We start from the raw sequence: 115038 nt of genomic DNA, 5'->3' as shown, positions 1-115038 counted from the left end.
TGGGTATCACGGCCGAGAACGTCGCCAAGGAATACGGCATCACCCGCCAGGCCCAGGACGAGTTCGCCGTGGGCTCCCAGAACAAGGCCGAAGCTGCCCAGAAGGCCGGCAAGTTCGACGAGGAAATCGTTCCGGTCCTGATTCCGCAACGCAAGGGCGATCCGGTTGCGTTCAAGACCGACGAGTACGTGCGTCAGGGCGCCACGCTGGAAAGCATGGCTAGCCTGAAGCCGGCCTTCGACAAGAGCGGCACGGTGACGGCCGCCAACGCATCGGGCCTGAATGATGGCGCCGCCGCGGTGGTCGTGATGTCGGCGGCCAAGGCGCGCGAACTGGGCCTGACCCCGCTGGCGACGATCAAGGCGTACGCCAACGCCGGTGTGGACCCGGCCGTGATGGGCATGGGCCCTGTGCCTGCCAGCAAGCGCTGCCTGTCGCGTGCCGGCTGGGAGGTCAAGGACCTGGACCTGATGGAAATCAACGAGGCCTTCGCCGCTCAGGCGCTGGCCGTGCATCAGCAAATGGGCTGGGATCAGTCGAAGATCAACGTGAACGGCGGCGCGATCGCCATCGGCCACCCGATCGGTGCGTCGGGCTGCCGCATCCTGGTCACGCTGCTGCACGAAATGAAGCGCCGCGATGCCAAGAAGGGCCTGGCCTCGCTGTGCATCGGCGGTGGCATGGGCGTGGCGCTCGCAGTCGAGCGGAATTAAGCATCGCATTGCATTGAGGGGTGTGCCGGCCGTGTGCGTCGACGACGGATGCGGCCGGCGTGAATAAGAAAGACCAAAGCTTCGACACGATCGGGCGAGCCAACTAGGAGTGGATATGACTCAGCGCATTGCATATGTGACCGGCGGCATGGGCGGCATCGGGACCGCGATTTGCCAGCGACTGGCGCGGGATGGTTACAAGGTGGTGGCGGGCTGCGGCCCGAATTCGCCGCGTCGTGAGAAGTGGCTCGAACAGCAACGCGCGCTCGGGTTTGAATTTGTGGCGTCCGAAGGCAACGTCGCCGACTGGGACTCGACCAAGGCAGCCTTCGACAAGGTCAAGTCCGAAGTGGGCGAGGTCGATGTGCTGATCAACAACGCCGGCATCACGCGCGACGTAGTGTTCCGGAAGATGACCCGCGCGGACTGGGATGCGGTGATCGACACGAATCTGACGTCGCTGTTCAACGTGACCAAGCAGGTCATCGACGGCATGGCTGACCGCGGCTGGGGTCGCATCGTCAACATCTCGTCGGTGAACGGCCAGAAGGGTCAGTTCGGTCAGACCAATTACTCGACCGCCAAGGCAGGCCTGCACGGCTTCACGATGGCCCTGGCGCAGGAAGTGGCCACCAAGGGCGTGACTGTGAACACGGTGTCGCCGGGCTACATCGCCACGGACATGGTCAAGTCGATTCGCCAGGATGTGCTCGACAAGATCGTCGGCACGATTCCGGTCAAGCGTCTGGGCACGCCCGAAGAAATCGCCTCGATCTGCGCGTGGCTGTCGTCGGACGAGTCGGGTTTCTCGACCGGTGCCGACTTCTCGCTGAATGGCGGCCTGCACATGGGCTGACCGGCGCGCGCGCCGGATGTCGCCGTTGATGCGGCGCATCCAGCGCGGTGCACAAGCGTGACCCGGCCGGGCTTCGGCTGGCGTTTCTGGCGGGCAATGCCGCGCATTCGTGCGCGTTCATTGCCCGTTTGTCATCTTTCCACGCTGTTTTGCTGCGGGTTTTCCTTAAACCTTGCCGTCTTTTCTTAGTGCCTTGTTGAGCATAGAATCAGGGCAATAGCGCAACCGGCACCACTGTGGAGCCTTTCGGCTGTGTCTGGTCCGGTTGTTCTTGCGCACTGCATCGCACGCGGTGCAGCAGTACCGAGCGATGGCGCAGCAGCGATGCCGGACAACGGCATCAGCGACGACACAAGGATAGAGCACCGATGGCCACGAGCAAAAAAGGCGCAGAGCGACTGATCAAGAAGTATCCCAATCGCCGGCTCTACGACACGCAGACCAGTACCTACATCACGCTCGCGGATGTGAAACAGCTGGTCATGGACAGCGAGGAGTTCAAGGTCGTCGACGCCAAGTCGGGCGAAGAACTCACGCGCAGCATCCTGCTGCAAATCATCCTGGAAGAGGAAACCGGCGGCGTGCCAATGTTCTCGAGCTCGATGCTCTCGCAGATCATCCGTTTCTACGGTCATGCGATGCAGGGCATGATGGGCACCTACCTGGAAAAGAACATCCAGGCCTTCATCGACATCCAGAGCAAGCTGGCCGAGAACTCCAAGGGCCTGTACTCGGGTGAGGCATTCAGCCCGGACATGTGGTCGCAGTTCATGAACCTGCAGGGGCCGATGATGCAGGGCATGATGAGCAACTACATCGAACAGAGCAAAAACCTGTTCGTGCAGATGCAGGAGCAGATGCAGAACCAGGCCAAGTCGATGTTCGGCACGTTCCCGTTCAACCAGCCGGACAAGAAGTAAGCAGGTTCGGTTTTCGCCGCGCAACAGCCGTGCAGTGGTGTCACCACCACGGACTGTTGTGAAAGCGTGGCAAATTCCCATATCCGTGCGTCATTCTCTTTGACGCGTCGAATCGGGCGAGAGGGCATGGTCCAATTGGCCATGCCCTGTTTGTTCAGGGGTCCTGTTCAGACATCATCTCCTGGCCGCCCGATGGAAATCGACAAATTTCAACCGTTCGTACTCGACCTTTACACCCAGCTTGGCCAGGTACAGCGCGACATTGGTTCGCTCACGGCAGGCCAGCAGGCCATGGCGGAGCAGCTTCGGCAGCAAGAAACGCAGATGCGGGAGTCCGAGTCGCGGATCATTCATGCGATGGACCAGTTCGAGGTGCGACTCACTGCAAGGGTCGATAAAGTGGAGTCAGATCTGTCTGGGCGCATCCAGTCGACCGAGGACAAGCTCTCCGTGCTGAAAGACCGCGTCAACCGGGTGGTCTGGACAACCGGTGGCGGCGGGGTCGTGTTGGGCCTGGCGCTCGGCTGGAAGCCGATGCTTGCCCGGGCCGCCAGTCTTCTGGGAACGTGATGCGCCCCTGGCACGGAACGAAGCCCGCCTAGGGCAGGCGCGCCAATATCGCTTGCTCAGGGTAAAATCACCGCCTTTCATGGCAATGACGGCGCCCGGCAGGCTCGCCGGATGCCCTTGGCCCAGAGCGGCGCGCCACCGGGGACGGTCGGACGCGCCCCGAATCCCCCTATTTGCGGTGCCCCATGTCGTCTGATACCAACTTGTCCAATCCGCCCAAAGTCGGCTTTGTTTCACTCGGTTGCCCCAAGGCCCTAGTGGACTCCGAGCAGATCATCACCCAGCTTCGTGCCGAGGGATACTCGATCAGCGGCACCTACGATGGCGCCGACCTTGTGGTCGTCAATACGTGCGGCTTCATCGACGAAGCTGTGCAGGAGAGCCTGGATGCGATCGGCGAGGCGCTGACTGAGAACGGCAAGGTGATCGTGACCGGCTGCCTGGGCGCCAAGAAGGATGCCGCCGGACACGACATCGTGAGCGCCGTGCACCCGAAGGTGCTGGCTGTGACCGGCCCGCACGCGCTGGGCGAGGTGATGCAGGCGGTGCATACGCACCTGCCGAAGCCGCATGACCCGTTCACGGACCTGGTCCCGGCTGCCGGTATCAAGCTGACGCCGAAGCACTATGCCTACCTGAAGATTTCGGAAGGCTGCAACCATCGCTGCTCGTTCTGCATCATTCCGTCGATGCGTGGCGACCTCGTCTCGCGGCCCGTGGCTGAAGTCATGCTCGAGGCCGAAAACCTGTTCAAGGCGGGCGTAAAGGAACTGCTGGTCATCTCGCAGGACACCAGCGCTTATGGCGTGGACGTCAAATATCGCACCGGTTTCTGGAATGGGCGCCCGCTCAAGACGCGCATGACCGAGCTGGTGGCCGCGCTCGGCGAGCTGGCCAGCCAGTATGGCGCATGGGTTCGCTTGCACTACGTCTACCCGTATCCACACGTCGACGAGATCATCCCGCTGATGAACCAGGGCAACGTGCTGCCTTACCTCGATGTGCCGCTGCAGCACGCGCATCCGGATGTGCTCAAGCGCATGAAGCGCCCAGCGAATGCCGAGAAGACACTTGATCGCATTCGTGCGTGGCGCGAAGTCTGTCCCGACCTGACGATCCGCAGCACGTTCATCGCCGGTTTCCCCGGTGAGACCGAGGAAGAATTCCAGACGCTGCTCGATTTCATCGCCGAAGCCGAGCTTGACCGGGTGGGCTGCTTTGCCTATTCCCCGGTGGAAGGCGCCACGGCCAACGATCTGCCCGGTGCGTTGCCGGACGAAGTGCGCGAAGAGCGACGTGCCCGTTTTATGGAGGTGGCCGAGGAGGTCTCCGCCCGCCGTCTGCAGCGCAAGGTCGGCCAGACGCTGCGCGTGCTGGTGGACGAGGTCAATCAGGAGGGTGGCATCGGCCGGTCGTCGGCGGATGCGCCGGAAATCGACGGTCTGGTCTATATCGATCCGGCGGCCAAGGCTTCGCAGCGCTACAAGACGGGCGACTTCGTGAATGTGAAGATTACCGGCGCCGACGGTCACGATCTTTGGGGTGAAGTGGCGTAAGCCGTACTTGTGCATACAATTAGGTAAAAGTACGGTCGTTCGTTTTCCCGGGGTCGGGTCTATACTGTGCGGCGCAACATGAACGCATGGAGACAAGACATGGCACGTGAAGTGGTGGTTGTCAGCGGTGTGCGCACCGCAATCGGTACCTTCGGCGGCAGCCTGAAGGATCAGGCCCCGACGGATATGGGCGCTTTGGTCGTACGCGAAGCACTGGCCCGCGCCGGCGTTTCGGGCGATGACGTGGGTCATGTGGTGTTCGGCAATGTGATCCAGACCGAGCCGAAGGACATGTATCTGGGCCGCGTGGCGGCTGTGAATGGCGGTGTTTCGATCAACGCGCCGGCACTGACTGTCAATCGCCTGTGCGGCTCCGGCCTGCAGGCAATCGTCAGCGCAGCCCAGACGATTCTGCTGGGCGATGCCGACGTGGCAATTGGCGGCGGCGCGGAAAGCATGAGCCGCGCGCCGTACCTGGCGCCGATGGCGCGCTGGGGCGCGCGCATGGGCGATGCCAAGCTGATTGACATGATGCTTGGTGCACTGCACGATCCGTTCCACACGATCCACATGGGCGTGACGGCGGAAAACGTCGCCAAGGAATATGACATTTCGCGCCAGCAGCAGGACGAAGCTGCGCTCGAATCGCATCGTCGTGCTTCCGCCGCCATCAAGGCAGGCTACTTCAAGGATCAGATCGTTCCGGTTACGCTGAAATCGCGCAAGGGCGACGTCGTGTTCGATACCGACGAGCACGTGCGTCACGACGCGACGATGGACGACATGACCAAGCTCAAGCCGGTGTTCGTCAAGGAGAATGGCACGGTCACGGCTGGTAACGCCTCGGGCCTGAACGACGCTGCCGCTGCCGTGGTGCTGATGGAGCGTGCCGAGGCCGAGCGCCGCGGCCTGAAGCCGCTGGCTCGCCTGGTGTCCTACGGCCACGCCGGTGTCGATCCCAAGACGATGGGTATCGGTCCGGTGCCGGCTACGAAGATCGCGCTGGAACGTGCCGGCCTGACGGTCAAGGATCTCGATGTGATCGAGGCCAACGAGGCATTCGCGGCGCAGGCCTGCGCGGTGACCAAGGCTTTGGGTCTCGACCCGGCGAAGGTCAATCCCAATGGCTCCGGTATCTCGCTCGGCCACCCGATCGGTGCCACTGGCGCGCTCATCACGGTCAAGGCGCTGTACGAGCTGCAACGTGTACAGGGTCGCTACGCGCTGGTGACGATGTGCATCGGCGGTGGCCAGGGCATTGCCGCGATCTTCGAGCGCGTTTAAAGTCGCGGGCAGTCAATCTGCCCGAGGAAGACCGTCTTGTCCCGCCCCGTTTTGCTTTGCCTGTTGGCCGTCGCGATGCTGTCTCTCCCAATTGCGGCGCGCGCGGCCGACGGAACCGCTGTATCGACGGGGCAGGCGACGGACGAGCGGGGCGGTGGGCTCGGTATCAATGACGCCATTCGTGCCGGTGAGGCCAAGCGGGGCAACTCGCTGTCCACCGGCTCGGCGGGCCCATTGTCACCGCGCCCCGAGTACGCGAAGTATCCGGTCTATACCGGCACGCTCGGCGACAAGCCGGTGCGGTTGCGGGTAGCCCCGAAGACCGACACACGGGACAGCCTCCAAGGTGAATATTCGATCGGGGATGGCAAGAGCGTGCGGCTGCTCTCCGGCGAATGGGAGGATGGCAGCTTCCTGATGGAAGAGTCCGACGACGGCACGCGCGTATCCGGCAATTGGGAAGGGCAGATCGACCAGCAGGGCGTGGTGCGCGGTACCTGGACCGATGCGTTCAACCCCGCGATCATCCTGCCGTTTGTTATCCGGCCGCTTGGCGGCTCCCAGGTGATCCCGCCATTCGATAGCCGCCAGGGCAGCGGCGCGACGTACGCCCCACCTCCGCCAAAGTCGTCGATTTCGACCGAGAAGCCTCGCTGAATCCCGATGGGGCTCGGCTAGTCCACCCCTCCTGACCTGACGTGTTTTCGCCGGCCTCGCACGTGGCCTGACTGGCATTTGCTGGTAAGCTCGAACGCCTGATTCGACTCCTCCAGGGAAATCGCCGTGTCCGCTTCCGACTCGTCCCGTTACATCAAGACCATTGCCGTCCAGCCAGAACTGGACATCGCGCCGGGCTTCGATTCGTTCTCCACGCCGACCTACCGCGGCTCCACTGTCGTCTTCCGCAACCTTGCCGAACTGCGCGCTTATGGCGACCGCAGCAAGACCTACTGGCGCTATGGCCTGCACGCCACGCCGACCAGCGAGGCGCTTTGCCAGCAACTGGCGCAAATCGAAGGCGGCCGCCACACGCTGTTGTTCCCGTCTGGCCTGGGCGCCATTTCGCTGGTCTATTTCGGCCTGCTGCGTACCGGTGATGATGTCCTCGTCCCGGAAAACGTCTACGGGCCCAATCGCGATCATGGCGACTGGATGGCGCGGGAGTTCGGCATTACCGTGCGCCCGTATCATCCGTCGGTCGGGGGCGGAATCGCCTCGATGATCCAGCCGAACACGCGTCTGATCTGGATGGAATCGCCGGGCTCGGTCACGATGGAAGTGCCCGACACCGAGGCGATCGTGGCCGCCGCGAAGGCACGCGGCGTGCTGACCGCGATCGACAACACCTGGTCTGCCGGCGTCTACTATCGGCCGTTCGAGAAGGGCATCGATATCTCCGTGCAGGCGCTGACCAAGTACCAATCCGGTGGCAGCGATGTACTGATGGGCGCCGTGATCACGCGGGATGACCATCTCCACGACCGCCTCAAGCGCACCCGCATGCTGATGGGCTGGGGTGTCTCCGCCGACGATTGCTACCTGGTCCTGCGCGGGCTGGCGAGCATGCCGGTGCGCCTGGCCGCTCACGACCGTGCAGCGCGCGAGGTGGCCGAATGGCTGACGAAACGTCCGGAGGTCGCGCGCGTGCTGCATCCGGCATTGCCCGATTGCCCCGGCCATGCCGAATGGCTGCGGGATTTCAGCGGCGCGAGTGGTCTGTTCTCGATCATTCTGCACAGCCGCTATACGCGCGAGCAGGTCGATGCGTTCGTCGAGGCGCTGAAACTGTTCGCGATTGGCTGGTCGTGGGGCGGTGCGCACAGCCTGGCAGTGCCCTATCACGTCGACACAATGCGGCCGGCTGGCACGTGGCCGCCCGCTGGATGGGAGAACGCCGGCGAACTGGTGCGGCTGTATATCGGTCTGGAAGACACCCGCGACCTGATCGCCGATCTGAAGCAGGCGCTGGAGTCTCAGCTGCGCTGACGAGCCAGGACGCGCCCGGACGCGCCAGAACGCGCTAGACGCGTTCGAGCGCCGCGGGTTCTTCCGTCTGTTGGGTATTGGGCGATGCGCTACGCAGCGCCCATACCGATTCCGCCGGCCCGCCACGCGCGCGGCGTAGCGTGGCGCGGGCCAGCGCGGCGTATCCGGCGGCCAGCGCGATCGCGCCAATGTCGAAGCCCGCCACGGCCCAGCGGCCGTTGAGTGCCGCAACGATAAAGTGATCGCCGGTCAGGATGGCATTCGACAGCGGCACGCCCAGCGTGGCGATCGCCGCGATCCACAGCAGTTCCACGGCCGCGCGAGCAGGGTGGCGAATCAGAGCCCAGCCCACGGATGCGATGAATGCGGGCCAGAACACATGGCTGACGGCCTGCTCCGGCCAAAGCAGCGCAGCCGGGAAGCACAGCGCAACGCCGATACAGGTGCCGATGCACACCCCAACCGTCGCCTGGGCGAGCAGGCGATGCACACGAGGCTGTTCGGCCTGCCGCGTTTTGCGGCGCGTTTCGATCCACAGCAGATTGCCCGAGTAGAACAGGAACGCACCCGCCAGCCCCGCCAGCAGATAGACGATCCGCATTGCCAGGTCGCCATACGTGCCGTAGTGCAGCGCGAACATCGCGCTGTAGACCATGTGGTTTGTGTCGCGCGCGCCGGCGGTCTGGTTGGCGATCAGCTTGCCCGCATCGGGCTCGGTTGCCGCGGCGTGAATGCCTACCGATCCGCCGTTGCCGAGCGCCCGGGTGCTGTCCCCGCGGACTTCGGCCAGCGCGTTCGCGTCACCGTAGTGCTGGAAGCGGATGGCTTCCGGCGTGAACCGATCGCCACCGTGTTCGCGCGCAATTGCCAGCAGTTGCGCCGCCGGCATCGTGGGGGAGGGGCGGCCTGCAGCGCTGACCTCGGGCGTGGCGCCCGTGACGCTTGGTACCACTTCCATCAGCTTGCCGTCGAACGTCAGCACGTTGAAGACCATCACCATGATCAGCGACAGGCAGAAGAAGGCGCCGGTGATTGCGAATATCAGGTGGAACGGCAGGCTGAACAGCCCGAGCACATTGTGCGTGTCCATCCAGAAGCGCTTGAGGTTGCGTCCCGGGCGCACCGCGAAGAGATCCTTCTTCAGGCGCGGCAGATGCAACAGCACGCCGGACACCAGCGCCAGGCCGTACAGGATCGAGATCACACCCATGAAGTACATGCCGTTCATGCCCAGGCCGAGCGAGTAATGCAGGGCGTTCAGGAATGCCGAGAGTTCGCCGGTTGCATGGTCGAGCGAGGTATCGTTCCGCGCGGTGGCATCGCCGTTCAGGCGCGTGCTGTTCATCGTCTGCCAGGCGCCGGTCTTGTCCTGCCAGTACGCGTTGAAGTCTGGCTCCTCCTTGCTCGGCAGGCCAACGTAGACACTGTTGGCGGCATCGGGGTGCGCGGCGATGAGTTGCCGTACGAAGGCATCAACGGCAGGGCCGTCGACCTGGACCTCCGTGGCGTGCTGGCCTTCCAGACGGGCAGGGTTCTGCCACACGTGCAGTTCGTGGTGGAAGACCGTGATCGCCCCGGCGAAGAACGCTATGAACAGCGCCCAGCCTGCCATCAGGCCGACCCAGGTATGGAGCGTGTTGAACACGCGCAGGGTGTTGGGTTTCATGCGGATGTCCCGGAGAGTCTCAGGCGCCCGAAAGCGGGGAGGCAGGCGGCATGAGGTGCATCACCCGCACGCCCCAGAGCACGCCGTAGCAGAGCAGGTTGCCGCCAAGCAGCCAGAGCCACGCCGAGCGGCTCGATGCGAACAGCAGGCTCAGGCAGATGATCGTCACCCAGAGCACGAAGCCGAGCATGATGGCCACTACCACGCCGCTTTCCCAGCCACCGGGTAGCCAGAAAATGCCAAGCGTGCACAGGGCGATTGCCAGCGGCAGGCCCAGCAGCGAGCCTGCAAGCCATCGGGTTCCCATCATGGCGTGTGCCTTTCCGCGACGGTGAGGCGCGTGTTGGAGCGCCGCTTCTGCGTCCACGTGCCGATGAACGGCCAGACGGACAGGCAGCAAGTCATGGTGACCAGTGTGCTGGCGATGGCCACTGGCCAGCCTTCCGGCACGCTCATCGCCCACGCGCTGGCGAGCGTCAGCCCCAGGCCGAGCCAGCAGGACAGATGCGGGCGGATCGGCGCGGCGCGGGTGAGAACCTGGTTGGGCGCGGCCAGATAGAGGCAGGCGGCGCCTGCCAAAGCGAGAAGTACGGCCAACGCCTGCATGACTCGAGCTTTTGTGGATCGACAGAGATCGAAATAATAATGATTCGTATTTAATTTATCAAGCGTGGTAACGCGTGGAAGGATTGGTGAAGTGGCTGAAGAGGCGCTCGACGCCGGCGATGCGGCGAGGCTTGGGGATGACAGGGAGTGGTGCTGCAGATGGTGTCCGGCACCACCAGCCGGACACCGGAAGGCGGGGACTTAGAAGCCGTTTCAAAAAGATTCTGGCGTCGTTGCGGGGCCTTGCCGTACTACTTGTACTGTCTGCGGCCCCGCGTCTAGCCAGAACCGCTTCGCTTCATTTTGAAACGGCCTCTTAATGCGGGAACAGATTCAGCAGGCCATCCAAGCCGACATGGTTGAATGCCACGCTTGCCTGCGCGCGCACCACGGGCTTGGCGCGGAATGCCACGGAAAGGCCGGCTACGGCCATCATCTTCAGGTCGTTCGAGCCATCACCCATCACGATTGCCTGCGACGGATCGGCACCGATCTGTTCGCACACCTCGCGCACCGTGCGCGCCTTGACGTCGGCGTTCACGATCTCGCCCACTACGTTGCCCGTCAGCTTGCCGTCGACGATCTCGAGCGTGTTGGCGCGGGTGAAGTCCAGCTTCAGGCGTGGCTTGAGCTTGTCGGTGAAGTGGACGAAGCCGCCGGAAACCAGCAGCGTGTGCAAGCCCAGCGCCTGGATGGTCTGCAGCATGTTCTCGGCGCCGGGCGACAGGCGTAGCCGTTCGTCGTACACGCGATCCAGCACACTGGCGTCCAGGCCCTTGAGCAGCGCCACGCGGCGGCGCAGGCTTTCGTTGAAGTCGGTGATCTCGCCGCGCATCGCGGCTTCAGTGATGGCCGATACCTCGGCCTTGAGGCCGCAGAAATCGGCGATCTCGTCGATGCACTCGATCGTGATCAGCGTCGAGTCCATGTCCATCGCCACCAGGCGGAAGTCCGACAGCTTGCGTCCACCCGGTACAACGGCCCAGTCGATGCCACGTGGCGCGCACGCCGCGTCGAGCGCTTCGCGCAGCGCGGGCGTCAGCGGCGCGCAATCGTCCGCGGCTGCCACGTTGTCGGCGCGGCGCTCGAAGGCGGAGGCGCCGGCAACGGTGCGAAGGGTATCGAGGTCGGCATTGGCGAGCGGGGACAGGCTCTGGAGAATCAGCGGCATGGCGGGGGTAGGCAGGCGATGCGGGCGTCGCAGGGGTCGCGGGAGTTGATGGGGCGAGCGGAAGCGCGCGGGAAAGGCGGTATTGTAACCAAGCCTTCCTTCCTGCTTCCGCCTTGCGCGGATATGTCGATATTGCCGTCCGATCTTATGCGGATTTCGTGCATGGATCGGCGAAACCATTCGTTCCGTTCAGATAGGCCCGCCGGTAGCCTTTCTCCCTGACACAAGCCCCGTGCTGCCGCGTGGGGCCCAAAACAGCAGGGCGCCAGATTGCCAACGCGCCACTTCACGACACCTGACGGGAGCAATACAGATGATTCGCAAACTGGCCATCGGCCTCGCCGTTCTTTCGGTACTCGGCGCCGCACAGACCGCCTCGGCCAACACCAACCTGCTCAATGTCTCGTACGACCCCACGCGGGAACTCTACGTGGATGTGAACGCCGCGTTCGCCAAGGCCTACAAGGCGCAGTCCGGTGACGCCGTGACGATCCGCCAGTCGCATGGCGGCTCGGGCAAGCAGGCCCGCTCCGTGATTGATGGGCTGGATGCCGACGTGGTCACGCTGGCGCTCGGCTACGACATCGACGCCATCGCCGACAAGGGCCTGATCAAGCCCGACTGGCAGAAACGACTGCCGCACAACGCATCGCCGTACACGTCGACGATCGTGTTCCTGGTGCGCAAGGGCAATCCGAAGCAGATCAAGGACTGGAACGACCTGATCAAGCCCGGCGTGCAGGTGATCACGCCGAACCCGAAGACGTCTGGCGGCGCGCGCTGGAATTACCTGGCCGCGTGGGGCTATGCGCTGCGCCAGCCGGGTGGCAATGAGGCCAAGGCCAAGGAATTCGTCGGCGCGCTGCTCAAGAACGTGCCGGTGCTCGATTCGGGCGCACGTGGCGCCACCACGACCTTCGTCGAACGCGGTCTCGGCGATGTGCTGATTGCCTGGGAAAACGAGGCGATCCTGGCCATCAAGGAACTGGGTCCGGACAAGTTCGACATCGTCGCACCATCGGTCTCGATCCTGGCCGAACCGCCGGTGGCCGTGGTCGACAAGGTCGTCGACAAGAAGGGCACCCGCAAGGCCGCCGAAGCCTACCTGCAGTTCCTCTACACCGAGGAAGGTCAGGAAATCGCCGCCAAGAACTACTACCGTCCGATCTCGGAGAAGGTGGCCGCCAAGTACGCGGCGAATTTTCCGAAGGTGAAGCTGTTCACGATCGACGAAGTGTTTGGCGGCTGGGGCAAGGCTCAGAAGGCCCACTTTGCCGATGGCGGTTCATTCGACCAGGTCTATCAGCCTGGCAAGCGGTAACACGCGCGGCCGGGGCGGCCACGCTGCCCCGGCGCGCCAGTTGAAGGAGCCCGAAGATGTCCGCTGTTCTCAAGATTTCATCCCGCATCGCCACGCGGCGATGTCCCGCCTGACCTGATTCCCGATCCATCCCGTCTGCCTTGCCGCTCGTGAAGCCGGCAGGGAGGGGTGTTGCCCGCCGATACGGGCAACAACGCCAGGACCCAAGAACTTCAGAATTCAGAACGCAGAACTCAGAACGCAAGGACACCCGTATGTCATCGCCCATCCGCAATTCTCTTTTCCACAACTCGCTGCGCCGCCGTCTGCTGACCGGTGCGCTGGTGGTTGCCACCGGCCTTTCCTATGTGCTGTTTGCCGGGCCGGTCAAGGCCCAGTCCCAGACCGTCAATCCCAAACTGCTGCGCATCGGCTATCAGAAGTACGGCACGCTGACGCTGCTCAAGGCGCGAGGTACGTTGGAAAAGCGCCTGGCGCCGCAAGGTATCACGGTCAAATGGACCGAGTTCCCGGCTGGCCCACAGTTGCTGGAGGGGCTCAACGTGGGCGCGATCGATTTCGGCACAGTCGGCGAAGCGCCGCCGATCTTTGCCCAGGCCGCCGGCGCGCAACTGGCCTACATCGGCAATGAGCCGCCCGCGCCCACGGCGGAGGCCATCGTCGTGCCGAAGAACTCCACGATCAAGAGCGTGGCCGATCTGCGTGGCAAGCGCGTGGCGCTGAACAAGGGCTCGAACGTGCACTACCTGCTGGTGCGCCAGTTGGAGAAAGCCGGGGTGGCCTATGGCGAGATTCAGCCCGTTTACCTGCCGCCCGCCGATGCGCGTGCCGCCTTCGAGCGAGGCGCCGTCGATGCCTGGGTGATCTGGGACCCGTTCCTCGCCGCTGCCCAGAAGCAGCTCGATGCCCGCGTGCTGGTCGATGGCCGTGGCGCGGATGGCAAGAACGTGGTCAGCAACCATCAGTTCTATCTGGCGTCTCGCCCTTACGCGCAAGCGCGTCCCGAGGTGGTGACCGCGATCCTCGATGAACTCGCGCAACTGGGCGAATGGGCCGAGAAGCATCCGAAGGACGCTGCCGCCGTGCTGGTCAAGGAGACTGCGCTCGACCCCGGCGTGCTCGATCTGGCCGTGTCGCGATTCTCGTACGGGGCGAAGCCGGTCTCGGCCGAGGTCCTGGCAGAGCAGCAGCGCATTGCCGATGTGTTCCAGACACTCAAGCTGATTCCCAAACCGATCAGAGTTGCAGACGCTGCGTGGCAAGCCCCCACCACGCAACAGGCGCAGCGCTGATTTTCATTGACCTGCAGGAGGCACGACATGCAAGTTCTCTGGTTCATTCCCACCCACGGTGACAGCCGCTACCTCGGCACGTCCGAAGGCGCACGCGAGGTCAGCTTCGACTATCTGAAGCAGGTCGCCGTGGCTGCCGACACGCTTGGCTATGACGGTGTGCTGATTCCCACCGGCCGCTCCTGCGAAGACCCGTGGGTGGTGGCATCGGCCTTGGCTGCCGTCACACGCAAGCTGCGGTTCCTGGTGGCGTTGCGTCCGGGTTTGATGACACCGACGCTGGCCGCGCGCATGGCAGCCACGTTCGATCGCGTGTCCAACGGCCGCTTGCTCGTCAATCTGGTGACTGGCGGCGATGTGGCCGAACTGGAAGGCGATGGCCTGTTCCTGAACCACGCCGAACGCTATGAGGCTTCGGCGGAGTTCATCCGCGTGTGGCGCGACCTGCTGGCCGCCAGCCACGAGAACGGCGAGATCAGCTTCGAAGGCAAGCACGTCACGGTCAAGGGCGCGCGCGTGCTGTATCCGCCGATTCAGCGTCCGCATCCGCCGGTGTACTTCGGCGGGTCCTCCGAGGCTGCGCACGACCTCGCCGCCGAGCAGGTGGAGACGTACCTGACCTGGGGCGAGCCGCCCGCCGACGTCGCGAAGAAGATCGCCGACGTGCGCGCCCGCGCCGCGAAGCACGGCCGCACGGTGCGCTTCGGCATCCGCCTGCACGTGATCGTGCGCGAGACCGACGCCGCAGCATGGGCGGCCGCCGACGAACTGATCAGCAAGCTCGACGACCAGACCGTGGCCCGCGCCCAGGCCGTGTTCGCGAAGATGGATTCGGAAGGGCAGCGGCGCATGGCGGCGCTGCACGCGGGTGGCACCCGTCGCACGCGTGAGGCGCTCGAGATCAGCCCGAATCTGTGGGCGGGTGTCGGCCTGGTGCGCGGCGGGGCTGGCACCGCGCTGGTCGGTGATCCGAAGACCGTGGCGGCACGCATCGAGGAGTACGCGGCGCTGGGTATCGATACCTTCGTGTTCTCCGGCTATCCGCACCTGGAGGAGGCCTATCGCTTTGCCGAACTCGTATTCCCGCTGCTGTCGCGCAAGGCGCGCGACAAGTTGCCGGGGCAGGTGCTGTCCGGTCCGTTTGGTGAAGTCATGGCCACCGGCATCGTGCCGATCGCCTCGCAAAGCTGAGAGAGGCTGACCATGAGCGCGCCCCATTCCATTGCGCCACGCCGGATCGACTGGCGCCAGGCCGCCCGCGCGATCGCGCCGTGGATCGTTCCGATCCTGCTGATCGTCGTCTGGCAGGTTGCCTCGCAGGCGGGCTGGCTATCCAACCGCGTGCTGCCAGCCCCGTTGGCCGTGGTTGAAGCGGCCTGGACGCTGGCCGCTTCCGGCGAGCTCTGGAAGCACGTGTGGATCAGCACATGGCGCGCGCTGGTCGGTCTGGCCATCGGCGGCGGCCTGGGTCTCGTGCTCGGGCTGCTGACCGGCACGTTTCGCACTGCTGCCACGCTGCTCGACAGCACGCTGCAAATGGTGCGCAACATCCCGCCGCTGGCGCTGATTCCGCTGGTGATTCTCTGGTTCGGCATTGACGAGACGGCCAAGTTATTCCTGGTGGCGCTCGGCGTGTTCTTTCCGGTGTACCTGAATACGTACCACGGCATTCGCGCGGTCGACCCGGCGCTGGTCGAAATGGCGCGCAGCTATGGCCTGTCGGGCTGGCGTCTGTATCGCGAGGTGATCCTGCCCGGCGCGCTGCCCGGCATCCTCGTCGGCGTGCGGTTCTCGCTCGGGCTGATGTGGGTGATCCTGATCGTTGCGGAAACCATCTCCGCCCAATCGGGCATCGGCTACATGACGATGAACGCGCGCGAGTTCCTGCAGACCGATGTGGTGCTGGTGGGCATCCTGCTCTACGCGCTGCTCGGCAAGCTGGCCGACGTGCTGTCACGGGCGCTGGAGCGCCACTGGCTGCGTTGGCACCCCGGTTACCTGTCTGCTTGACCTCTGCCTGAACACTGCCTGAGATCTGCTTGAAGGATGAAGGAGCTTGCGATGATGCATACGCATCCGGTGGAACAGGCCGCGCTGGCCTGGTTTGACGCGAATCTTGCCCGACGTGATGCGGCGCGCCCGGCCGCGCGTGCTTCGCACGGTGTCGGCGGCATCGCGCTGCATGTGGAGCAGGTTGTGAAGCGCTACAACGGGCGCGAGGTGTTGCACGGCGTGAACCTGCGTGCGGCGCCAGGCGAGTTCGTGGCGATTGTTGGTCGTAGCGGGTGCGGCAAGAGCACGCTGCTGCGCCTGGTGGCCGGGCTGGAGTCCGCTGACGCGGGCGCCGTGGCGCTCGACGGTCAGCCGGGCGGCACGCCATCGAGTGTCCGCGTGATGTTCCAGGATGCGCGTCTGTTGCCGTGGAAGCGTGTACTCGACAACGTCGCGATCGGCCTGCCGCGCGAACGCCATGCCGATGCGGCGGCGTTGCTCGATCAGGTGGGTCTGGCGGATCGCGCCAACGAATGGCCGGCGCGGTTGTCTGGCGGCCAGCGTCAGCGCGTGGCACTGGCCCGCGCGCTGGTTCACCATCCGCGCCTGCTGCTGCTCGACGAGCCGCTCGGCGCGCTCGACGCGCTCACACGGATCGAAATGCAGGCGCTGATCGAATCGCTGTGGCGCCGGCTCGGCTTCACTGCGCTGCTGGTGACTCACGACGTATCCGAGGCCATCGCGCTGGCGGACCGCGTGGTGCTGATCGAGGACGGACGCATCACGCTGGATCAGCAGGTGACGCTGGCACGACCGCGCCAGCGTGGCACTGCGGACTTTGCGCAAATCGAGGACGCGGTGCTGCGCCGTGTGATGCGGCAGGAATCTCCGGCCGCCCCCGATGCCGAACTTCACTTTCGCTCCGCCGAGGAGTTTCTATCATGAGCTTTCAGGCGATCCGCTCGCATCGAAAGCTGTCTTGAAGTCGAATCCATCATGACCATCGATTCCGCACTTGAACGCTATCTTCAAACGTTGCCCCGTGAACCCGTGCCTGGCCGCGAGCTGTGGCGTGACGTGAACGGGCAGGTGCAGGGCCAGTATTTCCACTGCTCGCTGACCAGCGCCTTCGAACCGCTGGTCACACTGGCTGATCGCGGCGTAGTGGCGCACGAAGGGTCGATCCGTACCTATGCCGAGGATGGCGTGGGGCTGGCGGCGTGGAAGCTGTTTGCGATGGCCGCCGACGACACATCGCTGGTGTCGCTGGATCGCCTGACGCGGCTGGTCCATGCGATCAACTACTTCGCGGCCGATGGCGAGCACAAGCTCGTGCTCAATGTGCACAACCGTTTGCTGGCCGCGGTTGCGGACGATCATGGAGCGGCCTTCCGTCGCGCGCTGGAGTCGCTGGGTTTGCCGATCGGGCGCTTTGTGATCCAGGTGCCTGCCAGCGCGAACGACGACCTGCCTCTGCTGCTGCACGTGGTAGGCAACTACCGGCGCAATGGTTTCGCGGTGAGCCTGCAGGCATCCGACCCCGCCGAGGCCGGCGCCCTGATGGCGCACGCCATGCCGGACTGGCTCAAGCTGGACATGCGCCGCACGTGGACCGACCGGCAACTGAGCGGGCTACGCGCCAGCGCCGAGGGTGCCGGCGTGACGTTGATCGGCCGGCGCCTGCAGGACGACGAGGCCGTCGAGCGCTTGCAGAACGCGGGCATCGTGCTCGGGCAGGGCAGAGTGATCGCCGATGAACCGGTGCCGGCACGCGGATTGCATGTCCGGGCGGTACCGGAACAACACAAACTGGAGAGGGCATGACGATATCGAAGCTGCCGGGCGGGGTGTCCCGGCTGGAAGTGCCACGCGGCTTGCAGATCCTTACCGTGCCGGGCTTGCATGGCAGTGGGCCCGCGCATTGGCAAAGCCGTTGGGAATCGCGCTATCCAGACTGGCAACGCATCGAACAGCACGACTGGAGCCGGCCGAGCCTGCCGCTCTGGGCGGAGCGGGTGTCCGAGGGCGTCTCGCGCGCGTCGCGCGTGGCTCGGCACGGCGCGGTGCTGGTGGCGCATAGCTTCGGTTGCCTGGCGACGCTGCGCCAGGCGGTGCTCGATCCGGTCGGCATCGCCGGGGCGCTGCTTGTGGCGCCTGCCGATCCGGACAAGTTCGGCGTGGCAGCGCTGCTGCCCACATGGCGGCTGCCATTCCCGACCATCGTCGTCGCCAGCACCAACGACCCATGGATGTCGCAACGCACCGCCTTCAGTTGGGGCACGCTGTGGGGCAGTGAACTTGTTGATGCCGGTGCAGCCGGTCATATCAATGCGGACTCTGGCCTGAACGATTGGCCGCAGGGACAGGCCTTGCTCGCCACTTTGCTGCAGCGGATCGAGTCGGACGGCCGGGTTCTGTCCCTGGGTGATGGCTCGACCACCTGGGATATGTCGACCGAAGTGACGCAGGCAGCGCCATATATCTAAAACGTCTAAAGAAATTCGTAAAGATTCGTTCTGTTTATAAGGGCGCATCTGCAAAATTTGTCTCGTAGGCCGGCGCGATATGCGCCGGTTTCATAAGGAAGCGTCGGATGCGGCACAAATGCCCGCCGGCACAAGACCAGACGAGACACGCATGCCTTCCACGATTTCCCTGGCGGACGCGCCCCCGCCGGCCGCCAAAGCACCAAGGCGGCCCGTATCCGCGAGCCAGCGCTTCACGGTGTTGCCGGGCTTTGGCTTGTCGCTCGGCTTCACGATCTTCTATCTGACGCTTATCGTCCTGATCCCGCTGTCGGCCACGTTCCTGAAGACGTTCACGATGACGTGGGACGCGTTCTGGACCACGGTTTCGAACCCGCGCGTGGTGGCGTCGCTGGAACTCAGCTTCGGTGCGTCGCTGGTGGCCGCGATCATCAACACGGTGTTTGGCCTGGTCGTGGCATGGGTGCTGGTGCGCTATCGGTTCTTCGGCAAACGGGTGATCGACGCGCTGGTGGACCTGCCGTTCGCGTTGCCCACTGCCGTGGCCGGTATCGCGCTGACCGCGCTGTTCGCGGGCAACGGCTGGATTGGCCGCTGGCTGGAACCGCTTGGCATCAAGGTGGCCTTCACGCCGTTGGGCGTGGTGGTGGCCCTGACCTTCATCGGCCTGCCGTTTGTGGTGCGCACGGTGCAACCGGTACTCGAGGATGTCGAACGCGAACTGGAGGAGGCCGCCGCGAGCCTGGGCGCTTCCCGCCTGCAGACGTTCTCGAGGGTGATCCTGCCCGCCATCCTGCCGGCACTGCTGACGGGCTTCGCGCTGTCGTTCGCCCGTGCCACGGGCGAGTACGGATCGGTGGTGTTCATCTCCGGCAACATGCCGATGGTCTCCGAGATCGCGCCGCTGATGATCTACTCGAAGCTCGAGCAGTACGACTACGCCGGTGCCACGGCCGTGGCCGTGGTGATGCTGGTGATCTCCTTCGTGCTGCTGTTGCTGATCAACCTGTTGCAAGCCTGGACGCGCCGTCACCAGAGCGGTGTCCGCGCCGCCGCGCTGCCCGACGGCAATCCGGAGGTGAACTGAGATGGCTGGTGCAATTTCCCGCCTGGGTGGCCCAGGTGCCTCAGGTGTCCAAGTACAGGCCGCGCAGTTCCCGCACGACGCCACTGGCGAATCGCGCTGGGTGCGGTACGGGCTGATCACGGTCGCGGTGCTGTTCCTGGGGCTGTTCCTGTTCATCCCGTTGGCGTCGGTGTTCTATGAGGCGCTGCGCAAGGGCGTCGATACCTATCTGGCCGCATTGACCGAGCCGGATGCCGTGTCGGCCATCAAGCTGACGCTGACGGTCGCCGCGATCGCGGTGCCGCTCAACGTGGTGTTCGGCGTGGCCGCCGCGTGGGCCATCGCCAAGTTCGATTTCCGCGGCAAGAACCTGCTGATCACGCTGATCGACCTGCCGTTCTCGGTGTCGCCTGTGATCTCCGGCCTGATCTACGTGCTGATGTTCGGCGCGCAGGGTTGGTTCGGACCGTGGCTGGAGGCGCACGACATCAAGATCATGTTCGCCGTGCCCGGGATCGTGCTGGCGACGATCTTCGTGACGTTCCCGTTCGTGGCGCGTGAGCTGATTCCGCTGATGCAGGCACAGGGCAGCGAGGAGGAAGAGGCTGCCATCGTGCTGGGCGCTTCCGGCTGGCAGACGTTCTGGCACGTGACGCTGCCGAACATCCGCTGGGGCCTGCTATACGGCGTGATTCTCTGCAATGCGCGGGCGATGGGTGAGTTCGGCGCCGTGTCAGTGGTATCGGGTCATATCCGCGGCCTGACCAACACCATGCCGCTGCATGTCGAGATTCTCTACAACGAATACAACTTCGCGGCCGCGTTCGCGGTGGCGTCCCTGCTGACGCTGCTGGCGCTGGTCACGCTCGGTATCAAGACGCTGGTCGAAATCCGCGCCAGCCGGGAACAACTGGAAGGGCAGCCATCATGAGCATTCAGGTCAGGAACGTACACAAGCGCTTTGGCGATTTTGTCGCGCTCGACGACGTCTCGCTGGACTTCGCCGAAGGCGAACTCACGGCGCTGCTGGGGCCGTCGGGCTGCGGCAAGACCACGCTGCTGCGAATCATCGCGGGCCTGGAACGCGCCGACGCGGGACAGGTGGTGTTGGCGGGGCAGGATGCCTCGACCCAGCACGTGCGCCAGCGCAACGTGGGTTTCGTGTTCCAGCACTACGCGCTGTTCAAGCACATGACCGTATTCGAGAACGTGGCTTTCGGCCTGCGCGTGAAGCCGCGCGGCGAGCGTCCGTCCGAGGCGAAGATCCGCGAGAAAGTGAAGTCGCTGCTCGAACTCGTGCAGCTCGACTGGCTTGCAGACCGCTTCCCCGCACAGTTGTCGGGCGGGCAGCGCCAGCGTATCGCTCTGGCTCGCGCATTGGCCGTGGAGCCGCGCGTGCTGCTGCTCGACGAGCCGTTCGGCGCACTGGACGCCAAGGTGCGCAAGGAGCTGCGCCGCTGGCTGCGCCGCCTGCACGACGATCTGCACGTTACCAGCGTGTTCGTCACGCACGACCAGGAGGAGGCGCTTGAAGTGGCCGACCAGGTGGTGCTGATGAACCGTGGCAGCGTGGAGCAGTTCGGCACGCCCGAGGCCGTGTACAACCACCCGGCCACGCCGTTCGTGTTCGGCTTTCTCGGCAACGTGAACCTGTTTCACGGCCGGCTGGAGGTGGGCGACAGCGGCGGCCTGCTGCACACTGGCGAGGCCGTGCTGCCCGTGGTCGGTAGCGGCCATGAGACCGAGGGCGATGCGGTGGCCTATGTCCGTCCGCATGATCTCGACCTTGAACGCTATGCGCCGGGCACCGACGGCATCGCGGTGACGCTGCGTCGCGCGCTGACGCTGGGCCCGGTGGCCCAACTCGAACTCGAACGCGAAGACAACCAGGATGTGATCGAGGTGGCGCTGCCGCTCGAGCGCTTCCGTCATCATGGTTTCAAGGAAGGCGAACTGCTGGCGGTACGCCCGCGGCAGTTGCGTGTCTTCAATCAGGGCCGGACAACACAAGAACAGGGAGCGGCACGATGAATTTCCAGCAACTGCGATCGATTCGCGAGGCGGTGCGCCGCCAGTTCAACCTCACCGAAGTGGCCAACGCGCTGTACACGTCGCAGCCCGGTGTGTCCCGCCAGATTCGCGAGCTCGAGGAAGAGCTGGGTGTGGAGATCTTCGAACGCTATGGCAAGCGGCTGACCGGCCTGACCGAGCCCGGCCGGGAGATCGTCCGCATTGTCGAGCGCCTGCTGCTCGAAGCGGAGAACCTGCGCCAGGCGGGCGACGAGTTCGCCGGCCGCCATACGGGCCGACTGACTGTCGCCACCACCCACACGCAGGCGCGCTACGCGCTGCCCAAGGTGGTGCAGAGCTTCCGGCGCGAGTATCCGCATGTGACGCTGGCGCTGCAGGAAGCGTCGCCAGCGCATATCGTCGAACTGCTGCTGACCGGGCAGGCCGATATCGGCATCGCCACCGAGGCCGTGGCCAGCGAAGCCGGTCTGACTTCGTTCGAGGCCTATAGCTGGCAGCACGTGATCGTGGTGTCGCCCGACCATCCGCTGACGCGGCTGCCCGAGCCGACGCTGGAGGACATCGCCAACTTTCCGCTCATTACCTACGACGCGGGCTTCACGGGCCGTCGCAAGATCGACGGTGCGTTCGCCGAGGCCGGACTGCAGCCGGAGATCGTGCTGACGGCGATGGACGCCGACGTCATCAAGACCTATGCCGAACTGGAACTGGGCGTGGGCATCGTCGCGTCGATGGCCTATGACGCGCGCAAGGACGAGGGGCTGGTGCGGATCTCGGCCGACCATCTGTTCGAACCGAACGTCACCAGCGTGGCTGTCCGGCGGGGCGCCTATCTGCGCGGCTACGCCCATGCGTTCATCAACATGTTCGCGCCGCACCTGTCGCGCGACACGGTCTCCACGGCCCTGGCCGAATCCGCGCACCGCCCGGCCCTCGCTGCTGCCTGAGTTGGCGGCCCCGGCAGGCACCGGGGCCAGCGCCATGTTTGGCGCTTTCCACTCGCCTGTCGGGCTCCACTACCTTTCGCGCCATCTGTTGCCGGTTCGTCGCACAGCGCTTCCGTCCCGGGCCGGTCCGGCGTAAAGTGCCTCCATCGCGGCCCGGCGGCGTCTTCTTGCCCGGTCTTGCGCGATGCCGCAGTGCATCAAAGATTTGCACGCGGTACCTGTAGCGAGAGGAGGGAGAGAACATGCGCCTATCGTGCGCGAGCCCGTCGCGGCTCAATATTCTTTGGCGCGACCTGCTGTTCGTGCTCTGCATGAACACGGTGATCGCCGTCAGCCTCAACTACGGCTTCCGTACCGCCGGAACGCTGCTCCAGAATTTTGCCTACAGCCAGCTGATCGGTCTCTCGATCTGGGTGCTGATTGATATCCCCCGCGTCCTGATCTGGTGGAACGATCGTCCGCGTCGATGGCCGTTCATGTGCCTGGCCGTGGTGGCGGTGCCGCTGGGCGTGGTGGTGGGTAGCTGGGCGACGCGCGAGTTGCTGGGCCTGCCGGAAAAGTCCGCGGCGGAGACCGGCGACATGCTGCGCATGTGCCTGATCGTCGGGATGCTGGCGTCGGCGAGCATGATCTACTTCTACTGGTCACGCGAGAAGCTGGCGTACCTGGAGCGGCAGGCAGCGCTCGACGCCTTGCAGCGCGAGGAAGCCGAAAAGCAGCTTGTGCGTGCCCAGTTGATGGCGCTGCAGGCACAGATCGAGCCGCATTTCCTGTTCAACTCGTTGGCCAATCTCGACGGCCTGATCGCCACCGACCCCCGCGCGGCGCGCCAGTTGCTGCAGCGGCTGATCGGTTTCCTGCGCATGTCGTTGTCCCACACCCGCGCCGAGCATTGCACGCTGGCGCAGGAGTTCGAGTTGCTGCGCAGCTACCTCGATATCCAGGGTATGCGATTCGGCGCGCGGCTCGACTACGAGATCGATCTGCCGCCAGCGCTGGCCGAGGCCGAGATTCCGCCGATGCTGGTGCAGCCGCTGGTCGAGAACGCGGTCACGCACGGTATCGAGCCGTGCATGCGCGGCGGGAAGATCGTGCTGTCCGCGCGCGAGACTGGGGACGGCAGCCTGCAGGTGGTCATCGCCGACACCGGCGTGGGATTCAGCCAGGGCAATAAGGGCAGCAAGGGCGGTTCCGGGCTTGGCCTGACCCATGTGCGCGAGCGCCTGGCACGGATCTTCGGCGCGGCGGCCACGATGCAAATGGAAGAGAACACGCCGCGTGGTGTGGTGGTGCGCCTGACGTTGCCGCTCCAGCGCGGTTTCGAACCAATGTCCGTACCGGTTCGCACCGCTGCGGGCGCCGCCGATCTGCAACATGCGCCTGCTGGTGTGACCCCGGCAGTTTCCCGATCCTGATTGCACAGTCTGACCATCCATCCCCATGTCTCCGACGCTGCTGATCGCCGACGACGAACCGTTGCTCGCGCGCGTGCTGGAATCCGAACTGAAGGCGCTGTGGCCAGAGGCCCAGATCGTCGCCGTGGTGCATGACGGCGTGGCGGCGCTGGAGGCCACGCGCGGTCAGCAGCCCGATGTGGCTTTCCTCGATATCCGGATGCCGGGGATGAGTGGCATGGACGTGGCTCGCGAGCTGATCGAATTCGACCGGCCACCGCTGGTGGTGTTCGTCACCGCTTATGACCAGTTCGCGCTAGAGGCCTTCGAGCGCGCCGCGGTCGATTACGTGCTCAAGCCCGTGCAGCATGAGCGGCTGGAAGCCACCGTGGGCCGCCTGAAAGCGCGCATGGCCGCCCGCACCGAAGCAGACGAAGAGGGCGATGCCGATACCGACATCGGCACGATGGTCGACACGGACCGGCTGGGGCAATTGCTGCAGCGGCTGGAAATGCTGGAGAGACCCGCACAGGCACGGGGCCAGTATCTGCGATTCATCAAGGCGTTGGTGGGGCAGGAGGTGCGCATCATCCCGGTGGACGAAGTGGTCTATCTGGAAGCCACCGACAAGTATGTGAACGTGGTGTCCAGCAATGGCGAGGCGCTGATCCGCACGAGCCTGAGGGAGCTGATGCAGCAGCTCGACCCCGACCGCTTCTGGCAGATCCACCGTGGCACGGTGGTCAATATCGACTGCGTGGCCAGCGCGGCGACGCAATCGCTTGGGCGCCTGTCACTCAAGCTGCGCAATCGCCCGGAATCGCTGGCGGTCGCCAGGCAGTACGCCCATCTGTTCAAGCAGATGTAGCGCGGCCGAGTGTCTCCAATTTCCTCTAAGATGACTGCCTCGTCAGTTCCCATCCAGAGGAGTCAGAGATGAAGCCTGTTATGAAGCCCGTAACCACCGATATTTGCGACGCCAATGAAGACCGCCTGGCCGATGGCTCCCTGCGCGTTCTGACGCCAGGGTTCCTCCATTTCGGCAAGCGCATGGCCTTTTCGGGGCCAGCCGCGACGCTCAAAGTGTTCGAGGACAACTCGATGGTGCGCGCCACGCTGGAAACGCCGGGGGCGGGGCGGGTGCTGGTAGTGGATGGGGGCGGTTCGATGCGTTGCGCGCTGGTTGGCGGGATGCTCGGCGTGCTGGCCGAGAAGAATGGCTGGGCCGGGATCATCGTGAACGGCTGCGTGCGGGATTCGGAAGAGCTCAAGGTGTGCGACGTCGGCATCCGCGCGCTGGGCGTGCATCCGCAGAAAAGCCAGAAGCGCAATGTCGGTCAGGAAGACGTGACCGTGCAGATGCCGGGTGCGGTCGTGCGGCCGGGCAACTGGATCTATGCCGACGCCGACGGCGTGCTGGTTTCCGACGAGAAGCTGGACGGGGCCTGAGCCATGCCGCGAGTGTTTGTCTATGGCACGCTGCGTGCCGGCGAGGTCAATGACCTGAATCGCGCCGCCACGCGCCACGGCATCGAGGCGCCCACGCTGGTGGGTATCGGAACGATTGCCGGTCGGCTCTACGATTTTGGTACCTACCCCGGGCTGGTGCTCGATGCGGCCGCCGGCCCGGTGGTCGGGGATATCTACGACATCCCCGATGCGCTGCTGCCTGTGCTGGACGAGATCGAAGAGGTCTACCCCGGGCAGGCCACCTTGTTCGTGCGCGAAACCCAACCCGTGGCGCTGGCCGGCGCGGCGGCCGACTGCCTGCTGTATCCGGTTGCCGATAGCGCGGTGGCCGGACTGGCGCGCATCGATAGCGGTGACTGGGTTGCCTATCGGCGCGCGCGGGACGCGGCGGCTGCCTGACGGCGCACGAATCGCGTTTCAAACGCCGTCGCCCGGTGCGCGACGGCGTTAGCATGGCCGACGATGACATCCTTCACTGTCAACGGACGCCATGACCCCTCCAGATTCCGCGCATCCTGAGTTCTCTCCGCCCGCTCCGACACACTTTGCCGTGCAGTCCGGCCCCGTGAGGCTGGCTGCCACGGCGTGGGGCGATCCGGCCCAGCCGGTGGTCGTGCTCGTGCATGGCTATCCGGACAACAGCCATGTCTGGCATGGCGTGGCACAAGCCCTGGCCGGCCGCTTCCGTGTGGTGGCCTACGATGTGCGCGGCGCCGGGGCATCCGATGTGCCGGCCGACATGGTGGATTACCGGCTCGAACGCTTGGCCGACGACTTCATCGCTGTCGTCGACGCGGTGTCGCCGGATCGACCGGTGCATCTGGTGGGCCACGACTGGGGTTCGATCCAGGGATGGGAGTTCGTGACCGATCCTCGTCTCTACGGCCGCATCGCCTCGTTCACCTCTTGTTCTGGGCCTTGCCTCGATCACGCCGCCCGCGCGCTGCGCGAGCCGCCTCGGCACTGGGGCGCCACGCTGCGCCAGGCGCTGGCATCGTGGTACATCGTGTTCTTCCATATTCCCGGCTTGCCAGAGTGGAACTGGAAGCTCTGGCTGGGACGCAACTGGACGTTCTGGCTGCGCCGGACGGAAGGGCTCCATACCGCCGCCAACCCCACGCAGACTGCCGATGGCGTCCATGGCCTGCGCCTGTACCGCGCCAACTTCAGAAACCGAATGCGTCATCCACATAACCGCCACGCGCACGCGCCGGTACAGGTGATCGTGCCGACACGCGACCGCTACGTGCGCCCCGCCGTGACGGAAGGCGTGGGACGCTGGGCCGCTCAGGCGTGGCGGCGTCCCGTGGATGCCCACCACTGGTTTCCACTTGCCGCCCCCCAACTCATGGCGGCAATGGTTTGCGAATTTGTCGACCATCTTCAGGGCGCGCCAGCGTCCCCCGCACTGCAATCCGCCCGTGTTACGTCGGAGGCTGTCAAAATTTCATAATGCGGAAAGATGTTTTGTTTCGCAAAAATACGAGCGTGCGGGGCACAAGACGGTTTCTCATGATGAAAGATTGCTTGCCGCATCGTGGGAAGATTGATCTAAGTCATTGTTTGTAAATAGATAAAAAACGAGGTGATCGCCACATAAGTCGCTTGTTGCAACGCGGGAGTCTTTTCTACACTCTTATATAAGACACATGACTTGAGACGCGAAATGCACGGCGTCCGGGTCGCTCGGCAGATGAGTACGGTGGGTGTCACGGAATCCAACGCCAATCGCCTAGTTGTTATCAGGAGAGTGAACATGACGTCGCGCCAACAACAGATTGAAGCCCTGCAGAAGGATTGGGACACCAATCCGCGCTGGAAGGGCGTGAAGCGTAACTTCACCGCCGAAGACGTGGTTCGTCTGCGCGGCTCGGTTCAGATCGAGCACACGCTGGCTCGTCGCGGCGCGGAAAAACTCTGGCACCTGCTGAACACCGAGCCGTTCGTCAACACGCTTGGCGCGCTGACGGGCAATCAGGCCATGCAGCAGGTCAAGGCCGGTCTGAAGGCCATCTACCTGTCGGGCTGGCAAGTCGCTGGCGACGCCAATCTGGCTGGCGAAATGTACCCCGACCAGTCGCTGTACCCGGCCAACTCTGTGCCGATGGTCGTGAAGCGCATCAACAACACGTTCCAGCGTGCCGACCAGATCCAGTGGAGCGAAGGCAAGGGCGACATCGATTACTTCGCACCGATCGTGGCTGACGCGGAAGCCGGTTTTGGCGGCGTGCTGAATGCTTTCGAACTGATGAAGTCGATGATCGACGCGGGCGCCGCTGGCGTTCACTTCGAAGACCAGCTCGCTTCGGTGAAGAAGTGCGGCCACATGGGTGGCAAGGTGCTGGTGCCGACCCGCGAGGCCGTCGCCAAGCTGACCGCAGCACGCCTGGCCGCCGACGTCTCGGGCGTGCCGACCCTGGTGATCGCCCGGACCGACGCGGAAGCCGCTGACCTTGTGACTTCCGACGTGGACGAGCGCGACCAGCCGTTCCTGACCGGCGAGCGTACGGTGGAAGGTTTCTTCCGCTCGAAGCCCGGGATCGAGCAGTCGATCGCCCGTGCCCTGGCCTACGCCGAGGTGGCTGACCTGGTCTGGTGCGAAACCGGCAAGCCGGACCTCGAGTTCGCCAAGCGCTTCGCGCGAGCCGTGCACGCGAAGTTCCCGGGCAAGCTGCTGGCCTACAACTGCTCGCCGTCGTTCAACTGGAAGAAGAACCTCGACGACGCAACGATCGCCAAGTTCCAGAAGGAACTCGGCGCGATGGGTTACAAGTTCCAGTTCATCACGCTGGCGGGCTTCCATTCGCTGAACTACTCGATGTTCAACCTGGCCCACGGCTACGCCCGCAACCAGATGTCGGCATTCGTGGAGTTGCAGGAAGCGGAGTTCGCCGCCGCGGAGAAGGGCTTTACCGCCGTGAAGCACCAGCGCGAAGTGGGTACGGGTTACTTCGACGCCGTGACGCAGACCATCGAAGGCGGCCAGTCGTCGACGACGGCGCTCAAGGGATCCACCGAAGACGAACAGTTCTTCGAAACGAAGGTGGCCTGATCTGGGTTTGAGGCAGTAGAAACCTGAGGTTGCAGTACGCAACGCCGCGTCGTCCGGTAGGGGACGGCGTGGCGTTGTTTTTGGTGCGGGCTGGCCGGCTTACGTGTTCGCCGGGAAGTAGAACTCTTCGAGTTCAAGCAGCGGCTGGAGCGCGTGGCCCCACTCCTTATCCACATAGCCGCGCAGCTTGCCATCGGTCAGGAAGTTGGTCACGGCGCCGAGCGCCCATGCGGTATTGGCATGCAGGATACATTTGGCGACCGTGCCGTCTTGCACGGCGACGCTGTCCATCATGCCGTAGACCGGATGATTCAGCGTCGGGAAGTTCTTGAGCAGCCGTTCCATGTTGGCCATGGTGGCCTCCGGTTGCTCTTCGATCAGCAGCAGCACGGAATAGATCGACACAACAGGCCCGGCGCGTGTGGATTCACGGTTCCCGTCTGGGCGGTAGCCGCCCACCGACAACGGCGGCGCGCCGAACTCCGTGTACCCGTTGGTGGATGGGATGGTGGCGGGCGAGAAGCCCCAGTAGCCATCGAAATTGTCCTTGCCGTACTGGATGTGTGCCTTGGCCAAGTTGGGGTGCGAACGGCCCCAGTTGTTGACGCCCCATTTGGCCTCGGATATCAGGACCGGCACCGTAAAGGTCTCGAATACGGAACCGCCGTTGGTTGGCATGAAGCGTAGTCCGCCGTACTGCCACGTGTCTTCATAGACGCGCACGCCTTCGTAGGTGCGGTATTTCGATTCGTCGATCTTTCCGGCGGCCCCGGGCGGCACCCGGCCGATGTGGAAGTACTGGCTGCGCGGCACCTGCCCGAGCGCGATGCCGGCGTAGGCCAGCAGCCGCGTTTCGCCCAGCAGCCCGTACGTGCCGCCCTGGTGCGCCTGGGTCTTGGGGTTGTACGAAATGAAGTATCGCTGGTTGGCGGGGTTCACCATCGTGTCAAACCGCATCTGGCCGAGTATGGCCTGTGCTTGCCCGGCGAGCGCGGGGTACGCCTGTTTGGCCAGGGCAAGGCTGACGGCTAGCCACGCGTTCTCGATCGACCCGACATCGCCGTTCGGCTCGGCGGTGTTGCTGTCCGTCGTGCCGAGCAGCAAGCCGCCGATGGCGCCTTTTCGCCCGGCTTTCTGCTGGAGTGTGGCGATGGTGGTCAGCAGGCGGGCAACGCGATGCTCGGCCTCGTCGGGCGGAATGAAGCCGAGATCCCGTGCCGCCGTGAGGTTCTGGATGTGCTGGCCGATGTTGCCGGTGAAGATCCACGGATAGGCCGATGCCACGCCACGGGTGTTCAGGCATGCACGGTTGGAAGGCAGAGCACGGCCCTTCGGGTCCAGCGTCTCGGACGCCTTCCATAGCGCCCGCGCGTACTCGCGCGCCTGGACCTTGAGCGCCGCGTAGGGGGGCGCATACTCGCCCGGGGACTCCGGGTCAGGTTCGCGAGCGGGCGGCACCGGCTTTGGCTCTGGCTCTGGCACTGGCTCGGGCTCGGGCTCGGGCTCGGGCTCGGGCACTGGCTCGGGCTCGGGCTCGGGAGCGGGTGCGAGATTGGGAGCATCCCCCGTGCCGGATGGGGCAGCGGGGGTGGCCGTCGTGACGGGGTCCGTATCGCCGCCGCCGCAGGCTATCAGCAGCGTGCTGATGCAGATACAGAACGTCCGGCGCGCAAAGGAGAGTCCCCAGCTAAAGGAGAGTTCCGGGACATGGTGTGCCATGATCTAGCCAAGAATGAGTCGAATGACGCATTCTTGGCGGGATCGCGCACAATTAGAATCGTACTATGCTGATTTTTTGGCGTGTTATTGCGGCGAGCTGCAACATCGGGGGTCGTGTCATCGATAGACAATCACCGGGATGTCAGTGTGGGTCAGCACCTTCTGCGTTTCGCTGCCGAGCAGCAGGCCCGACAGGCCGCGCCGGCCGTGGGATGCCATGAAGATGACATCGCAGCCATGACGTTCCGCCGCGTCGATGATGCCGAGATAGGGCACCGCGAAGGTGGTCATGTCGGCATCGAACGGCAAGCCGTCCGCCACGGCGGCGTTCTCGATTTCCTTCAGGTAGAGCCTGGCCTGGTTCTCGATGCGTTCCTTGAACGCTTGCGGAGCCTCGACCACGATCTCGCTGAAGGGTGTGTACGGATATTCCTCGAGACAGACGTAGGCGGTCACGCGGGCGCCGATAGCCTTGGCCAGTTCAAGACCGCCGTCGATGGCTTTCTTGGACAGCTCCGAGCCGTCGGTGGGCAGCAGAATGTGCTTGAACATACCGGACCTCCTTTTGTGAGTCGATGGGGGACCAGGCCGTGCAGCGCCTGTCTGACTTGATTGTAGTCAGAGTGCGCTGTGCGCCATTGCGAAATATCAATGCGTGAGGGAAAGCACTAGACGCATCGTGACAGCGGCGCAGGCGGTAGCCATCGATCTAGGCAGCTAGGCAGGTGCGGTGATATCGACGCCGGCGTTTGTGCTGGGTTGCGCCATTTCGGCGCGGCGCCAATAGGCGGGGTTGCCGTAGGTGTTCTTGAGGTGGTCGATAAACAGGCGGACGCGCAGCGGCAGGTGCTTGCGTTGCGGAAAGACGGCGTGGATGCCGATCGGCGGCGCCTGGAATTCGTCGAGCACGGTCACGAGTCGGCCGCTGGCGATTTCCTGGCCGACTTCCCACCAGGAGCGCCAGGCGAGTCCGTAGCCGCCGAGGCACCACTCGTGGAGCACGGCGCCGTCGGTACATTCCATGTTGCCGCCTACCTTGACGGTGGTGGCCCGGCCGTCCTGCTGGAAGACCCAGCCGCGCTGAACGTTGGCGCTGGCGCCGAAGGCCAGGCAATTGTGACGTGCGAGTTCCTCGGGCTGTGCCGGCGTGCCGGCGCGCGCCAGGTATTCGGGGGAGGCGACAACGACGCGGCGGTTTTCCGCCAGCCGGATGGAGACCAGGCTCGAATCGGGCAGGTCGCCAAGCCGGATCGCGCAGTCGAAGCCTTCGTTGACCAGATCGACAACGCGGTCGGAGAGATCAAGTGTGAGTGTGACGTCAGGATGGGATTCGATGAACAAGGGGACCAGCGGTGCCACGTGCTTGCGGCCGAAGCCGGCCGGAGCAGTGATGCGCAGGTGGCCGCTGGCCTTGACGCCGCCGGCGGAGACGCTGGCCTCGGCATTGTGAAGGTCATTGAGGATGCGCTGGCAATCCTCCAGGAACGCCGAGCCTTCAAACGTCAGGGTGATCTTGCGCGTGGTGCGTACCAGCAACTTCACGCCGAGCCGTTCTTCGAGCGCATCGATGCGGCGCCCGATGATCGCGGGCGCAACGCCCTCCGCAGCCGCGGCGGCAGACAGGCTGCCACGTGATGCGACCGATACAAATGTCTCCAACTGCTTGAATTGAGCCACGGATGTTCGCCGGTTGATACATAAGTCGAGGTCAAGTTGGGCAAGATTAGTGGTGCAAAAGTAAAAGATCAAGTGACCAGCCTTGGCTTTGCCGCACTGCAACGTCTCACTACAATTCGATGCATTCAATCGTGTACAGGTCCATTCAGTCGATCCGGTCGTTAGATGAGCAAGATTCGCGCGGTGGTTTTCGATGCTTACGGCACGCTGTTCGACGTGTATTCGGTCACGGCGCGCGCGGAGCAACTGTTCCCGGGCAAGGGCGAGACGCTGGCCCTGCTGTGGCGCGAGCGGCAGATCGACTACTCGCGGCTGCGTTCGCTCGCCGCGCCGGACGGTTCGCGCTACAAGCCGTTTTGGGACATCACGATCGATGCGCTGCGCTACGCGGCCGAACGGCTCGGACTGCCGCTCGACGAAGCGGCGGAAGCGCAACTGCTGAAGGAATACGCGTGCCTGTCGGCGTTTCCGGAGAACCTTGGCGCGCTCAAGCGGCTACGCCGGGCGAATTTGCCGCTCGGCATCCTGTCCAACGGCAATCCGGAGATGCTCGACATCGCAGTGAAGAGCGCGGGGATGCACGGGCTGTTCGACCACGTGCTGTCTGTCGATCCGGTGCGCCAGTACAAGACTTCGCCGGCCGCGTACGCGCTGGGGCCGCAAGCGTTCAACCTGCCTGCTGGCGAGATTCTTTTTGTCTCGTCCAACTGCTGGGATGCCTGTGGCGCCACCTGGTTTGGCTACACCACTTTCTGGATCAATCGTGCCGGTCATCCGGCGGAGCGCCTCGACGTGGCGCCCACCGGTACCGGGCACGACATGAACGACCTGCTTGCTTTCGTTTCGCCACTGGTTGCCGCCACTGGCGTTGCGCTTTGACGAGCCAGGCCAACCCTTAACACACCATCGCACCTACAGGAGATGACTGATGGCTATCACGCTGCCCGCGGGCATGAAGATTACCGGCGAGATTCTGCCGGCTTATGAAGACATCCTGACGCCGGAAGCCCTGGCCCTGGTCGACAAGCTGCACCGCGCCTTCGAGGCGCGCCGTCAGGAACTGCTGGCCGCCCGCGTGGCGCGCACCAAGCGCCTCGACGCCGGCGAGCTGCCCGACTTCCTGCCGGAAACCAAGAGCATCCGCGAAGGTGACTGGAAGGTTGCGCCGGTGCCGAAGGCGCTGGAATGCCGCCGCGTGGAAATCACCGGCCCGGTCGAAGCCAAGATGGTGATCAACGCCTTCAATTCGGGCGCTGACAGCTACATGACCGACTTCGAGGACTCCAACACCCCGAACTGGCACAACCAGATGCAGGGTCAGGTGAACCTGAAGGCCGCCGTGCGCCGCACGCTGACGCTGGACAGCAACGGCAAGCACTACAAGCTCAACGACAAGATCGCCACGCTGCAGGTGCGTCCGCGCGGCTGGCACCTGGACGAGAAGCACGTCACGATCGACGGCAAGCGCGTCTCGGGCGGCATCTTCGACTTCGCGCTGTTCCTGTTCCACAACGCCAAGGAGCAGATTGCCCGCGGCGCCGGCCCGTTCTTCTACCTGCCGAAGATGGAAAGCCATCTGGAAGCGCGTCTGTGGAACGACATCTTCGTGATGGCGCAGAAGGAAGTCGGTCTGCCGCAAGGCACGGTCAAGGCCACGGTGCTGATCGAGACGATCCTGGCCGCGTTCGAGATGGAAGAAATCCTGTACGAACTGCGCGAGCACAGCGCCGGCCTGAACGCTGGCCGTTGGGACTACATCTTCTCGTGCATCAAGAAGTTCAAGGTCGACAAGAACTTCTGCCTGGCCGACCGCGCCAAGGTGACGATGACCTCGCCGTTCATGCGCGCCTACGCGCTGCTGCTGCTGAAGACCTGCCACAAGCGCGGCGCGCCTGCGATCGGCGGCATGAGCGCGCTGATCCCGATCAAGAACGATCCGGAGAAGAACGCCATCGCCATGCAGGGCATCATCGGCGACAAGCGCCGTGACGCCACCGATGGCTACGACGGCGGCTGGGTGGCCCACCCGGGTCTGGTCGAGCCGGCAATGAAGGAATTCGTGGACGTGCTGGGCGACCGCCCGAACCAGTTCGACAAGCAACGTCCGGACGTCGACGTGAAGGGTGCTGACCTGCTGAACTTCCAGCCGGAAGCGCCGATCACCGAAGCCGGCCTGCGCATGAACATCAACGTCGGCATCCACTACCTGGGCGCCTGGCTGGCTGGCAATGGCTGCGTGCCGATCCACAACCTGATGGAAGACGCCGCCACCGCGGAGATCTCGCGCTCGCAGGTGTGGCAGTGGATCCGCTCGCCGAAGGGCAAGCTGGAAGACGGCCGCAAGGTGACCGCCGAGATGGTGCGCGCGCTGATTCCGGAAGAGCTGGCCAAGGTCCGCGAAGTGGTGGGCGCAGGCGCCACGTACGACCGTGCCGCGCAGATCTTCGAGCAGATGTCGACTTCGGAAGACTTTGCCGAATTCCTGACGCTGCCGCTGTACGAAGAAGTCTGAGTCCGGGCGTCAGCCTGAAAAAAATCCCACGGTGATGAGCCGTGGGATTTTTTTTGCCGCCATGACTGGATGAGAGCGTCGCGGTGGGGGCGTGGCCATGGCCCGCGCCCGCTCAGCGCTCCGCGTTGGCGCCATAGCCATCGCCTTTCCACTCGATGAAGCACAGTCCGTGTCCGAATGGGTCGGACAGCATGGCCTGCCGGCCCCAGTCGAAATCGCGCGGCCAGTCTTCCAGTTCCGCTCCCGCGCCGAGCGCGCGCTCGATCGCCGGTTCCAGCGATTCGACCACGAAATCCAGATGCACCGGCGTCCAGTGGCGGGCGTAGTCGCGCCGGCTGTCGCTCCGCGTGGTGGCGAATGTGCCGGGCGGTTTGGCCAGCAGAAAGACCGGCGCGCAGGCGCCGTGCATTTCCGCCACCGTGCCGTCGAAGAGGGTGCGGGCGAGCCGCATCCCCAGTCCTGTCTCATAGAAGCCGATGCCGCGTTCGAGGTCATCGACGTCGATGTTGATCAACAACTCCATGCCTGCCTCCTGAGCGCCTTCTGGGCGATGTTTCCGGTGCCGGGGTCATGTCGGCTGCCGCTCCTGACGGCTCCTGACTCCATGCCGGTACCGGGCGAGCATTGTGCGCCCAGGCTCCTGACAAAAGCTGTCAGGAGTGATGCGCGAATGCCCACCCGCGATCGACCCGATCCGGGTCAAAAGCCACCGACGTTGGCACGCGAGAGGCCTCATAATACGGACATTCACGATTAGGAGAGTCAAGTTGCGTTTCGAGCACCTGGTGGAGATCAATGACCCGGCCAACCCCACGCTGGAGCCGCTGACCGCGGACCAACTCTGGCAGGGACTGGTGTTGCGCGCGGAGTCGCCAGAGTTGTTCGTGCTCGGGCTGGACCGGGCCGAGGTCGTGGAACGGGGGGATGGCTGGATCGAGCGCGTGCTGCATTTCGGTCAGGCCAACATACGCGACCGGGTCGTATTCGAGCCGCGCCGCGCCGTGCGGTACGAATCGGCAGCCACAGCCGAGCATGCGGGCGGCACGCTGACCATGATCATCGAGACCCCGGGGCCGGGCGCGTTGCTGGCACGTTTCATTTACGAGACCACGATGCCGAGCGTCGACGCAAGCGGCGATGACCGCTACGCCGAGATCGTCAAATCCGCCTACCACGAGGCCGACCTCGACACCGTGCGCAAGATCCGCGAGATTGCCGCCACGGGGCAGCTCGGGTGAAGCGCGAATCCACCGCGCCGGCAGGTACTGGCAGCGGGGAATCCGGAGGCGGCAACCACGGCGGTGGCGGCGGAGGGCCGCGCCGCAGTGGGCCCACGCGCGCGCAACTGCGGGCGCGCTATGGCGATCGCCTGCGCTGGCTGATCCTGTTGACGCTGATGCTTGGCACGGTGTCCTCCATCGTGTCGTCGACCATCGTCAACGTCGCCATTCCGGACCTGAGCCGGCATTTCCTGCTCGGCCAGGAGCGCGCCCAATGGGTGGCAGCCAGCTTCATGATCGCCATGACGCTGTCGATGCTGCTCACGCCTTGGCTGCTGAACCGATATGGCCTGCGCAGGACCTTCATCGGCGCGCTCGCGCTGCTTGGTGTGGGTGGCCTGATAGGTGGCGTCGCGCCAACCTTCGGCGTGATGCTGGCGATGCGTGTGGCCGAAGGCGTCGCGGCGGGCATCATGCAGCCGCTGCCCAATATCTTCATCCTGCGCGTGTTCGACGAACGCGAGCAGGGCAAGGCCCTGTCGCTGTTCGGCTTCGGTGTGGTGCTGGCGCCAGCCGTCGGGCCCAGCGTGGGTGGTTTTCTGGTTGAGACATTCGGCTGGCGCTCGATTTTCTTCGTGGTGGTGCCGCTGACGCTGATCGCCCTGGCGATGGCGCGTCGCTTCATGGCGGTGGACTCCGCGATGATGGGTGAGCGCAAGCCGCTGGACTGGCGCGGCCTGATGCTGGTCGGCGTGGCTACTGTCAGCCTGCTCAACGGGCTGGTGGAGATGCGCGGCGACGTGCATTCGGGGATTGGACTGGTCGCCCTGGGCGTGGTGATGCTTGCCGGATTCGTGTTCTGGCAACTGCGCGCGCCGTATCCGCTGATGAACATGCGGCTATACAGCTACCGGCAGTTCTCGGCCGGCGCCATCGTGGCGTTCATTTACGGGGCGGGGCTGTTCGGCTCCACGTACCTGCTGCCGGTCTACATGCAGATGGCGCTGTCCTATACGCCGTCGGCCGCGGGCATCGTGCTGATGCCAGCTGGCGTTGCGCTGGCGGTGACGATTGCCGTGGCCGGGCGCCTGACCAGCCGGGTCCCGCCGCACCGGCAGGTGTCGTTCGGGCTGGCGTTGCTGGCGGGGTCGTTTCTGCTCATGGCCACCGGGTCGACGGCTACGCCATACCTGCTGCTGGTGTTATATGCAGTGATCGGCCGGATCGGACTGGGCTGCGTCCTGCCCTCGCTGACGATGGGCTCGATGCGCGGGGTGGATTTCTCGATGATTGCGCAGGGCTCGAGCTGCATCAATTTCGTGCGGCAACTGGGCGGGGCGATCGGTGTGAGTCTGGCTGGTGTGGGGCTGCAATGGCGCCTTGCCGAACACGGCGCCGTGCTCGGCAAGGGCGGTGACGTGGCGGCGCAAGCCGCGCGCATCCAGGCTTTCGACGAGACTTTCCTGGCCGTGGGCGTGGTGATTGCCACAGCGATCCTGGCCGCCTGGCGCATCCGCCCGCGGCCAGTGCCGGCTGATTGATCAGCTGGCCTTGCCTTCGAGCAGGTCGGTCACGAGTTCGATGTACTTCTGCATCGCTTCCTCGCGGCCGGTGCCCTTGAGGGCTTCCCAGGCCTCGAACTTGTAGCGGCCCACGAAGTCGGTCATGCCTGGTTTGTCGCCGTGGGCGTCGCCTTCGGCGCCTTGCTTGTACAACGCGTACAGACGCAGCAGCGTCATGTTGTTGGGACGCTCGCTCAGCGTCTTGACGTCGATCTGGGCCTGGTCGAAACGGGTCTGCAGGTCGCTCATGAATATCTCCGGTAAGGCGGTGGATCAGTACAGTCTGCGATGATAAGCGGCGACGTCGGCTGTTTCAGCGCAAAAAAACCGAGGAACCGCTCGGTTGCGCCGGTTGGCGCATGGCCGAAGCGATGCTGTTCGCAAGGCCGCCGCCGGGCGTCGGCGCCTTACAGCTTTGGCCCGGCAACGGATACAATCGCGCCATGTCCTGGATTCTTGCTGTCGAAACCTCCACTGAGTGGTGTTCCGTCGCACTCGGACGCGCCGGAGTAGACGGCGCCATCGAGTGTTTCTCCCGTCATGAGCATACCGGCGCGCGATCGTCGTCGCGCGTGCTGCCGGCCGTAGGCGAAGTGCTGGCCGAGGCCGGTATCCGCCTGGCCGATTGCGCTGCCATCGCCTTTGGCGCCGGCCCCGGTTCGTTCACGGGCCTGCGCACGGCCTGCGGTGTCACGCAAGGCCTGGCGTTTGGCGCCGGGCTGCCGGTCATTCCCGTCAATGTGCTGATGGCCTGCGCGGAAAGTGCGCGTGCGGGCACCCCGTTGTTGCCCGCCGGTACGGCGGTGCTGGTCGCGCTGGATGCGCGCATGGACGAAGCCTATGCCGCCGCGTTCCGCTGGGAAGATGCTGCCAACGAATGGCGCATGGACGGCGACATGCAGGTTGTCGCGCCAGAGGCCGTGGCGCGGCCCGACGGCGATTTCTGGATCGCGGGCAACGCGGCGCAGGTGTTCGGCGAGCGGCTGGCCGTCGCGGCCCAGGCAGGGCGCGTGGTGCCGGAGGCCATGCCTGACGCACGCGCCATGGTAACGATCGGCCTGCGCGCGCTGGCGCGCGGCGAGACCATCGACGCCGCGGATGCCATGCCGTTCTACATACGCGACAAGGTCGCCCAGACCATCGCCGAGCGCGAGGCGGTTGCCGCCGCCAAGGCCGCCGCGGCAAAAGTTGGAGATGCAGCGTGAGTGTCGCTATCGCGCCGGTTCCCGATCAGCCCATCTGGCCGGAGACCCCGACTATGCCGGCGCTGCCCGCGGGCTGGGCGCTGGATCGGATGAGCGCGCTGGACGTGGAGGCGGTAGCTGAAATCGAACAGCGGGCCTTCAGCCATCCCTGGACACGCGGTAACTTTGAGAATTCGCTTAAGGCCGGTCATCTCGGGCTGACCTTGCGCGATCCGTCGACGGCGCTGATTGGCTACGTCATGCTGATGCCGGTGGTCGACGAGATGCATCTGCTCAATATCACCATCGATCCGGTGTTCCAGCGGCATGGCTATGGCCGGTTGCTGCTGGGCATCGCGCTGGCTACCACGCATGCTCACCAGCTTCATACCATGCTGCTAGAGGTTCGCCCGTCGAATACCGGCGCGCTGGCGCTGTACATGGAGGCCGGGTTCGTGGAAATCGGCCGCCGCAAGGGCTACTACCCGGCCACGGCGCTGGGGCGCGAGGACGCGCTGGTACTGCGTCGCGACTGGTCGGCGGACCCGTCGGCGGCATTGTCGACCGAGGAGGGTACGGTATGAACCGTCGGGCCATGTTCCTCGAGGTGCTTGGCATTCCGGCCGAATGGGTGCCCCGCAGGGCGCCCGAAGCCGCTGAACTTGCCCAGGCCGAAGTCGCCGAAATAGCTGAAGCGGTCGCCGTTGCCGAGCGCCCGTCGGCGAAGCCCGCGCAGGTTGCGGTGCCTTCGGACGTTGCGCCGGGGCTGGCGGACGTCGTCGACGTTGCCGCAGTCGCTGAAGTCGCTGACATGGGCGAAACTTCCGCGGCACCGGATATCGCGCACGCGGTCAACGAGGCGGAGGTCGCGGAAACGATCGAAGCCTTCGATACCCCTGGCCCAGCCCATGTCGTGGAAGTGCCGGTGCCGATCGCACTGGCGCCGGCGCAGGATGGGCGGGAAGCGTCGATCGCCGCGATGGACTGGCCGGTGCTGGCCGACAGCGTGGCCGGATGCACGGCCTGTGGCTTGTGCTCGACGCGCACGAACACCGTGTTTGGTGTCGGTGATCAGCAGGCCGAATGGATGCTCGTCGGCGAGGCGCCTGGCGAGAACGAGGACCTGCAAGGCGAGCCGTTCGTCGGCCAGGCTGGCAAGCTGCTCGACAACATGCTGGGGGCCCTCGGTTTGGCGCGTGGCCGCAACGTTTATATCGCCAACGTGCTCAAATGCCGTCCGCCCGGCAACCGCAATCCCGAGCCGGGCGAAGTGGCGCAATGCGAACCGTATCTGAAGCGCCAGATCGCGCTGATCAAGCCGAAGGTGATCGTGGTTCTGGGCCGCTTCGCGGCGCAGTCGCTGCTGCGCTCCACCACGCCGATCGGCAAGCTGCGCGGCGCGGTGCATAGCTACGAAGGCATCCCGGTGGTGGTGACTTATCACCCGGCCTATCTGCTGCGCACGCTGACCGACAAGGCACGCGCCTGGGAAGATCTTTGCCTGGCCCGCGAGGTACACGATCGTGCGGGAGCTCAAGCCTGATCTCGCGCAGGGCATCCCCCCGGGCGGGCCGGCAATGACCGGCGCCGACGGGCAGACGCCGCTCTGGCGGCGCGCGCCCTCGCAACGTACCCGCGACCTGGCGTGGAGTTCCTTGTCGCCGCCGCTGCTTTCCCGGTTGCCAGATGGGGCCGATGTTGTGCGCGTAGCGCAATGGCCAGCCGGTGTGCGCGCCGCATGGCAGGATTGGCTGGCCCAGGCCGATCCGTCCACGCTCCCCGAGACCATCACCGAACTGAGCCACCACGCCGATGCCAACGACGGCCGCAGCCTCCGGCTGGGCCGCCATGCCGAGCGGTTGCTGCACTTCGCCTTGGACCATGCGCCGGGCATCGAACTGTTGGCCGCCAACGTGCCCATCCGCCGTGCCAATGGGCATGGCGTGCAGACGCTCGGCGAACTCGATGTCGTCTGGCGCGATCCCGTCGTCATGGAAACCGTGCATTGGGAAATGGCGGCCAAGTTCTATTTGATGGTCGATGGCATCGAGGACCGACGGCTCGACCTTCGTGCATTTGTCGGCCCGAATCTCGTGGATCGGCTGGGCGACAAGCTTGACCATATCGTGCGCCGGCAATTGCCGCTGGGCCGCACCGCAGAGGCGAAGGCCGCGCTCGGCCATGCGATCGACCGGAGTGAGGTCTACCTGCTGGGCTGGCTATTCTATCGGGACGGGGTGACGCCGCCGGGGCTGGATGTGCTGGGTATCGCCCCCGACCACCAGCGTGGCTGGTGGTCCACGCTGGATGTCTGGATGGACCGTGCGTCGGAGCGGGCAGGTCAGGGGAGTGGCGCGGCGCGCTGGTGCCGGCTGCAGCGTGCCGACTGGTTGTCTGGCGCGCGTGTGCCGGAGGCCGAAACCGAATCAGCGGAAGTGCTTCATGCGGTGCTGGCGGAACGATTTGGCGACGCGCATCCGGACCACGGCTGGCGGCGCGATGCGCCTGTCATGGTTTGTGAAATGGAGCCCGCCGGGACCGATCAGCCCGGCATCTGGGTGGAGCGTTCGCGCGGCTTCGTCGTGCCGCGCGGCTGGGAAGCGCGCGCCATCGAACGGGCGCGCAGGGATTGACCGGGGCGGGGCGGTGGTCCCCGCCAGCAGGGCTGCGGGCCCCGCCTGGGTCAGTGGTGCTTGTCCTCGCCGATCATCGCCAGCGAGTTGTAGATCTTCACATTGTGCTTGTGCAGGCGCATGACCAGCAGCATGGTCGCGCAGATGAACAGGCCCAGCGCCACGATCACGAACCCGATCGGTACATTCAATTTGATCAGCAGCGCGTACAGGCACAGCATCAGCAGCACCGACACATTCTCATTGAAGTTCTGCACCGCGATCGAGTGACCCGCCGAAAGCAGCACGTGGCCGCGGTGCTGGAGCAGTGCGTTCATCGGCACCACGAAATAGCCGGACATCGCGCCGACGATCATCAGGAAGACGTAGGCGATGGCCATGTACAGCGGCATGTGCAGGCCGAACAGGTCCAGCGTCACATCCGGAATGGTGTCCTTGGTGTAGAACGCCATGATCATCACCGTTACGCCCATGGCCACGCCGAACGGCAGCACGGACAGCGACTTGCGCAGCGGAATCCTTGCTGCCGCCATGATCGCGCCCACGGCCACGCCCACGGCCACCACGGCTTGCAGTAGCGCGCCTTGCGACAGGTTCAGGCCGAGTGACTTTTCCGCCCACTTGAGCACGATGAACTGCAGCGTGGCGCCCACGCCCCAGAACAGGGTGGTGACCGCCAGCGAGATCTGGCCGAGCTTGTCACGCCAGAGCGCGATAAAGCAGTCGCCGAACTCCGCGATCAGCTTGACCGGGTTCTTTTCCTGCTGGGGATAGCGGGCACCGGTGTCCGGAATGAACAGGTTGAAGATCGACGCGATCACGTAGAAGAACATGATCACCACCATCGCCGCTTCGGCCGGCGTATTGATGCCGGTGTCAATGTACGGCATGTCGAAGTGCAGCAGGATGGTGGAGACGTGAACTGAGATCAGCGCGCCGCCCACCACGGTGCCCAGGATGATCGAGCCCACGGTGAGGCCTTCGATCCACCCGTTCGCCATGACCAGTTTCTCGGGGGGCAGCAGTTCGGTCAGGATGCCGTACTTGGCCGGCGAATAGGCCGCAGCCCCGAACCCGACGATCCCGTAGGCCAGCAGCGGGTGCAGCCCGAACATCATGATGGCGCAGCCGACTATCTTGATCGTGTTGGTGATCGCCATGACCTTGCCCTTGGGCATCGAGTCCGCGAAGGCGCCCACAAAGGCAGCCAGCACCACATAGGACAGCACGAAGAACAGCTTGAGCAGCGGGGTCATCCACTGCGGGGAATGCAATTCGGTGAGAAGGGCAATGGCAGCAATGAGCAGCGCATTGTCGGCCAGCGACGAAAAAAACTGCGCGGCCATGATCGTGTAGAAACCCTTCTTCATACCTTCGACTTTGTCTCCATCGCGGAAGCCCGCCTGGGCGGACAAATGCCCGCCAGCCGGCAGCGCCGCGGCTTGCAGGGAACCTGTCGCTCCAGCTTTGTCAAAGTGGGGCGGTTGCGCAACATTCGCGTGCTTTGCCGCCTGCCTGACCGTCATTGACATATTGCTTCTCTTTTAAAACATTGCCGGAGCGTCCGGCTTTATATCACGAAACCGCGACATTTCAGCACACAGGGAAACGCGCATTGGACAGCATGTCGCCGCTTGGATTCCCGGAATTTTCGTCCGGTTGTGTTCAAATATCGACTGCGCGATGCGAGAGCCGCAGGCCGGCGTTTCTGCCGACCATCCACCACCGTCCGGTGTCCCCATCAACGCACGAATCCCGCAGGTTGCTGACCGGGTCTTCCCTGAATTGGTGCAAGACCCATCCGGCAGCCGGCCCAAGTTGTCTATTCCATGCCAAGACCCATTCAAGCCGTCATCCACCAGCCCGCGCTGGCCAACAATCTTGAGGTGGTGCGTCGCCAAGCGCCGGCATCCCGCATCTGGGCTGTCGTCAAGGCCAACGCCTACGGCCACGGCATCCGCCGAGTCTTTGCCGGTCTCAAGGCCGCCGACGGGTTTGGCCTGCTCGATCTCTCGGAAGCCGTGCTGTTGCGCGACCTTGGGTGGCAGGGCCCGATCCTGCTGCTCGAAGGCATCTTCCAGGCGCAGGATGTGCCGCTGCTCGAGCAATACCGCCTGACCACCGCCGTGCACTGCGAGGAGCAGTTGCGGATGCTTGAGCTGGCCCGCCCCAAGGGGCCGCTGGCGATCCAGCTCAAGCTGAATACCGGCATGAACCGCCTCGGCTTCCGTCCGGCGCAGTACCGCGCCGCCTGGGAACGGGCCCGGACCATGTCCTGCATCGGCAGCATTGTCCACATGACGCACTTTTCCGATGCCGACAGCAAGCGCGGCATTGCGCATCAGGTGGAAGCCTTCGAAGCCGCCACGGCCAACCTGCCGGGGGAGGTCAGCATGGCCAACTCGGCCGCCGTGCTCTGGCATCCGCAGGCGCATCGCAACTGGGTGCGCCCCGGCGTCATCCTCTACGGCGGATCGCCCACCGGGGTGTCGTCCGATATCGCCGAGACCGGCCTGCAACCGGCGATGTCTCTCCATAGCGAGCTGATCGGCATACAGGATCTGCAACCAGGCGATACGGTCGGCTATGGCTCCATGTTTACTGCGGACCGCGCGATGCGGGTCGGGGTGGTGGCGTGCGGCTACGCCGACGGCTACCCGCGCCATGCGATGGGCTGGGGCGAGCGCCGCGCGCCGGTGCTGGTCGACGGCGTGCGCACGCAATTGGTGGGGCGGGTGTCCATGGACATGATCTGCGTCGACCTGACCCCCTGCCCGAAGGCAAAGGTAGGCACGCCGGTCACGCTCTGGGGCCATGGTCTGCCGATCGACGACGTGGCCGCCGCCAGCGGCACGGTTGGCTATGAACTGATGTGCGCGCTGGCGCCGCGCGTGCCGACTTCCGTTGCCACGTTGACTACCGCCGACGCCGTATAAATGGCCAAAACCAAGACGGTATACACATGCACCGAGTGCGGCGGCACCACGCCGCGCTGGGCGGGCCAGTGCCCACAGTGCAACGCCTGGAACACGCTGGTGGAAACGGTGGCGGATTCGGGTTCGTCCGCGGCACGCCGTTTCCAGCCGCTGGCGACGTCCGCCGTGGTGCGCAAGCTGTCGGAGATCGAGGCGGCCGATGTGCCACGCTTCTCGACCGGTATCGACGAGTTCGACCGCGTGCTTGGCGGCGGCCTGGTGGCGGGTGGGGTGGTGCTGATCGGCGGGGACCCTGGCATCGGTAAATCGACCCTGCTGCTGCAGACGCTGGCCAACCTGTCGGCCAGCCGGCGCGTGCTCTATGTGAGCGGCGAGGAATCCGCCGCCCAGATCGCGCTGCGCGCCCATCGCCTGGGTGTGGAGGCGGCCACGCTCGGCCTGCTGCCCGAGATTCAGTTGGAGAAGATCCAGGCCACGCTCGAGGCCGACAAGCCCGAGGTGGCCGTGATCGACTCGATCCAGACGGTTTACTCGGAGGCGCTGACGTCCGCGCCGGGCTCCGTGGCTCAGGTACGCGAATGCGCGGCGCAACTGACGCGGATCGCCAAGAGTACCGGCATCACGATCATCCTGGTCGGCCACGTGACCAAGGAAGGCAGCCTGGCCGGCCCGCGCGTGCTCGAACACATCGTGGATACGGTGCTGTACTTCGAGGGGGACACCCATTCCTCGCACCGCTTGATCCGGGCGTTCAAGAACCGCTTCGGCGCGGTCAACGAACTCGGTGTATTCGCAATGACCGAGCGCGGCCTGCGCGGCATCAGCAATCCGTCGGCGCTGTTCCTCTCCCAGCATGAGGAGCAGGTGGCCGGTTCCTGCGTGCTGGTGACTCAGGAGGGCACGCGGCCATTGCTGGTCGAAGTGCAGGCGCTGGTCGACACCGCCAACGTGCCGAATCCGCGCCGGCTGGCCGTGGGCCTCGAGCAGAACCGGCTGGCCATGTTGCTGGCCGTGCTGCATCGTCACGCGGGTATCGCGTGTTTCGACCAGGACGTCTTCCTGAACGCGGTGGGTGGGGTCAAGATCACCGAGCCGGCCGCCGACCTGGCCGTGCTGCTGTCGATTCATTCGTCAATGCGCAATAAGCCGCTGCCTCGCGGCCTGGTGGTGTTCGGCGAGGTGGGCCTGGCGGGAGAAATCCGCCCGAGCCCGCGCGGACAGGAGCGGCTCAAGGAAGCCGCCAAGCTTGGCTTCACGATGGCGGTGATTCCGAAGGCCAACGCGCCCAAGCAGCGGATCGACGGACTGGAGGTCATCGCGGTGGACCGGCTGGAACAGGCCATCGACCGGGTCAGGCATCTGGACTGACGTGGAAGGAAAAAAAGCCCCGCCGAAGCGGGGCTTTTTCATGGGCGCCGTCTCTGGCGCCCGAGCTGCCGGATCAGCGGTAGGTGCCCACCACCCGCACGAACTTCTGGGTATCGTCACCCGTGGTCGAGCGGATCTCGATGGTGCGCTGGTCTCCGGCCGAAGCGAAGGCCGGGAACGTAGCGCCGTTGCAGCTACCGAACGCGCTGGAGCCCTGCTTGGCGGTGCTGACCGTGACGGAGCGCTGCAGGTACGACGGCACGTTGGTCTGGATGAACGTGCGATCGCCCGCTGCGGGCGCGGGCGCAACCGCGGCGGCGAACTGGCGGCCGAAGGCGAGGGCGCGGTCCACGGGCTCGGCGTTCTGTGTCCAGTTCACATCGACCGTGGTCTGGACGCCGGTCTTGCCGCCGGACGTCGTCACGAAATCGAGACTGCCTTCCGCGATCTCGTTCCAGGTCTGGCGCGCGATGACAGACGGCATCAGCACGCCACCCGACGACGTCACGCTGAACGAATCGTCCGGCGAGGCCGGCAGAGCGGTCTTGGGGGACAGATCGTTGTTCAGATACCAGACGTCGAACGTGTAGCTGGCGAAGGTCGGGATCGCGGCGATGTCGCTGTCGGACAGCGGCGCCGACGCATAGGTGTTGGCGCCCGAAGTCAGCGACGACCAGGTCAGCGCGTCTCCAGCTTTCAGCGGCGTCGCGGCCAGGACCACGGTGCTGCTGGACTGTCCTGAATCGCTGATGACCGCGTTGGGCGCCACGAGGTCGTTGGCGGCATACGTCAGCGAGCCGTTCAGGTTCTGGATCACGAGGTTGGCGCTTGAGCCGCATACGCGCGAACGGGCCAGTACGACACCCGCGCTGGGCAGGCCGGGGCCCGTGACGCGCACGAGCTGCGCTTTGATGCCGAGACCGGTCTGCGGATTCAGCAACACGCGCAGACTGGTTTCATAGCGCGAAGCGATGCCCGCGCCCGGATTGCGCTCGATCACCTTGCTGATGCGGCGCGTGACGGCAGCTTCGTACTGGCGCTGGTTGCCGGTCATCGTCCACGTGCCGGCGCGGTTGGTCACGCGGCGGGTGAACTGCGACGTACTGCCGTCGGCACGCACGAACGGGAAACGCACGTATGCCGTGGCCTCGCCGCTATCGGCCTTGCCGTTGAACAACACGATCGGAGCCTGGAATACGGCGCCATTCATGTCAGTCGACGAGAACAGGGCGGAGAAATCGACGGCTGCCGAATAGCTGTTGTTGAGATAGTCGCTGGCGAATGCCGGCGCGCACGCCGTGAGCAGCGCGGTGGCGCTGGCACGTGCGGCCGGCGCCGCGGCGAAGCAGGCTTGCAGGTTCGCGCGGATTGCTTCGAACGTACGGGCATTGGTGGAGGCTGTCGGCGTAGGCAGTGCGGCGGGCGGGTTGGTCAATGCGCCGGCGTCGAGCACGGCTTCCGGAATGGAACCGCCCGTAAGTTGTGCCCCCCGGGATGCCAGCTTGACGCCGTTGGTGGTCAGGGTCACGTGGATGAGGTCGATGACCGCGTCGGCGCCCTGGCCCTCGGTGGTGAGCGGGGTGGTAATCGGGTCAAAGCTGCTGGCGTTCAGCCCGGCGCTGGTTGCGACATTGGCCAGCACGGCACGCAGGGCGGCCGTGGCTTGCTGCACGCCGGCGCTGCTGACCTTGCTGTTGAGCGCGCTGGCGCTGGTCAGGTCGGACGGATTGCCGCCAGCCAGCAATGCCGCAAGCGCGGTAGTCAGCGGCGTCACGTTGGCCGTGACCGTGGAGCCGCTCGCGGGTTTGGTCGGCAGCACGGACACATAGGTCACGGTCTCGCCACCGGCCGTGCCGGTTGCCAACAGGGCAAACGGCGCGCGGAAGCCGGATACGTCGAAGCTGTACCGTCCGTTTGCGTCGGCGACGCGGGTGCCGACGGTCTTGCCATCGGCATCGAACATGGTGACCTGCGCGCCGCCCATGAACGCACCGGATGCCGCAGTACCTTGCACCGTTGCCGCGGGCTGGCTGCCGCCGCCATTGCTGCCACCAGTGCTGCCGCTATCGCCGCCACCACCACATGCCGCTATCACCGCAACCGTCATGATGCCGAGCACGGGTGTCCAGATGCGCGAGCCACGCCCGTGCAACGTCTCTTGAATCCCCATTTGATTTGATTTCCCTGAGTGCCGGATGGCGAGTCCGGCTGTCTTATTGGATTTCTTGCGTTTGCCGATCCGAGAGGATATTCACGTGGCGATGATGCTGTTCCCCACTTTGGTGGGGTGTGGCGAGTGCGACACAAAGGCCGGCCACGCTTGACGGCGGACCATGCGCGGGCACTTGGTCAATGCCGAATCGGGTCGATGCGGCAATCCGCCACAGCTGCCGGCGAGGCCGGTTGCCGGGGCGCAATGAAGATATCGATGAAAATGGGTAATAATCGCGTCGAAGAAATTTCGCACCCAATGCCCATGCAAGCCAATTCCCGAACCTATTTCCTGCTGATCGCCATCGTCTCCTTTGCGATGGTCGGTGCCGCGCTGTATATGCAGTACGCGGAGAACCTGCAACCGTGCCCGCTCTGCATCATGCAGCGCTTCGCGTTCATTGGTATCGGTATCTTTTCGTTGCTGGCGGTCATCGCGCAGAACACGCGCACGCTCTGGCAGGGCCTGGGGATGCTTTCTGGCGTGGGCGGCATTGCCGTGGCGGGCTACCAGGTGGCGTTGCTGATGAACCCGAAAGCGTCCTGCGGCATCGACCCGCTGGAGAACTGGGTTAACTCGCTGCCCACGGCCAAGCTGCTGCCGCAGGTGTTCTATTCGGATGGCCTGTGCACGGCACCCACGCCGCCCATCCTGGGCCTTTCAATTCCGGCCTGGTCGCTGATCTGGCTGCTGATTCTGACGCTGACGCTTGCCGTCGGGCTGATTCGTCGCGAGAAGCATTTCCGCTGAGCGGCGTGATTCTTGGCTCTCTTGGCCTTCTTGTCCTTCTTGTCCTTCTTGAGCCCCTTTCCCGCGTGCGTGAGAGGGGCGCAAGCTTCAGGTCGATTGAGTTGCCTCAGGCGATCTGCTCGATCTGCTCCTGCAGTTCGAGCCAGCGTTCCTCCAGTTGCTCGAGTTCGCCGGTGACTTCGCCCTGGCGCTTGAGCATGTCCTTCAGCTTCGTCTTGTTGGCGTCGTCGTAGCTCGACGCGTCAGACATGAACGCGTCGATCGTGGTCTTGTCGGCCTGTAGCACCGACATCCGCTTTTCTACTTTTTCCAGTTCCTTCGTCAGCGGCTTGCGCAGTACCGACAGGCGCTGGCGCTCGTCGGCTTCTGCGCGGCGCTGGTCCTTCCGGTTGACCACGGGCGCGGCTTCGGCTGCGTGCGCGGCCGTGGCCGCGTTGCGCTTGGCGGCCGCCTGTTGCAGCAGCCAGTCGCGGTAGTCGTCCAGATCGCCATCGAACGGGCGGATCGTGCCCTCGGCCACGAGCATGAACTGATCCGAGGTGGCGCGCAGCAGATGTCGGTCGTGCGAGACCAGGATCAGCGTGCCTTCGAACTGGGCCAGCGCCATCGTCAGCGCTTCGCGGGTGTCGAGGTCCAGGTGGTTGGTCGGTTCGTCCAGCAGCAGCAAATTCGGCTTTTGCCAGACGATCAGGGACAGCGCCAGCCGGGCCTTCTCGCCACCCGAGAACGGTTCGATCGGCGACGTCGCCATGTCACCGCGGAAATTGAAGCTGCCCAGGAAGTCGCGCAGCTCTTGCTCGCGCACGTCCGGCGCCAGCCGCGCCAGATGCTGGAGCGGCGAATCGTGGTCGCGCAGCGTTTCCAGCTGGTGCTGGGCGAAGTAGCCGATCACGAGTCCCTTGCCCAGCCGGACGGTGCCGTTCAGCGGCGCCTGCGTGCCGGCCAGCGTCTTCACCAGCGTCGACTTGCCCTGGCCGTTCGCGCCCAGCAGGCCGATGCGCTGGCCGTTCTGGATCGACAGCGCAAGGTTGTGCAGGATCGTGACAGGTGGGTCGGCCTCGGCATAGCCGCAGTCGACACCTTCCAGCACCATCATCGGGTTCGGCGCCGAATCGGGCTCCCGGAACTCGAAAGCGAAGCCGGCTGCCACGTGCACCGGCGCCAGCCGCTCCATCTTCTCCAGTGCCTTCACCCGGCTTTGCGCCTGGCGTGCCTTGGTGGCCTTGGCCTTGAAGCGGTTGATGAACGACTCCAGGTGCGCGATTTCCTTCTGCTGGCGCGCGTAGGCCGACTGCTGCTGCGCCATCTGCTGCAGCCGCATCGTTTCGAACTGCGTGTAGTTGCCGCCGTAACGCTTCAGTTGCTGGTTCTCGATATGCACCGTGACGTTGCAGATCGCGTCGAGGAATTCGCGATCGTGCGAGATCATCACCAGCGTGCCTGGGTAGCGCGCAAGCCAGTCTTCGAGCCAGACGATGGCGTCGAGGTCCAGGTGGTTGGTCGGTTCGTCAAGCAGCAGCAGGTCCGACGGGCACATCAGCGCCTGCGCCAGGTTCAGGCGCATCCGCCAGCCGCCCGAGAACGATGCCACGGGCTGCGACACCTGCGGCAGCGTGAAGCCCAAGCCCAGCAACAGCGCCTCGGCGCGCGCGGCGGCGGTGTAGCCGTCGGCGTCGGCATAGGCTGCATGGGCTTCGCCTTCGGCCGAGCCATCGCCGCTGGCCTGGGCGGCGGCAATCCGGGCCTCGATCTCGCGCAGGCGGGTATCGCCATCGACCACATAGTCCACGGCGGAGCGGGCCACCGCGGGCGTCTCCTGCGCCACATGGGCAATACGCCACTGGGCGGGCAGGAAGACGTCGCCGCCGTCGGCGTGCAACTCGCCGCGCAGCATGGAGAACAGCGTGGACTTGCCACTGCCGTTGGCGCCGACAAGGCCGACGCGCTCGCCCGGGTTGAGCGTCACGCTGGTGTGGTCGAACAGCACCTTGGTGCCGCGCTGGAGGACAAGCTGGTCGATTCGGATCACGGAGGAGACGGGAGGCTAATGCTGGAAACGGTTTTTCGGCAGGCGGGCATTGTATCGCGCCGGGATCTGAAGGCTGTCGCTGCTGGCTATGTTCGGCCGCTTGTTCTGAGGGATTACCCCTAATCGGCCACTTTTCACTCTCCTGGTATGGCAATTGCGTGTAAATTTATTTACATAGATGGCTGCACCGGGAAAGTGCTTTTTCATCAAAGCGCGATGCCGGTCCTGGTGCGCCAATCATTGTTTCGCGCTGATTCGCGCGGTTTTGAATAGATCCTGTAGTCCCGAGATGCCAGACGGCCAGCCAATTTCCGAGCGTATTGCACGCGCCTTGCCAACGTTGACGCCCGCGCACCAGCGCATGGCGCAGTACGTGCTGGAGAACCCGTTCCGCGCCGCCACGATGCGGATCGACGAGTTCGCCACGGCCGTGGACGTATCGGTGGCCACGGCCAACCGTTTTGCGCGCGCGCTGGGATTCGAAGGCTATCCGCAGTTCCGCACCGAACTCGTACGCGGCTTCGAGGCCACGCTGGCACCGGTGGAGCGATTGCGCGACGAACTGGCGCGCCCCACCACGGCGGCGGAGGTGTTCGCGGCTTCGCTCGAGGAGGGTATCCGTAATCTGGAAGCCACGCGCCGCGCGCTGGACCCCGAAGCCTGCGAGCGTGCGGTGTCGGCGATCCTGGAGGCGGAGCGTGTCTACGTGATGGGCTTTGGCGCCAGCGGATTCCTGGCCGGGCTGCTGCAGCACGGTCTGGAGATGCATTGCCGCATGGTCACGTCGGTGTCCAACGCCGGTGGCGCATCCCATGCGGGACGGCAACTGTTCAAGCTGCAACCGCAGGATCTGGTCATCGCCATCGCGTTTCCGCGCTACGTGACTGACACGGTCATGCTGGCCCAGCGCGTCAAGGAGCACGGCGGCCGATTGATGGCGCTGACCGATGGCCCGGCATCGCCGCTGGCACCGCTGGCTGACTACACGCTCTACGCCAATACTGGATACCGGTTCTCCGCCAATTCCGATGCGACGGTTCTGGCGCTGATCGAGGCGCTGTGCGGCGCCGTGGCGCACCGGTCCGCGCGGTCGGTCAAAGCGGCTGCCGAAATGACCGAATTCCTGCTGCCCTGGCTACACGGCGCGCCCGACGCGCGTGGTGGCCGGATTGCCGCGAAATCTTCCGACTGATCCCCGACCGAAGTAGAAGGACCCCATGTCTCAAGCTGTTATCGCCATCCACGGTGGCGCGGGCACGATCACCCGTGCCGCGATGAATGCCGAGCGCGAACGCGAGTACACCGCCGCGCTCGAGCAGGTACTGCTCGCTGGCCAGCGCGTGCTGGCCGACGGCGGCACCGCGCTCGACGCGGTCACCGAAGCGGTGCGCCTGCTCGAAGACTGTCCGCTGTTCAACGCCGGCCGGGGTGCCGTGCTGACCCATGCCGGCACGTTCGAACTCGACGCGGCAATCATGGATGGCCAGACACTGGGCGCCGGCGCCGTGGCCTGCGTCAAGCGCCTGCGCAACCCGGTGCTGGCCGCGCGCGCCGTGCTGGAACGCAGCGAGCACGTGCTGTTCGCTGCCGAAGGCGCCGAGGCGTTCGCCGAAGCGCAGGGGCTGGAACTGGTCGGGCCCGAGTACTACTTCACGCAGGCCCGCCACGATCAATGGGTGCGTGCGCAGGCCAGCACAGGCATGGCGCTGCTCGACCACGACGCGGCTGCACTGGCCGCCCGGGCGGGGGCTGCCGATCCGATCGATCCCGACAACAAGTTCGGCACGGTTGGCGCGGTGGCCTGCGATGCCGCCGGCAACCTCGCCGCGGCCACGTCGACCGGCGGCGTCACCAACAAGCAGGTGGGCCGCGTGGGCGATACCCCGATCGTTGGGGCCGGCTGCTACGCGGACGACGTCGCGGCAGTCTCGGCCACGGGCACGGGCGAGATGTTCATCCGCACCGTGGCCGCGTTCGACGTCTCGGCGCAGATGCGCTACGCGGGGTTGTCGCTCGAGGAATCGGCGCGCCGCGTGGTGATGGAAAAGCTTCCTGCGATTGGCGGCCGTGGTGGCCTGATCGCGGTGGACCGTGCGGGCAACGTCACGCTGCCGTTCAACACGGAAGGCATGTACCGAGGCGTGGCGCGCGTTGGCGAGCCGGCCACTGTCTGGATCTACGGCTGATATGGCGAAGACCGTTTCGAAACAAGGCATCGTGCTGCCGCCCGAACGCGTGGTGGCCGTCGACAACCTCACCGTGCGCTTCGCCACGTCGGAGCGTACCGTCGAGGCTGTGCGCAACCTGTCGTTCCATGTCGACCGTGGCGAAACGCTGGCCGTGGTTGGCGAGTCGGGCTCGGGCAAGTCGGTGACGTCGCTGGCGCTGATGCGCCTCGTGGAGCACGGCGGCGGCAAGATCGCCAATGGCGCCATGGCGCTGCGCCGGCGCAATGGCGAGGTGCTCGATCTGGTCAATGCCGGCGAATCGACGTTGCGCAAGGTGCGCGGCGCGGACGTGGCGATGATCTTCCAGGAGCCGATGACCTCGCTGAACCCAGTGTTTCCGGTCGGCGAGCAGATCGCGGAGTCGATTCGCCTGCATCAGGGCAAGAACAAGGCCGCAGCCCGTGCCGAGGCGCTGCGTATGCTGGAACTGGTGCGCATTCCGGAGGCGCGGCGCGTGCTCGACCGCTTCCCGCATCAGCTCTCGGGCGGCATGCGGCAGCGCGTGATGATCGCGATGGCGCTGTCCTGCAAGCCGGGGTTGCTGATTGCGGACGAGCCGACTACCGCGCTCGACGTGACGATCCAGGCTGAGATCCTGCAACTCATCCGCAATCTCCAGGCGGAAATGAACATGGGCGTGGTCTTCATCACGCACGACATGGGCGTGGTGGCCGAGGTGGCCGATCGCGTGCTGGTGATGTATCGCGGTGAAAAGGTGGAGGAGGGCACGTCAGATCAGGTGTTCCATGCGCCCGCCCATCCGTACACGCGCGCGCTGCTGTCTGCCGTGCCGAAGCTCGGCGCGATGGCGGGCACCGATCTGCCGGCCCGTTTCCCGCTGGTGCAGATGAGCGATACCGACAAGGTGGTCGAGGAAGCGCCGCAGGACACTATCCCGGCAGGCGCCAAGCCGATCCTGCGCGTACGCGACCTGGTGACGCGCTTCGATGTGCCAGGCGGCCTGTTCGGCAAGGTCACGCGCCGCGTTCACGCGGTGGAGCAAGTCAGCTTCGATCTCTACCCGGGCGAGACGCTGGCGCTGGTTGGCGAATCGGGCTGCGGCAAGTCGACCACGGGACGTTCGCTGTTGCGGCTGGTCGATTCGCAGAGCGGCACGATCGAGTTCGCAGGCCAGAACATCAGTCAGATGCAGGGGCCGGCGCTTCAGGCGCTGCGCCGCAATATCCAGTTCATCTTCCAGGACCCGTTTGCGTCGCTGGACCCGCGTGTGCCGGTCGGCTACTCGATCATGGAGCCGCTGCTGGTGCACAAGGTGGCCAGCGGCAAGGAAGCCGAGGCGCGAGTTGCCTGGCTGCTCGAAAAGGTGGGCCTGACCGCCGCGCACGCATCGCGCTATCCGCACGAGTTCTCGGGTGGCCAGCGCCAGCGGATCTGCATCGCGCGCGCCCTGGCGCTGAACCCGAAGGTGGTCGTGGCCGACGAGTCGGTGTCGGCGCTCGACGTGTCGATCCAGGCGCAGATCGTCAACCTGATGCTCGGCCTTCAGCGCGAGCTGGGCGTGGCCTTCCTGTTCATCTCGCACGACATGGCCGTGGTGGAGCGCGTAAGCCACCGCGTGGCCGTGATGTATCTGGGCCAGATCGTCGAGATCGGCCCGCGTCGCGCCATCTTCGAGAACCCGCAGCACCCGTATACGAAGAAGCTGATGTCGGCGGTGCCAATCGCCGATCCGGCCCGGCGCCACATGAAGCGCGAGCCGCTTTCCGACGAGATCCCCAGCCCGATCCGCGCGGTCGGTGACGAGCCAGTGGTCCAGCCGCTGGTTGCCGTGGCCGGCAGTGGCGCGCACGGACATTACGTAGCCCGGCACGCCGTCGGCGGCGCCTACTGAAGTTCGTTTTCCTCAAGGAGAAGTGAAGATGTCTGACCGCAAGGTTTCGTTCCGCCTGATGGCCGGCGCCACCGCAGTGGGCGCCATGGGCATGATGGCCGCCGCGCCGGCATTTGCCGCCAAGGACGCGGTGATGGCCGTGTACTCCACCTTCACCACGCTGGACCCGTACGACGCGAATGACACGCTGTCGCAGGCGGCGGTGAAGTCGTTCTACCAGGGCCTGTTCGGCTTCGACAAGGACATGAAGCTGGTCAACGTGCTGGCCGAGAGCTACGACGTCAGCAAGGATGGCCTGGTCTACACGATCAAGCTCAAGAAGGGCGTGAAGTTCCACGACGGCACCACGTTCGACGGGACCGCCGTCAAGGCCAATCTGGACCGCGTGACCGATCCGGCCAACAAGCTCAAGCGCTACACGCTGTTCAACCGTGTGGCCAAGACCGACGTGGTGGACCCGAACACGGTGCGAATCACGCTCAAGGAACCGTTCTCGCCGTTCATCAACGTGCTGGCCCACCCGTCGGCGGTGATGATCAGCCCGACCGCGCTGAAGAAGTACGGCAAGGAGATTGCCTTCCACCCCGTGGGCACCGGTCCGTTCGAGTTCGTGGAATGGAAGCAGACCGATTACCTGAAGGGCAAGAAGTTCGCGGGCTACTGGAAGACCGGCTATCCGAAGATCGACACGATCACCTGGAAGCCTGTGGTCGACAACAACACGCGCTCGGCCGTGATGCAGACCGGCGAGGCCGACTTCGCGTTCAGCATTCCGTTCGAGCAGGCTGCGGTGCTCAAGGCCAGCCCGAAGGTGGACCTGATCGACGGGCCGTCGATCATCCAGCGCTACCTGTCGCTGAACACGATGGTCAAGCCGTTCAACGACCCCAAGGTGCGTCAGGCGATCAACTACGCGATCAACAAGGAGGCGCTGGCCAAGGTGGCGTTCGCCGGCTACGCCGTACCGTCGGCCGGCGTGGTGCCTCCGGGCGTGGACTACGCCGAGAAGCTGGGCCCATGGCCGTACAACCCGGCCAAGGCGCGCGAACTGCTCAAGGAAGCCGGCTACCCGAACGGCTTCGAAACCACGCTGTGGTCGGCCTATAACCACACCACCGCGCAGAAGGTGATCCAGTTCGTGCAGCAGCAGCTGCAGCAGGTGGGCATCAAGGCGCAGGTGCTGGCACTGGAAGCTGGCCAGCGCGTGGAACGCGTGGAGTCCGTGGCCAAGCCCGAGGACGCCGGCGTGCGCATGTACTACGTGGGCTGGTCGTCGTCGACCGGTGAATCGGACTGGGCGCTGCGTCCGCTGCTGGCTTCGGAAGCGATGCCGCCGAAGCTGCTGAACACGGCCTACTACAAGAACGACCAGGTCGATGCCGATATCGCCAACGCGCTGCGCACGACCGATCGCGCCGAGAAGGCCAAGCTCTACAAGGATGCTCAGGAACGCATCTGGAAGGACGCGCCGTGGGCCTTCCTGGTGACCGAGAAGGTGCTGTACGCGCGTTCGAAGCGCCTGACCGGCGCGTACGTGATGCCCGACGGCTCGTTCAATTTCGACGAGATCGATATCAAGCAGTAAGCGGTTGGTATGTCTTCGGTGTTTTCCCCTCTCCCATTCATGGGGGAGGGGGAGTGCCGCAGTAACGCAGTAACGCAGTAAGAGTGGTTGCAAGTCGTGGTATCGCAGTGCCGCAGTACCAAAAACAAGCACAAGCTGTATGCAGTAAGCCGTGTGGCTGCCTGCCCGGATACGCGGGGTTGAGGGCGGGCGGCCGGCGGTCCTCAATTTTCCGTTGCGAGATGCTGAATTACTTCCTCAAACGACTTCTGGGCGTGATACCCACCATGCTGATCGTGGCGGTGCTGGTATTCCTGTTCGTCCATCTGCTGCCCGGCGATCCGGCGCGGCTGGCCGCGGGCCCGGAGGCCGACGCGGACACCGTGGAACTCGTGCGTAAGGACCTCGGGCTCGATCGCCCGATGCCGGAGCAGTTCGTGCGTTACTTCTCGAACGCTCTGCGGGGGGACTTCGGTACCTCGCTGCGCACCAAGCGGCCCGTTTCGGAAGAAATCGGCGACCGCTTCCTGCCCACGTTGTACCTGACGATCGCGTCGATGGTGTGGGCCGTTATCTTCGGCATGACCATCGGCATCTGCTCGGCCGTGTGGCGGAATCAGTGGCCGGACCGCCTGGGCATGACGCTGGCGGTGTCGGGTATCTCGTTCCCGGCCTTCGCGCTGGGGATGCTGCTGATGGAAGTGTTCTCGGTGCAGCTCGGCTGGCTGCCGTCGATCGGCGCCGATAGCTGGAAGCACTACATCCTGCCGTCGCTGACGCTCGGCGCAGCCGTAGCCGCCGTGATGGCGCGATTCACGCGCGCATCGTTCATCGAGGTACTGCAGGAGGACTTCGTCCGTACCGCGCGCGCCAAGGGCGTGCGCGAGACCGTGGTCGTGATCAAGCATACGCTGCGCAACGCAATGATTCCCGTTGTGACGATGATGGGCCTGCAGTTCGGCTTTCTGCTGGGTGGCTCGATCCTCGTCGAGAAGGTGTTCAACTGGCCCGGCCTCGGCCGCCTGCTGGTGGATGCCGTGGAGATGCGCGACTACCCGGTGATCCAGGCCGAGGTGCTCTTGTTCTCGCTCGAATTCATCCTGATCAACCTGGTGGTGGACGTCCTGTACACCGTGATCAACCCCACCATCCGCTACAAATAAGGAGGCTGGCATGTCCGATATTTCCACGCCCGCCGCTCCCGAGGCCGCCAACGTCCCGGAGGCCGTCCGCACGCCCTGGACCGAGTTCTGGCGCAAGTTCCGCAAGCAGCATCTCGCGCTGGCCGCCGGCGCGTTCGTGCTGCTGCTGGTGGTGGTCGCGATTCTGGCGCCGCACATCGTCCCGTACGATCCCGAGAACTTCTTCGACTACGACGCGCTCAACGCAGGCCCGTCGGCCGCGCACTGGATGGGCGTTGACTCACTCGGGCGCGACATCTTCAGCCGCATCCTGGCCGGTACGCGCATTTCGCTGGCGGCCGGCTTCTTCTCGGTGATCATCGGCGCGGTCATTGGCACGGTGCTGGGCCTGCTGGCCGGCTACTACGAGGGCTGGTGGGACCGCATCGTCACGCGCATCTGCGACGTGTTGTTCGCGTTCCCGGGCATCCTGCTTGCAATCGCCATCGTCGCGATCCTGGGCAATGGCATGGTCAACGTGATCTTCGCAGTGGCGGTGTTCAGCATTCCAGCCTTCGCGCGCCTTGTGCGGGGCAACACGCTGATGCTCAAGCGGCTCACGTACGTGGAAGCGGCACGTAGTATTGGCGCATCCGACTGGACGATCCTGATGCGGCATATCCTGCCCGGTACCGTGTCGTCGATCGTGGTGTACTTCTCGATGCGGATCGGCACGTCGATTATCACGGCGGCTGGCCTGTCATTCCTGGGCCTTGGCGCGCAACCGCCCACGCCCGAGTGGGGCGCGATGCTGAACGAGGCGCGCGCTGACATGGTGACCGCGCCCCATGTGGCGATTTTCCCGAGCCTGGCGATCTTCCTGACCGTGCTGGCGTTCAACCTGCTGGGCGATGGCCTGCGCGATGCGCTCGATCCGAAGATCGACCGGCGCTGATGGCACCTTCAGCACGCATTGAACACAAGTCGAGCACGATGATGGATCTCCCCGTGATTGGCACGTTGCCGCCGGGCCCTCGCAATGCGATCACCGACGTGGCTGGCGTGACCGTCGGCCACTGCACGCTGGCCGACGGGGCCTGCCAGACCGGGGTGACGGTGATTCGCCCGCATGCGGGCAATGTCTACCGCGAGAAGGTGCCTGCCGCCGCCGCCGTGCTGAACGGATTCGGCAAGAGCATCGGCCTGGTGCAGGTCGACGAACTCGGCGTGCTGGAAACGCCGATTGCGCTGACCAACACCTTCTCGGTCGGCGCACTGGCACAGGCGCAGATCCGCGCGGCCATTACCGAGAACCCCGAGATCGGCCGCGCCTGGCCCACCGTCAATCCGCTCGTGTTCGAGTGCAATGATGGCTACCTGAACGATATCCAGGCGATGGCGGTCCAGGGGATCCACTACGACAGCGCCCTGGCGGCCGCGAGCGTGGATGTCGCACAAGGCGCGGTGGGCGCGGGGCGGGGCATGTCGTCGTTCGGCGTCAAGGGTGGTATCGGCACTGCATCGCGCGTTGCGGGCGGCTACACGGTTGGCGCGCTGGTGTTGTCGAACTTTGGCACGCCGGATTCCCTGATCTATGGCGGCAGGCCGCTGGGCGCGGCGCTGGCCGCCCAACTGAGGCAGGAAATCGTCCCGGAGAAGGGATCGATCATCATGATCGTGGCCACCGACGCACCGCTCGACGCGCGGCAGCTAGGCCGGCTTTCGCTGCGCGCCGGCGCGGGGCTGGCGCGAACCGGCTCCGTATTCGGCCATGGCTCTGGCGATATCGCGCTGGCGTTCTCGACGGCGTACACCGTGCCGCATCTGGCCGACGTGCCGATGCCGGCCGTGCAGATGGTGCATGAAACACGGCTCGACCCGCTGTTCCGCGCCGCGGCTGACAGCGTGGAGCAGGCCATCGTCAATGCGCTCTGGCATGGCGAAACCGTTCATGGCCGCGATGGGCACACCCGTCGGGCACTACGAGACCTGTTGCAGGAACTGATGGCATGAAGATTCTGGTTTCCACCGACATCGAAGGCGTGGCGGGCGTATTCCACGCCGAGCAGACCCGCGCGGGGAATGGAGAGTACGAGCGCGCGCGTGCCTGGATGACGGCCGAGGCCAACGCCGCCGTACAGGGCGCATTCGCGGGTGGCGCTACCGAGGTGTTGGTCAACGATTCGCACGGGGGCTTCCGCAACCTGCTGCCGGATCAGATCGACCCGCGCGCACAACTGGTGCTGGGCAAGCCGCGCTATCTGAGCATGATGGCCGGCGTCGAGCAGGATTGCGACGGCGTGTTCATGATCGGCTATCACGGCCGGGCGCAGAGCCGTGGCGTGCTGGCCCATACGATCAACAGCGGCGCATTCGCGCGCGTCTGGCTCAACGGGCAGGAGCTGGGCGAGGCGGGCATCTACGCCGCATTGGCCGGCGAGTTCGGCGTGCCGGTGATGCTTGCCAGCGGCGATGACGTCTTCATCGCGGAAACGCAGCCGCTGATGCCATGGGTGCGCTACGTGCAGACCAAGGCCGCGGGCGGGCAGGGCAGCGGCACCTCGTTGTCGCCCGCTGCCGCTCGTGAAGCGATCGCAGTGGCCGCCGAGTCCGTGACGCGCGATGCGATCGTCCACGCCGAGGCACGTTGCTTCGAACTGCCCGGGCCGGTGAGTTGCCGCCTGCAGACGACGACCACCGCCCACGCCGACCTGTTCTGCCAATGGCCCGAGTTCGAACGGGTGGAAGGTGTCACGCTGACATTCACGGCGCCGACCGTGCAGGCTGCGGTGCGAATGCTGAACTGCTGCTCGGCGATGTCGTTCATGCTGAAGTAGTTGTTTTCCCCCTTTTCCCGCAACGCGGGAGAAGGGAGCGAAAACAGTGGGACAATAGCGCCCGTTCCCGATTTCGCCTGACTTCCAATGACCCATCCGACGCACGGGAGCTGGACGCCCGTTCGCAAGGACTTCGTCGATCCGGCCAGCACGCGATGCCATGCGCGCAACGCGAAAGGTGGCCGCCACCACGGTTTTCCCGAAGGTCACGCCTATATCTTGCGCGGGCCGGATGGCCACGAGTACCCATTCGGCCCGGAATGCGCGCGCGAGGTGCTGGCCGTGCCCGAGGCGCTGGATCAGATCCCGGACTATACCGAGCGCGATGCGGTGAAGCGGATCGACGCCGATCTGCCCGCGCCGGTGAGGCGCAAGCCCTCGGCGGCCGAACAGGAGCTGGCGCGCCGCAATGCGGCCACGCGCTATGTGGTACTGCGCATGGAGAAAGTGGCTGCCGTGCCGCGCGTGCAGCCGACAGTCCTGTTTCCCGCGCTCGATGAGCTTTATCAGCGGATCGCCACCGGCGGCACGCTCACGAACGCGCAGGTGCAACGCGTGCTGGCGATCGAACGCAGCCAGGCCACGCCGCCCAAGCTCAAAAGCACGAACCTGCTCGATGTCTATACGGCGCACGTCAAGCTAGAGTGGCTGATCGCAGGGGCAAACCGCGTGGATCAGATACGTTTCCTGCGCAGCCTGCATGACTGGCTGGCCAGACATCTGGTGCTGTCTGCCGCGCAGATTGCTGCCGCCGGCATCGTGATGCACCCGCACGCATTCCGCAGCGCCTGGCCGTCAGAGGGCGGTCCGACGGAGCTGTTCTGACGTCCGCTGGATAAAAACGCCGGATTGGCGTTACATTGAGGGCATCCCCACTCGGCCCAGGCCATTCCCGCCATGCCTGCCAGTCAGACTGCGCGCTACTTCGCACGCAGCTATGCCGAAGCCCGCCAGAAATTCCTGGCGGCCGCCCGCGCATGTGGTGCGACGCTGACCGAGTTCCCCCATCCCACCGAAACAGGCAACCAGGGCGAGGCCCTGGCGATGGACGTCGCCTGGGTGGGGGCCGCCGATGCGTCGCGCGTGCTGCTGGTGACGTCCGGCACCCACGGCGCGGAAGGCTTCTGCGGATCAGGCACACAGGTGGCGATGCTTGCCGACACGGGGCTGCATTCTGACTGCCACCGCGCCGGCTGTGCGCTGATGTTCATCCACGCGGTCAATCCCTACGGCTTTTCCCACCTGCGCCGCGTCAACGAGGACAACGTTGACCTGAACCGCAATTTCGCGGACTTCGAACGGCCACTGCCGGCCAATCCGGCCTATGCCGAGATTGCCCCGATGCTGCTGCCGAGCCAGTGGCCGCCGTCGTGCGACGAACACACCGCGCTGATGAAGCGGGTGACGGAGCGGGGCATGGGTTGGTTCCAGGCGGCGATCAGCGCCGGACAGTATCAGGACCCGGATGGCATGTTCTTCGGCGGTCAGCAGGCAACGTGGAGCAACTACACGTTACGGCGCATCCTGGCCCGCTTTGGCGCCGGGCGGACCACTTTGCGATGGGTCGATGTGCACACGGGGCTGGGACCGTGGGGCTATGGCGAACCGATCTACATGGGGCCCGACGAGGCGCGCCAGTTGAACAAGACGCGGGCCATCTGGGGCGGCAGCGTGACGTCGATCTACGACGGCTCGTCGACATCGGCCAACCTGACCGGGCTCGCGTGGGCGGCCGTGCCGCAGACGCTGCCGACGATCGACTACGCGGGCATCGCCCTGGAGTTCGGCACGCTGCCGCTGCCTGATGTGCTCGATGCGTTGCGTGGCGACCATTGGCTGCATGTGCATCCTGAAGCGGACGAGAATCAGCGCGCACTGATCAAGCAGGCTGTGTGGCGTGCCTTCTATGGCGATTCGGACGAATGGCGCGATGGCGTGGTGGCTCAGGTGACCGACGCGGTGCGCAAGGGAATCGGCGTGTAGCGGCTTATGCCGAGATGCGGCGGTTCGTAATCGACTCATCTTTCGACTACCTTTCAACGACCATACGGAAGCGCTGATAGTCGTTATTGACCGTGCCCGGTTGAGACGCGGGGAGGGATGGCGAGACAATCGCCCGGGCGTGCCGGCATCGCTTGGTCGATGCCGCGCGCCATGACAGCACAGTAAGAAGAACAGGCGTCGTTGCCCAGCCCCACATCCTCAGCCGGACGCAAGCGAGAGCGCGTCGGCATCTCCCGCGTGGTTCATGATCCGCGCCGGTCGAATGGACCGGCTGGCAGCGTTCGCCCGTCGCACTCCTCGAGAGAATCTCCATGCCCAGTTTCAATCCATCGCGCCGCACGTTCCTGAAGACGAGCGTCGTGGCCGGGGTATCGGTTTGCATCGTGCCCCTCGCGGACAAGGCGGCCCTGGCCGCGTTGTTCGAAGAGAAGCACCTGACGCCGGTGCAAACCGATCCCGCCACCGGCGCGCCACGCTTCCGTGTGGATGGCATCGCCAAGGTCAACGGCGAAAAAGTCTTCGCACGCGATATCCGCGCACGCGATATGCCACACTGGCCCGCGCAGCAATCGCATGCCTTCATCGTGCGCACGACCCGTGCGGACCGTACCTTCGACGGCATCGACCTGAGCCTGCTCGGCGATGACCTGAAGCCCGACGTTGTGGTGACGGCCGCCGACCTGGAGCGCGACGGTGTGACGTTCCCGAAGTTCTACGGTGACGACATGCTGCTGCCGGTGGGCAAGACCCCGGCGTATCTTGGCCACGCGGTGGCCATCCTGATTTATCACGACTTCGCGCGCTTCCGCTTTGCCAAGGACAAGCTCAAGTATCGCGACGAGGTCGTGCGTTATGGCGCGCAGACTGGCGCGCTTGAGCGCGATCCCTGGGGCACGTTCCGTTTCGTGCGCGTGGGCGGCGCCACGCCGTTCGACGACGATGTGTTCTCGAGCCTGAAGTTCGCGCCGGTGTTCCCCAGCGCGATGCGCAAGCACCAGCCCGTTTGGCCGGACGGCAAGGACCACGGGCAGGTGGGCGAGCAGGGCATGGCCCATGCGAAGTCGATCCGCGACGAACTGGCAAGTCCACCGGCCAACTGGCTCGTGCTGGATCGCGAGTACAACACGCAGTCGATCGATACCGCAGCGCTCGAGGCCGATAACGCCAACTGCTGGTACGACCGCGACAACCAGACGCTGCACATGGTGGTGCCAACGCAGGCGCCGTCGGAGGTGGGCGAATCGACCGCGGAAATGCTGGCGCGCTGCAAGTCCGCGTTTCCGGTGAAGCAGGTGATCCTGCATCCGACCTACACGGTGGGCTACGGCTCGAAGGATCACTACAACTTCCCGTTCTACGGTCTGGTAACGGCGCTCTATGCCGGCAGCAAGCCCGTGCGGCTGGCCAACGACCGCTACGAGCAGTTCCAGACCGCGCTCAAGCGCCACGCGTTCAAGATGCACTACCGCATCGCGGTGGACAAGGAAACCGGACTGCTCCAGTCGTTCCAGGGCGACTTCGAGGCCAACGGTGGTGGCCGTATGAACTTCTCGCCGTCCGTGGCCATGGTCGGCGCGACGGCTGCGCAGTCGATCTATTACTTCCCGAAGAACGATCTCGCCACGGTGGCCATCGCCTCCCGTGCGATCGACGCTGGCTCCGCGCGCGGATATGGCACGCTGCAAAGCATGGCGGCGACCGAGATGATGATTGACGAGTTCGCCGAGCAGCTGAAGCTCGACCCGATCGAGTTCCGGCTGAAGAACGCGCTGCGCTCCGGCATGAAGAACACGCAGGGCGCGATTCCCGCCGGGGCTATTCGCGTGGATGAAGTGCTGGAAGCCTCGCGCAAGCATCCGCTGTGGACCAATCGCGCGAAGAAGAAGGCCGAGTACGAGGCCGCGCATCCGGGCCATCGCTATGGTGTGGGCTTTGCCTGTGTGCAGAAGGACTTCGGCACGGGCGCGGAGACATCGTTCGCGCGCGTCGAGATCGATGCCGAAGGCCGTATCGCGCTGTATCACTCAGGCGCGGAAATCGGCACCGGCATGTCGACGTCGCAGGCCTCCGCGGTGTCGCGCTGGCTGAGCCGCGCGGCCACGGACGTGCGGACGTCGATTACCGAGTGGCCGGACCTGCCCGTCATGACCAGTGGCGATCCCTACCTGATGAGCCAGGCGGATCAGGACAAGCTCTCGCAGAATCCGCGCTGGTCCCCGGGTTATGCGTCGCCATCCAGCGCGACGAACTCGGCCTACTACTTCACGCACAGCACGCGCGAAGCGGCCCGCGTGGTCTTCATGCATGGCCTGTGGCCGGCGGCGATGGCGATCTGGAGCCAGGGCATCGGCGGCGGCCAGGCGGCATCGCTGGTGGTGCGTGTGGAGGATGCCCGCTGGGTCGATGGCAAACTCAGCGCCGGCGGTCTGCAGGCGCTGCCATACGAACAGCTCGTCAAGAAGGCGCACGAACTGGGGCTGGTCACCGGCGCCACGGTGCACGTGTTCAATCGCTGGCAGTGGACCGAAGCCGATTTCGTCGTCAACGGCCAGGCCGTGCGGATTCCGGTGGATGGTTTGTCGGTACGCATGGGTGCGGGCGAAGCCAACGGCAAGCGCACGACCAATGGTTATGACGTGCTCGATCGACGCAAGGTCTATATCGCGCCGGTCCAGCGCAACAATGCGTCCGTGACGTACTACAGCGCGGTTGGCACGCTGGTCGAGCTGTCGGTGCACGAGGCCAGCGGCAAGGTCAGCCTGCTGACGCACCATTCGATCATGGAGTGCGGCTCGCAACTGTCGCCCGAACTGGTGTCGGGTCAGTTGCAGGGCGGCATCGCGATGGGCATCGGCCATGCGCTGCACGAGTTCCTGCCGCTCTACGAGGATGGCCCCGGCAACGGCACGTGGAATTTCAACCGCTATCACCTGCCGCGTGCCAGCGATGTGGCCGTATGGACGCAGACCGGAACCGTGCTGCCGCCCATTTCCGACACCGACCCGCCCAAGGGTATTGCCGAGGTGGTGATGATTCCGGTGGTGGGTGCCATCGTCAACGGTATCGCCCACGCCATTGGGCACCGCTTCACCGATTTGCCGGTCACGGCCGAAAAGATTCAGGAGGTACTGGCATGATCGCCACGCAAGCATTGTCCATGAACATCAACGGCAAGGACGTCGGTCCGCTCGAGGTGCCCGTCGGCCTGATGATGATCGATTTCCTGCACGAGTACGTGAACCTGACCGGCTCGCGGCTGGGGTGCGGACAGGGCGTCTGCCACGCCTGCGTGGCGATTCTCGACCACCCGGACGGCACGAGCGAAACCATTCGCACCTGCATCACGGGCGCGCATTTCTTCCAGGGCAAGCGCGTCCGCACCGTGGAAGGCCATGGCAAGCGCAATGACAAGGGCGAAGTCGTCGAGATGACGCCAGTGCAGCAGGCTTTCCTCAAGCACTTCAGCTTCCAGTGCGGCTACTGCACGCCCGGGTTCGTCAATGGCGCGACCGTGCTGGTGGAGAAACTCAAGCGTGAGCCGGTAGCGGCGGACAAGGTCGAGCAGACCATCATGTCGTCCATGGACGAGCACATCTGCCGCTGCACGGGCTATGTGCGGTACTACGAGGCCATCAAGGACGTGGTCACCAGCACGCCGGGGCTGGTGAAGGGGAAGGGCGCGCAATGACGACAATCCGATGGATTTCCGCGCTGGCCGCAGGCTCGGCGCTACTGCTTGCCGGATGCGGGTCGGGCAGTTCCGATGTGCCGCAGGCTGCCGACCTGGCGCCGGCCACGAAGCTGACCCCGGCCCAGCAGATCGAGCGTGGCCGCTACCTCGTGCGCGCGGCCGATTGCGCGGCCTGCCACACCGCGCCGAACGGGGCGCCATTCGCGGGCGGCGTGGAACTGGCTTCGCCGTTCGGCAAGTTCTACGGCACCAATATCACGCCGGACAAGGACCATGGCATCGGCAAATGGAGCGCCGACGATTTCTACAAGGCGCTTCATGATGGCGTGGCGCCCGACAAGCATCTGTATCCGGCGATGCCGTACACCTCGTACCGGGGTCTGTCGCGTACCGATACCGATGCGATGTACGCCTACCTGATGCAGCTCAAGCCGATAGCGGTGCAGAATCGCGAGCCAGAACTGGGCTTCCCGTACAACCAGCGTTTCGCCATGGCAGGCTGGAACCTGCTGTTCCGCAAGGATGCGTTGCCCGATGCATCGAAGGGCGAGTCGCCGGCGTGGATACGCGGCCGCTACCTGACCAACGCGCTCGGTCACTGCGCAGAGTGCCACACGCCACGCGGCAAGTTCGGACAGATGGATGGTGGTCGTCCGCTGACGGGTTCGGCGTTGGCGCGGGTGGGGGCTCCCGATATCTCGCCGGCCGGGCTGGCGGCGCGCGGATGGACTGCGGCGGACCTGCAGACGTTCTTCTCCACCGGCATCGCGCCCCAAGGTTCAGCCTACGGCGAGATGTTCCCCGTGGTGCATCTGAGCAGCCGTTACCTGAATGCCGCTGATGTCGGCGCGATGGCCACGTACCTGCTCGGCGACAAGCCGCCGGCACCGCAAGCGCTGAAGCCGGCCAATGCCGACGCGGGTGCCATGGCCACGGGCCGCCAGCACTATCTGGCGGTCTGCGCGGGGTGCCACGGACGCGAAGGCGAAGGCAAGCCTCACGTTGCGGTGGCGATGCTTGGCAATTCGACGGTGCGTAATGCGGACCCGCGCAACCTGATCGTGTCGATGCTCGACGGCATCGAGCGGCAGGACTTCCCGGGGCTGGAGAGCATGCAGGATATGCCGGGATTCGCCACGCGCATGAACGATGCCGAGCTGGCGGCGCTCGCCAACTACCTGCGGGCCAGCTACGGCGGCCAGCCGGCCGATGTGACGGCTGACTCGGTCAAGGCGCTGCGCGAGACGCCGAGTCACTGATGTCGCACGGCATCTGAACCGTCGCCGCGCATCATCGAGGTCGGCGGATCGCCCGCTCTTTCACCATGTGGGAGAGCGGGGAGAATTCGCGTATTTCATGACCGTAAAGTGGTATTTGCGGCACCTAAAGTACGGCAGAACTACCGTTTTCCCCACAGTTGTTACTAAGCTTCAAGAGGATTGCCCGACTCTGGAGCAGTTCTTGTGTTCCATCTGTGGAGATCACGATGAAAACGAGGATGTTAATACCCATCGCCGTGGCAGCCGCCGGTATGCTGGCGGCGCCTTTTGCTCTTGCTCAGCACTCTGGTTCCATGAAGTCTTCTGGCTCGATGTCGTCATCGCCATCGTCATCGGGCACGATGCCGATGGGTGCGGCATCGCCGTATACGCCTCAGAAGTGGAGCAAGGGTGACAAGTTGCCAGCCGAGTTCCGTGACCGGCAGTACGTCATCGACAAGTACAAGGAATACAACCTCCCAGCGCCGAAGAAGGGCTACCACTGGGTGGGTATCGGTGCTGACTATTACCAGGTGTCGTCCAATGGGACGGTGTACTCGGTTGGGCCCGGAGGCTGATTGGCCGTTGCGGCCGCTGCTTATCCGAGCTTGAGATGTGAAACGCGCCGTGAGTGATCACGGCGCTTTTTTTTGCCTGGAATCTTGCGTTTGGGGATGACTGCCGGGGACGGGCTCAAGCCTCGGACGCCGTGCCCGGGAAGAACACGTCCTGCACCGCTGCCTCGATCGCGTCGAAGGCTTCGGGTTGCACGCGGATGCCGAGCTGTTTTTTCCAGCGATTGGACACGCGCCCCTTCTCCCGGAAGCAACTCGATATGAGTGTGGCGAGGTCGTGGTTGCGAATGTCGAACTCTGCCTCGACGCGCCTGACCACTTCGTCGTAGCCTTGCAGGAATTGTGTTTCGGCCTGGAGATCGTGTTCGAGGGCTTCCTTGACCATGCGCGCGCCGAATTCCACGCAGGGCGTGGCATCCCAATATCGATAGGGCATCGAGCCGGCATCGGTCTGGCAATCGAATTCATGCTCCCCCAGCGCCCATACGCGCCAAAGCGCGCGAGCCGGCTTCGAGAAGCTCTCCAGCGCCGCCAGGTAGTCCGATTCGTGACGCTTGATGGCCACCGAGACTGGCAGCAGGAAACCATGCGCCATTTTGCCGGACCGGCACAGCGCGTGGTGGATCAGGAAACGGGACAAGCGGCCGTTGCCATCCATGAACGGATGGATGAAGACGAACCAGAACGAGACGATGCTCGCCACAATCAGCGGATCGAGATTGCGGGGAGGATCGTTGGCGAAGGTTTCCAGTCCCTGCATCAGCGCTGGTACGTCGTCGGGGTTGGGCGGAACGTAGGTGACCGAAGCCGCGCCGTGGCCGCCCCGGCGCAGCCAGTTCTGCTCGGTCCGGTATTGCATGGCCTGATCGAACGGGTTGGTAATGATGTCGTTCTGCAGCTCCACCAGGTAGCGTTCATCCAGCGGCCGGCGTTCGTGCGCGTGACGCAGCAACTGGACAAATCGCTCGGTCTTGTCCTGAGTGGGGTGTTCGCGCTCGATCTCGAATGAGCTTTCCGCTTCGCTGAGATACGCCCAGTTGAGCGCTCGGTCCAGGATGTCTTTGCCGACGTTGGCAATAAAGGCGTCCATACGCGCGAACACGTCCATGTCCAGAATCGACTGGATCGATTCGGTACGGCGCACGGCCACGCACTGATCAAGTGAACCCAGCCCGTTGAAGCGCACGCGCCAGCGTGGATATAGTTGGCCGGGCTCCGCCGTGTAATACCGTTCGGGGTCGAACACGCTGACGTACGGCACTTTGTCCGAGTGCCGTGGTGCCAATGTGGCGCCCGTGAAATGCTCCCAGAGAAGCGCAGCCACACGGATGTATCGGCTGGTGGGGTGGCGGTCGAGTTCGAGCTGGAGTTCGGCTGCGCCGATCGGAGGGAGCGCCCCGGCCAGGATGGCCAGGTTGATGCCTTCGTGCTTGAGCGCGAACAGCAGATGGGTCAGATCAGAGGCGCCCTCTGCCGGTGCGACTTTGCGTGGAAACAGCACGGCATCGGCAGTCTCAAGAATGCGCGTAGTTGCCCCCGCACGTGCTTCACGAGTGACAGGGACGACGGGAAGATCCAGCCGTTCGCGCAACCAGGCATATCCAACCAGACGCATGTTCTGCACCGTCGATCCATCAAAGTGATGTTAGGGGCGCAACCTTTTTTTAGGTGAGCGATGAATTTTTATATTTCTCGCTACTTTCGTCTACTTTTTATTAGGAAGTGCGCAAAATGGGGGCGAGACCAGACCCCGGCCTAGCTGCCACCTTGCACACCAAATTCGCGCAATACGAACCTTTTTTATATTTCGCCTTGAAGCACCACACCAAATTTTAGGCGTGTGTGACGAAATCCCCCTTTCTACTTAACCCGGCAGTGCCTCATAAGTGACAAGGAACACCTGGTCGTCGCCGGCGCTGACCGAAAGCCAGACGATGTCGAGATCGGGGAAGGCCGCTTCGACGTTCTCGCGCTCGTTGCCGATTTCCACCACCAGCGCACCGCCCGGATTCAGGCGTTTCTTCGCGCCGGCGATGATCCGGCGCACAACGTCCATGCCGTCGTCGCCGCCGGCCAGCGCAATGCGCGGCTCCGCCATGTATTCGGGCGGCAGGTCGCGCATCGACTGCTCGTTGACGTACGGCGGGTTGGTCAGGATCACGTCGTACGTTGCGGTCGACGGCAACGGCGCGTAGAGGTCGCCTTCGTAGAGCGTGATGCGGTCTTCCATCTTGTAGTCCGCCACATTGCGGCGGGCCACGGCCAGGGCGTCGGACGAAATGTCCACCGCGTCGATTCGCGCGTGCGGCCAGACGTGCGCGGCGATGATCGGCAGGCAGCCGGAACCGGTGCACAGTTCCAGTACCGGGCCAATCTGCCCGGTATCACCGACCCACGGTTCCAGCCCATCCTGCAGCAGCTCGCCGATGAAGCTGCGCGGCACGATCACGCGGGAATCCACGTAGAAACGCAGCCCGTGCATGAACGCTTCGTGCGTGATGTAGGCGGCCGGAACACGTTCGTTTACGCGGCGATCGATCACCTTGTGCACGGCGTCGATCTCCTCTGGCAGCAGCCGGGCGTCGAGGAACGGGTCGAGGGTGTCCAGCGGCAGGTTCAGCGTATGCAGCACCAGGTAGGCGGCTTCGTCATAGGCGTTGGCGCTGCCATGGCCGAACGAGAGCTTCGCGGCGGTAAAGCGCGAAACCGCCAGGCGCAGCATGTCGCGGACGGTTTTCAGGGAAGAGGTGGTGGCCATGGGGATCAGGCAATCAGGCGTTCCAGCACGCCACGGTAAACGTTCTTGAGCGGTTCGACGAAGCGGACTTCCACGTGTTCGTCGATCTTGTGGATGCTGGCGTTTGGCGGGCCGAATTCGATGACCTGCGGGCAGATCTTCGCGATGAAACGGCCGTCGGAGGTGCCGCCGGTGGTCGAGAGTTCCGTCTTCACGCCGGTCTCGGCCGCGATGGCTGCACCCAGTGCTTCGGACAGGTCGCCGCGCGGCGTCAGGAACGGCTCGCCGCCCAGCGTCCAGTCGAGCGTGTAGTCGAGCCCGTGCTGGTCGAGGATCGCGTGCACGCGCGACTTCAGGCTGTCAGGCGTGCTGGCCGTCGAGAAGCGGAAGTTGAAATCGATCGTCACGTGGCCCGGGATCACGTTGGTCGCGCCGGTGCCGCCATGGATATTCGACATCTGCCACGTGGTGGGCGGGAAATACTCGTTGCCCGCGTCCCATACCTCGTTCACCAGCGCGGTCATTGCCGGCGCCGCAAGGTGGATCGGGTTGCGCGCCAGGTGCGGGTAGGCGATGTGGCCCTGCACACCCTTGACCGTGAGCTTGCCGGACAGCGAGCCACGGCGGCCGTTCTTGACCATGTCGCCGAGCGTGTCGACCGAGGTCGGTTCGCCTACCACGCAATAGTCGAGACGTTCGCCGCGCGCCTTCAGCGCTTCCACCACCTTCACGGTGCCGTCATGCGCCGGGCCTTCCTCGTCGCTTGTGATCAGGAAGGCGATCGATCCCTTGTGCTCGGGGTGTTTCGCCACGAATTCTTCTACTGCCACCACGAAGCCGGCAATCGACGTCTTCATGTCGGCCGCGCCCCGGCCGTAGAGCTTGCCATCGCGATGGGAGGGCTCGAACGGGTCCGAAGACCATTGGTCGAGCGGGCCGGTCGGCACTACGTCGGTATGGCCGGCAAAGGCCAGCAGCTTGCCTGCGGTGCCCTGGGTGCCGCGCTTGACCGCCCACAGGTTGGTGACGCGGAAATCGTCAGGGCCGCTGACGATGTTCTCGCAGGTAAAGCCAAGGGCCTTGAGTCGGGTCTCGAGCACGGCCTGGCAACCTTCGTCGGCGGGGGTGACCGAGCGGCGGCGGATCAGGTCTTCGGTCAGGGCAAGGGTCGGGTTCATGGGGCGGGGGATGAATCGTTAAAACAGGGCGGCGTAGCCGTCAGCGGAAAAACCGACGCTGACCTTGCCGTCGCGGTCCAGCACGGGACGCTTGATCAGCGACGGGCTGGTCTGCATCAGCGCGATGGCGCCGGCTTCGGACTCGGCGCGCGTCTTGTCCGCATCGGACAGCGCGCGGTACGTGGTGCCCTTCTTGTTCAGCAACGTGGTCAGGGGCACGTGCTTGAGCCAGGCGCGCAACATCTTCTCGTCGACGCCTTGCTTCTTGAAATCGTGGAACGTGTAGTCGACGCCGTTCGACTCCAGCCAGGTACGGGCACGCTTGACGGTGTCGCAGTTGGGAATGCCGTAGAGCAGGGTAGTCATGGTGTCAGGTTCGGGTTCAGCGGAACAGCAGGTTGAGCGCGATGACCAGTCCACCCAGGCCAAGTGCCACGCCGGCCATGGCCACGGCGGTCATCAGGCGCAGGCGCCGGTCAAGGCGCGCGGCTTCGCGGCGCAATGCCTCGATCGTGATGGCGTGCTGCTCGGCCAGCAGCTTGACGGCCTCGGCCTGCTGCATGGCGGTGGTTTCCAGCTCCGCGATGCGAGCGGCCGGGTCGCGTGTGTCGGCCGCGCCGGGTTGCGCGCCTTCCTCGTCCTTCTTCTTGCCTTTCTTGAGCTTCTCGATGGTCTTGTTGGCCTGTTCGAGGATGGTCGGCAGGAGGGAGAGGACGGTACTGACGGTGGCGGGGTCGAGGGCCATGAGTCGCTTGCGGAGGGATGGCATCGGCTGGGCTTCGCGCCGCCGGGGCGTGCCCGGCGGCGGCATTGCTGTCAAGGCGCGATTCAGTCGCGCAGCAGGTCGTTCAGGCTGGTCTTGGCGCGGGTTTGCGCGTCCACCTTCTTGACGATCACGGCGCAGTACAGGCTGTACTTGCCATCCTTCGACGGCAGGTTGCCGGCCACGACGACCGAACCGGCAGGCACGCGACCGTAGTGGATTTCGCCCGTTTCACGGTCGTAGATCTTGGTCGACTGGCCCAGGTACACGCCCATCGAGATCACCGAGTTTTCCTCGATGATCACGCCTTCCACGACTTCCGAACGGGCGCCGATGAAGCAGTTGTCCTCGATGATGACCGGGTTGGCCTGCAGCGGCTCGAGCACGCCGCCGATGCCGACGCCGCCCGACAGGTGCACGTTCTTGCCGATCTGCGCGCACGAGCCGACGGTGGCCCACGTGTCGACCATGGTGCCTTCATCCACGTAGGCGCCAATGTTGACGTACGACGGCATCAGCACGGCGTTCCTGGCGATGTACGAACCGCGGCGGGCCACGGCGGGCGGCACCACGCGGAAGCCGGCCTTCGCGAAGTCGTCGCCAGTCCAGTTGGCGAACTTGGTCGGCACCTTGTCGTAGAACTGGGCAAAGCCGCCAGCGCTCATCGGCGCGTTGTCTTCCAGACGGAACGACAGCAGCACAGCCTTCTTGATCCACTGGTTGACGACCCAGTCCTTGCCTTGCTTCTCGGCCACGCGCAGTGCGCCCGAATCGAGTTGCGAGATCACGTTGGCCACCGCTTCGCGGATGTCGTTCGGCGCGGACTTCGGCGACAGGCTGGTGCGGTCTTCCCAGGCCTGGTCGATCAGGGCTTGCAGTGCTTGCGTCATGGTTGTGTTCTCAGTGGTGAATATGTATCGGGAGTGATGCCGGAAATCCTCGTTCCGGCTTCAGGACATTCGGTGATTCAGGGTGAAGCGTTCGCGCCGGTCAGCCCAGCGACTTGCAGAATTCGACAATCCGGCGCGCGCCTTCGAGGCATTCGTCCGGGGTGGCCACCAGCGCCATGCGGACCCGGTTCGCGCCGGGATTCATGCCGTGGGCGTCGCGAGCCAGATAGCTGCCGGGCAGTACCGTCAGGTTCTGTTCGGCCAGCAGCCGCACGGCGAACTCGGTGTCCGACAGGCCAGTGCGCGAGACATCGGCCCACAGGTAGAACGCCGCATCGGGCAGCGCCACGTCGAGCACCCCTGCCAGCATCGGCGTGACCTCGGCGAACTTGCGCACATAGGCCGCGCGGTTCTCGCGCACGTGCGCCTCGTCGCCCCACGCCGCGGCGCTGGCGGCCTGCACGGCCGGGTTCATCGCGGCGCCGTGGTAGGTGCGATAGAGCAGGAATTTCTTCAGGATCTCGGGATCGCCGGCGACGAAGCCCGAGCGCAGGCCCGGCACGTTCGAACGCTTCGACAGGCTTGAGAACATCACCAGCCGTTCCAGGCCACGGCCAAGCTTGTGGGCCGCTTCGAGCGCGCCAAGCGGCGGCTTTGCTTCGTCGAAGTAGATCTCCGAGTAGCACTCGTCGGAGGCAATCACGAAGCCATAGCGGTCGGACAAGTCGAAAAGCTGCTTCCAGTCTTCGAGCGACAGCACGGCGCCGGTCGGGTTGCCCGGCGAGCAGACGTACAGCAGTTGCACGTGCGGCCAGACATCGGCGCCGATCTGGTCGAACGCCGGCGCGAAGTTGCGCGCCGGATCGCTGTTGGCGAACACCGGACGGGCGCCGGCCAGCAGGGCCGCGCCTTCATAGATCTGGTAGAACGGGTTCGGGCACAGCACCAGCGGGTTGGGCTTGCTGCTGTCGATCACGGTCTGGGCGAACGCGAACAGTGCCTCGCGCGAACCGGTGACGGGCAACACCTCGGTGGCGGCATCGACCTTCGGCAGGTTGTAGCGGCGTTCGAGCCAGCCCGCGATGCACGCGCGCAGCGCGTCGCTGCCGGCGGTGCTCGGGTAGTTGGCCAGGCCGCCGAGCGACGCGGTCATCGCTTCCTTGATGAAGGCCGGGGTGGGGTGCTTGGGTTCGCCGATGCCGAAACTGATTGCCGGGACGGCGGCCGGTTTCACATCGGCCACCAGCGCGCGCAGTTTCTCGAAAGGATAGGTTTGGAGCAGGTCGAGGCGCGGATTCACGGTGGCAGCGGCGGGGCGGTTGAAACGCAGCATTATAAAGGAATGCCGCCCATCGCCGCGCGCGTGAATCGGGCAAATCCGCCCCGGCTGGCGCCGGAGATCAGTACAGCATCACCCGCGACACCACAGCCACGATCGGCCGGCGCAGAAACCGCTCCACCCGGGCGTTGAGGTGCAGTGGGCGCAACAGCATCCTGACCGTCATTTCCAGCGGCAGATGACGCCGGATAACGGCGCTGCAGCGGGAATTCAGCGCCCTGACATCGCCCTCGGGCACGTCTTCGCGTTCATGTTCGATCCGCAGGACGTTGCGCAGCGCGATCTCGGCGTCCTCGTTCTTGATTTCCAGCAGCCGCCGGGCCAGCGCGCCAAGTACCTTGGTGCGGCCGAGCCGCTCGTGCTCGTGCAGCGCGTTGAAGTAGCGATAGAAGTGCTTGTAGTGGCGCACTTCGTCATTGGCGATGCGGCGGGTCAGATCGCGCAGCACCGGTTCGTCGCTGGCCTGTTCCAGTGCGCGGTAGTAGGTGGCGGTGCCGGTTTCCACCACGCAGCGGGCGGCCATTTCCAGGGCCAGCGAGTGCTCGAAATTGTCGATCGAGCAGGTCACGCTGTATTCGTCGAAGAAGCGCCGGTATCCACGTTCCCAGTCGAATTCGGGCCAGACATGCTCCACGTAGCGGCGTAGCGCCTGCCCGTGCTGGAGTTCCTCGCACTCCCAGTGTTCGGCGAGCCACCGGGCGGCTTCGGGTACATCGGCGTAGTACTTGGCGAGGTTGCCCGCGTAGGTGTCGGATCCGCTTTCGATGAACGAGGCGGCGGCGAGCAGATAGAACAGCGTGCGGTTGTTGCGTACCTTGGCGACATCGATCGACGAAAAGTCGATCTCCGATATTGACCAGGGCAGGTCCCCCGGCGCCGTGGCCGGGTGCGTTGCGGTCATGCTCAATCCTCCATCCAGACTGCTGCTTGGCGCTTCAGGCTGGCCGCTGTCACGTCGAGTGCGGAGAACGGCCCGGAGGGCGATGAGGCCGGAGGGGACTCCGGGATCACGCCGGCATAGTGAGAGACTAGCACTAACCCTAAGAAGTTTCCTGGCGGATCGGCCAGACTTTGACTGCGGCGCGTATTTGCCAAACAACGGCGTGCGCCTAGAAAATCCTTGCAGCAACGCTGGCAACTGACGGATATCTATAGGTTTTCGGCGCCGGGGGATAGCGGCGTTACGACCCGCGCAACGGTAGATAAAGCGGCCGGCCGAGAGAATGGCGATGGTATGATTAGCGCCAATCTATCGGGCACCGGGGGCAGGATGCGGCGCAGGCGTCACGTCTGGGCGGCGGGCTCCGGTATGGCCCGGCTTATCCAATTGCGTATCGCCCAAACCACACGACAACCGTGCGACTGTCCTCGATCAAGCTGGCGGGCTTCAAGTCCTTCGTCGATCCCACCAATTTTCAAGTGCCCGGCCAGCTGGTCGGCATCGTAGGTCCCAACGGCTGCGGCAAATCCAACATCATCGACGCGGTACGCTGGGTGCTCGGCGAATCACGCGCCTCGGAGCTGCGTGGCGAGTCGATGCAGGACGTGATTTTCAACGGTTCCACGGCGCGCAAGCCGGCCGGTCGAGCCAGTGTCGAGCTGGTGTTCGACAACGCCGAAGGCCGCGCGGCCGGACAGTGGAGCCAGTACGCCGAAGTCGCGGTCAAGCGCGTGCTGACGCGTGACGGCACGTCCTCCTATTACATCAACAACCAGCCGGTGCGCCGCAAGGACATTCAGGATATCTTCCTGGGTACCGGCCTGGGTCCGCGCGCCTACGCCATCATCGGGCAGGGCATGATCTCGCGGATCATCGAGGCCAAGCCCGATGACATGCGGATCTTCCTGGAAGAAGCCGCCGGTGTTTCCAAGTACAAGGAGCGCCGCCGCGAGACCGAGAACCGGCTGGGCGACACGCGCGAAAACCTGACCCGCGTGGAAGACATCCTGCGCGAACTCGGCAATAACCTCGATAAGCTCGAGGGCCAGGCCGAAGTGGCGCAGCGTTTCCGCCAACTGCAGGCGGAAGGCGAAGAGAAGCAGCATCTGTTGTGGCTCTTGCGCAAGCGCGAGGCCCAGGCAGAACAGGAGCGCCACGCACGCGCGATCGACCAGGCACAGATCGACCTGGAAGCCCAGACCGCGCAATTGCGCCATGTCGAGGCCGAACTGGAAACGATGCGCGCGGCGCACTATGCGGCCTCGGACGGCATGCACGCGGCCCAGGGCTCGCTGTATGAAGCCAACACCGAGGTCAGCAAGCTCGAGGCCGAGATCCGCTACGTCGTTGAATCGCGCAACCGTTTGCAGGCTCAGATCGCCGCGCTGACCACTCAACGCGAGCAATGGCAGGGCAAGTCCGATCAGGCGAATGACGAACTGGCGCAGGCCGAGGAAAACCTGGCGCTGGCCGAGGCACGCACGATCGAGTCGCAGGAAACCGTCGCGCAGAAGAGCGACGAACTGCCGACGCTGGAAGGCCAATGGCGCGATGCCCAGCAGATGCTCAACGAGCAGCGCGCCGGCATCATGCAGGCCGAGCAGGCACTGAAGCTCGAAGCCGCGCATCAGCGCAACGCCAACCAGATGCTCCAGCAACTCGAGCAGCGCAAGGAGCGACTGCAGGGCGAGGAAAAGGGCCTGGATCGTCCGGACGAAGTCCGTCTGGAAGAACTGCGCATGGATCTGACCGAGCAGGAAGCGCTGCTCGAGGAAGCGCAGGCCGTGCTGATGGACAGCGAGGAGGCGGTTCCCCGCCTGGACGGAGAACGCCGTGCCGCGCAGGAGCGCGTGCAGAGCGAGGCCGCGGCGATCGCTTCGCTGGAAGCCCGTCTGTCCGCGCTGCGACAGTTGCAGGAGAACGTGCAGACCGACGGCAAGGTTCAGCCGTGGCTGGAGCGTCATGGGCTAGCCGAGCTTCCGCGTCTCTGGAAGAAGGTGCATATCGAGCCGGGCTGGGAAAACGCGCTCGAATCGGTGTTGCGCGAGAAGCTGGCCGCGCTGGAAGTGTCGAACCTCGACTGGGTCAAGGCATTCCTCTCGGACGCGCCGCCCGCCAAGCTGGCGTTCTACTCGCCGCCGCCTGCCGCGCGTCCCGTAGAGGCCCCGGCCGGGCTGCGTCCGCTGATGTCGCTGCTGCAGATCACCGAGCCCGGCATTCGTGCCGTGATGCAGGACTGGCTGGCCGATATCTATACCGCGACCGACATGACGCAGGCGCTGGCCGCGCGCGGCACGCTGCCCGAGGGCGCGCAGTTCGTGGTGGCCGAAGGCCATCTGGTCGGCCGCAATGCGATTCAGATCTATGCTGCCGACTCGGAACAGGCCGGGATGCTGGCTCGCGAGCAGGAGATCGAGAATCTGCAGAAGCAGGCCCGTGCCCAGATGCTGTTGTCGGACGAAGCCAGGACGCAGTCGGTGCGTGCCGAGTCGGCGTATACGCACGCCAGCGCGGTGCTGATCGACACGCGGTCTCGTGCCGAGCAGGCCACGCGCCGGGTGCACACGCTGCAGATGGACGTGCTCAAGCTCTCGCAGGCGATGGAGCGGTTCTCGGCGCGTAGCAATCAGATTCGCGAGGAACTGGCCGAGATCGACGCGCAGATCGACGAGCAACGCGCGATTCGCGCCGAATCGGAAGCCAGCTTCGAGCAGCACGACGCTCAACTGGCTGATATGCAGGCCTCGCACGAAGACCAGCAGATGGCCTTCGAGGGCATGGATGCGAAGCTGAGCGGGGCACGCCAGCAGTTGCGCGATCTCGAACGCGCCGCGCAGGAAGCGCTGTTCGCCGAACGCAATCTCGCCGGCCGTATCGACGAACTGCGCCGCAATATCCAGATGGCAGGCGATCAGAGCGAGCGCATCGCCGAGTCGCTTGAAAATGCGCGCGCCGAACTCGAAACGATCAACGAGCAGACCGCCAACACCGGCCTGCAGGAAGCGCTGGAAGTGCGCGCCGAGAAGGAGCAGAAGCTGTCCGCCGCGCGTATTGAACTCGACGCGCTCTCGGCCCAGCTTCGCCAGTTCGATGAACAGCGCCTGGCCGCCGAACGCAGCCTGCAGCCGCTGCGCGACCGCATCACCGAATGCCAGCTCAAGGAGCAGGCCGCGCGCCTGAACCAGGATCAGTTCACGGAGCAACTGGCCACGGCGGAAGTCGATGAAGCCGCGCTGGCCGAGAAGCTGACTGGCGACCTGAAGCCGTCCTACCTGCAGGGCGAGGTCACGCGCCTGAACAACGCCATCAACGCGCTGGGCCCGGTCAACATGGCCGCGCTTGATGAACTGACCGCGGCACGCGAGCGAAAGACCTTCCTCGATGCGCAGACCGCCGACCTGACCGACGCTATCAACACCCTGGAGGACGCGATCGCCAAGATCGACCAGGAAACGCGGGCACTGCTGCAAGGCACTTTCGACCAGGTCAATCACCACTTCGGCGAACTGTTCCCCTCGCTGTTCGGTGGCGGCCAGGCACGTCTGATCATGACCGGAGAGGAGATCCTCGACGCCGGCGTGCAGGTGATGGCCCAACCGCCGGGCAAGAAGAACTCGACGATTCACCTGCTGTCCGGCGGCGAGAAGGCGCTGACCGCGATCGCGCTGGTGTTCGCAATGTTCCAGCTCAACCCCGCTCCGTTCTGCTTGCTCGATGAGGTGGATGCGCCGTTGGACGATGCCAACACCGAGCGCTATGCCAACATGGTTGCGCGGATGTCCGACAAGACCCAGTTCGTATTTATTTCCCACAACAAGATTGCGATGGAGATGGCCCACCAGTTGATCGGCGTGACAATGCAGGAGCAGGGTGTATCGCGGATCGTGGCGGTGGACATGGATGCAGCCGTATCGATGGCGGAGGTCGCTTAAGATGGAACTGCAGAACGCATTGATCATCGCTGGTGTCGTATTGCTCCTGCTGCTGGTGGCCTATAACCGCTGGCAGATCTACAAGGCGCGCCGCGTGCGGCCGCTGATGCCCGAGGACGACGTTCAGCCGATGCGGGAGCCGGTGGTGGGCAAGACCACCCATCCCGAGACGGCGGCCAAGCTCAAGGAGGCCACGCCGCCGGAGCAAGTCTCGCGCCGTGAGCCGACGCTTGGTGGGGGCGGGCAGCGTCCCGCCGAACACGACGAGGACGAGGACGTGGCGACGGTGGCGGCGGCAGCCCGCGCGGCAGCCAGCACCGCGGATGCCGACGAGGCGGTGGCGGACGAGGTCGCTGTAGCCGCCTCGCCAGCGGCGGCGCATGCCGCCAAAGACGTGACACCGGCCGAGGTCGACGAACAGGCGGAAGCCCAAGAGGCGCCTGCCCGCGCGCAGCCTGCCGAGGCCGAGACCCTCAATGGTCAGCCCACGCCTGCGGTGATTGACCCGTTGATCGACTGCATCGTGCCGATGCATCTGGAACGCAAAGCGTCGGGCGATCGTATTTTGCCGCTGACGGGCCGTCTGCGTCGCGCCGGTACCAAGCAGGTGCATATCGAGGGCCTGCGCGTCGAATCCAACGCGTGGGAAGCCGTGACCGCAGGTCACCAGTACGAAGACATCCAGGTGGCCGTGCAACTGGCGAATCGCAGTGGTCCGCTCAACGCGCTTGAATTCTCCGAATTCGTCAACGCGGTGGAAGCCCTGTCCGAATCGCTCGATGCATCGGCGGACCTGCCGGACATGACCGAGACCGTCGGGAATGCGCGCGAACTCGACGCGTTTGCGGCGGGCGCGGACGTGCAGCTCGGCGTGAACGTGATCTCTGATGGCGCGCCGTGGTCGGCCGCCTATGTCCAGACGGTGGCGACGCAGGACGGGCTGGTGCTGTCGCGCGACGGCACACGCTTCATCCGCTATGAACCGGGCGCCGACGGCGTGCAACGGCCGCTGTTCACGCTGCAATTCGGCGATACCAACTTCCTGCGCGACGACCTGACGTTGAGCGCCGGCCGACAGATCACGCTGCTGCTCGACGTGCCGCAGGCATCGCAGGCGGCCAAGCCGTTCAAGACCGTGTGCGAATACGGGTACAGCCTGGCCCAGCGCATGGGCGCGCAACTGGTCGACGACAATATGCGGCCGCTGACCGAGGCGTCGTTCGTGGCGATCTTCGGCCAACTCGAGAAATTATACGAGAAGCTGGAATCGCGCGGAATGCCCGCCGGATCACCTGTTGCCGTGCGCTTGTTCAGCCAGTAACGGAGCCAGTCATGACCGCCAAGAAACAAGGCGCGCAGGCTTCAGCCTCCGCGCCGTCCGGCGCTTCCCCCGCCGAGCGCGCGCAATGGTTGCGCGAAGAACTGGAGCGCTACAGCTACCAGTATTACGTGCTCGACGCGCCGACGATTCCCGATGCCGACTACGATGCGCTGTTCATCGAGTTGCAGGCGCTGGAAGCCGAACATCCCGAGCTGCTGACACCCGATTCCCCCACGCAGCGCGTGGGCGGTGCGCCGTTGTCGGCGTTCGATTCGGTGCGCCACCGCGTGCCGATGCTGTCGCTCAACAACGGCTTCGAGGACGACGACGTCATCAACTTCGACCGGCGCTGCGCGCAGGGCCTCGGCCGTGCCACACCCGCCGCACCCGCGACACCCGCCGCGCCGGCTGACGATCTGTTCAGCGCGGCCGATGCCGCCGAGGCAGCCGCAAGCAACGCCGGGAATGCCGTCGAGTACGCCTGCGAGCTGAAGTTCGACGGGCTCGCGATGTCGCTGCGGTACGAGAACGGAACGCTCGTGCAGGCCGCCACGCGCGGCGACGGCGAGACGGGCGAAGACGTGACCGCGAACGTGCGTACGATCAAGGCGATTCCGCTCAAGCTGCGCGGCACGGCCCCGACCGTGCTGGAGGTGCGCGGCGAGGTGTTCATGTATCGCGCCGATTTCGACAAGCTCAACGCGCGCCAGGCCGAATCGGGCGAAAAGACATTCGTCAATCCGCGTAACGCGGCGGCGGGCAGCCTTCGCCAGCTTGATCCGCGTATTACGGCCAAGCGCCCGCTTTCGTTCTTTGCCTATGGCGTGGGCGAGATGGAAGGCGTCGACCGTCCGGTCACGCATAGTGCAATGCTTGACGGCTTTGCCAAGCTCGGTTTGCCTGTTTGCGACGAGCGGCGAGTGGTCCGGGGCGCCCAGGGCCTGCTGGCATTCCATCGCGAGGTTGGCGAGCGTCGTGACCAGTTGCCGTACGACATCGATGGCGTGGTTTACAAGGTCAACGCGATTGCCGAACAGGAACAGCTCGGCTTTGTCTCGCGCGCCCCGCGTTTCGCGCTGGCGCACAAATTTCCTGCGCAGGAGATGACCACTACGGTCGAGGACATCGAGGTTCAGGTTGGCCGCACCGGCGCGATCACGCCGGTGGCGCGACTGGCGCCAGTGTTCGTCGGCGGGGTCACCGTGACCAATGCCACGCTCCACAACGAGGACGAGATCCGGCGCAAGGACGTGCATATCGGCGACACGGTGATCGTGCGCCGCGCGGGTGACGTGATTCCGGAGGTGGTTGCCGTGGTGCTGGAGCGCCGCCCGGCGGACGCCCGTGCGTTTGTGATGCCGACTGAATGCCCGGTCTGCGGATCGCACGTGGAAAGACTCGAAGGCGAGGCGATTGCACGCTGCACGGGCGGGCTGATCTGCGCCGCGCAACGCAAGCAGGCGCTGCTGCATTTCGCGCAGCGTCGGGCAATGGATATCGAAGGGCTGGGCGACAAGGTGGTGGAGCAACTGGTCGACCTGGGCATCGTGCGCACGCCTGCCGATCTCTATAAGCTCGGCGTGGCAAAGCTCGCGGCGCTGGACCGGATGGCCGACAAGTCGGCATCGAATCTGGTGGTGGCGATCGAGCAGTCGCGCGAGACCACGATGAACCGCTTTATCTTCGCGCTCGGCATCCGTCATGTAGGAGAAGCGACGGCCAAGGATCTGGCCAAGCACTTCGGCAAGCTGGACAACCTGCTGGCCGCGGACGAGGCCGCCTTGCTCGAAGTCAACGACGTGGGCCCCGTGGTGGCGCAGTCGATCGCCAACTTCCTTGCAGAACCGCACAATGTCGAGGTTATCGAACAGTTGCGGGCGGCGGGGGTGCACTGGGCGGAGACAGAGCCGACCGCGCGTGCGCCGCTGCCGCTGGCTGGCAAGACGTTCGTGCTGACCGGCACGCTGCCGACGATGTCCCGCGAGGACGCCAAGGAGAAGCTGGAAGCCGCTGGCGCCAAGGTGGCGGGTTCGGTGTCGAAGAAGACCGACTACGTGGTGGCCGGGGCCGAGGCGGGCAGCAAGCTCGAGAAGGCGCAGACACTGGGCGTGGCGGTGCTGGACGAGGAAGGGATGTTGAAGTTGCTGGCCGAGGCCGGCGCAGCCTGATACGGAGAGAGGGAGAACGCGCAATGATCCGGGACATTCTGAAGATGGGCGACGCACGCCTGCTGCAACAGGCGCGCCCCGTGACGCAGTTCAACACGCCTGAACTGCGCCTGCTGATCGACGACATGTTCGACACGATGGAACATGCCAACGGCGCCGGCCTTGCCGCGCCGCAGATCGGCGTGGACCTGCAGGTGGTGATTTTCGGTTTCGATCGCAACCCGCGCTATCCCGACGCACCGACCGTGCCGAAGACCGTACTGATCAATCCGTCCCTGGAACCGCTGTCCGACGAGATGGAAGATGGATGGGAAGGGTGCCTCTCGGTGCCGGGCCTGCGCGGCGTGGTGCCGCGCTACACGCGGCTGAAGTACACGGGCTTCGACATGATGGGCAACAGGATCGAGCGCGTGGCCGAGGACTTCCATGCGCGCGTGGTGCAGCACGAGTGCGATCACCTGATCGGCGTGCTGTATCCAATGCGGATCAAGGACTTCACGCGCTTCGGTTTTACCGAGATCCTGTTCCCCGAACTACCACCCAATTACGACGACTGAGGCGAAGCGCACGCGGTGATTGCCGGCTGTCCATGCCGGTTGTGATAGACCAGCGCAGCGGCAACCAGGATCGTCATCAGGCACAACTCGGCGGCGAGGCTGGCCAGCGCCGCATCGAGATAAGTCGCGGCGTGATGCAGTCGCTGCGCGAATACCGTGCCGAGCAGGGCCGAGCCGAGTCCAAGCGAGGCCTGCTGAACCGTGGCCAGCGCGGCGCTGCCCGCGCCGGCCTGGTCGGTGGGAATGTCCGCCAGGCCAATCCGGTAGAAGCACCCGACCACCAGCGCATTGCCGAAGCCGATCAGCAAGCTTGGCGGGGCGAGCGTCAGGATGTCCGGGTGGGGCCAGGCGTGCCGCAGCACGTAGGCGAGCACCACAACGCCGGCCATCTGTGTCACGCATCCGACTATCAGCACACGCGTGCGGCCCCAGCCGTTCACCACGCGTGGGCTCGCCAGCGATCCCGCAATGAAGGCCAGCCCAAGCGGAATGAACGTGTTGCCCGCCATCGTGGGCGTCATACCCACGCCACCCTGCAGCGTTAGCGCCAGCACGAACATCAGGCCGCTCCAGCACGCATAGAAGAGTACGGCGACGATAAAGCCGAAGCGCACGCTGGGCAGTCGCAGCAACGATGGTGGCAGTAGCGGATGCACGCCGCGGCGTTCCTGGCGCAGTTCGATGTGCCAGAGCAGCAGCATCAACGGCGCCGTGGCGGCCAGAACGGCCAGCACGGGCCACGACCAGCGAAACATGGGTCCCAACGCGATCGGAAGCAGAATCGCCAGGATCACGGCAGCCAGCAGCACGGTGCCCGGGGCGTCGATGCCAGTGGCGTTCTCACGCCGGGTCTCGGGGATCACGCGCGGCGAAAGAACCAGGATGGCCAGGCAGATCGGCAGGTTGATCAGGAACGCGTTGCGCCACCCCAGGCCGCCGATGTCGGCGTCGACCAGCAAGCCGCCCAGAACCTGCCCGATGATGAACGCGATGCCACCAATCGACGCGAACAGCGCCAGGGCACGGGAGTGGGCGTGTCCACGCAGGCCGACGTGAATCGTCGCCAGAATCTGCGGCACGAGCAGCGCCGCCGCCGCGCCTTGCAGCGTCCGCGCGATCAGCAGCGACAGCATCGAATCCGCCACGCCGCACAGTAGCGACGCGACGCCGAAGAGCAGCACACCGACGTTGAAGATGCGACGGCGACCGTAGTTGTCGCCGAGCCGCCCGCCCATGGCCAGGAAGACGGCGAATGCCACGCCGTAGACGGCCACCATCAGTTCCAGTTCGGACGGCGTCGCTCCCAGGGAGTGCTCGATAGGGTGTAGCGCCACATTGACGATCGAAAAGTCGATCTGTGGCAGTAGCTGGCCGGCCAGCAGGACGTAAAGTCCGGCTCGACCGAGGGTGGGGGCGGGGGATGTTTGCATGGCGGATCTGGCCTCGACAACGCTTGAGGACCGGAGTATGGTGGGTCGATCAGACTGGTACAAGAGTCCAGTTAGACTGGTATAAATTGTGTCAGCCTAGGCAAACGGAGTGACTGATCATGAATGCTCGCCAGGAACCGGGTGTCCTGCTCGATGTGGATGGCTACGAGGAGATCGAGGGCACCGGCAGGGAGGTGGAACTAGGCGCATTCCTGCGCGCCCGGCGCGAGAGCCTGGATCCGGCGCGGCTGGGCCTGTCGCGCATGGGCCGGCGGCGCACGCCCGGCTTGCGGCGCGAGGAAGTGGCCGCGATGGCTGACATCGGCATCACGTGGTACACGAAGCTGGAGCAGGGCCGTCCGATCCGGGTATCGCCGAAGGTGCTCAATGCGGTTGCCGCAGCGCTGCAGTGTTCGCCCTCGGAGACCGAGCATCTGTTCACACTGGCTGGCATGCAACGTCCGGCGCCACTCGCGGGGACGTCGGTCTGCGAAACGGTGTCCGCCACGACGCAACGGATCCTCGACCAGCTCGATCCGATTCCCGCCCTGGTGCAGAACGCGCGATTCGACATCGTCGCGCATAACGATGCCTATTGCCGCCTGCTTGGCGTCGATCTGCCGGGCCTGCCGGTCGAGGATCGCAACTGTGTCTATCTGGCGCTGACACATCCGGCCTGGCGCGCGATCGTGGTTGACTGGCATGGCATGGTTGCGAACATGGTGGCGCTTTACCGGGCCGCGATGGCCGAGCATGTGCACGATCCTGTCTGGGAAGCGCAACTCGAGCGCTATATGGCGGTGTCGGCGCTATTCCGGGATCTGTGGCAGCGTTATCAGGTGCGCGGTATCCAGAACCACGTCAAGCAGTTCACCCATCCGGAAACGGGGGCTTTCAACCTGACGCAGACCAACTGGTGGACCGCGCCGCGTAACGGCGCGCGGCTGCTGGTCTATGTGCCGGCTGATGAGTCGGCCGAGGAGGCGCTGCACAAGCTGCAACCGGTGACCGGGAAGCGCGCAGGCGTTTGAGTGATGGATGGCTATTCCTCCCCCCGCTGACGGGAGAGAGGAATAGCCGGCAGGCGCCGCCGATCAGAACTTCTCGAAGGCCCCCAGGAAGCGCCACTGGCCCGGCGGCAAGTCGCCGAGCACCACACGGCCCATGCGCACGCGCTTGAGGCCAACCACCTTCAGGCCGACCTGCTCGCACATCCGGCGAATCTGACGCTTGCGGCCTTCACGCAGCACGAAGCGCAGTTGCTCCTCGTTCTGCCAGCTGACCTTGGCGGGCTTGAGCGCCACGCCGTCCAGCGACAGACCATGGCGCAGACGCTCCAGCATGTCATCGGGGAACACGGCACTGATATTGCGTTCGACCAGACCCTGCGGCGACTCCCACTCCACACGCACCAGATATTCCTTCTCGACATTCGAGTCGTCGCCGATCAGTGCGCGTGCAACGCGGCCATCCTGGGTCAGCACGAGCAGCCCAGTCGAGTCGATGTCGAGCCGGCCCGCCGGTGCGAGATTCTTGCGTTGCCACGGGGCGAAGCGCTTGCGCGTGGGGTCCAGTTCCCATTGGTTCTCGGGCGCGAACAGCACGGCCGCCGGCTCATAGCCGTCTTCGGCCTGGCCGGAGACATAGCCGACCGGCTTGTTCAGCAGCACCGTCACGCGTTCGCCTTGTTCCGAGCGCGCGGCCTGCAGGATTTCGATCTCCGCTTCGGGACGAATGCGCGTGCCGAGTTCGGTCACTGGTTTGCCGTCGACGAGCACCCAGCCACGCGGAATCCATTCATCGGCCTCGCGGCGCGAGCACAGGCCCAGTTCGGACATGCGCTTGGAGAGGCGGACGAGGCCGTCTTCATGCTCGGAGACCGGCTGATGCGCTTCGGCGCGCGGTGCCGGGCGTTCGGTGCGCTCACCACGGGCGCGGTCGGCGGAGTCGCTGAAGCGGCGTGCCGGGGCGTCACCACGACGCGGTGCGTTGTCGTCCTGGTGCGGCCGGCGCGGCGCGCGAGCTTCGTCGCTGCGGTGCGGACGCTCGGTGCGCTGCGTGCGTTCGTCATCGCCGTAGCGGCGGGGACGTTCGGCGCGATTGTCGTCGCCATAGCGGCGCGGTTGCGCGGGGCGGTTGTCATCCCCATAGCGGCGCGGTTGCGCGGGGCGGTTGTCATCCCCATAGCGGCGTTCACGCTGGGGGCGTTCCTCGTCGCCGAAGCGACGGGGCGGCGCGGCGCGATTCTCGTCGCTGAACCGACGGGGACGCTCGGCGCGATTGTCGTCGCCATAACGGCGCGGTTGCGCGGGGCGATTGTCGTCTCCAGCGCGGCGTTCACGCTGGGGGCGTTCCTCGTCGCCAAAGCGGCGGGGCGGGGCGGCGCGATTCTCATCGCTGAACCGACGCGGACGCTCGGCGCGATTGTCATCGCCATAGCGACGCGGTTGCGCGGGGCGGTTGTCGTCCCCATAGCGGCGTTCACGCTGGGGGCGTTCCTCATCGCCAAAGCGACGGGGGGGCGCGGCGCGATTCTCATCGCTGAACCGACGCGGACGCTCGGCGCGATTGTCGTCACCATAGCGGCGCGGCTGCGCGGGGCGGTTGTCATCCCCATAGCGGCGTTCACGCTGGGGGCGTTCCTCGTCGCCAAAGCGACGGGGGGGCGCGGCGCGATTCTCATCGCTGAACCGACGCGGACGCTCGGCGCGATTGTCATCGCCATAGCGGCGCGGCTGCGCGGGGCGGTTGTCATCGCCGTACCGGCGCTCGCGCTGCGGGCGCTCCTCATCGCTGAACCGGCGTGGTGCCCGTTCTCCTTCGGCAAAACGGCGAGGTGCCCGCTCGCCTTCGGCGGGGCGAGGACGTGCCGGTCGCGCCGGTCGATCCTGACGGTCATTGCGCGGCGCGCCATCGGCCGGCCCAGCCTTGCGCTTGTCCTTGTCGGAGGCGCGGTTCTTGGCCTGTTTGATCCCCGTGACCACTTCCTGGACACGCTTGCGGTTCAGGTCAGACACGCGCACGGGGCGGCTCGCCTTGCGCGTTGTGCCGGAGGAGGTGGTCTTGATGCCCAGCGTCTTGCGGCCGGGCGTATTGCTATCGGTCATATCGTTTCAACTACCGGCGTGCCGGCCTCAGATGGCCAGCGCGTCGAGCAGGTCCTGTTCAAGCTGAATCTGCAATCGGTTGTCGGCGGCCAGTCGCGAGCCGTCGACCAGGAACACGTCTTCCACGCGTTCACCGAGCGTATTGATGCGTGCCGAATGCACGGACACGCGATGTTTGGCCAGCACGCGCGCGATCGCGTACAGCAGGCCGGTGCGGTCGTTGGCGGATACCGACAGCAGGTAATACTGGCCGCGCTCGTCGGGACGCAGGTCCACGCGCGGCTTGATGGGGAAACTGCGCGACTGGCGCGACAGGCGTCCTTGTGCAGGGTCGGGGAGCGGGCACTCCAGCCGCACGCGCTCACCGAGTTCGTGCTCGACGAGCGTCAGGATGTCGCGGTAGTCACCGGCAAGACCAGGGTCCGTGATCTGGAACGTATCCAGCGCGTAACCGTCGCGCGTGGTCTCGATCTTGGCGTCCTGAATCGAAAAGGCCTTGCGCTCGAAGTAGCCGCAGATACGTGCGAACAGATCGGGCTGATCCTTGACGTAGACCGCTACCTGGAGACCTTCGCCCGCCGGCGAAATGCGCGCTTTGACCACGGGGTTGGGGCTGTTCACCTTGTTGAACAGACTGCGCGTGAGCCAGGCGATGTCGCGAGCGTCCTGCCGCATGAAGAACGACATGTCGAGCTTGTCCCACAGTGGCTTGGCCAGTTCGGGATCGAATGCTTTCAGTCGCAGTTGGGCGATCGTGTCGTCGCGCTTCTGTGCCCAGAGCGAATGTGTGTCGAGCCGCGCGCCGCCGAGCACGCGCAGCGTGATGCGGTACAGGTCCTCGAGCAGCTTGCCCTTCCAGGCATTCCAGACCTTCGGGCTGGTGCCACGAATATCGGCCACGGTCAGCAGGTACAGCGCGGTCAGATAGCGCCCGTTGCCCACTACCTGGGCGAATGCCTTGACCACGTCGGGGTCGGTCAGGTCCTGTTTCTGGGCGACGTGGCTCATCGTCAGGTGATGCTCGACCAGCCACGCGATCAGGTCCGTGTCTTCACGCGAGATGCCGTGCTGCTTGCAGAAGCGGCGGGCATCGACGGTGCCGAGCTTCGAATGATCGCCGCCACGGCCCTTGGCGATGTCATGAAACAGTGCCGCCACCCACAGCACCCAAGGGCGGTCGAAGCCAGCCATCAACTGGCTGCAGAACGGAAACTCGTGCGTATGCTCGACGATCGCGAAGCGGCGCATATTACGCACGACCATCAGGATGTGCTGGTCCACGGTATAGACGTGGAACAGGTCGTGCTGCATCTGGCCGACGATGCGTCGGAAATTGATCAGGTAGCGGCCCAGCACGCTGGTCTGGTTCATCAGGCGCAGCGCATGGGTGATCCCCTGCGGTTCCTGGACGATGGCCAGGAACAGGCGACGGTTCACCGGATCGTTGCGCCAGCTGGCGTCCATGACCGTGCGCGCGTTGTAGAGCCCGCGCAGCGTGCGCGGCGAAAGGCCTTTCACGCCGGGCGTGCGCTCATAGAGCAGGAACGTCTCCAGGATCGCGTGCGGATTGCGCTCGTAGAGATCGTCGCTCGTGATCTCCAGCATTCCCTGGCGTTCGACGAAACGATCGTTGATCTCGCGCGTGACCATCGACTCGCTCGGGAACAACATCGCCTCGATGTTCAGCAGCAGCACGCTGTTGAGCTGCGTGACCGCTTTGGCTGCCCAGTAGTAGCGGCGCATTAGCTGTTCGCTGGCGCGCTTGTTCGTGGTCTGCCGATAGCCGAATGCCTCGGCCAGCGCCGTCTGCAAGTCGAACACGAGCACGTCCTGGCGGCGGCCGGCCAGCAGGTGCAGGCGAGCGCGGATCGTGCGCAGCAGGCGCTCGTTGCGGGTGAGTTCCTGCGCTTCGCGCTCGGTCAGCAGGCCGCGCTCGAACAGTTGCTTCCAGCTGTCGCCGAGCCTGGCGGCCTCGGTCATCCACAGGATGACTTGCAGGTCGCGCAAGCCGCCCGGGCTTTCCTTGCAGTTCGGTTCCAGAGCGTACGGCGTGTCCTGGTACTTGGCATGTCGCTGACGCATTTCCAGCAGCTTGGCCTGGAAAAAGTCGGCCGCATCCATATCGGCCTGATAGCGCGTCTGCAAGGACTTGAACAGCGCCTTGTTGCCGATCAGCAGACGTGCCTCAAGCAGCGATGTGCGGATCGTGATGTCGGCCGCCGATTCGCGGATGCAGTCGTCGACCGTGCGCACCGACGAGCCGATCTCGAGGCCCAGGTCCCAGCATAGGCCGATAAAGCGCTCGAGCTTCGCTGCCGTTTCCGCGTCGGGATCGCCGGGCAGAAGTAGCAGCACATCGACGTCGGAGTAGGGGAACAGCTCCCCGCGCCCATAGCCGCCGACCGCCACCAGGGCGGCGTCGCCGGGCAGTTCCAGGCCAGTCCAGGCGTCAGTCAGCGCGACGTCGACGGCGCGGCGCAGCTTGGTGACGAGTGGGTTGACCTGGTTGTTCGCGTCGAATTCGGCGAACAGCGCCTGCTTGTCGGCCTTGAGCTTGTCGCGAATGCGCTGGCAGAGCAGCAGTTCCGGCGTGGTGTCCATGGGCGGGTCGATGGAGGTCGTGGGCACGGCTGCAAGAAGAAAGGGCGCCGTGGTTGGCGCCCTGGCGAACGTTGCGGCGTCAGGCCGCCACGGTTTCCGTGATGAATGCTGGCGGCAACGGCGAGCCTTCGGAAAGCGTCAGCACTTCGTAGCCGGTTTCGGTCACGAGCACGGTGTGCTCCCATTGGGCCGACAGGCTGCGGTCGCGCGTCTTGACGGTCCACTGGTCAGGCATCGTGCGGATATCGCGCTTGCCTGCGTTGATCATCGGCTCGATCGTGAAGATCATGCCGGTCTTGATCTCCATCCCAGTGGCTGGACGGCCGTAATGCAGGATCTGCGGGTCCGAGTGGAAGACCTTGCCGATGCCGTGGCCGCAATATTCGCGTACCACGCTATAGCCGGCGGCCTCGGCATGGGTCTGGATGGCATGGCCGATGTCGCCGAGGCGCGCGCCGTTACGCACCTGCTGGATGCCCTTCCACATGCATTCGTAAGTGATCTGGGACAGGCGCTTGGCCAGGATCGACGCCTCGCCGACCACGAACATGCGGCTCGTGTCGCCGTAGTAGCCTTCCTTGGTGATCACGGTGATGTCGAGATTCACCACGTCGCCGGTCTTCAGCACGCGGTCGCCCGGAATGCCGTGGCAGATCACGTCGTTGACCGACGTGCAGATGGCGCCAGGGAAGGGCGGGTAACCGGGGGGCGCATAGTTCAGCGGCGCCGGCACGGTGCCCTGCACGTCGCGCATATACGCGTGGCAGAGGCGGTCGAGTTCGCCGGTGGTGACGCCGGGCTTCACGTGCGGGGTGATGTAGTCGAGGACCTCGGAGGCAAGGCGGCAAGCCACGCGCATTTGGGCGATGTCTTCGGCGGTGTTGATATGGATGCTCATGCTGCTTTGCCTGTAAGTGACGGCTCAGCCACAGGCTGCGCCGGAAACGATTCGCAAGACGGGATTATCGCACCATCGTGACGGGAAAGCAGGGGGAACACGGGGAATTGTCCGATTGACGGCGGCGGGGCGGCCTGCTCTTGGTCGATTTCCAAGGGGGTTGAGCCGACCCCGACTTTGTTGCTACAATCGCGGGCTGACTTGCTCCGGGCTGCTCGACAAGCGTTGCGGTGGCTCAGGCGGGTCAGAAATCACTTTTTTGTAAATCGCTGGTCCGCCCATCCGGGGTGTTCCTTTTCAGGAATGTCGGGGCGGACTTCAGACCAAACCCTATTGGAGCACCTCTCATGTCCGTGACTATGCGCGAAATGCTGGAAGCCGGTTGCCACTTTGGCCACCAGACCCGCTTCTGGAACCCGAAGATGGCCCCCTTCATCTTCGGTCACCGCAACAAGATCCACATTATCAACCTCGAAAAGACCCTGCCGATGTTCCAGGACGCGCTGAAGTACGTGCGCCAACTGGCAGCAAACCGCGGCACCGTGCTTTTCGTGGGTACCAAGCGTCAATCGCGCGAAATCCTGGCTGAAGAAGCTGGTCGCGCTGGCATGCCCTACGTCGACGCCCGCTGGCTCGGCGGCATGCTGACGAACTTCAAGACCGTCAAGATCTCGATCAAGCGCCTGAAGGACATGGAAGCCGCCAAGGAAGCCGGCGCGCTGGAAACCATGAGCAAGAAGGAAGCGCTGATGTTCGAGCGCGAGATGGAAAAGCTGGAAAAGTCCATCGGCGGCATCAAGGACATGGGCGGTATTCCTGACGCCATTTTCGTGGTGGACGTCGGCTACCACAAGATCGCCGTGACCGAAGCCAACAAGCTGGGCATCCCCGTGATCGGTGTGGTCGACACGAACCACTCGCCGGAAGGCATCGACTACGTGATCCCGGGTAACGACGACTCGAGCAAGGCCGTGGCCCTGTACGTGCGCGGCGTGGCCGACGCGATCCTGGAAGGCCGCGCGAACGCGGTTCAGGAAGTCGTGGAAGCCGCACGCGGCGACGACGAATTCGTCGAAGTCCAGGAAGGCTGATTGCCCGCTGGCGTCTGAGGCCGGGGCACACCGGCCACTGACGCCTGCCTTGCGGCAACTAAAAAAGGGGGCACAGCTGGCGCCCCCTTTTTGCAAACAGAATTTGTTGTCATCCGCCGCGGATACCATTCGCCGCGGGTGAAGCCGGACTGAAGTGGATCTGATCCCGGCCGGCTGCCACGCGCGACGTGCTGGGCAGTCGGCCCGAACCAATCAAGGAGTGACAAATGGCGGCAATTACCGCAAGCATGGTTGCAGAACTGCGCGCGAAGACCGACGCGCCGATGATGGAATGCAAGAAGGCCCTGACGGAAGCCGACGGCGATCTGGGCAAGGCTGAAGAACTGCTGCGCGTCAAGCTGGGCAACAAGGCCAGCAAGGCTGCTTCGCGCGTGACCGCAGAAGGCATCGTGGTTTCGTACATCGACGGTACCACGGGTGCGCTGGTCGAACTGAACTGCGAAACCGACTTCGTGTCGAAGAACGACGACTTCCTGGGCTTCGGTGCCAAGGTTGCCGAGCTGGTCGCCAAGCAGAACCCGGCCGATGTGGCTGCTCTGTCGGCGCTGGAAATGGACGGTTCGACCGTCGACGCCGTGCGCTCGGCGCTGATCGGCAAGATCGGCGAGAACATGACGATCCGCCGCTTCCAGCGTTACACCAACGGTGGCAAGCTGGTTTCGTACCTGCACGGCACCCGTATTGGCGTGATGGTCGAGTTCGATGGCGACGAAACCGCCGCCAAGGACGTCGCCATGCACGTGGCCGCCATGAAGCCGGTGTCGCTGTCGGCTGACCAGGTGCCCGCCGAGCTGATCGCCAAGGAGCGCAGCATCGCCGAGCAAAAGGCTGCCGAATCGGGCAAGCCGGCCGAGATCGTCGCCAAGATGGTGGAAGGTTCGGTCCAGAAGTACCTGAAGGAAGTTTCGCTGCTGAACCAGTCGTTCGTGAAGAACGACAAGCAGACCGTGGAACAGATGCTGAAGGGTGTCAACACGACCGTGAAGGGTTTCACGCTGTACGTGGTTGGCGAAGGCATCGAGAAGAAGCAGGACGATTTCGCTGCTGAAGTGGCTGCCCAGGTGGCCGCCGCCCAGAAGGCCTGATGTCCTGGTGGCTGGGCGGGTTTCCCCCTTGAGGGGTGACCACCTGGCCACCGTATAATGCAGAGGGGCGCCGCAAGGTGCCCCTCTGCACAAGTGCGGCCTTCAGTGGCGCCGCACCAGCCAGTTTTCGCAGTCACCGGCATTTCGCGCGTCTTTTGACAGATGTTGCAGGCAGATGACAGCGAAAACCGGCTTGTCTCAGTCAAGCGATCCGTATTTTTGCGCGGCCGGTGCGCAGATGCTTCGTGCCGCCCGCGCCCACCCTCCGTTCAAACGAGCGATCAAGAACCAGCCCGAGGTGAACATGCCTGCCTATAAGCGCGTCCTTCTGAAATTGTCCGGTGAAGCCCTGATGGGCGACGATGCCTTCGGTATCAACCGTGCCACCATCGAGGGCATGGTCAATGACATTGCCGAAATCGTGAAGCTGGGTGTCCAGGTCGCGGTGGTCATCGGCGGCGGTAATATCTTCCGCGGTGTTGCTGGCGGTGCTGCCGGCATGGACCGCGCCACGGCAGATTACATGGGCATGCTGGCCACGATGATGAATGCGCTGGCCTTGCAGGACGCGATGCGCCACGCCAGCATCGAAGGCCGTGTGCAGTCCGCGCTGCGCATGGACCAGGTCGTCGAGCCGTATATCCGCCCGCGCGCGATTCGCCAGCTCGAAGAGGGCAAGGTGGTGATCTTCGCCGCCGGCACCGGCAACCCGTTCTTCACGACCGATACGGCCGCGGCGCTGCGTGGCTCTGAAATCGGTGCCGAAATCGTGCTCAAGGCCACCAAGGTGGACGGCGTGTATACCGCCGATCCCAAGAAAGATCCAAGCGCCACGCGCTATACGACCATCTCGTTCGACGAAGCCATTTCCCGCAACCTGCAGGTCATGGACGCCACCGCGTTCGCGCTGTGCCGTGATCAGAAGCTGCCAATCAAGGTGTTTTCGATCGTCAAGCCGGGCGCACTGAAGCGCGTGATCCTGGGCGAGGACGAGGGCACGCTGGTGCACGTTTAAGAGGCGGGGACCGCATCTGGATGCGGATTCGGTCCTTCCTCAGAGTAGAATGTTTCATTTTCGATCCCGCTGGGCGGGATCATGTCTGGCCGTTTTTCGGAGGTAATCATGACCGTCGCCGACACTAAGAAGAGCGTCGAGCAGAAGATGCAGAAGTCGATCGAAGCTTTCAGGGCCGATCTGGCGAAAGTTCGTACCGGCCGCGCGCATACCGGCCTGCTTGACCATGTTCAGGTGGATTACTACGGCTCGATGGTGCCGATCAGCCAGGTGGCTGCAGTCAGCCTTGCCGACGCCCGCACGATCTCCGTGCAGCCTTGGGAAAAGAAGATGGTCCAGGCTGTGGAAAAGGCGATCCGCGACGGCGATCTGGGCCTGAACCCGGCCACGATGGGCGACGTGATCCGCGTGCCGATGCCCCCGCTGACCGAAGAGCGCCGCAAGGAGCTGACCAAGGTGGTCAAGGGCGAAGCCGAAGGCGCCAAGGTGGCCGTGCGCAACCTGCGCCGCGACGCCAACGAGCAGTTCAAGAAGCTGGTCAAGGACAAGGCTATTTCCGAGGACGACGAGCGTCGCGGTCAGGACGAAGTGCAGAAGCTCACGGACAAGTTCGTGGCCGAAATCGACAAGCTCGTTGCCGAGAAAGAGAAGGAGATCATGACGGTGTAAGGCCGTCCTGGCGGCCGAGCCGCCAGGGTTGCCGGATATCGTCCGCGAATCCATGCAGCACATCAGTTCGACGCTAGGCGTTCCCGATACCACTTATGTGCCTCGGCACGTTGCCATCATCATGGATGGCAACGGTCGCTGGGCGACGCAGCGTCATCTGCCCCGCGTGGCCGGCCACAACCGTGGCCTGGACGCGGTGCGCGAGATCGTGCAGGCGTGCGCCGCGCGTGGCGTGCAGTACCTGACGCTGTTTGCATTCAGTTCCGAAAACTGGCGCAGGCCTGCCGACGAGGTGTCCTTCCTGATGCGTTTGTTCATGACCGCCTTGCGTCGCGAAGTGGTCAGGATGCACGCCAACAATATTCGCCTGCGCGTGGTCGGTGATCTCAGCCGGTTCAGCCCGCGCATCCAGCAGGCGATCAAGGATGCCGAGGCGCGCACGGCAGGCAATACGGGTCTGACCGTGACGATCGCCGCCAACTATGGCGGCCGCTGGGACCTGCTCCAGGCGATGCGCAAGATGCTGGCGCGTTCGCCGCTGCTCGATTCGGACGCGATCGACGAGTCTGTTCTGGCACCGCATCTGGCCATGGCCTACGCGCCCGAGCCGGACCTGTTCATCCGCACCGGCGGAGAGCAGCGCATCAGCAACTTCCTGCTCTGGCAGCTTGCCTACACGGAGTTGTATTTCACCGAAACGTTCTGGCCGGATTTCGATGCTGCCGAGCTGGACAAGGCCTTTGCCTCGTACCGTCAGCGCGAGCGGCGCTTCGGACGGACCAGCGCGCAGCTGGTGGCGCCAGGCCTGTCCGGCACAGCCTGACGCATCCAACCCCCAACAAACTCACGGGAACCCACAGCGCACATGCTCCTTACCCGCGTCATCACCGCCGTATGCCTGTTGCTGTTGATCCTGCCGATCCTGTTCCTGGCGCCGCCGGCGGCACTGGCGGGGCTGGTCGCCGTCATCGTGCTGCTGGGTGGCTGGGAGTTTGGTCGCCTGATCGGGTTGCGCGGGGCCTGGCCCTATGTGTACGCCGTAGCTTGCCTGCTGGTCCTGATCGGATGGCATGATGCGCCGCAGCGTGACGCGGTGACGTGGCTGCTGGAGGCGTCCCTGATTGCCTGGGGTGTGGCGCTGGTGCTGATGGCGCGCGGCGTGCGAACTGCCACCCCGGCGTTCACGGCGCTCGGCGTCGTTCTGGGGCTGATCATGTTGCCGGCCTTTGGTCACGCCGTCATGGTGCTTCGGGCAGCGGGCATTGGCGTGCTGCTGACGGCTGCCGTGCTGGTCTGGGCCGCCGATATCGGCGCATACTTTGTTGGCAAGGCCATCGGCAAGCGCAAGCTGGCACCCACGATCAGTCCGGGCAAGTCCTGGGAGGGCGCCATTGGCGGATGGCTGCTGGCGATGATCGTGGCGCTCTCGCTGGCCGCGACGCACACGTTCGCCCCAACGTGGTATTCGTTGGTTGCCGACAAAGGCGGGCTGCGCCTCGTGGTTATTCTGACCACACTGCTGGTCGCGGCCAGTATTGTCGGCGACTTGTTCGAGTCGCTGCTCAAGCGCCAGGTCGGCATGAAGGACAGCAGCCGTTTGCTGCCCGGCCATGGCGGGATCCTGGACCGGATCGATGCGTTGATCCCGGTGTTCCCGCTGGCGGCTCTGCTGCTGGCGTGGATCTGAACAAATAATCTGATTTCGCATTCCAGCTTCTATGCAACGCATCACCATCCTCGGCGCTACGGGTTCCATCGGCGAGAGCACACTTGACGTGGTTCGGCGCCATCCGGATCGCTACACTGTGCACGCACTCAGCGCGCATCGGCAGGTCGACAAGCTGGCGGCCGCCTGCGTGGAGTTTCGTCCCGCGCGGGCCGTGGTAGGGTCGGCCGAGGCAGCAAGCGAACTTGAAGCCAAGCTGCGTGCCGCCGGTGTTCCCACCGAGGTGAGCTATGGCGAGGCCGCGCTTGAATCCATCGCCGAGGACGCTGGCACGGATGCAGTGATGGCCGCCATCGTCGGTGCGGCAGGCCTGCGATCCTCGCTGGCGGCTGCTCGGGCCGGCAAGCGTGTGCTGCTGGCCAACAAGGAATCGCTCGTGATGTCCGGCGGCATCTTCATGGATGCCGTGCGTGAGCATGGCGCCACGCTGCTGCCCATCGACAGCGAACACAACGCCATCTTCCAGTGCCTGCCGACCAGTGATCCGCGCTATGGCGCCGGGGTATCGAAGGTGCTGCTTACCGCTTCGGGTGGCCCGTTCCGCACGCGTGATCCGTCCACGCTGCACGACATCACGCCCGACCAGGCCTGCGCGCATCCGAAGTGGGTGATGGGGCGGAAGATCTCGGTCGATTCTGCGACGATGATGAACAAGGGTCTCGAGGTCATCGAGGCGCACTGGCTGTTTGGCGCGCCGGCCGAGAAGATCGAGGTGCTGATCCATCCGCAAAGCATTGTCCACTCGATGGTGGCCTACGCGGACGGCTCCGTGCTGGCGCAACTGGGCAACCCCGACATGCGGACACCCATCGCCTACGGCATGGCCTATCCGGAGCGGATCGACTCCGGTGTAACGCCGCTCGATCTCACGGTTGCCGGTGGCCTGCATTTTGAGACTCCGAACCTTGAGCGCTTCCCATGCCTTGGGCTAGCCTTTGATGCATTGCGTGCCGGCGGCGTGGCGCCCGCGGTGCTAAATGCAGCTAACGAGGTGGCCGTGGAAGCGTTCCTGAACGGCAAGATCCGCTTCACCGATATCGCTCGCGTGGTCGCAACCGTGCTGGAGCAGTCGGCGGAAGGATCGGCTGATACGCTCGAGGGCGTACTGGCTGCCGATTCAGCGGCGCGTCGCGGCGCGCAGGCGCAGTTGGGAGGCCTGGCTGGCCGTTGAACCAGTCCGCCGTGGGCAAAATCTGAAAAGGGTGATTTGCCATGCAAACCGTAGTTGCGTTCGTCGTCGCCCTCTGTATTCTGATTTTCGTGCACGAGATGGGGCACTACCTTGCCGCCCGCGCTTGCGGCGTCAAGGTGCTGCGCTTCTCGATCGGCTTTGGCCGCCCGTTGGCGCGTTGGGTCGGCAAGGGCCGTGACAAGACTGAGTGGACGCTGGCGGCAATTCCGCTGGGCGGCTACGTCAAGATGCTGGATGAGCGCGAGCGTGACCCGGAGACCGATCCGCCGATCGATCCCGCGGAATTGCCCCGTGCGTTCAATCGCCAGCCGGTAGGCAAGCGCTTTGTCATCGTGGCCGCCGGGCCGCTGGCGAATTTTTTGCTGGCCGTCGTGCTGTACGTGGTGCTGTTCGCGGGTGGGATGCGCGAGCCGGTGCCAGTGGTGGCCGCGCCGGCCGCTGGGACGCTGGCCGCGCAGGCTGGCGTGCGGGACGGGGATCGCGTGCTGTCGCTGACCGCAAGCGACCATACGGAAGCCGTACGCTCCTGGAATGATCTGCGCATGGCCGTGTTTTCGCAGGGCTTCGGGGATGCGCGGGCGGTACTGCGGGTGCGTGGCACCGATGGGGCGGAGCGCGATGTTACCTTGGCGCGCCTTCCGAATACTGGCGGAAATCCGGAGCAGGATCCGCTGGCCGTTCTGGGTCTGGCCCTCAAGGGCGGCCCGGTGACCATTACCGAGATCGTCCCTGATTCCGCGGCGCAGCGTGCCGGGCTCAAGGCTGGCGACAGGGTAGTGGCATGGGATGGGCAGCCCCTCACACAGGCCAGCGCGCTAATTCGTGGTGTCCGTGCCCGTCCCGGGCAGGAGGTCACGCTAGGTATCGAGCGGGCCGGGGAACGGATGGACGTCAAGGCGAAACTCGACGCCGCGCCAGCGCCCGAAGGCGAGGCCCGTGGCGGGTCTCAGGTCGGCAAGTTGGGCGCCGCGCTCAACCAGGCCGTCCAGACGGAGATCGTCCGGTACCCGCTGGTGCAGGCAGTGGCGCGGGCTGCGGACCAGGTTTGGAATACCAGTGCGCTGTCGTTGAAACTACTCGGCAAAATGCTGGTGGGGCAGGCGTCCCTGCAGAATTTGAGCGGGCCGCTGACCGTGGCTGACTATGCGGGGCGTGCTGCGAACATGGGCTGGCAGCCATTTATCAGCTTTCTGGCATTGGTAAGTGTCAGCCTCGGTGTACTGAATTTGTTACCTATTCCGGTTCTGGATGGTGGGCATTTGCTGTATTATTGCGTGGAATTTTTGACTGGCAGGCCTGTTCCAGACCATTGGCAAGCGATGCTGCAGAAGGTAGGCATCGCGTGCATCTTGCTCCTGACCTCACTCGCTTTGTTCAATGACGTCAGCCGACTGTTTCTGGCGCGCGGCTAATTTCGCGTAGCCAGAGCCCAAGTTGGCAGGGGGCGATCGTATCCCAGGGGAAGAACCTCGTCGGGATCGGGCAGCCGTGCCAGCATTGCCAGGCTTGGAGCCAATGCCCTGCATGAAATCGATGAGGAAGAGGGGATCGACTTTGATCAGAAATAAGCGCATCTCGCTGGGTCTACTGACGAGTGCCATTATTGCGGCTTGGAGCCCGGCGGGCTTTGCCGCCGATCCGTTCGTAGTCAAGGATATCCGTGTGGAGGGCCTGCAGCGCGTCGAGCCGGGCACGGTCTTCGGCTACCTGCCGGTTCGCGTTGGCGAAACGTTTACCGACGACAAGGGTGCGGATGCGATTCGCGCGCTCTATAACACCGGTTTTTTCAAGGACGTGCAGATCCGCGCCGAAGACGGCGTGCTGGTCGTCCAGGTCGAGGAGCGTCCGGCGATCTCGCAACTGGAGTTCGTCGGCATCAAGGAATTCGACAAGGACACGCTGCGCCGCTCGCTTCGCGCCGTTGGCGTGGCCGAGGCCCGTTATTACGACAAGGCGCTGATCGACAAGGCAGAGCAGGAGCTCAAGCGCCAGTACGTGGCTCGTGGCTACTATGCCGCCGAGGTGCAGACCACCGTGACGCCAGTTGACCGCAATCGCGTGTCGGTGGTGTTCAACGTTGACGAGGGCCCTGTCGCCAAGATCCGCCAGATCAATATCGTCGGCAACAAGGCATTCAAGGAAAGCACGCTGCGCGATGAAATGCAGCTTTCCACGCCGAACTGGCTCTCCTGGTACACCAAGAACGACCTCTATTCGAAGCAGAAGCTGACGGCTGACCTGGAAGCGCTGCGTTCGTACTATCTCAACCGCGGCTACCTCGAATTCCAGATCGAGTCGACGCAGGTGTCGATCACGCCGGACAAGAAGGACATTTACCTGACGCTGAATATCAGCGAAGGGGACCAATACAAGGTGTCCGACATCCGCCTGGCCGGCGAAACGCTCGGCAAGCAGGAAGAGATGGAGAAACTGCTGCAGCTGAAGAAGGGCGACATCTTCTCGTCCGAAAAGCTGACGGCCAGCACCAAGGCCATTACGGACCTGCTCGGCACGTATGGCTACGCCTTTACGACGATCAACCCGCAGCCGCAGGTGGACAAGGAAAAGCGCGAAGTGGCGCTGACCCTGATGGTCGACCCGGGCCGCCGCGTCTACGTGCGCCGCGTGAATGTGGTGGGTAACAGCAAGACGCGTGACGAAGTGGTGCGTCGCGAGATGCGCCAGATGGAGTCGTCGTGGTTCGATAGCGAAAAGCTCCAGCAGTCGCAGGCGCGTATCAACCGGACGGGCTACTTCACTGACACCAATATCACCACCGAAGACGTGCCGGGCGCGCCCGACCAGGTCGACGTGAACGTGAACGTGACGGAGAAGCCGACCGGCCAGATCAGTCTGGGTCTGGGCTTCTCGTCGACCGACAAGCTCGTGCTGCAGGCAGGTCTGCGCCAGGACAACGTGTTCGGTTCCGGTACCAGCCTGGGCCTGGATGTGAACACGGCCAAGTCGTTCCGTACGATTGCGCTGACGCAATACGATCCGTACTTTACGGTCGACGGCATTAGCCGATCGACAGACATCTACTACCGTACGTCGCGCCCGTTGTACTACACCGGTGATCAGGACTACAAGATCGTCTCGGCTGGCGGTGGCTTCAAGTTCGGCGTGCCGTTCTCGGAGAACGACACGGTGTTCTTCGGCATCGGCTACGAGCGGACCCAGGTCTACACCTCGCCCAACACGCCGAACCAGTACACGGCCTGGCTGCAGAAGATCGGCAAGGCCAGCGGTGATCCGATCAACAACTTCCCGTTCACGATCGGTTGGGCACGCGATCGCCGCGACAGCGCGCTGATTCCGACCAAGGGTCCGTACACGCAGGCCAACCTGGAAGTGGGTGTTCCGGGTGGCGACACGCAGTACTATCGCGCAAGCCTGCAGCAACAGTATTTCTACCCGCTGTCGAAGTCCTTCACGCTGGCCTTCAACGGCGAAGTGGCCTATGGTCACGGTTATGGCAATACGCCGTTCCCGGTGTTCAAGTACTTCTACGCCGGCGGTATCGGCTCGGTGCGCGGCTACCAGACCAGCACGCTCGGTCCGAAGGACCAGAACGGCAACCCGGTGGGTGGCGCATCGAAGATGATCGGCAACGTGGAATTCGTGTTCCCGCTCCCGGGCTCGGGTGTTGACCGCACGCTGCGACTGTTCACGTTCTTCGACTTCGGTAACGTTTACCAGGAAGGGGCACCGCTTTCGTTCAGCGATCTGAAATACTCGACTGGTTTCGGTATGTCGTGGCTTTCGCCGATCGGCCCGCTGAAGGTTAGCATGGGCTTCCCGCTGAAGAAGGATGAAACTGACAAGGTTCAACGCTTCCAGTTCCAGATCGGTACTGCGTTCTGATCCCCACAGAGGATTTGTTTGATGAAAATTTACACTCCACTGGTGAAATCCCTGAGCGCGGCCGCGCTGGCCGCTGCGGCCTTGTGCGCGGCGGCCCCGGCGATGGCTCAGGAGGCGCGCATTGCTGCGGTCAACTCGGAACGTATCCTGCGCGATTCGCAGCCGGCGAAGGCTGCGCAGGTCAAGCTCGAGCAGGAATTCTCCAAGCGTGACCGTGAACTGCAGGATATGGCCCAGAAGATCAAGGCCATGGCTGACAAGCTCGACAAGGACACGGCCGTGCTTGCGGACGCGGACCGCCAGCGCCGTCAGCGCGAAGTGGCCGATCTCGATCGCGAATTCCAGCGCAAGCAGCGTGAGTTCCGCGAGGATCTGAACCAGCGCCGTAACGAGGAACTGGCACAGGTGCTGGAGCGTGCCAACCGCGTGATTCGTCAAATCGCCGAGCAGCGCAAGTATGATCTGATCGTTCAGGAAGCCGTCTACGTGAATCCGCGCATCGACATCACCGATGACGTGATGAAGGCGCTGAACGCCGGCAGCACGGGCAAGTAAGCGACGACGCCAAAGCGTCGTCTGCCGTTTCGATTCTCAAGGAAGTACTGCCATGAAGACACCCACACTGGGTCAGCTCGCCACCGAGAACGGCGCGCAGGTTGTGGGTGATCCCGACCTGGCCGTAGTCGGCCTGGCGCCGCTAGACCAGGCTGGTCCCGGCGACCTGTCTTTCCTCTCCAATCCGCTGTATTTGCCACAGGCGCTCGCCTCGGCCGCAGGCGCCGTCATCGTGTCACCGGCAGACCTTGAGCGCATTCGTGCGGAAGGGCAAGCCGAACGGCGCAATTGGCTGGTGGCACGCAATCCCTACGTCTGCTTTGCCCGTGTTGCGCAGCGCTTCGACCGCGCCGCTAATGCCGATTCACGGACTGGGATCGATCCCCGTGCCAGCGTGGCGCCCGATGCGGTGGTCCCGGCATCGTGTTTTATCGGCCCCAACGTGGTGATCGAGTCCGGTGCCCGGCTCGGCGAGCGTGTTCGGATCCTCGCAAATGCCTTTATCGGCGCAAGCGCGGAGATCGGCGAAGATACGCTCATCTACGCCAATGTTTCTGTATATCATCGTTGCGTGATTGGCGCGCGCAACATCCTGCATAGCGGGGCGGTGATCGGCGCAGATGGCTTTGGTTTTGCGCCGGATATCGGGCCGACGGGTGTCGAGTACGTCAAGATTCCCCAGGTGGGGCGCGCGGTGCTCGGCAACGACGTGGAGATTGGCGCCAATACGGCCGTGGATCGTGGCGCGATGGCTGACACGGTGATCGAGGACGGTTGCAAGATCGACAACCAGGTGCAGATCGCGCATAACGTGCACGTGGGGGCGCACACCGTTATCGCGGGAACGGCTGCGGTTTCGGGCAGCACGAAGATTGGCCGGTTCTGCGTGATCGGCGGCGCGGCCAACTTTTCTGGCCATTTGAATATCGCTGACCGGACCACAGTGTCCGGCGGTACGTCGATTACCAAATCGATTACTAAACCCGGTGGGCATTACACGAGCGTGTTCCCGTTCACGTCGCATGGCGAATGGGAGCGAAACGCGGCAATCGTACGTGGCTTGTCAAAGCTGCGCGAACGTGTCGTGCAACTGGAACGCAGGCTGCGCGGTGAAAACAACGCCCCCGCACAGAACAAACAAGACGAAGAGAAATCATCATGACCGCATCCGAAATCGATATCCGCAAGATCCTGAAGTTGCTGCCGCATCGGTATCCGATCCTGCTGGTCGACCGTGTGCTCGAGTTCGAACCGCAGAAGCGGATCAAGACGCTGAAGAACGTGACGATCAACGAACCGTACTTCATGGGCCACTTCCCGGACCAACCCGTGATGCCGGGCGTCATGATCCTCGAGGCGCTGGCTCAGTCCGCAGGTCTTCTGACGTTTGGCGCCGATATGGAACGCAAGGAAGGTGCGTTGTATTACTTCGTCGGGATCGACGGCGCGCGCTTCAAGCGCGTGGTGTATCCGGGCGATCAGCTTCACCTGAACGTGACCGTGGAGCGCTACATCCGCGGTATCTGGAAGTTCAAGGCCAGCGCGACCGTGGACGGTGAGGTGGCCTGCGAGGCCGAACTGATGTGCACCGTGAAGCAAGCCGAAGGCTGAGCACGGACCCCAAGCAGAACAGACCACAGGACAGCACGTATGACGCAAATCCATCCTACCGCACTAGTCGATCCGAAGGCGGAACTGGCTGACGATGTTACCGTCGGCCCGTTTTCGATCGTCGGCCCGAATGTGCGGATCGGTAGCGGCACGCGGATCGGTTCCCATACCACGGTCGAAGGCCACACCACGATCGGCGCAGGTAACCGCATTGGTCCGTATGCCTCCGTGGGCGGTGTGCCGCAGGATATGAAGTACGCCAACGAGCCGACGCAGCTCGTGATCGGCGATCGCAACACGATTCGCGAATTCACGACGATCCATACGGGCACCGTGCAGGATCGCGGCGTGACCAGTCTCGGTAACGACAACTGGATCATGGCCTACGTGCACATCGCGCACGACTGCTCTGTGGGCAACCACACGGTGTTCTCCAGTAACGCGCAGATCGCCGGCCACGTGGAAGTCGGGGACTGGGCAATTCTGGGCGGCATGAGCGGCGTGCACCAGTACGTCCGCATCGGTGCTCATGCGATGCTTGGCGGTGCTTCGGCATTGGTGCAGGACGTGCCGCCCTTCGTTATCGCGGCCAGCGACAAGAATGGCAACAAGGCGACCCCGCACGGCATCAACGTCGAAGGTCTGCGTCGTCGCGGATTCGATGCCGGGCAGATCGCGGCGCTGCGTCAGGCGTACAAGTTGTTGTACAAGTCTGATCTGAGTTTCGACGATGCGCGGGCGGAAATCACGGCGATGCTCGGTCAGGTAGACGCCACTACCGCTGTGCCGCTGCAGGCGTTCGTGGAGTTCCTGGCCGCGACCCAGCGCGGTATCGTTCGCTGATTCCGGCGCGACATGGTCGACACCGTGCAGGCCGTGCTTCCCGCCGATGCGGGTGCTAATGGGAACAAGCGAGGTAGTATCGCCATGGTTGCCGGTGAGGCATCTGGCGACTTGCTTGCTTCGCTGCTGCTGGAAGGCCTGCGTGCGAGGCTTGGCGAATCGGTGGATTACGCCGGTATCGGTGGCCATCGCATGATGGCGCAGGGATTTGTCTCGCATTGGCCGATGGAAACGCTATCGGTCAATGGCTATGTCGAGGTACTGGGCTCGCTACGCGAAATTCTGGCCACGCGGCGTGAGATTCGCGAGCAATTGCTGGCGCGACCGCCGCTATGCTTTATCGGCGTCGACGCTCCCGATTTCAACTTCGGTCTGGAAGTGCCGCTGCGCCGCGCGGGCATTCCGGTTGTCCATTTTGTCAGCCCGTCGATCTGGGCCTGGCGTGGAGGCCGCATCCGCACGATAGCGCGGGCCGTAGACCATATCCTCTGCCTGTTCCCGTTCGAGCCCGAGATCTATGCGAAGGCTGGCATTCCGGCAACCTACGTCGGCCATCCGCTAGCTGACGTAATCCCGATGGTGCCCGACGTTGCGGGTGCGAGGGCGAAGCTGGATTTGCCGGAAGGCAAACGAATCGTGGCGGTGTTGCCTGGCAGTCGACAATCAGAGGTGCGCAACCTCGGCGCGACGTTCTTCGCCGCGATGGACCGTATGCACCGCATGGACGGCAACCTCGCTTTCGTGCTGCCTGTTGCCAGCGCACCGCTGCGGGAGATTGTTGCTGGCTTGCACGCGCAGTATCCGGATATCGACCTGACCGTAGTTGACGGCCAATCGCATCTTGCGATGGAGTCCGCCGATGTTGTGCTGCTTGCAAGTGGCACGGCAACGCTCGAGGCCGCGCTGTACAAGAAACCCATGGTGATCTCGTACAAGGTGCCCTGGCTGACGGCGCAGATCATGAAACGGCAGGGTTATCTGCCGTATGTCGGGCTGCCTAATATCCTGTCGGGACGCTTTGTTGTTCCCGAACTGCTACAGGACGATGCGACGCCGGAGGCGTTGGCACGCGAGACGCTGCTGCAACTCAATGACGAGGGCAATATCGCCTTCCTGCGGCAGCATTTCACGACGATGCACGAAACCCTGAAGCGCGACACGGCGAAGCTGGCTGCCGGCGTGGTCGTCGATCTGATGCGCAGCCGTGGAGTGGTCTGATGGCGCGAACGAAAGCTGCGGCTTCTAGCCAGTTGGGCCTGGAACTGACTCAAACCGTTGCCGTGGTGCAGCGCTTGTGTGGGGTCGATGAGGCTGGGCGTGGCCCTTTGGCGGGTCCCGTTTACGCTGCGGCTGTGGTGTTGAATCCCGCGCGGCAAATCCGCGGTTTGGCCGATTCGAAGATCCTCAGTGCGGAAAAGCGCGAGGCACTGTTCGATCGCATCTGCGAACACGCGCTGGGATGGCATATCGCATCCGCGTCGGTTGAGGAGATCGATTCGATCAATATCCTTCACGCATCGATGCTCGCGATGCAGCGGGCGGTGCAGGGGTTGGCCGCGAGCGGTGTCATCCCCGATCTCGTGCAGGTCGATGGTAATCGTTGTCCGCAGGTGGCGTTCCCGGTCGAGGCTATCGTCAAGGGTGATGCCAAGGTACGGGCAATTTCCGCGGCTTCGATCCTGGCGAAGGTGGCGCGCGATCGTGAACTGTTGAAGCTGCACCAGGAGTACCCTGAGTACGGGTTCGACTCTCACTTTGGCTACCCGACGCCACAGCATTTCACCGCGCTCGAACAATTCGGCGCGACGCCGCATCATCGGCGTTCGTTTGCGCCGGTGCGCAAGGTGCTTGAGCGTGGCATGGTGCGCACCATGTCGTCCGAAGCGCCGCCTTTCTGAGGCAGACCTTTGAAGCATGTCACTTCGCGCGACAACGCGCTGTTCAAACAGTTGAAGGCCCTGACGGGGTCCACGCACCAGCGCCGCAAGGCGGGGCAGTCCGTGCTCGATGGCATCCATCTCGCGCAGGCCTATGTGGCTGCGCTTGGGCAGCCCGCGAGCTGCGTGGTGAGCGAGCGCCATTATGACCACGCTGAGGTGCGCGCGCTGCTCGAGAAGATCGACTCGGACAAGCTGGTTGTATTGGCTGATGCGTTGTTCGAGCAGATCAGCAGTGTGGTCAACGGTGTCGACCTGATGCTGGTGATCGATACGCCGGCCGGCCATCTCCCGGCAAGCATCGATACCGATTGCATCATTCTGGATGGTCTGCAGGATGCGGGCAACGTAGGCTCGATTCTTCGAAGCGCTGCGGCCGCTGGCATTCCACATGCGTTCCTGACCAAAGGTTGCGCATTCGCGTGGTCGGTCAAGACGTTGCGCGCCGGTATGGGCGCGAACTTCCACTTGAATATCGTCGAGCATTGCACGCTTGAAATGCTTGAGAGCCGGCTGGCAGTGCCGTTACTGGCGACGTCATCCCATGCGGACGCGGCGGTGTTCGATACAGATCTGCGTCAGCCGGTTGGCTGGGTGGTTGGCAATGAAGGGGGAGGAGTCAGCCCCGAGTGGATGGCGCATGTTTCCCGTACGGTTGGCATTCCGCAGCCTGGAGGATTGGAGTCGCTGAATGTGGCCGCCGCAACGGCAGTCTGCCTGTTTGAAGCCGTCCGGCAACGCCGCGCTAGCGGCGGTTAGCACGGACGCCAAGTGTCTTGGCGGTGGGCTGAGTTATCTGGCTCGCCAGGCAGCTGGTTGTCCGGTGCCGGCGGGCTGATCTGCATTCTGGGACACCAACTGACGTAGCAGATCCGCTACGGTGTCGAGTTTCTGGTCGAGCCTGGTTTCGAGGCGCTCCAGTTTCGAATCGAATCTTGTCTCGAGGTGCTCGAGCTTCAAGTCAAACCTCGACTCGAGGCTCTCGAAACGATCGTCAATCCGCTTGAACCGCTCGTCGAATTTGTCGAGGCGCTGCTCGACCCGATTGAATCGCTGCTCCGTGGCAGCCTGATGGGAGTCCAGCCGAGTATTGATTGCCCTGACTTCGGCTGAAACGGTCTTGATGTCCGCAGCGATCAGTGCCCGCGAATGGCTGGACGAATACTCGATGATGGCGAAGATTCCGGCCAACGACAGTGCGACGCCGCTGAAGACCAGGCCCGCAGCCTTCAGGGCGTGAGAAGAGCCCGAATACGCCAGTTCGTTGGGCGCTTTCCGGCCTGCAGCCCGGTTTGGCGGGAGGGGCTGACGATCTGCTGTCATGAAGAACATCTATCCGATGCAGGCATGTTGGAACAGCCTTCATCGTGCCCTTATCGGTGCAGCGCCGATAGGGCGCGATTCTGAAAACGCCACCGCTATTAATAGTTGTCCCGATCGACCTTGATTTCCTGGAGGATCGTCGTGGCAATCTCTTCGATCGACTTGTGTGTCGACGACAGCCACTTGATGCCTTCACGGCGCATCATCGACTCCGCCTCATTGACTTCGTAGCGGCAGTTCTCCACGGCTGCGTACTTGCTGCCCGGACGCCGCTCGTTGCGGATTTCCGTCAGACGTTGCGGATCGATGGAGAGGCCGAAGATCTTCTGCTTGTATGCATACAGCGCCGAGGGCAGGCGGCCTCGCTCGAAATCGTCAGGAATCAGCGGATAGTTCGCCGCCTTGAGGCCGTACTGCATCGCAAGATACAGGCTGGTCGGCGTCTTGCCGCTGCGCGACACGCCAACCAGGATCACATCGGCGTCTTCGAGGTTCTTGTGCGACTGGCCGTCGTCGTGCGCCAGCGAGAAGTTGATCGCCTCGATACGGTTCTTATAAGCCTCGGTGTCCGCATTTTGGTGGAAACGGCCGATGGCATGGGTGGATTTCAGGCCCAGTTCCTTCTCGAGTGGCTCGATGAAGGTCTGGAACATGTCGAGGATCATCGCCTTGGCCCGGCGAATCGCCTTGTTGGATTCGGCGTTGACCAGCGTGGTGAACACGATCGGCGGAACGCCCTCGTTATAGAACGCCTCGTTGATCTTGCCGACGGCCACATGTGCCTTTTCGGGCGTATCGACAAACGGCATACGCACTTTGCGGAACCGCATCTCGAACTGGGCCAGGATCGAATGGCTGAATGTTTCGGCTGTGATGCCGGTGCCATCCGACACGATAAAGACCGTGCGCACGGCAGGGCGATTCGTGGCGGGGACCTCAGCGGACTGAGCGGTGGCGTCGGTCGCGCCAGAGGCGGCCGTGGGCTGCGCCAGCGGTTGTGTGCCTTCAGGCGTTTCGGGCAGGGACATGTCTGAACAATTATTTGAAGCCGCGGCTACGCGAAAGTGCGATGCGGCACGGTAGAATAGCGGCGATCTTTTGGCTAAGCAATTCCGCCAATGCCGGCCAGGCAACGATTTGAGGCCGGATTGTCGACAATGTGCACTGCAGCATCAGTGCCGCCGATAGCACACGGAATTGCTCAGCCAAGCGATCCGCCGGGAACAGAACGCCAACAATATGCCGGTCGGTGCAAAAGATTTCTTACTTTGTTTTGAGGCTTTTATGACCAACCAGGTAGATACCGGCGCCTACGTGCTGCCGTTCGAGCAGCTACGGATGCAGGACGTGGAAGTTGTCGGCGGCAAGAACTCGTCGTTGGGGGAAATGATCTCCCAGCTCGCCGGTGCCGGCGTTCGCGTTCCGGGCGGTTTCGCCACGACCGCGCTCGCATTCCGCGACTTTCTTGCGCACAACAACCTGACCAGCCGCATCTCCGAACGTCTGAAGACGCTCAACGTCGACGACGTCAAGGCCCTGGCGGAAGCCGGCGCCGAGATTCGTGGCTGGGTAGCCGCGGCGCCGTTCCAGCCGCGTCTGGAGGCGGAGATCCGCGAGCATTACGCACGCGTGTCGGCTCGCGAAGGTGCCGAGGCATCGTTCGCAGTGCGTTCCTCGGCCACGGCCGAGGATTTGCCCGATGCATCGTTCGCCGGCCAGCAGGAGTCATACCTCAACGTCAGCGGCATCGACGACGTGCTGGACAAGATCAAGCACGTGTTCGCCTCGCTCTACAACGACCGCGCTATCTCGTACCGCGTGCACAAGGGCTTTGCGCATGACGTGGTGGCGCTCTCCGCCGGCGTCCAGCGCATGGTGCGTTCGGATCTGGCGTCCTCGGGCGTGATGTTCACGATCGATACCGAATCGGGCTTCCCCGATGTGGTCTTCATCACGTCGAGCTACGGCCTGGGCGAAACGGTTGTGCAGGGCGCGGTGAACCCGGACGAGTTCTACGTCTTTAAGCCGATGCTGCAAGCGGGCAAGTACCCGATCATCCGCCGTTCGATCGGTTCGAAGCTGATCAAGATGGAATTCACGAAGCCGGGCGAAGCTGGCCGCGTGAAGACCGTGGACGTGCCGCCTGAGCTGCGCAATCGCTATTCGATCACCGATGACGACGTGGCCGAACTCGCGCGTTACGCAATGATCATCGAGAAGCACTACGGCCGTCCGATGGACATCGAGTGGGGCAAGGACGGCAAGGATGGCAAGATCTACATCCTGCAGGCCCGCCCGGAGACCGTGAAGAGCCAGTCGGCCGGCAAGGCCGAGCAGCGCTTCAAGCTCAAGGGCACGGCGCCGGTGCTGACCAGCGGTCGTGCGATCGGCCAGAAGATCGGTACGGGTCCGGTGCGCGTGATCAACGATCCGTCTGAGATGGAGCGCGTGCAACCTGGTGACGTACTGGTGGCCGACATGACCGACCCGAACTGGGAGCCGGTGATGAAGCGCGCTGCGGCAATCGTGACCAACCGTGGTGGCCGTACCTGCCACGCTGCGATCATCGCGCGTGAACTGGGCGTGCCCGCTGTTGTGGGTTGCGGCGATGCGACCGACTTGCTGAAGGATGGCACGCTGGTGACGGTGTCTTGCGCCGAAGGTGACGAGGGCCGGATTTACGATGGCCTGCTCGAAACCGAAGTGACCGAGGTCCAGCGTGGCGAGATGCCCGAGATCGCGACCAAGATCATGATGAACGTTGGCAATCCCCAGCTTGCGTTCGACTTCGCGCAGATTCCGAACCACGGCGTCGGCCTGGCCCGCCTCGAGTTCATCATCAACAACAACATTGGTGTTCACCCGAAGGCGATCCTCGACTATCCGCAAGTCGATGCCGACCTGAAGAAGGCCGTGGAATCGGTGGCGCGTGGCCACGCCAGCCCGCGTGCGTTCTATGTCGACAAACTGGCGGAAGGCATTGCGACAATCGGTGCCGCGTTCTATCCGAAGCCCGTGATCGTGCGCCTGTCGGACTTCAAGTCGAATGAGTACAAGAAGCTGATCGGCGGTTCGCGCTACGAGCCGGACGAAGAGAACCCGATGCTGGGCTTCCGTGGTGCTTCGCGCTACATCTCCGAGGACTTCGCCGAAGCGTTCGAGATGGAATGCAAGGCCATGAAGCGCGTGCGCGACGAGATGGGCCTGACCAACGTCGAGATCATGGTGCCGTTCGTGCGTACGCTGGGCCAGGCCGAGCGCGTGATCGAACTGCTGGCCAAGCACGGCCTGAAGCGCGGTGAGAACGGTCTGCGCATCATCATGATGTGCGAAGTGCCGTCCAACGCGATCCTGGCCGAGGAGTTCCTGCAGTTCTTCGACGGTTTCTCGATCGGCTCGAACGACCTGACGCAGCTGACGCTGGGTCTCGATCGTGACTCGGGCATGGAACTGCTTGCGAAGGACTTCGACGAGCGTGATCCGGCAGTGCGTTTCATGCTGCAGCGCGCCATTTCGACAGCGCTGCGCCTGAACAAGTATGTTGGCATCTGCGGTCAGGGCCCCTCGGATCATCCGGACTTCGCGGTCTGGCTGGCCAATGAAGGTATCAAGTCGATCTCGCTGAATCCTGATTCAGTGGTCGAAACCTGGCAGCAACTGGCTTCGTGAGGCATTTCGCGTCACAATAGAGAGGATCACGTATAGACGGCGCTTGGCCCTCGGCCAGCGTGCCGCGTGACACCGGCCCTGCGGCAGGTGTTCCATCTGCCCCCGCAGACGCCGTAGGCGTTTGGCGGGGGTTTTTGTTTTTGCGGGTGGGGTGTCTTGTTTCCTCCGGGAAAGGAGCGGGATGACGTCGTACTACCTTTGGTTTGCCGTTGCGGTCGTGCTGGTGATTGCGGAGCTGGCGACGGGGACCTTCTATTTGCTGATGATCGCCCTCGGGGTTGCCGCAGGCGGTGTGGCTGCGCTGCTGGGTGCTGATGAGCCAATACAGACCGTCGCCGCCGCGCTGGTTGCGATCATTGGCATCCTGTTGTTACGCCGCACGCGCTTTGGCAAGCTGAGGCGCCGCGACGCCGCATCCAATCCGGACGTCAATCTCGATATCGGTCAGGAACTCGAAGTGCCCGCCTGGGACGATTCCCGTCGCGCGCGCGTGCCCTACCGCGGCGCGGATTGGACCGTGGAGCTGGCACCGGGCGCCGAGCCGAAACCGGGCCGCTATCGCATTGTCGAAGTGCGTGGAGCCACGTTGATCGTGGCGCGTCACTACACGGCCTGACTTCTTCCGCATTACCCAGTCGTCAATCCTTTCGAAGGGAGTCGTATATATGCTTGCCTATCAGCTAGGTTTGTTTCCGCTGATCCTGCTCATTGCCGCCATCGTGCTGATTGCGAAGTCGGTCAAGATCGTGCCGCAGCAGCACGCGTGGGTACTGGAGCGTCTGGGGCGCTATCACGCCACGCTGACACCAGGCCTCACCGTCGTCGTGCCTTTCATCGATCGAGTGGCCTACAAGCACATCCTCAAGGAAATCCCGCTCGATGTGCCGAGCCAGGTTTGCATTACGAAGGACAACACGCAATTGCAGGTCGATGGTGTGCTGTACTTCCAGGTGACCGACCCGATGAAGGCGTCCTATGGCTCGAGCAATTTCGTGGTGGCCATTACGCAACTGTCACAGACCACGCTGCGCTCGGTGATCGGCAAGCTGGAACTCGATAAAACCTTCGAGGAGCGCGAGTTCATCAACCACAGCGTGGTCAATGCGCTGGATGAGGCCGCGGCAAACTGGGGTGTGAAGGTGTTGCGCTACGAGATCAAGGATCTTACGCCGCCCAAGGAAATTCTCCATGCCATGCAGGCGCAGATCACTGCCGAGCGCGAAAAGCGCGCGCTGATTGCAGCATCGGAAGGCAAGCGGCAGGAGCAGATCAATCTGGCGTCTGGCGCGCGCGAGGCGGCGATTCAGAAGTCAGAGGGTGAAAGGCAGGCGGCTATCAATAAGGCCCAAGGTGAGGCGTCCGCGATTCTGGCCGTGGCCGAGGCAAATGCGCAGGCGATCGAGAAGATCGGTCACGCGATCCGGGGCGAGGGCGGTTCCGAGGCAGTCAGCCTCAAGGTCGCGGAGGAGTATGTGGCGGCGTTTGGCAACCTGGCCAAGCAGGGCAACACATTGATCGTGCCGGGCAACCTTGGCGAGATGAGTTCGATGATCGCGTCCGCGCTGCAGATTGTGAAGGGCCAGAAGACGGAGAAGGCCGTCTGAGTGCCGCATGGGACCAATAGGTAGTAGGTCGGCAGAAACAAAAACGGAGGCTCATGCCTCCGTTTTTGTCTATGGCTTATCTGGCGCTGCCATCATTCCTTCACGCCACCCTTCATGATGCGAGCCTTCTCGCGATCCCAGTCGCGGTTCTTTTCTGTTTCGCGCTTGTCAAACTGCTTCTTGCCCTTGGCCAGCCCGATCTCGCATTTGACGCGGCCGCGCGTGTAGTGCAGATTCAGCGGCACCAACGTATAGCCGCGCTGCTCGACCTTGCCGATCAGCTTTTTGATCTCGTCGGCCTTCAGCAGCAGCTTGCGCGTGCGCACAGGGTCCGGGTTGATGTGGGTGGAGGCGCTTTGCAGCGGGCTGATATGGGCGCCGATCAGGAACATCTCTGCGTCGCGCACCACGACGTAGCCTTCCTTGATCTGCACGCGCCCGGCGCGAATCGCCTTGACCTCCCAGCCTTCGAGCACGATCCCGGCCTCATAGCGCTCTTCGATGAAGTAGTCGAAAAAGGCCTTCTTGTTGTCAGCGATCGTCATGCGGGAAGTGGTTCCTGAAGGTATTTGTCGCGCCGGTCTTGGGCGACAGCGTAAGTCAGCCGGGGTGGGTGCGGCGGCGCCGGACGTGCCGTACGCGCGGCTGTCGGCTAAAATTGCGATTTTAGCAAACGCCCCGGCCCCGGCCCAGCCCGCCGGTGCCCTGTAATCCGAATACATGGCAGACGTCCATAAATCCGTCCTGCTCGGCCACTCGGCCGAACAGATGTACGATCTGGTCACCCGCGTGGAGGACTATCCCAAGTTTCTGCCGTGGTGTGGCGGCGTGGAGGTGTTCGAGCAGACCGATACGCTGCTCGATGCCAAGATCCATATTCATTTCAAAGGGATCAAGCAGTTCTTCCACACGCGTAATGCTCAGGAACGTCCGTCCCGCATTGATATGACGTTCGCCGACGGGCCTTTCAAGGTCTTCAATGGCTCCTGGCGCTTCACGCCGCTGCGTGAGGATGCGTGCAAGATCGAATTTCACCTGCATTACGAGTTCTCCAGCGTCTTTCTGGAGAAGATCATCGGGCCGGTATTCAGCGTGATCGCCAATACCTTTGTTGATGCCTTCGTCAAACGCGCCGAGGTGGTTTATGCCGACAACGCCAACAACGGCTGAGGTGGGCGGTCTGGTGCGCCTGTCCGTTTGCTACGCGCGGCCGGATACCGTGTTCCTGAAGGAGTTGGATGTTCCCGCGGGGACGACGATCATCGGTGCGATCGAGGCCAGTGGCCTGACGCAAGCCTGTTCCGAGGTTGATCCGAGCACGCTGCGCGTTGGTGTCTACGGCAAGCTCAAGACGCTGGATACCCCGGTAAGGCAGGGCGATCGCGTGGAAGTGTATCGTGTGCTGACTGCCGACCCGAAGACCGCGCGGCGCAAGCGGGTTCAGAGGACGCGAGCGTCCGGCACGCGCGAGGGCCAGAAATGGCTGCGTGGAGGCGGGCAGGGCGCCTAAGAGGCACTATCAAAATGATTCTGGCGTCGTTGCGCGGCCTTGCCGTACCACTTGTACTGTCTGCGGCCGCGCGCCTAGCCAGAACCGCTTCGCTTCATTTTGATAGCGCCTCTAAGTGGCTTGTTAAGTGGCGGATGAGTGGCGGATGAG

The 115038-nt window shown here is 64.2% G+C and carries 103 protein-coding genes (1 of these 103 cut by a window edge); 76 read left to right on the top strand and 27 right to left on the bottom strand.

The genetic code is table 11. The annotated features are described in order from the left end of the window. The 8 genes from B2246_RS06545 to B2246_RS06510 all read left to right on the top strand — a co-directional run. Positions 1-713, top strand: the 3' portion of a protein-coding gene (locus tag B2246_RS06545; RefSeq protein ID WP_008646824.1) for an acetyl-CoA C-acetyltransferase. Its footprint begins 469 nt before the window's first position; 713 of the gene's 1182 nt are visible here — the last part of the coding sequence; its start codon lies off the left edge, out of view; the stop codon is at positions 711-713. Positions 714-828: 115 nt separating this feature from the next. Next, positions 829-1569 carry a 3-ketoacyl-ACP reductase gene (locus B2246_RS06540; protein ID WP_008646821.1) on the top strand — a complete coding sequence of 247 codons (741 nt, stop codon included), beginning with the start codon at positions 829-831 and terminating at the stop codon, positions 1567-1569. Positions 1570-1937: 368 nt separating this feature from the next. Continuing rightward, positions 1938-2489: a polyhydroxyalkanoate synthesis repressor PhaR gene (gene phaR, locus B2246_RS06535; RefSeq protein WP_008646818.1), complete on the top strand. Its 552-nt coding sequence runs from the start codon at positions 1938-1940 to the stop codon at positions 2487-2489. Between the two features lie 192 nt (positions 2490-2681). After that, positions 2682-3059: a hypothetical protein gene (locus tag B2246_RS06530; protein WP_234818980.1), complete on the top strand. Its 378-nt coding sequence runs from the start codon at positions 2682-2684 to the stop codon at positions 3057-3059. A gap of 185 nt (positions 3060-3244) precedes the next feature. Beyond that, positions 3245-4615 carry a 30S ribosomal protein S12 methylthiotransferase RimO gene (gene rimO, locus B2246_RS06525; RefSeq protein ID WP_035881973.1) on the top strand — a complete coding sequence of 457 codons (1371 nt, stop codon included), beginning with the start codon at positions 3245-3247 and terminating at the stop codon, positions 4613-4615. 99 nt (positions 4616-4714) lie between these two features. Then, positions 4715-5899 (top strand): beta-ketothiolase BktB, encoded by a 1185-nt coding sequence (gene bktB / locus B2246_RS06520; RefSeq protein WP_008646810.1) that lies wholly within the window; start codon positions 4715-4717, stop codon positions 5897-5899. A 75-nt stretch (positions 5900-5974) separates the two neighbouring features. Continuing rightward, entirely contained in the window at positions 5975-6556 is a 582-nt protein-coding gene (locus B2246_RS06515) for a hypothetical protein (protein WP_051069021.1), read from the top strand. A gap of 120 nt (positions 6557-6676) precedes the next feature. Further along, positions 6677-7885, top strand: coding sequence for a cystathionine beta-lyase (locus tag B2246_RS06510; RefSeq protein WP_411860082.1), 1209 nt, complete (start codon positions 6677-6679; stop codon positions 7883-7885). Between the two features lie 34 nt (positions 7886-7919). Here the strand turns inward: B2246_RS06510 and B2246_RS06505 are convergent, their stop codons facing one another. The 4 genes from B2246_RS06505 to serB form a co-directional block, all read right to left on the bottom strand. After that, a complete protein-coding gene (locus B2246_RS06505) occupies positions 7920-9551 on the bottom strand; it encodes a PepSY-associated TM helix domain-containing protein (RefSeq protein WP_008646803.1) in 1632 nt (543 codons plus the stop codon). Between the two features lie 19 nt (positions 9552-9570). Beyond that, positions 9571-9861, bottom strand: coding sequence for a hypothetical protein (locus tag B2246_RS06500; RefSeq protein ID WP_035881977.1), 291 nt, complete (start codon positions 9859-9861; stop codon positions 9571-9573). Further along, complete coding sequence (locus tag B2246_RS06495) at positions 9858-10157, bottom strand: hypothetical protein (RefSeq protein ID WP_008646801.1); 300 nt, start codon at positions 10155-10157, stop codon at positions 9858-9860. Before B2246_RS06495 ends, B2246_RS06500 begins: the two co-directional genes overlap by 4 nt. A 316-nt stretch (positions 10158-10473) precedes the next feature. Next, positions 10474-11328 carry a phosphoserine phosphatase SerB gene (gene serB, locus B2246_RS06490; protein ID WP_286880840.1) on the bottom strand — a complete coding sequence of 285 codons (855 nt, stop codon included), beginning with the start codon at positions 11326-11328 and terminating at the stop codon, positions 10474-10476. Between the two features lie 313 nt (positions 11329-11641). Between serB and B2246_RS06485 the strand changes: the two genes are divergently transcribed. From B2246_RS06485 to aceA, 17 genes are all read left to right on the top strand, one after another. Beyond that, a complete protein-coding gene (locus B2246_RS06485) occupies positions 11642-12649 on the top strand; it encodes a sulfate ABC transporter substrate-binding protein (protein ID WP_186425311.1) in 1008 nt (335 codons plus the stop codon). Between the two features lie 254 nt (positions 12650-12903). Next, positions 12904-13941 (top strand): sulfonate ABC transporter substrate-binding protein, encoded by a 1038-nt coding sequence (locus B2246_RS06480; RefSeq protein WP_286880839.1) that lies wholly within the window; start codon positions 12904-12906, stop codon positions 13939-13941. Positions 13942-13968: 27 nt separating this feature from the next. Beyond that, positions 13969-15132, top strand: coding sequence for an FMNH2-dependent alkanesulfonate monooxygenase (gene ssuD / locus B2246_RS06475; RefSeq protein ID WP_186425313.1), 1164 nt, complete (start codon positions 13969-13971; stop codon positions 15130-15132). A 12-nt stretch (positions 15133-15144) separates the two neighbouring features. Next, positions 15145-15951, top strand: coding sequence for an aliphatic sulfonate ABC transporter permease SsuC (gene ssuC, locus B2246_RS06470; RefSeq protein ID WP_008649165.1), 807 nt, complete (start codon positions 15145-15147; stop codon positions 15949-15951). 54 nt (positions 15952-16005) lie between these two features. Beyond that, the gene (locus B2246_RS06465; RefSeq protein WP_286881012.1) at positions 16006-16878 is read left to right on the top strand and encodes an ATP-binding cassette domain-containing protein; all 873 of its coding nucleotides are present in this window, start codon (positions 16006-16008) and stop codon (positions 16876-16878) included. A 51-nt stretch (positions 16879-16929) separates the two neighbouring features. Further along, positions 16930-17757 carry an EAL domain-containing protein gene (locus B2246_RS06460; RefSeq protein WP_286880838.1) on the top strand — a complete coding sequence of 276 codons (828 nt, stop codon included), beginning with the start codon at positions 16930-16932 and terminating at the stop codon, positions 17755-17757. Continuing rightward, positions 17754-18419 carry an RBBP9/YdeN family alpha/beta hydrolase gene (locus tag B2246_RS06455; RefSeq protein ID WP_008649159.1) on the top strand — a complete coding sequence of 222 codons (666 nt, stop codon included), beginning with the start codon at positions 17754-17756 and terminating at the stop codon, positions 18417-18419. The genes B2246_RS06460 and B2246_RS06455 overlap by 4 nt, the downstream gene beginning before the upstream one ends. Before the next feature lie 151 nt (positions 18420-18570). After that, positions 18571-19506, top strand: coding sequence for a sulfate ABC transporter permease subunit CysT (cysT, locus tag B2246_RS06450; protein WP_186425317.1), 936 nt, complete (start codon positions 18571-18573; stop codon positions 19504-19506). Position 19507: 1 nt separating this feature from the next. Continuing rightward, entirely contained in the window at positions 19508-20416 is a 909-nt protein-coding gene (cysW, locus tag B2246_RS06445; protein ID WP_008649156.1) for a sulfate ABC transporter permease subunit CysW, read from the top strand. Further along, positions 20413-21516 carry a sulfate/molybdate ABC transporter ATP-binding protein gene (locus B2246_RS06440; RefSeq protein WP_008649154.1) on the top strand — a complete coding sequence of 368 codons (1104 nt, stop codon included), beginning with the start codon at positions 20413-20415 and terminating at the stop codon, positions 21514-21516. The genes cysW and B2246_RS06440 overlap by 4 nt, the downstream gene beginning before the upstream one ends. Next, on the top strand, positions 21513-22463 hold the full coding sequence (locus B2246_RS06435) for a CysB family HTH-type transcriptional regulator (protein WP_008649152.1): 951 nt from the start codon (positions 21513-21515) through the stop codon (positions 22461-22463). Before B2246_RS06440 ends, B2246_RS06435 begins: the two co-directional genes overlap by 4 nt. Before the next feature lie 242 nt (positions 22464-22705). Continuing rightward, on the top strand, positions 22706-23878 hold the full coding sequence (locus B2246_RS06430) for a sensor histidine kinase (protein WP_035881982.1): 1173 nt from the start codon (positions 22706-22708) through the stop codon (positions 23876-23878). 25 nt (positions 23879-23903) lie between these two features. Continuing rightward, complete coding sequence (locus B2246_RS06425) at positions 23904-24725, top strand: LytR/AlgR family response regulator transcription factor (RefSeq protein WP_008649141.1); 822 nt, start codon at positions 23904-23906, stop codon at positions 24723-24725. A gap of 80 nt (positions 24726-24805) precedes the next feature. Next, on the top strand, positions 24806-25306 hold the full coding sequence (gene rraA, locus B2246_RS06420; protein ID WP_008649129.1) for a ribonuclease E activity regulator RraA: 501 nt from the start codon (positions 24806-24808) through the stop codon (positions 25304-25306). 3 nt (positions 25307-25309) lie between these two features. Then, the gene (locus B2246_RS06415; RefSeq protein ID WP_186425318.1) at positions 25310-25726 is read left to right on the top strand and encodes a gamma-glutamylcyclotransferase family protein; all 417 of its coding nucleotides are present in this window, start codon (positions 25310-25312) and stop codon (positions 25724-25726) included. 91 nt (positions 25727-25817) lie between these two features. Further along, entirely contained in the window at positions 25818-26780 is a 963-nt protein-coding gene (locus B2246_RS06410; protein ID WP_286880836.1) for an alpha/beta fold hydrolase, read from the top strand. A gap of 303 nt (positions 26781-27083) precedes the next feature. Next, the gene (gene aceA, locus B2246_RS06405) at positions 27084-28379 is read left to right on the top strand and encodes an isocitrate lyase (protein ID WP_286880835.1); all 1296 of its coding nucleotides are present in this window, start codon (positions 27084-27086) and stop codon (positions 28377-28379) included. A gap of 99 nt (positions 28380-28478) precedes the next feature. Here the strand turns inward: aceA and B2246_RS06400 are convergent, their stop codons facing one another. The 3 genes from B2246_RS06400 to B2246_RS06390 form a co-directional block, all read right to left on the bottom strand. After that, complete coding sequence (locus B2246_RS06400; protein ID WP_286880834.1) at positions 28479-30098, bottom strand: DUF3131 domain-containing protein; 1620 nt, start codon at positions 30096-30098, stop codon at positions 28479-28481. A 117-nt stretch (positions 30099-30215) separates the two neighbouring features. Next, positions 30216-30650, bottom strand: coding sequence for a universal stress protein (locus tag B2246_RS06395; RefSeq protein ID WP_008649117.1), 435 nt, complete (start codon positions 30648-30650; stop codon positions 30216-30218). 165 nt (positions 30651-30815) lie between these two features. Then, positions 30816-31775, bottom strand: a complete 960-nt coding sequence (locus B2246_RS06390; RefSeq protein WP_035881989.1) for a LysR family transcriptional regulator — start codon at positions 31773-31775, stop codon at positions 30816-30818. Between the two features lie 165 nt (positions 31776-31940). Between B2246_RS06390 and B2246_RS06385 the strand changes: the two genes are divergently transcribed. Further along, positions 31941-32654, top strand: a complete 714-nt coding sequence (locus B2246_RS06385) for a haloacid dehalogenase type II (RefSeq protein ID WP_008649115.1) — start codon at positions 31941-31943, stop codon at positions 32652-32654. A gap of 49 nt (positions 32655-32703) precedes the next feature. After that, a complete protein-coding gene (aceB, locus tag B2246_RS06380) occupies positions 32704-34287 on the top strand; it encodes a malate synthase A (RefSeq protein ID WP_286880832.1) in 1584 nt (527 codons plus the stop codon). 112 nt (positions 34288-34399) lie between these two features. Here the strand turns inward: aceB and B2246_RS06375 are convergent, their stop codons facing one another. Continuing rightward, positions 34400-34810 carry a VOC family protein gene (locus B2246_RS06375; RefSeq protein WP_008649113.1) on the bottom strand — a complete coding sequence of 137 codons (411 nt, stop codon included), beginning with the start codon at positions 34808-34810 and terminating at the stop codon, positions 34400-34402. A gap of 244 nt (positions 34811-35054) precedes the next feature. On the opposite strand from B2246_RS06375, the gene B2246_RS06370 reads away from it, so the two are divergent. Together B2246_RS06370 and B2246_RS06365 are read left to right on the top strand one after the other, a co-directional pair. Beyond that, a complete protein-coding gene (locus B2246_RS06370; protein ID WP_008649112.1) occupies positions 35055-35525 on the top strand; it encodes an SRPBCC family protein in 471 nt (156 codons plus the stop codon). 107 nt (positions 35526-35632) lie between these two features. Then, a complete protein-coding gene (locus B2246_RS06365) occupies positions 35633-37048 on the top strand; it encodes a DHA2 family efflux MFS transporter permease subunit (RefSeq protein ID WP_234706966.1) in 1416 nt (471 codons plus the stop codon). Here B2246_RS06365 and B2246_RS06360 read toward each other — a convergent pair whose 3' ends face one another. Next, complete coding sequence (locus B2246_RS06360) at positions 37049-37318, bottom strand: acyl-CoA-binding protein (protein ID WP_008649110.1); 270 nt, start codon at positions 37316-37318, stop codon at positions 37049-37051. Between the two features lie 194 nt (positions 37319-37512). On the opposite strand from B2246_RS06360, the gene tsaB reads away from it, so the two are divergent. Genes tsaB through B2246_RS06340 form a run of 4 tightly spaced genes read left to right on the top strand, consistent with a single transcriptional unit; the run spans position 37513 to position 40886 of the window. Then, a complete protein-coding gene (gene tsaB / locus B2246_RS06355) occupies positions 37513-38274 on the top strand; it encodes a tRNA (adenosine(37)-N6)-threonylcarbamoyltransferase complex dimerization subunit type 1 TsaB (protein WP_286880830.1) in 762 nt (253 codons plus the stop codon). Next, the gene (gene rimI, locus B2246_RS06350) at positions 38271-38837 is read left to right on the top strand and encodes a ribosomal protein S18-alanine N-acetyltransferase (RefSeq protein ID WP_286880829.1); all 567 of its coding nucleotides are present in this window, start codon (positions 38271-38273) and stop codon (positions 38835-38837) included. The genes tsaB and rimI overlap by 4 nt, the downstream gene beginning before the upstream one ends. After that, the gene (locus tag B2246_RS06345) at positions 38834-39796 is read left to right on the top strand and encodes a uracil-DNA glycosylase (RefSeq protein WP_286880827.1); all 963 of its coding nucleotides are present in this window, start codon (positions 38834-38836) and stop codon (positions 39794-39796) included. The genes rimI and B2246_RS06345 overlap by 4 nt, the downstream gene beginning before the upstream one ends. Next, entirely contained in the window at positions 39777-40886 is a 1110-nt protein-coding gene (locus B2246_RS06340; RefSeq protein ID WP_035881994.1) for a DUF1853 family protein, read from the top strand. Before B2246_RS06345 ends, B2246_RS06340 begins: the two co-directional genes overlap by 20 nt. Before the next feature lie 50 nt (positions 40887-40936). Here B2246_RS06340 and lplT read toward each other — a convergent pair whose 3' ends face one another. Beyond that, positions 40937-42256: a lysophospholipid transporter LplT gene (gene lplT, locus B2246_RS06335; protein ID WP_024570878.1), complete on the bottom strand. Its 1320-nt coding sequence runs from the start codon at positions 42254-42256 to the stop codon at positions 40937-40939. A 459-nt stretch (positions 42257-42715) separates the two neighbouring features. Here lplT and alr point away from each other — a divergent pair, with 459 nt between their 5' ends. Both alr and radA read left to right on the top strand, forming a co-directional pair. Further along, on the top strand, positions 42716-43822 hold the full coding sequence (gene alr / locus B2246_RS06330) for an alanine racemase (RefSeq protein WP_008649104.1): 1107 nt from the start codon (positions 42716-42718) through the stop codon (positions 43820-43822). Beyond that, positions 43823-45190: a DNA repair protein RadA gene (gene radA / locus B2246_RS06325; protein ID WP_008649103.1), complete on the top strand. Its 1368-nt coding sequence runs from the start codon at positions 43823-43825 to the stop codon at positions 45188-45190. It abuts the gene before it with no gap. 73 nt (positions 45191-45263) lie between these two features. Here the strand turns inward: radA and B2246_RS06320 are convergent, their stop codons facing one another. Then, a complete protein-coding gene (locus tag B2246_RS06320; RefSeq protein ID WP_286962404.1) occupies positions 45264-47360 on the bottom strand; it encodes a hypothetical protein in 2097 nt (698 codons plus the stop codon). 306 nt (positions 47361-47666) lie between these two features. Here B2246_RS06320 and B2246_RS06315 point away from each other — a divergent pair, with 306 nt between their 5' ends. Then, positions 47667-48152, top strand: a complete 486-nt coding sequence (locus B2246_RS06315; RefSeq protein WP_008649101.1) for a disulfide bond formation protein B — start codon at positions 47667-47669, stop codon at positions 48150-48152. Between the two features lie 106 nt (positions 48153-48258). Here B2246_RS06315 and B2246_RS06310 read toward each other — a convergent pair whose 3' ends face one another. Next, entirely contained in the window at positions 48259-50181 is a 1923-nt protein-coding gene (locus B2246_RS06310) for an ATP-binding cassette domain-containing protein (protein WP_286880819.1), read from the bottom strand. A 289-nt stretch (positions 50182-50470) separates the two neighbouring features. On the opposite strand from B2246_RS06310, the gene B2246_RS06305 reads away from it, so the two are divergent. The 14 genes from B2246_RS06305 (at position 50471) to B2246_RS06240 (ending at position 67315) form a co-directional block, all read left to right on the top strand. Further along, positions 50471-51373, top strand: a complete 903-nt coding sequence (locus B2246_RS06305; RefSeq protein WP_035881998.1) for a MurR/RpiR family transcriptional regulator — start codon at positions 50471-50473, stop codon at positions 51371-51373. A 25-nt stretch (positions 51374-51398) separates the two neighbouring features. Continuing rightward, on the top strand, positions 51399-52367 hold the full coding sequence (locus B2246_RS06300; RefSeq protein WP_186425324.1) for an isoaspartyl peptidase/L-asparaginase family protein: 969 nt from the start codon (positions 51399-51401) through the stop codon (positions 52365-52367). Position 52368: 1 nt separating this feature from the next. Then, on the top strand, positions 52369-54261 hold the full coding sequence (locus B2246_RS06295) for a dipeptide ABC transporter ATP-binding protein (protein WP_008649097.1): 1893 nt from the start codon (positions 52369-52371) through the stop codon (positions 54259-54261). Between the two features lie 28 nt (positions 54262-54289). Beyond that, positions 54290-55846, top strand: coding sequence for a glutathione ABC transporter substrate-binding protein GsiB (gene gsiB / locus B2246_RS06290; protein ID WP_286880815.1), 1557 nt, complete (start codon positions 54290-54292; stop codon positions 55844-55846). 221 nt (positions 55847-56067) lie between these two features. Beyond that, positions 56068-56988: a glutathione ABC transporter permease GsiC gene (gene gsiC / locus B2246_RS06285; RefSeq protein WP_008649095.1), complete on the top strand. Its 921-nt coding sequence runs from the start codon at positions 56068-56070 to the stop codon at positions 56986-56988. A gap of 10 nt (positions 56989-56998) precedes the next feature. Continuing rightward, a complete protein-coding gene (gsiD, locus tag B2246_RS06280) occupies positions 56999-57901 on the top strand; it encodes a glutathione ABC transporter permease GsiD (RefSeq protein WP_186425325.1) in 903 nt (300 codons plus the stop codon). Continuing rightward, positions 57901-58959: a P1 family peptidase gene (locus tag B2246_RS06275; protein WP_286880812.1), complete on the top strand. Its 1059-nt coding sequence runs from the start codon at positions 57901-57903 to the stop codon at positions 58957-58959. Before gsiD ends, B2246_RS06275 begins: the two co-directional genes overlap by 1 nt. After that, positions 58956-59783, top strand: a complete 828-nt coding sequence (locus B2246_RS06270) for a M55 family metallopeptidase (protein ID WP_286880810.1) — start codon at positions 58956-58958, stop codon at positions 59781-59783. The genes B2246_RS06275 and B2246_RS06270 overlap by 4 nt, the downstream gene beginning before the upstream one ends. An 87-nt stretch (positions 59784-59870) precedes the next feature. Continuing rightward, entirely contained in the window at positions 59871-60608 is a 738-nt protein-coding gene (locus B2246_RS06265; RefSeq protein WP_286880809.1) for a hypothetical protein, read from the top strand. 72 nt (positions 60609-60680) lie between these two features. Beyond that, positions 60681-61766 carry a M14 family metallopeptidase gene (locus tag B2246_RS06260; protein WP_186425328.1) on the top strand — a complete coding sequence of 362 codons (1086 nt, stop codon included), beginning with the start codon at positions 60681-60683 and terminating at the stop codon, positions 61764-61766. Between the two features lie 332 nt (positions 61767-62098). Further along, a complete protein-coding gene (locus tag B2246_RS06255; RefSeq protein ID WP_286880807.1) occupies positions 62099-64924 on the top strand; it encodes a xanthine dehydrogenase family protein molybdopterin-binding subunit in 2826 nt (941 codons plus the stop codon). Then, positions 64921-65475 (top strand): (2Fe-2S)-binding protein, encoded by a 555-nt coding sequence (locus tag B2246_RS06250; RefSeq protein WP_008649088.1) that lies wholly within the window; start codon positions 64921-64923, stop codon positions 65473-65475. Before B2246_RS06255 ends, B2246_RS06250 begins: the two co-directional genes overlap by 4 nt. Further along, complete coding sequence (locus tag B2246_RS06245) at positions 65472-66737, top strand: cytochrome c (protein ID WP_186425330.1); 1266 nt, start codon at positions 65472-65474, stop codon at positions 66735-66737. The genes B2246_RS06250 and B2246_RS06245 overlap by 4 nt, the downstream gene beginning before the upstream one ends. Before the next feature lie 314 nt (positions 66738-67051). Further along, positions 67052-67315: an RcnB family protein gene (locus B2246_RS06240; RefSeq protein ID WP_411431790.1), complete on the top strand. Its 264-nt coding sequence runs from the start codon at positions 67052-67054 to the stop codon at positions 67313-67315. Positions 67316-67430: 115 nt separating this feature from the next. Here the strand turns inward: B2246_RS06240 and B2246_RS06235 are convergent, their stop codons facing one another. The 8 genes from B2246_RS06235 to B2246_RS06200 form a co-directional block, all read right to left on the bottom strand. Next, entirely contained in the window at positions 67431-68927 is a 1497-nt protein-coding gene (locus tag B2246_RS06235) for a Fic family protein (RefSeq protein WP_286880803.1), read from the bottom strand. 249 nt (positions 68928-69176) lie between these two features. Then, positions 69177-70070 (bottom strand): 50S ribosomal protein L3 N(5)-glutamine methyltransferase, encoded by an 894-nt coding sequence (gene prmB / locus B2246_RS06230; RefSeq protein ID WP_008649084.1) that lies wholly within the window; start codon positions 70068-70070, stop codon positions 69177-69179. 5 nt (positions 70071-70075) lie between these two features. Next, positions 70076-71227: a succinyl-diaminopimelate desuccinylase gene (gene dapE / locus B2246_RS06225; protein WP_035882013.1), complete on the bottom strand. Its 1152-nt coding sequence runs from the start codon at positions 71225-71227 to the stop codon at positions 70076-70078. Positions 71228-71245: 18 nt separating this feature from the next. After that, the gene (locus B2246_RS06220) at positions 71246-71593 is read right to left on the bottom strand and encodes an arsenate reductase (RefSeq protein WP_008649082.1); all 348 of its coding nucleotides are present in this window, start codon (positions 71591-71593) and stop codon (positions 71246-71248) included. A gap of 16 nt (positions 71594-71609) precedes the next feature. After that, a complete protein-coding gene (locus B2246_RS06215) occupies positions 71610-71996 on the bottom strand; it encodes a hypothetical protein (RefSeq protein WP_029308066.1) in 387 nt (128 codons plus the stop codon). A gap of 59 nt (positions 71997-72055) precedes the next feature. Beyond that, positions 72056-72880 carry a 2,3,4,5-tetrahydropyridine-2,6-dicarboxylate N-succinyltransferase gene (gene dapD / locus B2246_RS06210; protein ID WP_008649080.1) on the bottom strand — a complete coding sequence of 275 codons (825 nt, stop codon included), beginning with the start codon at positions 72878-72880 and terminating at the stop codon, positions 72056-72058. A 100-nt stretch (positions 72881-72980) separates the two neighbouring features. Continuing rightward, positions 72981-74180, bottom strand: coding sequence for a succinyldiaminopimelate transaminase (gene dapC / locus B2246_RS06205; RefSeq protein ID WP_008649079.1), 1200 nt, complete (start codon positions 74178-74180; stop codon positions 72981-72983). Positions 74181-74280: 100 nt separating this feature from the next. Then, the gene (locus tag B2246_RS06200; RefSeq protein WP_286880798.1) at positions 74281-75120 is read right to left on the bottom strand and encodes a ferritin-like domain-containing protein; all 840 of its coding nucleotides are present in this window, start codon (positions 75118-75120) and stop codon (positions 74281-74283) included. A 455-nt stretch (positions 75121-75575) separates the two neighbouring features. Between B2246_RS06200 and smc the strand changes: the two genes are divergently transcribed. Genes smc through def form a run of 4 tightly spaced genes read left to right on the top strand, consistent with a single transcriptional unit; the run spans position 75576 to position 83137 of the window. Further along, positions 75576-79091, top strand: coding sequence for a chromosome segregation protein SMC (gene smc / locus B2246_RS06195; RefSeq protein ID WP_035882015.1), 3516 nt, complete (start codon positions 75576-75578; stop codon positions 79089-79091). A 1-nt stretch (position 79092) separates the two neighbouring features. Beyond that, complete coding sequence (locus B2246_RS06190) at positions 79093-80412, top strand: cell division protein ZipA C-terminal FtsZ-binding domain-containing protein (protein ID WP_286880795.1); 1320 nt, start codon at positions 79093-79095, stop codon at positions 80410-80412. Positions 80413-80423: 11 nt separating this feature from the next. Continuing rightward, complete coding sequence (ligA, locus tag B2246_RS06185) at positions 80424-82580, top strand: NAD-dependent DNA ligase LigA (RefSeq protein WP_286880793.1); 2157 nt, start codon at positions 80424-80426, stop codon at positions 82578-82580. Positions 82581-82603: 23 nt separating this feature from the next. Continuing rightward, positions 82604-83137: a peptide deformylase gene (gene def, locus B2246_RS06180; protein ID WP_008648931.1), complete on the top strand. Its 534-nt coding sequence runs from the start codon at positions 82604-82606 to the stop codon at positions 83135-83137. On the opposite strand, the gene B2246_RS06175 is transcribed toward def, so the two are convergent. Continuing rightward, on the bottom strand, positions 83125-84567 hold the full coding sequence (locus B2246_RS06175) for an MFS transporter (RefSeq protein WP_008648932.1): 1443 nt from the start codon (positions 84565-84567) through the stop codon (positions 83125-83127). The genes def and B2246_RS06175 overlap by 13 nt on opposite strands. Positions 84568-84686: 119 nt before the next feature. Between B2246_RS06175 and B2246_RS06170 the strand changes: the two genes are divergently transcribed. Continuing rightward, on the top strand, positions 84687-85598 hold the full coding sequence (locus B2246_RS06170; protein WP_008648934.1) for a helix-turn-helix transcriptional regulator: 912 nt from the start codon (positions 84687-84689) through the stop codon (positions 85596-85598). Between the two features lie 63 nt (positions 85599-85661). On the opposite strand, the gene B2246_RS06165 is transcribed toward B2246_RS06170, so the two are convergent. From B2246_RS06165 to map, 3 genes are all read right to left on the bottom strand, one after another. Next, on the bottom strand, positions 85662-87674 hold the full coding sequence (locus B2246_RS06165) for a pseudouridine synthase (RefSeq protein WP_286880791.1): 2013 nt from the start codon (positions 87672-87674) through the stop codon (positions 85662-85664). Positions 87675-87701: 27 nt separating this feature from the next. Beyond that, entirely contained in the window at positions 87702-90275 is a 2574-nt protein-coding gene (locus B2246_RS06160) for a [protein-PII] uridylyltransferase (RefSeq protein WP_008652264.1), read from the bottom strand. Positions 90276-90354: 79 nt separating this feature from the next. Continuing rightward, positions 90355-91173: a type I methionyl aminopeptidase gene (map, locus tag B2246_RS06155; RefSeq protein ID WP_286880790.1), complete on the bottom strand. Its 819-nt coding sequence runs from the start codon at positions 91171-91173 to the stop codon at positions 90355-90357. A 347-nt stretch (positions 91174-91520) separates the two neighbouring features. On the opposite strand from map, the gene rpsB reads away from it, so the two are divergent. The 16 genes from rpsB to B2246_RS06075 all read left to right on the top strand — a co-directional run bounded on the left by rpsB (position 91521) and on the right by B2246_RS06075 (position 107541). Beyond that, a complete protein-coding gene (rpsB, locus tag B2246_RS06150; RefSeq protein ID WP_008652266.1) occupies positions 91521-92264 on the top strand; it encodes a 30S ribosomal protein S2 in 744 nt (247 codons plus the stop codon). Positions 92265-92491: 227 nt separating this feature from the next. Further along, positions 92492-93370 carry a translation elongation factor Ts gene (tsf, locus tag B2246_RS06145; protein WP_008652267.1) on the top strand — a complete coding sequence of 293 codons (879 nt, stop codon included), beginning with the start codon at positions 92492-92494 and terminating at the stop codon, positions 93368-93370. 304 nt (positions 93371-93674) lie between these two features. Beyond that, positions 93675-94385, top strand: a complete 711-nt coding sequence (pyrH, locus tag B2246_RS06140; RefSeq protein ID WP_008652269.1) for a UMP kinase — start codon at positions 93675-93677, stop codon at positions 94383-94385. Between the two features lie 108 nt (positions 94386-94493). Continuing rightward, positions 94494-95054: a ribosome recycling factor gene (gene frr, locus B2246_RS06135; protein WP_008652270.1), complete on the top strand. Its 561-nt coding sequence runs from the start codon at positions 94494-94496 to the stop codon at positions 95052-95054. A 52-nt stretch (positions 95055-95106) separates the two neighbouring features. Continuing rightward, entirely contained in the window at positions 95107-95877 is a 771-nt protein-coding gene (locus tag B2246_RS06130; protein WP_008652272.1) for an isoprenyl transferase, read from the top strand. Positions 95878-95919: 42 nt separating this feature from the next. Continuing rightward, the gene (locus B2246_RS06125) at positions 95920-96741 is read left to right on the top strand and encodes a phosphatidate cytidylyltransferase (protein ID WP_011516190.1); all 822 of its coding nucleotides are present in this window, start codon (positions 95920-95922) and stop codon (positions 96739-96741) included. Between the two features lie 31 nt (positions 96742-96772). Beyond that, on the top strand, positions 96773-97951 hold the full coding sequence (gene ispC, locus B2246_RS06120) for a 1-deoxy-D-xylulose-5-phosphate reductoisomerase (RefSeq protein ID WP_286880788.1): 1179 nt from the start codon (positions 96773-96775) through the stop codon (positions 97949-97951). A gap of 41 nt (positions 97952-97992) precedes the next feature. Next, on the top strand, positions 97993-99384 hold the full coding sequence (gene rseP, locus B2246_RS06115; RefSeq protein WP_035882024.1) for an RIP metalloprotease RseP: 1392 nt from the start codon (positions 97993-97995) through the stop codon (positions 99382-99384). Positions 99385-99526: 142 nt separating this feature from the next. Continuing rightward, the gene (gene bamA / locus B2246_RS06110; protein ID WP_008652050.1) at positions 99527-101836 is read left to right on the top strand and encodes an outer membrane protein assembly factor BamA; all 2310 of its coding nucleotides are present in this window, start codon (positions 99527-99529) and stop codon (positions 101834-101836) included. A gap of 21 nt (positions 101837-101857) precedes the next feature. Further along, entirely contained in the window at positions 101858-102391 is a 534-nt protein-coding gene (locus B2246_RS06105) for an OmpH family outer membrane protein (protein ID WP_008652051.1), read from the top strand. Positions 102392-102443: 52 nt separating this feature from the next. After that, the gene (gene lpxD / locus B2246_RS06100; protein WP_008652052.1) at positions 102444-103553 is read left to right on the top strand and encodes a UDP-3-O-(3-hydroxymyristoyl)glucosamine N-acyltransferase; all 1110 of its coding nucleotides are present in this window, start codon (positions 102444-102446) and stop codon (positions 103551-103553) included. Beyond that, entirely contained in the window at positions 103550-104002 is a 453-nt protein-coding gene (gene fabZ / locus B2246_RS06095) for a 3-hydroxyacyl-ACP dehydratase FabZ (protein WP_008652053.1), read from the top strand. The genes lpxD and fabZ overlap by 4 nt, the downstream gene beginning before the upstream one ends. A gap of 39 nt (positions 104003-104041) precedes the next feature. Beyond that, positions 104042-104845: an acyl-ACP--UDP-N-acetylglucosamine O-acyltransferase gene (gene lpxA, locus B2246_RS06090; RefSeq protein WP_008652054.1), complete on the top strand. Its 804-nt coding sequence runs from the start codon at positions 104042-104044 to the stop codon at positions 104843-104845. 12 nt (positions 104846-104857) lie between these two features. Next, positions 104858-106063, top strand: coding sequence for a lipid-A-disaccharide synthase (gene lpxB / locus B2246_RS06085; RefSeq protein ID WP_008652055.1), 1206 nt, complete (start codon positions 104858-104860; stop codon positions 106061-106063). After that, the gene (gene rnhB, locus B2246_RS06080) at positions 106063-106743 is read left to right on the top strand and encodes a ribonuclease HII (RefSeq protein WP_008652057.1); all 681 of its coding nucleotides are present in this window, start codon (positions 106063-106065) and stop codon (positions 106741-106743) included. The genes lpxB and rnhB overlap by 1 nt, the downstream gene beginning before the upstream one ends. 9 nt (positions 106744-106752) lie before the next feature. Continuing rightward, the gene (locus B2246_RS06075; RefSeq protein WP_008652058.1) at positions 106753-107541 is read left to right on the top strand and encodes a TrmH family RNA methyltransferase; all 789 of its coding nucleotides are present in this window, start codon (positions 106753-106755) and stop codon (positions 107539-107541) included. 33 nt (positions 107542-107574) lie between these two features. On the opposite strand, the gene B2246_RS06070 is transcribed toward B2246_RS06075, so the two are convergent. Both B2246_RS06070 and ppsR read right to left on the bottom strand, forming a co-directional pair. Further along, complete coding sequence (locus tag B2246_RS06070; protein ID WP_234818982.1) at positions 107575-108105, bottom strand: hypothetical protein; 531 nt, start codon at positions 108103-108105, stop codon at positions 107575-107577. A 98-nt stretch (positions 108106-108203) separates the two neighbouring features. Further along, a complete protein-coding gene (gene ppsR, locus B2246_RS06065; protein WP_008652060.1) occupies positions 108204-109133 on the bottom strand; it encodes a posphoenolpyruvate synthetase regulatory kinase/phosphorylase PpsR in 930 nt (309 codons plus the stop codon). Between the two features lie 256 nt (positions 109134-109389). On the opposite strand from ppsR, the gene ppsA reads away from it, so the two are divergent. The 3 genes from ppsA to B2246_RS06050 all read left to right on the top strand — a co-directional run bounded on the left by ppsA (position 109390) and on the right by B2246_RS06050 (position 113378). Continuing rightward, positions 109390-111774, top strand: a complete 2385-nt coding sequence (gene ppsA / locus B2246_RS06060) for a phosphoenolpyruvate synthase (protein WP_008652062.1) — start codon at positions 109390-109392, stop codon at positions 111772-111774. Between the two features lie 181 nt (positions 111775-111955). After that, on the top strand, positions 111956-112390 hold the full coding sequence (locus B2246_RS06055; protein WP_035882033.1) for an NfeD family protein: 435 nt from the start codon (positions 111956-111958) through the stop codon (positions 112388-112390). A gap of 49 nt (positions 112391-112439) precedes the next feature. Further along, positions 112440-113378 (top strand): SPFH domain-containing protein, encoded by a 939-nt coding sequence (locus B2246_RS06050; protein WP_035882034.1) that lies wholly within the window; start codon positions 112440-112442, stop codon positions 113376-113378. A gap of 92 nt (positions 113379-113470) precedes the next feature. Here the strand turns inward: B2246_RS06050 and smpB are convergent, their stop codons facing one another. Beyond that, complete coding sequence (gene smpB, locus B2246_RS06045; protein WP_008652065.1) at positions 113471-113923, bottom strand: SsrA-binding protein SmpB; 453 nt, start codon at positions 113921-113923, stop codon at positions 113471-113473. Between the two features lie 175 nt (positions 113924-114098). On the opposite strand from smpB, the gene B2246_RS06040 reads away from it, so the two are divergent. Together B2246_RS06040 and B2246_RS06035 are read left to right on the top strand one after the other, a co-directional pair. Further along, positions 114099-114548, top strand: coding sequence for a type II toxin-antitoxin system RatA family toxin (locus B2246_RS06040; RefSeq protein WP_008652066.1), 450 nt, complete (start codon positions 114099-114101; stop codon positions 114546-114548). Next, complete coding sequence (locus B2246_RS06035) at positions 114523-114888, top strand: RnfH family protein (protein WP_008652067.1); 366 nt, start codon at positions 114523-114525, stop codon at positions 114886-114888. Before B2246_RS06040 ends, B2246_RS06035 begins: the two co-directional genes overlap by 26 nt. Positions 114889-115038: the final 150 nt, after the last annotated feature.

Source organism: Cupriavidus sp. UBA2010, assembly GCF_002335265.1.
Taxonomy (GTDB): domain Bacteria; phylum Pseudomonadota; class Gammaproteobacteria; order Burkholderiales; family Burkholderiaceae; genus Cupriavidus; species Cupriavidus metallidurans.
Note: the sequence above shows the minus strand (reverse complement) of the source record. Positions and strands in the feature narration are given on the sequence as shown.

Bases quoted from the DNA above. Each gene is read 5' to 3' on its own strand.
- B2246_RS06540 (WP_008646821.1), top strand. From the start codon at position 829: ATGACTCAGCGCATTGCATATGTGACCGGCGGCATGGGCGGCATCGGG.
- phaR (WP_008646818.1), top strand. From the start codon at position 1,938: ATGGCCACGAGCAAAAAAGGCGCAGAGCGACTGATCAAGAAGTATCCC.
- B2246_RS06530 (WP_234818980.1), top strand. From the start codon at position 2,682: ATGGAAATCGACAAATTTCAACCGTTCGTACTCGACCTTTACACCCAG.
- rimO (WP_035881973.1), top strand. From the start codon at position 3,245: ATGTCGTCTGATACCAACTTGTCCAATCCGCCCAAAGTCGGCTTTGTT.
- bktB (WP_008646810.1), top strand. From the start codon at position 4,715: ATGGCACGTGAAGTGGTGGTTGTCAGCGGTGTGCGCACCGCAATCGGT.
- B2246_RS06515 (WP_051069021.1), top strand. From the start codon at position 5,975: ATGCTGTCTCTCCCAATTGCGGCGCGCGCGGCCGACGGAACCGCTGTA.
- B2246_RS06505 (WP_008646803.1), bottom strand. From the start codon at position 9,551: ATGAAACCCAACACCCTGCGCGTGTTCAACACGCTCCATACCTGGGTC.
- B2246_RS06500 (WP_035881977.1), bottom strand. From the start codon at position 9,861: ATGATGGGAACCCGATGGCTTGCAGGCTCGCTGCTGGGCCTGCCGCTG.
- B2246_RS06495 (WP_008646801.1), bottom strand. From the start codon at position 10,157: ATGCAGGCGTTGGCCGTACTTCTCGCTTTGGCAGGCGCCGCCTGCCTC.
- serB (WP_286880840.1), bottom strand. From the start codon at position 11,328: ATGCCGCTGATTCTCCAGAGCCTGTCCCCGCTCGCCAATGCCGACCTC.
- B2246_RS06485 (WP_186425311.1), top strand. From the start codon at position 11,642: ATGATTCGCAAACTGGCCATCGGCCTCGCCGTTCTTTCGGTACTCGGC.
- B2246_RS06480 (WP_286880839.1), top strand. From the start codon at position 12,904: ATGTCATCGCCCATCCGCAATTCTCTTTTCCACAACTCGCTGCGCCGC.
- ssuD (WP_186425313.1), top strand. From the start codon at position 13,969: ATGCAAGTTCTCTGGTTCATTCCCACCCACGGTGACAGCCGCTACCTC.
- ssuC (WP_008649165.1), top strand. From the start codon at position 15,145: ATGAGCGCGCCCCATTCCATTGCGCCACGCCGGATCGACTGGCGCCAG.
- B2246_RS06465 (WP_286881012.1), top strand. From the start codon at position 16,006: ATGCATACGCATCCGGTGGAACAGGCCGCGCTGGCCTGGTTTGACGCG.
- B2246_RS06460 (WP_286880838.1), top strand. From the start codon at position 16,930: ATGACCATCGATTCCGCACTTGAACGCTATCTTCAAACGTTGCCCCGT.
- B2246_RS06455 (WP_008649159.1), top strand. From the start codon at position 17,754: ATGACGATATCGAAGCTGCCGGGCGGGGTGTCCCGGCTGGAAGTGCCA.
- cysT (WP_186425317.1), top strand. From the start codon at position 18,571: ATGCCTTCCACGATTTCCCTGGCGGACGCGCCCCCGCCGGCCGCCAAA.
- cysW (WP_008649156.1), top strand. From the start codon at position 19,508: ATGGCTGGTGCAATTTCCCGCCTGGGTGGCCCAGGTGCCTCAGGTGTC.
- B2246_RS06440 (WP_008649154.1), top strand. From the start codon at position 20,413: ATGAGCATTCAGGTCAGGAACGTACACAAGCGCTTTGGCGATTTTGTC.
- B2246_RS06435 (WP_008649152.1), top strand. From the start codon at position 21,513: ATGAATTTCCAGCAACTGCGATCGATTCGCGAGGCGGTGCGCCGCCAG.
- B2246_RS06430 (WP_035881982.1), top strand. From the start codon at position 22,706: ATGCGCCTATCGTGCGCGAGCCCGTCGCGGCTCAATATTCTTTGGCGC.
- B2246_RS06425 (WP_008649141.1), top strand. From the start codon at position 23,904: ATGTCTCCGACGCTGCTGATCGCCGACGACGAACCGTTGCTCGCGCGC.
- rraA (WP_008649129.1), top strand. From the start codon at position 24,806: ATGAAGCCCGTAACCACCGATATTTGCGACGCCAATGAAGACCGCCTG.
- B2246_RS06415 (WP_186425318.1), top strand. From the start codon at position 25,310: ATGCCGCGAGTGTTTGTCTATGGCACGCTGCGTGCCGGCGAGGTCAAT.
- B2246_RS06410 (WP_286880836.1), top strand. From the start codon at position 25,818: ATGACCCCTCCAGATTCCGCGCATCCTGAGTTCTCTCCGCCCGCTCCG.
- aceA (WP_286880835.1), top strand. From the start codon at position 27,084: ATGACGTCGCGCCAACAACAGATTGAAGCCCTGCAGAAGGATTGGGAC.
- B2246_RS06400 (WP_286880834.1), bottom strand. From the start codon at position 30,098: ATGGCACACCATGTCCCGGAACTCTCCTTTAGCTGGGGACTCTCCTTT.
- B2246_RS06395 (WP_008649117.1), bottom strand. From the start codon at position 30,650: ATGTTCAAGCACATTCTGCTGCCCACCGACGGCTCGGAGCTGTCCAAG.
- B2246_RS06385 (WP_008649115.1), top strand. From the start codon at position 31,941: ATGAGCAAGATTCGCGCGGTGGTTTTCGATGCTTACGGCACGCTGTTC.
- aceB (WP_286880832.1), top strand. From the start codon at position 32,704: ATGGCTATCACGCTGCCCGCGGGCATGAAGATTACCGGCGAGATTCTG.
- B2246_RS06375 (WP_008649113.1), bottom strand. From the start codon at position 34,810: ATGGAGTTGTTGATCAACATCGACGTCGATGACCTCGAACGCGGCATC.
- B2246_RS06360 (WP_008649110.1), bottom strand. From the start codon at position 37,318: ATGAGCGACCTGCAGACCCGTTTCGACCAGGCCCAGATCGACGTCAAG.
- tsaB (WP_286880830.1), top strand. From the start codon at position 37,513: ATGTCCTGGATTCTTGCTGTCGAAACCTCCACTGAGTGGTGTTCCGTC.
- B2246_RS06345 (WP_286880827.1), top strand. From the start codon at position 38,834: ATGAACCGTCGGGCCATGTTCCTCGAGGTGCTTGGCATTCCGGCCGAA.
- lplT (WP_024570878.1), bottom strand. From the start codon at position 42,256: ATGAAGAAGGGTTTCTACACGATCATGGCCGCGCAGTTTTTTTCGTCG.
- alr (WP_008649104.1), top strand. From the start codon at position 42,716: ATGCCAAGACCCATTCAAGCCGTCATCCACCAGCCCGCGCTGGCCAAC.
- radA (WP_008649103.1), top strand. From the start codon at position 43,823: ATGGCCAAAACCAAGACGGTATACACATGCACCGAGTGCGGCGGCACC.
- B2246_RS06320 (WP_286962404.1), bottom strand. From the start codon at position 47,360: ATGGGGATTCAAGAGACGTTGCACGGGCGTGGCTCGCGCATCTGGACA.
- B2246_RS06315 (WP_008649101.1), top strand. From the start codon at position 47,667: ATGCAAGCCAATTCCCGAACCTATTTCCTGCTGATCGCCATCGTCTCC.
- B2246_RS06305 (WP_035881998.1), top strand. From the start codon at position 50,471: ATGCCAGACGGCCAGCCAATTTCCGAGCGTATTGCACGCGCCTTGCCA.
- B2246_RS06300 (WP_186425324.1), top strand. From the start codon at position 51,399: ATGTCTCAAGCTGTTATCGCCATCCACGGTGGCGCGGGCACGATCACC.
- B2246_RS06295 (WP_008649097.1), top strand. From the start codon at position 52,369: ATGGCGAAGACCGTTTCGAAACAAGGCATCGTGCTGCCGCCCGAACGC.
- gsiB (WP_286880815.1), top strand. From the start codon at position 54,290: ATGTCTGACCGCAAGGTTTCGTTCCGCCTGATGGCCGGCGCCACCGCA.
- gsiC (WP_008649095.1), top strand. From the start codon at position 56,068: ATGCTGAATTACTTCCTCAAACGACTTCTGGGCGTGATACCCACCATG.
- gsiD (WP_186425325.1), top strand. From the start codon at position 56,999: ATGTCCGATATTTCCACGCCCGCCGCTCCCGAGGCCGCCAACGTCCCG.
- B2246_RS06275 (WP_286880812.1), top strand. From the start codon at position 57,901: ATGGCACCTTCAGCACGCATTGAACACAAGTCGAGCACGATGATGGAT.
- B2246_RS06270 (WP_286880810.1), top strand. From the start codon at position 58,956: ATGAAGATTCTGGTTTCCACCGACATCGAAGGCGTGGCGGGCGTATTC.
- B2246_RS06265 (WP_286880809.1), top strand. From the start codon at position 59,871: ATGACCCATCCGACGCACGGGAGCTGGACGCCCGTTCGCAAGGACTTC.
- B2246_RS06260 (WP_186425328.1), top strand. From the start codon at position 60,681: ATGCCTGCCAGTCAGACTGCGCGCTACTTCGCACGCAGCTATGCCGAA.
- B2246_RS06255 (WP_286880807.1), top strand. From the start codon at position 62,099: ATGCCCAGTTTCAATCCATCGCGCCGCACGTTCCTGAAGACGAGCGTC.
- B2246_RS06250 (WP_008649088.1), top strand. From the start codon at position 64,921: ATGATCGCCACGCAAGCATTGTCCATGAACATCAACGGCAAGGACGTC.
- B2246_RS06245 (WP_186425330.1), top strand. From the start codon at position 65,472: ATGACGACAATCCGATGGATTTCCGCGCTGGCCGCAGGCTCGGCGCTA.
- B2246_RS06240 (WP_411431790.1), top strand. From the start codon at position 67,052: ATGAAGTCTTCTGGCTCGATGTCGTCATCGCCATCGTCATCGGGCACG.
- B2246_RS06235 (WP_286880803.1), bottom strand. From the start codon at position 68,927: ATGCGTCTGGTTGGATATGCCTGGTTGCGCGAACGGCTGGATCTTCCC.
- prmB (WP_008649084.1), bottom strand. From the start codon at position 70,070: ATGGCCACCACCTCTTCCCTGAAAACCGTCCGCGACATGCTGCGCCTG.
- dapE (WP_035882013.1), bottom strand. From the start codon at position 71,227: ATGAACCCGACCCTTGCCCTGACCGAAGACCTGATCCGCCGCCGCTCG.
- B2246_RS06220 (WP_008649082.1), bottom strand. From the start codon at position 71,593: ATGACTACCCTGCTCTACGGCATTCCCAACTGCGACACCGTCAAGCGT.
- B2246_RS06215 (WP_029308066.1), bottom strand. From the start codon at position 71,996: ATGCCATCCCTCCGCAAGCGACTCATGGCCCTCGACCCCGCCACCGTC.
- dapD (WP_008649080.1), bottom strand. From the start codon at position 72,880: ATGACGCAAGCACTGCAAGCCCTGATCGACCAGGCCTGGGAAGACCGC.
- B2246_RS06200 (WP_286880798.1), bottom strand. From the start codon at position 75,120: ATGACCGCAACGCACCCGGCCACGGCGCCGGGGGACCTGCCCTGGTCA.
- B2246_RS06190 (WP_286880795.1), top strand. From the start codon at position 79,093: ATGGAACTGCAGAACGCATTGATCATCGCTGGTGTCGTATTGCTCCTG.
- ligA (WP_286880793.1), top strand. From the start codon at position 80,424: ATGACCGCCAAGAAACAAGGCGCGCAGGCTTCAGCCTCCGCGCCGTCC.
- def (WP_008648931.1), top strand. From the start codon at position 82,604: ATGATCCGGGACATTCTGAAGATGGGCGACGCACGCCTGCTGCAACAG.
- B2246_RS06175 (WP_008648932.1), bottom strand. From the start codon at position 84,567: ATGCAAACATCCCCCGCCCCCACCCTCGGTCGAGCCGGACTTTACGTC.
- B2246_RS06170 (WP_008648934.1), top strand. From the start codon at position 84,687: ATGAATGCTCGCCAGGAACCGGGTGTCCTGCTCGATGTGGATGGCTAC.
- B2246_RS06165 (WP_286880791.1), bottom strand. From the start codon at position 87,674: ATGACCGATAGCAATACGCCCGGCCGCAAGACGCTGGGCATCAAGACC.
- B2246_RS06160 (WP_008652264.1), bottom strand. From the start codon at position 90,275: ATGGACACCACGCCGGAACTGCTGCTCTGCCAGCGCATTCGCGACAAG.
- map (WP_286880790.1), bottom strand. From the start codon at position 91,173: ATGAGCATCCATATCAACACCGCCGAAGACATCGCCCAAATGCGCGTG.
- rpsB (WP_008652266.1), top strand. From the start codon at position 91,521: ATGTCCGTGACTATGCGCGAAATGCTGGAAGCCGGTTGCCACTTTGGC.
- tsf (WP_008652267.1), top strand. From the start codon at position 92,492: ATGGCGGCAATTACCGCAAGCATGGTTGCAGAACTGCGCGCGAAGACC.
- pyrH (WP_008652269.1), top strand. From the start codon at position 93,675: ATGCCTGCCTATAAGCGCGTCCTTCTGAAATTGTCCGGTGAAGCCCTG.
- frr (WP_008652270.1), top strand. From the start codon at position 94,494: ATGACCGTCGCCGACACTAAGAAGAGCGTCGAGCAGAAGATGCAGAAG.
- B2246_RS06130 (WP_008652272.1), top strand. From the start codon at position 95,107: ATGCAGCACATCAGTTCGACGCTAGGCGTTCCCGATACCACTTATGTG.
- B2246_RS06125 (WP_011516190.1), top strand. From the start codon at position 95,920: ATGCTCCTTACCCGCGTCATCACCGCCGTATGCCTGTTGCTGTTGATC.
- ispC (WP_286880788.1), top strand. From the start codon at position 96,773: ATGCAACGCATCACCATCCTCGGCGCTACGGGTTCCATCGGCGAGAGC.
- rseP (WP_035882024.1), top strand. From the start codon at position 97,993: ATGCAAACCGTAGTTGCGTTCGTCGTCGCCCTCTGTATTCTGATTTTC.
- B2246_RS06105 (WP_008652051.1), top strand. From the start codon at position 101,858: ATGAAAATTTACACTCCACTGGTGAAATCCCTGAGCGCGGCCGCGCTG.
- lpxD (WP_008652052.1), top strand. From the start codon at position 102,444: ATGAAGACACCCACACTGGGTCAGCTCGCCACCGAGAACGGCGCGCAG.
- fabZ (WP_008652053.1), top strand. From the start codon at position 103,550: ATGACCGCATCCGAAATCGATATCCGCAAGATCCTGAAGTTGCTGCCG.
- lpxA (WP_008652054.1), top strand. From the start codon at position 104,042: ATGACGCAAATCCATCCTACCGCACTAGTCGATCCGAAGGCGGAACTG.
- lpxB (WP_008652055.1), top strand. From the start codon at position 104,858: ATGGTCGACACCGTGCAGGCCGTGCTTCCCGCCGATGCGGGTGCTAAT.
- rnhB (WP_008652057.1), top strand. From the start codon at position 106,063: ATGGCGCGAACGAAAGCTGCGGCTTCTAGCCAGTTGGGCCTGGAACTG.
- B2246_RS06070 (WP_234818982.1), bottom strand. From the start codon at position 108,105: ATGACAGCAGATCGTCAGCCCCTCCCGCCAAACCGGGCTGCAGGCCGG.
- ppsR (WP_008652060.1), bottom strand. From the start codon at position 109,133: ATGTCCCTGCCCGAAACGCCTGAAGGCACACAACCGCTGGCGCAGCCC.
- ppsA (WP_008652062.1), top strand. From the start codon at position 109,390: ATGACCAACCAGGTAGATACCGGCGCCTACGTGCTGCCGTTCGAGCAG.
- B2246_RS06055 (WP_035882033.1), top strand. From the start codon at position 111,956: ATGACGTCGTACTACCTTTGGTTTGCCGTTGCGGTCGTGCTGGTGATT.
- B2246_RS06050 (WP_035882034.1), top strand. From the start codon at position 112,440: ATGCTTGCCTATCAGCTAGGTTTGTTTCCGCTGATCCTGCTCATTGCC.
- smpB (WP_008652065.1), bottom strand. From the start codon at position 113,923: ATGACGATCGCTGACAACAAGAAGGCCTTTTTCGACTACTTCATCGAA.
- B2246_RS06040 (WP_008652066.1), top strand. From the start codon at position 114,099: ATGGCAGACGTCCATAAATCCGTCCTGCTCGGCCACTCGGCCGAACAG.
- B2246_RS06035 (WP_008652067.1), top strand. From the start codon at position 114,523: ATGCCGACAACGCCAACAACGGCTGAGGTGGGCGGTCTGGTGCGCCTG.